An 84,160-nucleotide genomic window follows, 5' to 3' on the forward strand; every position below is an offset into this window, starting at 1 on the left:
CTTTATCTCGCTAGGGCTGCGCATATTACGCTTTCCTATTTTTTTGTCAACACTTAATTTTGTTAAACTTGAAAGTTTTCGAAACTAAGTTTTACTCGACTCACTGAGTAGTTCGTGCCTCGCTATGCGTTGGCGTTCCCCGTCTCAGTGGGGTCGCATTATAGGGAGATCCGAAAACAGATCAACCCTTTTTTTGCAGAAAACTTGAAATAAATGACTGTTCGAACAAAAATACAACTAAAAGCTCATTTTAACCACTAAAAACTCCGCGAAAGCCGGATTAACTAGCTCACTTTAAGTTTCCAACCGCATTTTTTTTGATACTTAATCTCTTGATTTAGCTCACTTGCCATCAATGGGTGGTTTTTTAACCAGTTATTTTCAAATTGAATCACTAACTCTTCATTCTCAGCTGTTATCTTAAAGTTTGGCAACACATCATCTTGTCGACGCATAGATAAAATAACGGCAATACGTAATAGTCGAACCATATACGCGGCAACAATACTATGTGCACCTAAATGATCTAAGCATCCCTTTTGAAGGTCCCAGCGATGACTATTAGCTATAGCAACGATCACTTTGTGCTCTGATTGTGAAAAACCGGGCATATCGGTATTTTCTAAAATATAAGCGGTATGTTTGTGGTACTGCTTATACTCTATTAATAAACCTATTTCATGAAGCTGCGCGACGGCATTCAAAAGCGGCAATCCGTTTTGTGCTTCAATCGGCCAATAATGACTGACTTCATTAGCTAACAGTGCAGCTAAACTTGATACTCTAGATGCTTGCTTTTGATCAACATGATAACGGTTCATAAAACCATCAATAGTACGTTGGCGAATGTCGGTATTATGTAGCTCCGGTAGCATGCTATATAAAACACCTTCACGAAGAGCACCACCCGCTAACCCCATTTGTTCTATTTCTAGTGACTCAAACAGTGCAATTAAAATAGCCAGCCCAGATACAAACACTAACCGTCGCTCTTCACTTAACCCTGGTAAATCGAGTTCAGCTATTGTTTTGTAAGCTATGGATTGTTGTTTGATGGTATAGAGCTTTTCAAGGGTGAGCATTTCATTTAAATTTTGTGCCACCATAATTTCTTGAATAGCTTGCACTGTACCTGACGCACCAGAGGCAAGTTGCCAACCAGCTGTTTTATATTCAGGTGCTATTTTATCAACAACATTTCGCGCTGCTTTTATAGCAGCATTAAAGTTTGCTTCATTTAATTGGCAATCTTTAAAGTAGCGTTCGAGAAAAGTCACGCAGCCAATATTAAGGCTCTTATAGTGACGCGCTTCAAAGCCTTGGCCAATAACAACCTCGGTACTCGCTCCACCAATATCAATAACCAGCTGCTTGCCTGTACATGAAGAGGTATGCGCAACCCCTTTATAAATCGTTCGTGCTTCTAGCTCGCCGCTAATAACATTAACTTTATGTCCTAATATTTCTTCTGCACGTAGTTTAAAGTCGTCGGCGTTGGTTGCTAAACGAAGTGTTGCAGTGGCAACAATGGTGATGTTTTGCGCTGGAATATCTTGCAACCGCTCTGCAAACAAGGCCAAACATTCCCAGCCTCGTTGCATAGCCTCTAAGCTCAATAAATTATCATCATCAAGCCCAGCCGCGAGTCTTACTTTACGTTTGACGCGTCCTATTGTTTGCAGGCCGCCCGCCATTGATTTGGCAATAAGCATATGAAAGCTATTTGAGCCTAAATCAATGACTGCATATACATTTTTTTGCGGTTTAAGTTGCCCCACCGTTCAAAAACCTCTAGTTACAAATACAATCAAACTAACGGTCGGTTAAGACCGTCCTTTTTGGTAACCATTATTTGGGCGACGTCCGTTGTTATTACTACGATTACGTGGACCAGTAGAAAAATTACGTTTTCTATGAATAGTCGGCTTCGTTAAATCATCTAACAATGCACTTTTATCGTAATGTGATAATGGAATGCTGTGCTCAATGTATTCTTCAATTTCATGAAGGTTATAAGCATATTGCTCACACGCAAAGCTAATTGCATGACCTGAAGCGCCTGCTCGAGCTGTACGACCAATGCGGTGAACGTAATCTTCGCAATCGTCAGGTAAGTCAAAATTAAATACATGACTTACTTCTGGAATATGCAAACCACGTGCAGCAACATCGGTAGCCACTAAAAAGTCTAGCTCGCCTTTACTAAATTGCGCGAGTATTGACTGGCGTTTCTTTTGGTTTACATCACCGGTGAGCATGCCCACTCGATGTCCGTCTGCTTTTAACCATGCATATACGGTTTCACAGCTATGCTTGGTATTAGCAAAAACAATGGCTTTCTCAGGCCATTCTTCTTCAATCAAGGTTAACAACAGCTTAATTTTATCTTCTTGTGAAGGATGAAATAGCTCTTCTTGAATACGTTTACCTGTTTTTACATCGGGCTCTATTTGCACATGCTCAGGGTTGGTCATGTGTTCAAATGCAAGCTCTTGCACACGATACGATAGCGTAGCAGAGAATAATAAGTTTAAACGCTCTGACGTATCTGGCATACGACGGAACATATAACGAATATCTTTAATAAAACCTAAATCGAACATACGATCGGCTTCATCTAGCACGACTACCTCAATTTCATTAAGGGTGTAACAGCCTTGCTTATATAAATCGATTAGGCGACCTGTGGTGCCAATTAAAATATCAACGCCTTTTTCTAGTTGTGCACGTTGTTTTTCGTAATCTTCGCCACCATATACTAAACCTAAGTTAAGATTACAGTGCGGCGCTAAAATTTTTGCATCTTTGTGTATCTGAATCGCAAGCTCCCGAGTTGGGGCCATGATCAGGGCTCTTGGATGTTTACTAGGTGCTTTGCTAGATTGTAATAACCGGTGGCACGTGGCAGTTAAAAATGCCAACGTTTTGCCAGTACCTGTTTGTGCTTGGCCCGCAATATCGCGCCCTTCACAAATAAAAGGTAGGCATTTAGCTTGAATGGGTGTGCAATATTCAAACCCACTTTCGGTTAACCCGGCAACCACTTCCGGTGCAATAGCAAAGTCTGAAAACTTTTTATCGGTCAAATGTGTCTTAGTCATAGCGTTTAAGCATAACGTTTAAACTTGCAATAAGAAACAAGAGTGTTTAAATACGCACTAAATATTTCGCCTAACTAAACCGGAGAGCGCAATGAGCGAGAAAATAATCCAAATTACCGACGATAGCTTTGAAGCTGACGTATTACAATCAGACAAACCTGTACTAGTAGATTTCTGGGCTGAATGGTGTGGACCTTGTAAAATGATCGCCCCTATTCTTCACGAAGTTGCTGATGAATACGACAGCCGTGTGACTGTTGCTAAATTAAATATTGACCAAAATGCTGGCACACCGCCAAAGTTTGGTATTCGTGGTATCCCTACTTTACTTCTTTTTAAAGATGGCCAAGTAGCTGCAACGAAAGTAGGTGCTCTTTCAAAAACTCAACTTATCGAGTTTTTAGAAAACAACATCTAACAGTAAGCTAGAACAATAAAAAGGGCTTTTTTGCCCTTTTTTAAATTTATTTTGTATAAAGACTGGACGCTTTGCCAGTGAACTGCTAGTTTATAAAGCCAACTAATCCTTAGTTATATTCAACAAACCTCACTCAACGATCAAAGCGATTTTGAGTATGACAACTGTAATAAAGAACCCACCAATATGCATTTACGCGAATTAAAAGACAAGTCGATTAAAGAGCTTGTAGACTTAGCTGAGTCCATGGGGCTCGAAAACGTAGCCCGCTTAAGAAAGCAAGATATCATTTTTGCCATTCTTAAATCCCATGCCAAAGGCGGAGAGAATATCTTCGGCGGCGGTGTATTAGAGATTTTACAAGATGGTTTCGGCTTCTTAAGATCATCAGAAGCTTCTTACTTAGCTGGCCCAGATGATATTTATGTATCTCCAAGCCAAATTCGCCGTTTTAGTATGCGTACTGGCGACTCTATTTCAGGTCTTATTCGTCCGCCAAAAGATGGTGAGCGTTACTTTGCTTTACTTAAAGTAAACGAAGTTAATTTTGATAAACCTGAAAACTCTCGAACTAAAATTCTTTTTGAAAACCTTACTCCACTACATGCAAACGAACGTTTTCGCATGGAACGTGGTAACGGCAGTAAAGAAGATATTACAGCCCGTGTACTTGATTTAGCATCTCCTATTGGCCGCGGCCAACGTGGCTTGTTGGTAGCTCCGCCAAAAGCGGGTAAAACAATGCTACTTCAAAACATTGCACAATCAATTACGCATAATCATCCTGATGTAACATTAATGGTTTTACTTATTGATGAACGTCCGGAAGAAGTAACAGAAATGCAACGCCTCGTTAAAGGCGAAGTTATTGCATCAACGTTCGATGAGCCAGCTTCTCGTCACGTACAAGTTGCCGAAATGGTTATCGAAAAAGCAAAACGTTTAGTTGAGCATAAAAAAGATGTTGTTATCTTACTGGATTCAATCACTCGTTTAGCACGTGCTTATAACACCGTTATTCCTTCATCAGGTAAAGTACTTACTGGTGGTGTTGACGCTAACGCATTACACAAACCTAAGCGCTTTTTTGGTGCTGCACGTAATGTTGAGGAAGGTGGTAGCTTAACAATTATAGCTACAGCGCTTATCGACACTGGCTCTAAAATGGATGAAGTTATCTACGAAGAGTTTAAAGGTACTGGTAACATGGAACTTCACCTTAACCGTAAAATTGCGGAAAGACGTGTATTCCCTGCTATCGACTTTAATCGTTCAGGCACTCGTCGTGAAGAATTACTAACAAAACCAGATGAGCTTCAAAAGCTTTGGATTTTACGTAAAATTGTTCATGACATGTCAGAAATTGATGCAATGGAATTCTTAATCGATAAACTATCGATGAGCAAAACCAATGATGAGTTTTTTGATTCGATGAAACGTCAGTAATCTGAACGCTGGTTAACTAAATGTTTTTAAATAAAAAAGACACCAGATGGTGTCTTTTTTATTTTTAGAGTAAATCAGCTTATCTGTATTGCTTAAGCAGTACCAGCAAGTCATTTACTAATGTTGTTAACTTTTGAGTGTTAATTTGTGACTGAAGTAATTCATCATCTAGTGCTTTTGCCACTAATGCTATCTCTTTAAACTCAAACATTTGTGCCGCACCTAAAACTCGGTGGCTATCTTTTTGCAACGATTTATAATCTCCAACTTTAAAATGCTGTTCAATTAGCTCACTTTCTGTAATCAGGCTTTGTTTAAAACTCGCTACTAAATCACTCATATCTACATGGATACTTTCTGTCGATAAATCCTCATTTGCTGAGCTTAAATATTTAGCTAAAACAGTGTAAAAAGATTCTTTGTCTATTGGTTTTGCTAAATAATCGCTAAAACCAAGTGATAAGTAGTGGTCAATCTCGTGGCTCATGGCATTGGCCGTTAACGCTAAAATAGGCTGCTCATAGCCACATTGTTTGAGTAGTTCAAACGCAGAAATACCATCCATAACGGGCATTTGAATATCTAAAAGCACCAAATCCGGATACAACTTTAAACTTTGCTCTACGGCTTGCTCACCATTTTCAACGGCAATCACTTCAAGTCCTAGGGAGTGTAAATAACGACTGATCAGTTTGCGGTTATCACTGTGATCCTCAGCAAGCACCACCTTACCGGATAACAACCTATGCCCCTCACCCGATTTAGCCTGCATATCATCGTGGCAAACTTGCTCTTCAACTTGTATACAAGGCAAATAGAACGAAAACTCACTGCCCTTTTTAAACTCACTCTGCACGCTAATATAGCCACCCATCATCGCTGCTAACTGCTGCGACAAACTCAAGCCCAAACCGGTACCGCCAAAACGTCGGCTAATGCTGTTATCTGCTTGACTAAAGCATTCAAAAATAAGCTTAAGCTGTGAGGATCTCATACCAATTCCAGTATCTTGAATACAAAAGAGCAGCCCTTGATCCGTTTTGCTAACAGCAATTGTTACGTGCCCCTTATGAGTAAACTTAATGGCATTGGCGCATAAATTAATAAGTATTTGTTTTACTCGAGTTAAATCTAGCCGCGTAAAATAGGTATCACCTAACTGACTCTCTAATATCAGTGACAAGCCTTTCGCTTTAGCTTGTGGAGAAAACATAGCATGAACATCGTTGATCAATCGCACCATATCAAAACAGCTAATGTTAAGTTCTAGCCTGTTTGCTTCGATTTTACTTAAATCAAGCACATCATTAATCAGGCTTCTTAAGTGCTCACTTTGTCGTTGTATTACCCTAAGCTCATCTTGTAATTGCTCAGCCTTGTACTGACCACTAATAAGATTATCTGTTTGCGCCAAAATAGCGGTTAATGGCGTTCTAATTTCATGGCTTATATTTGCTAAAAACTGGCTTTTAACCTCGTTAGCTTCACGCAGTTCTTGCGCCACACTTTGCAGCTCTTTGGTGCGCTGTTCAACTTGATCACTCAGCTTTAACTTCGCTTGTTTTTCTGTTCGGCGTTTATAAACAGCAATTACTGTAATTAAAATCAATATGGCAACAATCACCAATAAGAACATCAGCTGTGAACGTTTAGCTATTTGTAATTCTTGTAAGTATTGTTGCTGTTTTAATTGTTTAATTTCTTGATTTAGCTGATTTGATTCAAACTGAATTTGAAACTGACTGACCGCTTTTGAGGCTTCTTCGGTATTAACACTGCGCTGATAATCAACATACTGTTGATGCAAACTTAACGCTTTTTCATAATCCCCTAAGCTAGCATGGATCAGCGCTTCAACCCCCAAACCGTCTTTTATGCGCATGCCATTATTATACTCTTTGGCAAGCGTAATTGAACGCTCTGAGGTTTCTTTGGCATTTTCTGTATCGCCTTGCACAAATTGAACAGTCGATAACACGTGTAAAGCAGCCGCTAGTAACGACTTATTATCAGCCTCAAGTGCAAACTGCTGCCCTGCATTAGCATGATATAACGCGACATCAAATTTATTTAATTTAAGGTTAATTGTTGCTAAATTGGCGTGCTTAGTCGAAAGCTGAAAGGCGTTATTAACACTTTGATAGTAGCGCAAAGCTAATTGGTTGTAATGCAACGCTAACTGGTACTGCCTTGATTCAGTGTACGCCACACCCATGTTACCGTATACCTGTGCAACGCCATCGTCATCACCAAGCTCTTGAAAAACTTTTAAAACCTCACGATACATCTCAAGCGCGGACTCATAGCGAGAGAGACGAATATAAATACCGGCAATATTATGTAATATATCGGCTTTATCTTGTGCGCTCCCCTCTTTTTCATAAATGACTTTGGCTTGCTGATAATAATCGAGGGCTAGCTCCATGTTATACATATCAAAGTAAGCGAGCCCAATATTACTGAGTAAGTTAGCCTGTTTAATCGGGCTTTTAAGGGGAACGGCAATGTTTAACGCGCGATTATAATCAACGACCGCTTGTTGCACTAACCCTTGATAATAAAGCACCACGCCTTGCATTTTAATTGCACGAAAATAAAGTTTTGGCTGTTCTTTAAGGGTGCTATTCGCCTCTAGTAATTTAAAATACTTTAGTGCGTTAGCTAAATCACTCTGTGTAAACGCCAGCTCCGCTAAGTCACTGTAAATGGTCACGCGTTTTAAGTTTGGAAGATCAGGGTTAGCTAATATGTCTGTTGCAAGGCGGTGCTTTTTAGTCCATGTTTGCTCAAGATCGAACTGCTCAAACAAACTTGTCTGCTCATTGGATAAAGCGTCGTTTGATGCACCACTCAGTACAACCAAAAGAACAATAAAGCAGATGCGCTTTAACCGAGTCAGCATAAAAATATCCTTTAATCCTTGCTAGCCATAATAAAATGACAGCCAAACAATATGTAAACATCTAATTTAGACGAATATAAAACAGGCATTCACGCCCACTCCTTGGGGTTTAATGTTACTTAGGTGTATGATAATTTGTTAAAGATACACCAATTAATAGATTGTAAACAATGTTTAACCCACTGATAGATGAGATTTTTGAACTATTAATCAATAAAAAAGTGTGGATGGTTCATACTTTAGCATCGGAACTAAAAGAACGTGGGTTACTTGATACCTTAGCCGCTGATCCCGAGCGTGATTTATTTAAACGTAATTTTTTAATTATGAATGCACTTTATCAATTACAGCAGCAAGTCATGCCAAAACAGCAGCTACTGATTGAAAGTTTACACATTGAACTGGTGAGCGACCCTAGCCAAAACCAACTTCACCCAAACGATCCGCTGCGTGACTACTACTTAAACTGGCAAAACTTTGAAACATCAACAGCAGAAATTAACGCATTATTAGATAGCTTTTGGCAACGTTTCAGTAAGCCTAAACAACATAAAGCGCCTTTAAGTGCTCAGCTACATCAGCAATTAATCGCTCGCTGGCAATTAGTACAACCAATTACCTTAAAAACATTACAAAAGCGTTGGCGACAACTTGCAGTGCAGCATCATCCAGACAAACAAGGGGGTGATAATGAAGTGTTTAAACAATTAAAAATGGAGTATGAGCAACTCAAGGCGAGCTGCTCATCTTAGATCGAGAATTAACGCGTTAGGCGACGAGCACGAATTTTACGTCCTTTAATATTACCTTCGGTTAATTTGCGTAACGCTGGTTTAGATGAGTTACGCTCTACCGCAACAAATGCCACGTTATCAAGTACGTTGATTTTACCAACTTGGCGCCCAGCAACACCGTCTTTTCCGGTTAATGCGCCTAAAATATCACCCGCGCGCACTTTTTGCTTTTTACCCGCATCTATCATCAGTGTCACCATTTCAGGCTTGTATGGCGGCTTATCTAGTAGGTTATAAGATGGCATTTGCTCAGGAGTAAAGTCACGCTCGTAATGGTCGCCAATTTGAGCCACTTTAAATTGCTCTGCCTCACCATAAATAGAACACGCAATCCCTTTTTTACCTGCTCGTCCTGTACGGCCAACACGATGTACATGAGTTTGTGGATCGTGAGCTAAGTGATAGTTAATCACCATGTCCATGTCATCAATATCTAAGCCTCGTGCAGCTACATCGGTAGCCACTAAAATAGACGCACTCTTATTCGCAAAATGAATCAGTGTACGCTCACGGTCACGCTGCTCTAAATCACCATGCAGTGCCACCGCACTAAAACCTTCATCGGCTAAATCATCACATACTTGCTGCGTTTCAACCTTGGTATTACAAAACACCACACAGCTTTGCGGGGTAAATTTAAGAAGTAACAGCTTAAGCGTTGGATAACGCTGTTTATTATTATCCATTTTGTAGAAGTATTGTTTAATCGTGCTTTTTTCTTGCTGCTCTTCTACTTTAATCATTTCTGGGTTACTAAGTACACGCTTAGCAATAGCTTCGATTGATTTTGGAAAAGTAGCACTAAATAACAACGTTTGACGATTGGTTGGAATGCGATCAATTATGGCATCTAGGGTGTCTTGAAAACCCATATCAAGCATTTGGTCGGCTTCATCAAGTACCAGAGTTTCAACATCATCTAAACGCAATGTACCTTTGCGAATATGATCGTCAACTCGCCCCGGTGTACCCACAATAATATGTGCACCATGTTCGAGTGAACCAATTTGCGGCCCAATTGAAACCCCACCACACAAAGTTAAAATCTTAATGTTATGAATACCACGCGCTAGTTTACGCATCTCAACCGCCACTTGCTCTGCAAGCTCACGAGTTGGGCACAATACTAACGACTGAATACGAAAGCGTTTTACATTTAGCTTGGCTAAAACGCCTAAACTAAATGCCGCTGTTTTACCTGAGCCTGTTTTGGCTTGGGCAATAATATCTTTGCCATTTAAAACGGGTGGTAGGCTTTGCGCCTGTACAGGCGTCATTTGGGTGTAGCCAAGCGTTGATAAATTATCAACTAACCCTGAAGGTAAGGCCAACGATGAAAAAGCAGTTGCAGTCACAGTAAATTCCATAGCAAAAAATAACTTGAGAAAAGTCTCAATTAATATGCGGCTAATAATAGCAGAATTAACAATTAGCAACCATTAGCAACGTACGATTAAAAGTTGCAATAAAGATATTGCAAATGATAGTTGTTTTCATTAAGATCTGCTGCGTTTTACTACTCTAATAATTCTAAGCCGGAAGCCACTAATGAAACTTAACCCTCTTTTTATTGCACTTTTAGCCAGCACCTCTGCAAATGCATTTGCCAACACCGCAAATATAGAACGCATTGAAGTTAAAGGTAGCTACTTCAACGACTACAAAGTAGATAATGCCAGTGGGGCAATGAGAACCTCAACCTCATTACTCGATACCGCACAGTCAGTTACCGTAATCACTGACACAATCGTTAATGAGCAACTAGCAACCACTCTTGGTGAAGTATTGACCAATGATGCTAGTTTAACTGCAGGGTCTAAACAACGAAACAGAGAAGTATTTAACTTACGTGGTTTTCAATTAAGCTCATCAACCGGCTACCTGCGTGATGGCCACCAGCATTGGTCTCATTACCAACAACCCATTGAAATTTTAGAGCAAGTAGAAGTTATTAAAGGCCCTTCAAGTATTTTGTATGGGCAATCAGGCCCCGGTGGCCTAGTTAACATGGTAACTAAAAAGCCAACTGCACAAACGCTATTTAGTGCCAGTGCCGATGTTGACCAACATGGTTCAACTCGCTTTATGCTTGATGCTGGCGGCGCACTCACCGAGGCTGAAGATTTACGTGCCCGTGGTGTATTAGTAAAACAAGATGTTGAATACTGGCGAGAATACCAAAATGGTGATAACCGCGAACGCGATCGCTTTTTAGGTGCCTTAGTGGTTGATTACGATATTAGCGATAATGCCCTAGTACGTGTACATTATGATCGCACTGATGACGAAGCAGGCTTAGATACTGGCGCTTGGATAGATAATGATGCCAACATTATTGGCGATGACAAAACAATTCGTGATATGTCATGGGCCTTTACCGACATTACTGTTGAAAACATGGGTATTGATTTCAAAGTATTTTTAACCGATAACTGGCAAGTAAATTTAGGCTACAATGAGCAAACGTTTGAACGCCAGCGCTTTGAGTCAGCACCACGTAAGCCAAGTGACTTTATCGAAGGTGATAGTTACCAGTCACGTCCTTACGATCGCTTCGATGATTGGCAGTTTAAAACTGCTTTTATTGACTTCATTGGCGAATTTGAAACAGTGGGTTTACATCATCAATTACTTGTAGGTGCTAACTCACTGGATTATTACTACGGCCAATTACGCACATCTGCTGATACGATTAATTTTTCTGCCGGTCAAAATGAGCCTAATCGCCCTAATATAAGTTACAAATCAGATGACACAATTAGATCATCTGCTTACGACTACTACGGGATTTATATCCAAGATTTAATTTCATTCTCACCAGAATGGCAACTATCGCTAGGTGGTCGTTACGATAAACAAAGTAAAGAAAACAGCAATAGCGAATCGTTCGTACCTAAAGTTGGTGTACTTTACCATCCAAATGCCTCTGCAACTGTTTATGCAAGTTACTCAGAAGGATTTGAGCCGCAAAACGAAACATTAGTAAATGATAAAGATGTTAATAACGGTATGAAGCTCGATGCTATTACCTCTGAGCAACGAGAAGTTGGGGTTAAATGGCAACTGTTTGATGACCGATTAATGCTTAGCGGTGCCTTATTTGATATTAGCAAAACAGGTACCTTAGTGAGCGAAGATCTTGTTAACCCTATCGGTGATATAACCAGCATCACCACACAGGCAGGTGAGCAACGCCATAAAGGCTTTGAGCTTGCAGCTCAGGGCGCTGCAACTGACCGTTTATTTGTTATGGCATCAACCATGTATTTAGATGCTAACTATGAACGAGATGAAGAATTAGAAGGTAAGCGCCCTACCGATGCGCCAAAGTGGTCAGCCTCACTTTGGACCCGTTATGAACTCAATGACGCTGTTGCTTTTAATGCAGGTGCGTTCTACGAAGGAGAGCGTTTTGCTGATAACGCTAACACCGTAACAAAAGAGGGTTATACTCGTGTTGATATTGGCGCAACCTACAAGCTTAACTTAAATAACAATGATATTAACTTACGTTTAAATATTGAGAACTTATTCGATAAAAACTACCTAGTCGGTGGCGGTTTAAATAACGTTACCGTAGGTGAAGGCACAAGCGTGCGTTTAGCCGCACAATTTAGCTTCTAAGCTGATTCTCTATAAAGCCCATATCAAAAGTATGGGCTTTATAAACCAATCCTTTATGACATAATTACTTACAGTTTGCTGCTTTACTAATTTATCACTTGCTCTAAAGTTGTAAATTAACAAGGAGCCTTATTATGTTGCTTTTCAATACTAGCCAGTCATTTCCTTATTTTGCACAAACGCAGTGCTGCCCTAATTGCCATAGCCGCGCCTATCATCTGATAAACCAAAGTCGCTTTTTACGCTTTACGGTTATTCCTGTTTTACCTTTAGCGCTAAGCTATAAATACGAATGCTATCAATGTGGCTATAATGCGCCTGCAAAGCTAAAGCAGTTACCTATTTTTGAAATTGTCACTCTACCTAAATACTTTATAGGAGTGTTTTTAGCGTTATGGGTGGGGCTGTTCTTTTACCAACAACACGCTGCAGCGCAAGCGCAAAAGCAACACTACTTAACTAACCCTAAAGCGTACGACACGTATTTAGTACACGCCGATAAATTTACTCATGAGCCATGGACACTGACCAACTTAAAAATTGCGCAGGTTTTAAGTTTTGATGAGCAGTTTATAACTTTTCAGGTAAGTAACTACAGCTATAAACGTAACAACGGCATTACGACAGCAATGCGTACTAGCTTATTAGTGCAAAACGGTTATTTCTCAACTGACAAAATTACTTTGCCTCGTAGCGAAGTTATAAGACTCTATAACGACGGGGTGATTTACGACGTACTGCGCCCCTCAGCAAGCAGTTTATATGGTGGTTTTGTAATGTTTCCGCCAAAACCTAAACCGCTATATAAAGGTTTAAAGCTCGACAAAAATAACCAACAAGGGATTACCTACTTTAAAAATGGACAGTACAAAGAAGCCGCTGAAAGCTTTAAGCTTGCCGCAAATGCCGGCTCGCAATGGGGGCAGCTAAATCTTGCGCAAATGTATCGAGATGGGCAAGGCGTAACTAAAAATGTAAAAACAGCAAAGTATTGGTACGAGCAAGCTATAGCGCAAGGTAATAGCAAAGCGAAATATGAGCTAAAACAGCTTTGTGACAATAGCCAATGTAAATAACCTAAGCTGTAGTTAAATAATTAATAGTGTGCGCTTTGATGAAAATATAAAACAAAGCGCAGTCTAAAAATTCACACAGCAGTTATTTTTTAAATATTTTTGTATAAGCTAAATGCAGAATAACAATGCATAGCCCCGCTACTACCCCTAGTAATCCGTCAAATATAAGAGGGGCTAATATTTCGCCGGTGCCATTTAATAACGACTTACCTATGGTTATTACTTCTAATTGCCAATGATGTAGTAGCTCAATACCGTGGGATAAAATGCCGCCACCGACTAAAAACATGGCCACAGTGCCGGCAAAGGCTAAAAATTGCATAAGCCTTGGCGCTGCTGCTAATAAGCCTTTACCGATCAGCTCTTTAAACTTATTGGCCGACACCTTGGATTGGTTAAGTAAATACAAACCCGCGTCATCAAGTTTTACAATTCCAGCTACCAATCCATAAACACCAATTGTCATGATGATGGCAATAACACTTAGCACCAGTGCTTGATTCATTAACGTAGCCCCAGCCACAGTCCCTAAGGTAATTACAATAATTTCAGCAGAAAGAATAAAGTCAGTACGAATAGCACCTTTTACTTTTTGCCTTTCATATTCAACTAAATCTAACTTTTCATCATCATCTATCGTTTCCTCATGGTGAGGTAAAAAGCGAGCAAATACTTTTTCAGCGCCTTCAAAACATAAAAATAAGCCACCCATCATTAAAAGTGGTGTAATTAGCCAAGGCAACCACACACTAATTAATAACGCAGCAGGGACTAATATCGCTTTATTTAAAAAAGACCCTTTTGCCACTGCCCATACTACCGGTAGCTCTCTATCGGCAGTGACCCCTGTAACTTGCTGCGCATTGAGCGCCAAGTCATCTCCTAGTACGCCTGCCGTTTTTTTAGTCGCGACTTTACTCATGGTCGCAATATCATCAAGTAAGGTCGTTATATCATCAAGTAATGTTAAGAGGTTAGTGCCAGCCATGATATTCCCTAGCTAAAAATAAGAGCTTAAACATAGCGTAAAGCCTTATTTTCACCAACGGTTAATTTAGCTTTGCTAAGCTCTTAATTAACCAAGCGACCAAATAAGTAAAACACAACCTAATGAAACACTACGCCATTACTATTACTTTAATAGCCCTGGTTGCATGCAATGAGCAACCCATTACAACAAACTACATGTGCGATAACACCGCTGCACAGCTAGATATTATTAGCAACAAACAGGCGACGCTCCGCTTTAATAAGCATGATTATTTATTAACTCATGAGGTGAGTGCTTCTGGTAGCAAATATATTAATAACAAGGTACTGTTTTGGAGTAAGGGCGAGCAAGCTATGCTAATAATTAACGGTAAAAAATATCAATGCACAAGCAATTAACCATTAACCAACAACATATTAAAAAACTTGCTACACTAACAAAAGTCTTAATATTGTTGATAACGTTATGCATTCTATCGCTATAAAACATAAAATAATTTTAGCCTTTTCAGCTATTGGCCTGTTAATGCTCACCAGCTGCATATTTTTTTACTGGTCACTCCATCAAATCAGTACCACTAACTCGCGCATAGAAACGTTAGCGGTTCCGGTACAGCAAGCAAGTAAAGACCTGCGTTTATCGCTACTTTCAATTACTAAATTTAATGCCATTGCTTACAGCCAAACTAAACTTGATTTACTACTGCAAAATAAAAAGCAAGCACACGCAGAGCAAACACAGTTTTTTAATAAATTAGAGACGCTAAAAGCGCAAGTTGCCAAACAACAAAGTATGCAAACATTACTTGTTACTATTCATAATGACTTCACTAAACTAAATACAATAAGCAACGACATGCTTGCAGTAAAAGAGCAACGCTTTAAGGCACAAAGTACCGCCGCAGCACTGACAGTTACCTTTAATGAACAGCTACGCGATCTGAGTAACCAGTTACTTGATATAGAGCTCATAAACGTAGCAGGCAACCAGCAATCGCTTTTAAATGCAGTCTTTGGCACAGCGACTCGAATTGATGATTTATTATTTACTCTAAACAATAATGTCAAAGGCATTGGGCAAGTAACCACCTCAGAAGATATCAATGCCCACCAACAAGACACTTCTTTTTTACTCGATAATATTCAATCTAATCTTAGTTATTTAGAGCAACAAGCCTCTCCTATTACAAATAAGCTCAACGCCAATGAGTTAATAGCGGCGTTTAACGATTTAAGCAGCCTATTAAATAGTCCCGATGGGCTGTATGCATTGCAGAACACTGTACTCAATAGCAAAGACAAGGTTGATCAGCGGTTTGAAAGTTTTCAACATGCCTTTATCATTATAGAAAATCAGCTAATTGAGCTTAATAAACTTGCAGACACGCGCTTTGACTCCCTGCAAGAGAGCGCTAAGTCAGCAATCAATACCGGCTCTAGCTTAGTGATTATTATTGCTTTTTTTTTAATTGTTTTGCTGGTTATTATTTCAGTGTTTACTACTAACGCCATGCTAAAACCACTTAAAAAGGTAAATAAAGAACTCGCACGCATAGCCTCAGGTGACTTTTCACAGCGTAGCAATCCTCTAAGTAAAGACGAATTTGGTACCCTACTGCATAATACCAATAAGCTTTGTGATGATTTAACTCACCTAATAAAAGGGATCAGTAACGACGCCTACGAACTCGATAACTCAGCCATTCAAACCAGTGAAAAAGGGCAGCAAATGACCATCGTTGCTAAGCAACAGCTGGAACGCAGCGCACAAGCAACCTCATTAGCGCAACGTATGCTACAAAGCTCACAAGCCGTTTACAAACAAGCGCAGAGTACCTCAAATGAAATAACGAATGCCTCGCAGTTTGCAAATGATGTCAATGACATTGCAAACAACAATAGCCAAAGTATTGAATCTCTTTTAAGCCGCTTAGATAAAGCCGTCACCAGCACCGAGGAGCTTGCGCAATACACCCAACTGATTGGCGCTATTGTTGATACGATTAGCAGTATTGCAGAGCAAACCAATTTGCTAGCGCTTAATGCGGCCATTGAAGCAGCAAGAGCCGGTGAACATGGTCGAGGATTTGCCGTAGTGGCCGATGAAGTGCGTTCGCTTGCAGCACGAACACAAAGCTCCACTAGCGAAATAACCACCATGATCAACACACTACAACAACATACTCAGACTACCCAAGCTGAAATAAATGATGGTCAACAACAAGCCAAGCATTGTGTTGAAAACAGTACTGAACTAAATGCAGCCGTTGAGCGTATCAAAAGCACGTTAGTATCGGTCAATGCAATGAGCAAAGACATTGCCCATGCATCGCATGAACAACTTGCAAACAGCACTGATATCCAACAAATAATGGCTAAGGTAACCGATCATGCCACCTTAAATGCCGACAATGCGACGACCCTAGCAAGCGAAAGTGAAGATGTTAACCAACTTGCACACTCTTTAAAAGATGCGGTAGAGCGCTTTAAGTTTTAAGTGCAAGTAATGACTTGGCTTGCATGAACTGGGTATAATACTTTTAACTTTTTGCTAAGTAACGGCCCACAATGAAATACAAAGATCTACGCGATTTTATCGATTTACTTGAAAAACGAGGCGAATTAAAACGCATCAGCCAAGAAATCGACCCGTATCTTGAGATGACCGAAATTGCCGATCGCACACTGCGTGCTAAAGGCCCCGCTTTATTATTTGAAAACCCGAAAGGGTATGACATGCCTGTTCTAGCTAACTTATTTGGTACACCTAAGCGTGTAGCAATGGGTATGGGCCAAGAAGATGTCAGTGAATTACGAGAAGTTGGTAAGTTATTGGCATTTTTAAAAGAGCCAGAGCCACCAAAAGGCATTAAAGAAGCCCTTGGACAAATTCCGGTATTTAAGCAAGTCCTTAATATGCCAGCCAAAGAAGTAAAAAAAGCGCCCTGCCAACAAGTTATTTTACAAGGTGACGATGTTGATTTAACCAAGCTTCCTATTCAGCATTGCTGGCCTGGTGATGCTGCGCCTTTAATTACTTGGGGTTTAACCGTTACCAAAGGGCCTTATAAAAAGCGTCAAAATTTAGGGATTTATCGCCAGCAGTTACTTGGCAAAAATAAAATTATTATGCGTTGGTTATCTCATCGTGGTGGCGCGCTTGATTTTCAAGAGTGGTGCAAAGAACACCCTGGTGAGGCGTATCCGGTATCAGTGGCATTAGGGGCAGATCCTGCCACAATTTTAGGGGCGGTTACTCCGGTCCCCGATACATTAAGCGAATATGCTTTTGCCGGTTTATTGCGTGGCAGTAAAACGGAAGTGGTTAAGTCTATTTCGAATGATTTACAAGTACCGGCCAGTGCAGAAATCGTGCTTGAAGGGCATATTATGCCGGGCGAAATGGCACCTGAAGGCCCCTATGGCGACCATACGGGTTACTATAATGAAGTCGATGACTTTCCCGTTATGACGGTCACTCATATTACTCATCGTAAAGACCCTATTTATCACAGTACCTTTACGGGTCGTCCGCCTGATGAGCCAGCTATTTTAGGGGTGGCTTTAAACGAGGTATTCGTACCAATTTTACAAAAACAATTTCCAGAAATTGTCGATTTTTATTTACCGCCAGAAGGTTGTTCGTATCGTATGGCCGTGGTTACCATGAAAAAACAATACCCAGGGCATGCCAAGCGCGTAATGATGGGGGTTTGGTCATTCCTACGACAGTTTATGTACACTAAATTTGTTATTGTCTGCGATGATGACATTAACGCCCGAGATTGGAACGATGTTATATGGGCTATTACCACCCGTATGGATCCTGCACGCGACACCACGTTAATTGAAAACACGCCAATAGACTATTTAGACTTTGCATCGCCTGTCTCTGGCCTTGGTTCAAAAATGGGCATGGATGCAACCAACAAATGGCCTGGCGAAACAACCCGTGAGTGGGGCGAACCTATTGTTATGGATCAAGCCACTAAAGATCGCGTTGATGAACTTTGGGATAGCCTAGGTATTCTTTAACGACTTTGGTCTAGGCTATAAACTCACCCTGCGGATATGCTACTATTGCTCAAATAAAGTGCGTATCCGCTAATTTAAGGTAAAACATGCAAACATTACACGCTGACGTTGTTTCTATCAGTCCACTAACAGAATTTGTTCATAAAGTTATTTTAAAGCCGCAGCAACCCGTCACATTTGAAGCTGGCCAATATTTACAATTGGTTTTAGGTGAAAAAGATAAACGTGCGTTTTCAATTGCAAGCCGTCCTTCACAAACGGATGCTTTAGAATTACACATTGGTGCTTCAGTTGCTGACTCATATGCTATGCAATCGCTAGAGCACCTTCGTAGTGCTCACAATAATAATCAAACCGTGACTATTGAAGCGGGCTTAGGTGTTTCTCAACTACGTTTGCAGTGCGAGCGCCCCATTATTTTACTTGCTGGCGGCACAGGCTTCTCTTACGCAAAATCAATGGCCGATCACCTTGCTGAAATAAACTGTCAGCGCCCAGTGCTATTTTATTGGGGTGTTAAAGAAGAGTCTGCGCTGTATGCACACACCGAAATGAAAGCTTGGGCAGATAGCCATAAGCACTTCGAATTTATTCCTGTGGTAGAAAATCCTACTGACAGCTGGACTGGCCATACTGGTTATGTGCATAAAGCGGTAATGGACGATATCATCTCGCTTGAACCTTACGATATTTACATGGCAGGTCGTTTTGACATGATAGGCATAGTGCGCGATGACTTTATTAGCCACGGAGCCATTCGCGAAAACATGTACGCAGATGCATTTGCTTTTATAAAGTAAAAGATAGCAGATTATTTTTAAGGCACCTTAGGGTGTCTTAATTGTTTTTATTACCCGCCATTACCGCTGCGATGATTGTTATTACCTATTAAACTCATCAACATAAACAATTTCCTAAAATCCAATCTATAAACCATACTTTGTATAGAACATTCAGCGGGAGAAACCTAAATGCTAAATACAAAAGTAAAAGATTTTATGCAACACAAGTTGCCTCATATTACCCCTAATACAGAAATGACGACCGCCATTGCAGAACTACAAAAATTTAAATTGCTTGGTGCCCCAGTATTTGACGATAACAAGTTGCTAGTAGGTTTTATCTCTGAGCAAGAGCTACTTAAACCCCTAATGCAAAGCAGTTATTTTTGTGACGGTATGGTAAAAGTGTCGCAGTTGATGCAAACAGAAGTTGTGACGGTCAGCGGTGATACCAATATCATGGAATTAGCAGAACAAATGCAACCTGGTAAGCCAAAGAATTATCCTGTGGTTGATGGTGACGTTGTAGTTGGCATGATCAGCCGTGCCGATATTTTAAAAGCACTTTATGATAATTACGTTAGCTGTCAAACTCACATATAAACAAAAATGCCACTGTAAACAGTGGCATTTTTAATCGTATGGGTGATTAACGCTGTGCGACTTTGGTTTTGAGTGCCTGTTTTTCTGCATCACTTAAATACGCAATTTCAAGTGCATTGGCTTGCGCTTTTTCCATATCAGCTTGCGATAAACCAGCTTGTGGCGCTGCAGTTGCATATTCGTACTCAATTTCAATCCCTTCAACAGCCGGATCATCGGTATTAATGCTGGCCAAAATGCCATGATCTAAAAACTGTTTAAGCGGATGCTTAGTTAAGTCATTGACTGTGCTGGTTTGAATATTGCTGGTTAAGCACGATTCAATACCAATACGGTTATCACGTAAATAATCCATTAGCGTTGAGTCTTCAATCGCTTTAACGCCGTGCCCTATTCTGCTTGCGCCAAGCTCGTTTAATGCTTGCCAAATACTGGCAGCACCCAATGCCTCGCCAGCATGCACAGTAACCGCTAAATATGCATCGCGTACTTGTTTAAAGTGATCAACAAACAGCTCGCCAGGGTAACCAATTTCGTCACCCGCTAAATCAACCGCGACCAAATCATTTTTAAAAGCAAGTAAAGCATCCAGCTCGTGTTGACAGGTTTTAACACCATAAGTACGAGACAAAATACCAATTAAGTTTGCTTTAATATCAGCATCTTTTGTTGCACTTTTAATACCATCGACCACGGCTTCAACAACGCCCTGAGGATGTAAACCTTGGCTTTGTGCCATGTAGTAAGGGCTAAAACGTAGTTCTACGTAATCAAGACCTTGCGCTTGTGCATCTTCAATGTTTTCTATCGCAATTCGTCTACAAGCATCATAATCACCCAGTACCGTGACCCCCCAATCAAGCTTTTGTAAAAATGCCATTAGGTTTGGCTCAGGATCAATAACCTGAACATGAGGAATAAGTGCCTCAACATTATCTGCTGGTAAAGCTATATTAAACTGACGACCAAGTTCTAATATGGTTTGCGCGCGTACATTCCCATCTAAGTGACGGTGAATATCTAGCAAAGGTATTTTTCTATTAATCATAGTAGCTACTCGGTTGAATTAAAATTGCGCGAATGATACGCAGGTACATTAATATTTCAAGTGTAGAATATTTAAAATGGCGCTTGGAGGCCTTATGTCTGCCTTTTGTACAAAAATACGTGTTACTTATCTAAGCGAGATAAATAATACCAAAGCGTTTTAAATAGCTCATCAGCTTCAATAGGCTTGGTCATGTAGCTATCCATTCCAGAGGCAATCGCTTTTTGAGCGTCTTGTTCGTGAGCGTTGGCGGATAAACCAATAATAGGTAAATCAATAAAACCTAACTCATTACGAATCACTTTTGTTGCTTGTAAACCATCCATATTAGGCATTTGAATATCCATAAATACTAAATCGTAGTTTTTTTCGCTAAGCATCGCAATCGCTTCTAAGCCATCTTTTGCGATATCAGCAATACCGTGTTTAGTTTCTAAAATAGCACTTACAACATGTTGGTTTAATGGGTTGTCTTCCACTATAAGTAATTGATATTTTTCTAAAGAAATATTACTGACATCAATTTTTGATAAAGTATCAGCACTGTATTTGGCTTTTGGCAGCGATGAATGAACTGGTAAGCTAAAAGTAAACGTAGATCCATGCCCCTCACTGCTTTTTAAATCAATAGCCCCTCCCATCAATTCGACCAATTTTTTACAAATACTCAAACCTAAACCAGTACCACCGTACTGACGCGACGTTGAGCTATCGGCTTGAGAAAAGGGTTTAAAAAGCTGTTTTTGAGCAGCAGAGCTAATGCCAATCCCGGTATCGTTAACGCTAAAGTATGTCATTTTTGATGATTGCCAAATCTTTAACGTAATACAGCCCTTTTCGGTAAATTTTACTGCATTATTTAATAAATTAAGCAGAATTTGCTTTAAACGAATAGGATCGGTATTGAGAGTTAAATGCGCATCGCTGTCATACTCTAATTTTAAAGAAAGCGATTTACTCTCCACCTCAAATTGCATTAAACCGACGATGTCCTCGGCTAATTGTTTGAGGTTCACAGGCTCTTGCATTAACTCAAGTTTACCGGCTTCCATTTTAGAAAAATCGAGTACATCGTTTAACACTCTTAATAATACACTTAGAGCACCATCAGCTTGCTCTATATAGCCTTTTGCTTGCTGCCAATCCTGTTGTTGTAGCGCTAGATAGTGCATACCCTTTATGCCATTTATTGGCGTACGTATTTCATGGCTCATGTTGGCTAAAAACTGACTTTTTATAGCACTGGCTTCATCGGCCTTTTGTTTTTCTTGGCGTAGCGTGAGTGTTTGCTTTGCCACTTGTTCGCGAATTCGAATATTGGTAGCCGTCACAGAGATCAAAAATATAATCAACAACCACACAAATAACATACCCACTATTTGCGCCAGCCAGTATATTAACCACGATGATTTTAAAACGGGTTGATGCAGCTCAACGCGCCACATTCGCTGACCAATTAACAACTGATATTTTTTTAGTAACACCATAGAATGATGCTCTGCAATATAAAGTGCCTGCTGTTTTTCAGTATTATCAATATCAAAAAAACTAATCGCAATACGCTCATTAGAGTCAAACGACAGCGACTTAGAAAGTTTAGCTAAGCTAACCACGGCAACAACAAATCCTTTAAAATCGCCTTCTGTTACCACATTTCCAAAAACGGGATACATAAAGAGTACACTTAATTCATCGTTATTCGGTATCAGTGCTGTCGGTTCACTGATCACCAATTCATTAAGTACTTTAGATTTAGTGAGTGCTGTACGCACTTGCTCGTTTGAACCTAAATCAAACCCAACAATATCTTTCATACCCCTAAGTGGATTTATATATTTTACAGGGTAATACAACTCTCGATAGGGGGCTTTTTGCCATTGCCCATTCGCTGATTTTTGTTTGATAAACGGGTTTTCGCTATCAACTTGCTCAATCCATGATTGATACTCGGCACGAGAATCATCAGTAATAGCAGGAACCCATTTAAAAGCGAGTATTTCTTCACTGTAGCTTAATTGTTTAGCCGTAAACTGCGTAAACTCACTAAAACTAACGTCTTCACTATTTGCTAAAAAACCACTTAATAAAGATAGATGTGCAATGATCTCATCTAACTTTTGATTTATAGCGCTTTGAGTCGCAAGCACTTCCGTTTCTTGTTTTTGAGTGTCTTTTTGTTTTTTTACACTCGCTGCACCATAAAAACTAATACTAATAATCGCATAAATAAGTAATGCAGGAACAATAACTTGTAGCCGATGGCGCATCTCAGAATAGTGAAATACAGCTAATAGTAATGGGGTAAAAATTAATACGCCAATACTGTCACCTATCCACCAAGTAATAAAATTATCCAGCGCATTCGCAACAGGGATGATCTGGTTAAATACTAATAAACTCGTACCAGCAATAGCGCCTATGACACAGCCGACAGGACCTGCGATTGCTAAGCTTTGAATACTTAATTTTAACGATGAAAGGTCTAGAGGGGCTTTTATTACTTTTGTAATTATTTGCGCGCCAAGCCATGCTTGCAAAAAAGCAGCGCCGCTGAGGCCCACTGCATGTAACAAAATTTGCCAGTTAAAAATATCTGTAACATGGTCTAAATGAATTAAATTAATCAGTAAAGAACCAGCAATAATGCCTAAGTAAGCGCGATGGCGCCATAATAAAAAACTGGCTAGTGCAATGCCTGCAGGTGGCCAAGAAGCCACGGCATAACCGTCTACTGCGAGTAATAAATTACTAAGATAACCAGTAAAAAAATAAGCGCATGCAAGACTAAAAGAGAATGTAAACACATTTTTCATAGCCTTCGCTCCTGCACTTTTAATTATTGATTTATAAAATATAATCCACTATTGGTAGAGCACAAGCGCCTTATCTAATTGTGCGCTGTGTTTATAGCTTAGTATAGCTTGTTGTCGATACTGTGATTTGTTATCGCTATTAAGCGCTTTGTCGAATACTCGTGCAGCTAAATCATAATCACCTTGGGCATTCGCTAAACACGCCAATGCTAATAATAACGCGTTATTGTGCTCATCTTTTTTCAACCGTTCTTGAATGCTTGATTGCAACTTATATGCATTACTTGGCGCAGCTTCACGTAAAATGTCGGCAAGTTCAGTGTGGTGCTTAGCATGTTTGAGCATTTTAATTAACGCGTTTTCAATACTCGCCAACTGCCCTGTTTTTGCCATTTGAGTTAAGTACGCAGTGTGCGCATGTGCTTGCAATTTCTTACCTAATTGCTGGTACTTACTTGTTAGCTCATCACTTGCTTGAGCAGCAAAATAAGCTAAAAACACCTGCTGCCACTGCTTATCGCTCAATGCATCTTTACGTAATAAGCGCGGTAAAAAGTCTTCTAGTATTTTAAAGTGCTGCTGTTGCACCAACACTTCAGTGTACAATTTTAGCTCAAGTACCGTGGCTTTTTTAGACTCAGCCGCCATCCGTATTTGCGGTTCAATAACACTGCTGTCGCCACTGGCTAACCACAGTTTAGCCACTTTTAGTTGCTGCTCAGGGCTTATTTCAAACAAGTATTCCAGCGCTTTATCGGGTTGATTATTTGCCAGTGCAGCTTTTGCTAGTAACGCCAAACGTATGTCTAAAAATTTAGCTGGCACACTGTTACTTGATAACGCGCTTTCCACTTGCGCGTAATCGTCATTAATCAAGCTCCACAGCGCTTGCTCTATAGCTGCATGCTTGCGCTCTTGGCTGCGAGCAAAAAATCCATGTTTGGTATTTCTGTAAATAGATAGGCAGTAGCGTATGAATTTGTAAGTTAAATACAAAGCTGCTGCGCTCAGTGCCGCCATAATACAAAACGAAACAATCGTACCTTCTATGGTCGTGTTATTAAATGAAATCAGTACATAGCCTTTTTCATCTAACACGAAAGGAGTGATCGCTAATACCAATACAATAGCGACAATAAAAATGATCAACCCTATCATTGTGCCCACTCCTTAACTTGCTCAGTACTTTGCAATGTCACCTCAGGGTTAAAGTTAAGCGGCTCTTTTTCAAGGTTTACTAAAGTTTGTAGTACCACTTTTGTGGCATTATCATCTTGCTTAAAGTATTCATTAACCAAACGTTTTGTGTCGTTTAAGGCGCTAAAATAGATGCTGGCTTGCTTGCTCATTAGCGCATCTTGCGCCTGAGTAATATTGAGCTTTATGCGCTGATTAATTAGGTGGCGCTCTCTATCAGTTAATAGCGGCTCTATTAATACCCCTTCGTGATGGCGAATTGTAATAAAGCTATCAACTATTTTATTCCAGCTATTTCGGATGTTTTGTTGCCAATCACTCATATTTTCAGAGAGCGCGTTTTCGTCAATTACTGACGCTTCTTCTGGCAAATTAACCGCATTAAATACCAAGTTATCGATACGATCTCTTACACTATTTAACTGTAAGTAAATCGCCTCTGTTGCAACGGGTTTAATGCTATCGAGCGTTTGTATGTCTTGTATAATTGCTTGGCGTAACTCAAGCGTGCCTGGGTGGTCGCTTAAAAGTGAATCTAAACGTTTAAGCACTGCACTTGTGCCTTGATAATCTTGTTCAGCCCACAATTTAAATTCAGCCATACGTTGTAAGCTGGTCACTTCTTGTGGGTTTAATGTGTTACCACTTTGCTGCACTTTTTGCAGTGCTGCTTTTAATGCTTGCTGATTTTTTACAGAGTTTTCATTGAGCGCCATAGCAATTTGCTCTTCGCTCTTTTGTAACGCTTGCTGTAGACTGAGCTGCTCAGACTTAAGCGCTTGTAGCTCTTGCTGCAATATCTTATTTTGCTCTGTTAATGCATTAACCGCTAAATTTTGCATTTTACCGGCATTGAGCTTTTGATAAAACTCATAACCCACGCCACTGGCAACAAGTAACGAAATCACCAACGCTAAACTCCCCACCTTACTCACTTTATGGGTATTATTTTGCGTTTGATTATTGGCTTTTGCAGTGTCATTTTTAGCGGTGTTAGACGTGTTATTGGCTATTGGCTGCGCTGCTTTTTCTACTTTTGACGTCGCTGACTGTTCACTCATTTTGCTACCTTGCTGATTAATGCAGGCAAACATAGCGTGGTCGCTAGCCCCTGCCGCAGTATGTATATGTGTCGAATTTATTTTTTGCTGTTGTAAATAATCGCCAATACGCTCACTGGCAACATAAAATTCGCACTGTTGTAACCATGTTAGTTGCGCCGCGGTAAGGGTATTAAAAATGGCATCAACAGCGGCATTACTAGTAATGACTATACCGTGTACATTCTGGCTTTGCCAGTGGTCAATCCAGTCAGCGGGTTGTTGCGCTACCGGCTCGCGCTGATACACTACACAATTATTTAAAAAAGCACCGCGTTGTTTTAAGGTTTTTGCTATCTCAGGCCGCCCACCAATACCTTTAACTAACACAATATTACTGCCATCAACCTCAGCCAATGACTTAAGGGCCAGCAACCCCTCAGAGTCATGTTGTTTTGGCAAAGCCGCACGTACACCAAATACTTCATAAATGGTGTCGGCTGTTTGTTGGCCAACACCATAAAACTGCGCTTTGGTGTTAATTGCAGGCTTAAGGGCACTCAGTGCATGTACTGCATCTTGCGAAACAAAAATAATTTTGTCGGCATTAACCAACGGGCTTAGCTCAACGCTTGTTGGGGTTAAATACGTTATTTTTAAAACAGGACATAAAGACGCTTGATAACCCGCTTGCTCAAGTTGCTGTGCAAGGGCTGCGCCTTTTCCTTCGGGCCGAGTTATCAAGATGTGTTTCATTATGCGTCTCGATATACGTCAGCAAGGATTTTATCTGCGCCTTGTGCTAAGAGTTTTTTAGCCAGCTCAACTCCTAATTTTTCCGCATCATCAACATGCCCACTAATTTCATCGCGTAAAATTTCGCTGCCATCAATAGCCCCAACTAAACCACGTAAATGCACTTGCTCGCCATCAACCAGTGCATACGCACCAATTGGCACTTGGCAGCCCCCTTCTAAGTGGCGGTTCATTGCGCGCTCAGCATTAACACGAATACGAGTTTCACTGTGCTCCAGCGGTGCTAATAAGGCTTTAGTAACTTCATCATCTATACGGCATTCAATACCGACAGCACCTTGACCATTAGCAGGTAACGACACTTCTGGCTCAATAAAGTCACGAATACGTTCACCCATTTTTAAACGAATTAGCCCAGCCGCTGCGAGTATAATCGCATCGTATTGACCACTATCAAGCTTTGCTAAACGTGTATTTACATTGCCACGTAAGTCACGAATTTCTAAATCTGGACGCAACGCTCTAATTTGGCATTGGCGACGTAAACTTGAGGTGCCAACAATGGCGCCTTGCGGTAACGCATCAATATTGGCAAAATTATTTGAGACAAACGCGTCACGCGGGTCTTCACGCTCACAAATAACGTGTAACTCTAAATCATCTGGAAATTCGACTGGCACGTCCTTCATTGAATGCACTGCAATGTCTGCTCGCCCATCAAGCATGGCTTGTTCTAGTTCTTTTACAAATAAGCCTTTACCACCAATTTTAGCCAGTGGTGTATCTAAAATAATGTCACCTTGAGTCGACATAGGCACCAGCTCTACACGCACGTCATCGTGAAAATGCTCTAGCTGCGCTTTTACAAATTCAGCCTGCCACAGTGCCAATGCACTTTTACGAGTAGCAATGCGAACTAACTTTGTTTTTTCAGTCATAAAATATCCATTAATAATTACTGGGGTCTGTTGACCTTCCAGGATTAAAACCTGTTCTTTCTGAGGGCGATTTAATCAGCTAAAATTCTAAATTTTTTTTGCGCAATGAGTAAGCCTCGCTCATCAACCACATCAACGCGCCAATTCCCTAGCTGGGAATCCATAATATTTTTAGTTGAGTAAGTTCGGTAGCGCGGAGAAGTAACTTTGAGCGACACTTCCGCCATCACTTCCCCTTCAAATAACCAAATGTGCTTTACCTGCTGACCTTGTAAGTTTTTAAGCTCACTAAAAAATGACAATGATTCTTCAAATTGGCTTAAACGCACATCGGCGGCAAATACATTGGTTGGTTCACGATTACTCACACTGCGCGTCAATACGGCGCGGCTGATAGTAGCTGTATCTATTTTGGCACCAATGGCCACACTCGCAACTTGTGCTGATTCAGCAAATACTTTTTGCTCAGCCGGTTTTTCACTGGCCGTTTCGGTTTCAGGCGTTTGGTTATCTGTTGCAGCCATGGCTGCTTCTTCAGGCTCAGCAGTGAGCGTTGGCTCTACTTCTTGCTCAATATTACTTTGTTGAACTTTAGGCTCTGATGTTACTTGTTCGGTAATAGGAGCTGGTCTTTGCTCATTTGGGGAAAGGATTTTAGGTGCTGCAATTGCGACACGGCTCAGCGGCTCCTCACCAGCATCTGTTGCGTTTTCACTTTCTGCTGATGCTGCAGTATCATCGCTTAGCGACACAATTGCGGTTTGTTGCTCAGTAAAATCGAGCTGCTCATGAGGATGCGGCGCCCCTTGATCAGCATTCACAGCGCTAGACAGGCCGTAAATAACCGCTGCAGAGGTCATAATCACCAACATAGAAATACTCACAATCCGACGCCAATGCCACTCATAGCTCACGCTGGGTTCACTAACCTGTGGTTCACGTTTTACATTTGCTGTTATTACTATTTTTTGACTCATTTTGACCCTCAGCGGCTCCTAAACTAACTTAAGCGAGAAATTAACCATTGGCGCACAGCTTGTAACTCTTGTGTACAAACCTGATGCCCCATTGGGTATTCTTGCCAACTTACATCCATGTTATGCGTTGATAATACTTCAAACGCACTTCTACCCGCGCTATGCGGTACAACGTCATCTTGGCTCCCATGAGCCATAAATATATTTAGCTGTGTTTGCTTTGCTTCATCAGCCAATTTATGTGGCACACACATATAGGTTGATAGTGCCATAACGCCAGCAAGCTTTTGCTCTAAACGCGGGGCTAAATGTAGCGATATGACGCCACCTTGTGAAAATCCCGCTAAAATAATTTTGTTCGCCGGTATGCCGTTAGCAATTTCTTGCGTTATTAATTGCTCAACTTTTGCTGCAGATTCCCTAACCCCCTGTTCATCTGCACGTTTGTCTAAATCCATCGATTTAATGTCATACCATGAGCGCATCTGCATACCGCCGTTAATAGTAACAGCCTGCATAGGCGCATGCGGAAAGATAAAACGCACACCTAGTTCACTGGGTAAATCGAGCTGTGGCGCTACTGGGGCAAAACCATCACCTGAATCACCCAAACCATGTAACCAAATAACCGTGGCTTTATGCGTCCCCTGAGCTGGGTATTGAACAAACTCTAAACTCATAGCGATGATTGCCACTTAATTTCTTGACCCGCTTGACGTGTTGACGCTTCATTGATGAAACTCCAAAACTCTGCGCCTGAGCGGTTATCAATCCATTGACCATCACGCATTTCAAAATGGTGACCATTAAATTTTGTTGCCACCCACACTTGATGCAACGGTGCTTGCTTATTAATCACAATTTTACTGCGATCTGGAAAAATAATTTCTAAAATACCTTGAGCCGATTCATAATCTAAATCTGCTTCACAATCATCAACTTGTTCTTCAATTGTGAACATAAGAGCTTCTGCTAACTGGTGATATTCGTGATCAGTCATCGTTAATTTCCTTTGCAGGCAAGACGCCTAAATAATGGGTGCATGTTTGTACAGCTAGTGTAACAGGAATAAAATCATCCGCGAATAGCTGCATTTTTTAGATATTCTGTTACTCTGCGATTATAAAGCCAGCAACCGTATTAATCTAATGAAAGCGACATATACCTTACAATTAAAACAACTATTAATCAGCACCGTTTTGTTGTGTGCGTTAGCTGGCTGTGGTCAAAGCGGCCCGCTGTACTTACCAGAGCAGCCTACTGAACAAAATCAGCCAACAGACACCCCCAACAAGCAAACACCTATTGAGCAAAAACAGGAGCAGTAAATGGATTTTTTTAATTATAAAAACAACCAACTATTTGCTGAAGATGTCAGCGTAGCAACGATTGCACAGCACTATGGTACACCGTGTTATGTGTATTCAAGAGCGACGTTTGAACGCCATTATTTAGCGTTTGCTAATGCAGCTCAAGATCATAAAAGCCTAGTGTGCTACGCCGTTAAAGCAAATTCAAATATTGCAGTATTAAATATACTGGCGCGACTTGGTGCGGGTTTTGACATTGTTTCAAAAGGCGAGCTCGCGCGGGTCATTAAAGCGGGAGGCGCAACCAATAAAGTGGTGTTTTCTGGGGTTGCTAAAACCGCTGACGAAATTGCTTATGCGTTAGAATTAGGTATTAAATGTTTTAACGTTGAATCAATCTCAGAGCTTGAGCGCATTTCAGAAGTAGCCTGTGAGCTTAATCTAGACGCGCCAATTTCTATTCGTGTTAATCCTGATATTGACGCTAAAACACACCCGTATATTTCTACTGGCTTAAAAGAAAACAAATTTGGCATTGGTATCGAAACCGCGTTAAGTGTGTATCAACATGCTGCGTCGTTACCTGGCTTAAATATTGTTGGGGTTGACTGTCACATTGGCTCACAGCTGACACAAACCAAACCGTTTTTAGAGGCGCTTGATAAACTACTGGCATTAATTGATGAGTTAAAAAATACAGGTATTGAGTTAAGCCATTTAGATATTGGTGGAGGCCTTGGCGTAACCTACGACGACGAACAGCCTCCCCACCCGAGTGAGTATGCAGCACAAGTAACACAGCGCCTTACCAATTATCGCCACCTTGAACTGATTTTTGAACCAGGACGGGCTATTGCCGCCAACGCTGGGATTTTAGTGACTCAAGTTGAGTTTATTAAGCAAAATCAAGACAAGTATTTTGCGATTGTTGATGCGGGTATGAACGACATGTTGCGCCCATCACTTTATCAAGCTTGGCAAAAAATTATTCCTGTCTCGGTGCGTGATGACGAAACACCTACCCACAACTATGATGTAGTTGGGCCGGTGTGTGAAACCGGTGACTTTTTAGGTAAAGACCGCCCTCTAGCACTCAAGCAAGGTGACTTGTTAGTGCAGCGTAGCGCTGGAGCGTACGGCTTTACAATGAGTTCAAATTATAACTCACGCCCACGGGTTGCCGAAATAATGGTAGATGGTGAGCAACATCATCTTATTCGCGAACGCGAAACCATCGAAAGCCTATACCAAGGTGAGAAAATTTTACCATAAACGTTTTTGTTACCTAGCTGCTCTGTGGCATGATTAGCACAGAGCAAAACCGAATTAGAGCGCTATGTTAGTTAATTTTTCCAAAATGCACGGCTTAGGTAACGACTTTGTTGTGATTGATAATATTACACAAAACGTTTTTTTATCCCGTGATCAAATCAAAAAGCTGGCCGATCGCCATTTCGGCATTGGGTTTGACCAATTACTGATGGTTGAAGCCCCTTACTCACCCGATCTCGATTTTCACTATCGGATTTTTAATGCCGACGGCCACGAAGTAGAACAATGTGGTAATGGCGCCCGTTGCTTTGCCCGCTTTGTGCGCATGAAAGGCTTAACCAATAAGCATAAAATTAGCGTTTCAACTAAATCTGGTAACCTCACCCTGTATATTGAAAAAGACGGCCAAGTAACGGTTAACATGGGACACCCTAATTTTGAGCCGAGTAAAATCCCGCTCAAAGCAACCAAACGTGAGCTGACTTACATTATTCGTGCAGAAGAACATACCGTTTTTAGTGGTGCTGTTTCTATGGGTAACCCGCATTGCGTCATGGAAGTAGACGACATTGAAACGGCACAAGTGAGTACCCTTGGCCCGTTGCTTGAAAATCATGAACGTTTTCCACAGCGCGCAAATATTGGCTTTATGCAGGTTATTTCTCAAGAACACATTAAACTCAGAGTGTGGGAACGTGGTGTAAGCGAAACACTTGCTTGTGGTACCGGTGCATGTGCCGCTATGGTGATTGGCTTTATTCAAAACAAGCTCACCAGCACAGTGCAAGTTGATTTACCAGGCGGTAGCTTACAAGTTCGCTGGAGTGGCGAAGGCCACCCAGTGCGTATGACAGGCCCCGCTGAACATGTATTTGATGGGCAAGTTGCACTATGAGTGAATTAACTAAACAGCAAGTAATAGATTACTTACAACAGCACCCTGATTTTTTAATAAATCAACCTGCGCTATTAGCGCAACTTGAGTTACAACAGCAAGTTCAGGGTGCGACTTCGTTAGTACATATTCAGCAACGTCAACTACGTGAACACAATACTCAGTTAAAACATCAAATCGAGACGATGACCAAGCATGCCACGCAAAATGAACTCGTGTACCGCTTGTTCAGTCAATGCCATCGTCAGCTTTGGAGTAATTACGACTTTAATACTTTGGCAAGTAACTTACGCAACATTATTTGCATGAGCCCGACTATCAATGAATGCAAACTCGTAAGATACGACAGCGCGTTTGAGGGCTTAGTAGAGCATAGATTGTCAGATAGTAATCATTATTTAGGGCGGGTAAATCAGCAAGAGCGCGACTTACTCTTTAACGAGGATACCCAATCGACCGCCCTGTATTTAATTGGCGAACCCACTAACCCCTACGCAATTTTGGCTTTTGGCAGCCACGATGAGAACCACTTTGAGCCCTCACAAGATAACTTATTTGTGTTAGATTTTGTACGCTCATTACAAATACGGTTATTGGAACTGGCATGAGCGACGACACGCCAAATATTAGCGACTTAAGCGATAACTGGCGTACACCCATCACGTTATTTAGTGATTACTTAAAATTTGAACGCCAGTATTCAGCGCACACCGTCAATCAATATGTTAGCCAATTAGGTTTTGCCGCCTTGTATTTTAATAAGCTATGCGACAATTGGTTTGCGGTACAAAGTGAGCACATTCGCCGTTACAGCATGGCGCTGCGCGCTAAGCAACTGAGCGGTAGAACAATCAGCTTAAAGCTAAGCTGCATTCGAAGTTTATATAAGTTTTTAAAAGCAAAAAATATTACTGAGCAACCGCATTACCATAACCCCGCGCAAGGAATAAAAGGCCCTAAATTTGCCAAGCCTTTACCTAAAAATCTTGATGTTGACCAAATGGCACGTTTACTCGAAATACCCGATGACGATCCACTTGCCATTCGAGATAAAGCCATGATGGAACTCATGTATTCATCAGGTCTGCGCATTAGCGAGTTAGTTGGTGCTAACATACAGGATGTAAACGCCCGTAATGGTGAAATACTGGTACGTGGTAAAGGTGCAAAAGAACGCCTAATACCGGTTGGCTCTAAGGCCCTTGAGGCATTAAAGAAATGGCTCGCGGTTCGGCCGCTATTTATGGGCGCAGACGAACACGCGGTATTTTTAAGTAGTAAAAAAAACCGTATCTCTGTGCGCCAAGTCCGTTTGCGAATGCAAGAATGGGGCATTAAACAAGGTATAAGCTCACAAGTGCATCCGCATAAATTACGCCATTCATTTGCGTCGCATATTTTAGAATCGTCTGGCGATTTACGAGCAGTACAGGAGCTATTAGGCCACAGTAGTTTATCTGCAACCCAAGTTTATACTCATTTAGATTTTCAACACTTGGCTAAGGTGTACGACAACACCCATCCACGTGCTAAAAAACGGACCGATTAGGGTAATAACCATGATCCGATTTAATCGCGCAATTTCTCCTTTTTCTGTACTAAGCTTTGACTTAGACGACACCTTATACGACAACCGCCCAATCATAACCGCAGCCGTTCAGGCACAAATTGATTATTTAAATGCGCTGCCAGGCTATAAAAAACAGGGGCCACAGTTTTGGCAACAATGCCGTGAGCGAGTTGTTCAACACCAACCTGAACTCATTGATAACGTCACTCAGTGGCGTAAACATACCCTACGCTTAGTTTTGTCTGAGCTTGGTTTTAAAGACGATGAAGTAGAGCATCATGCACACAGTGCTTATCAAGCATTTGCTGATGCGCGCAGTAATATTGAAGTGAGCGAAGACGTACTAACATTGCTCGATAAACTAAGCCAGCACTACAAATTAATTGCCATTACTAACGGTAATGTAGAGGTTGAGCGATTTAATTTAAAAGATAAGTTTGAACTGGTGCTGCAAGCTGGCTTGCACGGTAAGGCTAAACCACATACGACCTTATTTGATCAAGCTGCAACACATTTGCGTATTAACAACAGTGAAATTTTACACATAGGTGACAGCCTTGATAGCGATGTGCAAGGTGCTAATAACGCTGGCTGCCAGTCTGTGTGGTTAAATAATCAAGCACAAGCCTATGCCTACAAAGGACTTGCTGATATTGAAATAACCAACATTCATGCGTTAACCCACTTAATTGGTAAATAAACTATGCTTGTTTTATTGGCTCAATTGAATATAAATCAATCACAAGATAGGTTAGGGGTAATTACTTAACAATATCTTATAATAACAAGGACAGCGTATGACACTCACAAACTACTTAACAACGCTCGCGAATGAGCCTAAGAGCATTGGTTTTGCTGATACTATGGCCGTTATTGATGCGCATTATACTTTTACAGCGTGCAGTTTTAGTAACCATGGGTTATTGAGCTCTGCGAGTGAAAATAACGGTTCATGCAAAATTTTTGCGTTTGCTAAGCTCAATGGTATTAGTAAGCAAAATACATTAGATTGTTTTGGGGCATTTTATCGCGAAGACGTACTAAACAACCCAGATGCAGACGATCACATGAATATTCGCACCTTTATGTTAGCGCCTGAAGCCACCCCATTTTTAGGTATTACCTTTGATGGTACGCCATTAACAGCAAAAAAATAACGCTCCAATCAGCGTTATTTAGCCACTATTAGCAGTTTTTCCATAAAGTAACGAGTGCCATTAAGTGGGTAATTATCAAGTTGATATTTAACTTGGTAACCCCGTTTTTCATAAAAAGGCTTGGCTTGAAAATCTAAGGTGTCAAGCTGAGCCTGAGCAGCGCCTTGTTCAATTGCTGCATTTTCAAGTGATGTTAATAACGAATCAGCCAAGCCATTGCCTCGTGCAGATTCATCGCACCATAACCAGCTTATTAGCAACCAGTTACCAAACACATGACCGCTTATGCCTGCAACTAACTCACCTTGTTTATCGAGATATTTAAAGCCAAGAGGTTGACGCTGTGCGTCGAAGTGCTGAGCATTAAACTCAAGCATGTGCGCGCGCAGTGCTTGATTTAATTGCTCAGAATTATCGGGATGTAATAGGTACATTGGATGATTCCAAATAAACCTATATTAGCAAATACCTGACATTAAAACAGGTTGTTTTGCCCAAAGGGCACTTCGAGCATATTACTGGAAATTTTTTCTGGTTGACCACACATTTCATCATAAGCACTGGTGTGCCTTAGCATCATTTGTGCATAGGCGATATCTTCAAAGCGTTTTTGAATATGTAATGGGCTTGGTGCCTTCACAAATTCACCATTACTTTCTTGTACGTAGTATTCAACATTATTTATGACAACAGACACTTGGTACAAGGCCATTTCCAGTGAATGAACAACCACTTTTTGTAATGGCTGATGCTTTTTTAGTTCTGAAAATTGAATACCCATAGTAACCTACCTACTGTTAAATTAACTGTCCAAGTAATCAATACGCAGCTTTGCTATAATCGCGATCAATATTTTTTAATTACACGGCATTATGGATACAAAAATTCGACTCGCTAAATACATTGCCCATGCCGGTGTTTGCTCACGAAAACAAGCGTCGCGCTTGATTGATGAAGGCGTTGTCATGGTTAATAATCGCCCCGCTAATCATATTGATCATGTGGACGAAAACGACCGTGTTATCGTTAATGGTCACGCCATTAAAGGCCCAGCCGATTTAGTGTACTTTGCCTATCACAAACCGGTAGGGATTGACTGTAAACTCAATCAGCACGACCCAAGCAGCCTTATTCATCATTTACCGCAACTAACACGGGTATACCCTATTGGTCGCCTTGATAAAGACTCACGCGGATTGCTTATTTTGACCAATGATGGAGATTTTTGTAACCAGCTGATCCACCCTGACTTTCATCAGCCTAAACGCTATTTAGTCACCGTCAATAAACCTTTAGATGCGGATTTTTGCGAAAAAATGGCTGCAGGCGTCCCTGTCGATAAGCAAATGACTTTGCCGTGTGAGGTGACTAAAATCACTGACAATCAGTTTAGTATTATTTTAAAACAAGGGCTCAACAGGCAAATTCGTAAAATGGCGCATTACTGTGGTTACAAAGTGATTGATTTATACCGCGTACAAATAAGTGAATTACTGTTAGACCATTTAAATTTACCTGAAAACCAGTTTATAAAAATTAATAAAAGCGACATTTTAGGCTAACAAGCTCACGCTCCCCTCCCTCACTTTAATGCGATAAAAATATAAAATAAACGTGCAAAAATAGATTACAAATGTAGTCTTAAATTAAAGATTACACTTGTAGGCAATAAAATGATCGAATTATCAAAAGCAGAATTTGAAGTGCTGGACGCACTCTGGATTAACTACCCCGCCACAGCCAGCCAAATTATTGAGCGTTTAAGTGACGATAAACAATGGCACGAAAAAACCATTAAACCTTATTGGGTCGTTTAGTAAAAAAAGGCGCGCTTAGCTTTGAAAAAGACGGCCGCCAATATATTTACACCCCCTGTATAAAGCGTGCTGATTACACTTTAAAGGAGAGTAAGAACTTCATAGAGCGCTTTTTTAGTGGTCGTATTGCCCCTTTGGTAAGTGGCTTCGCTAAATCGGAGTAACTCTCTCAGCAAGATATAAACGAGCTTAAAAAAGTCATTGATGACTGGGAAAATAATCAAAAGTAAGGAGTTTGCATGGTAATTTAAAATAGGATTTAATTGGCTCATTGAACAACAGCTATTATTAAGTCTGTTGTTTGCAGGGTTTGTTTTACTTGAGCGCTTTGGCTTAAAAACCCTTGGTTCACACTTTGTGTATAAATTAGCTTGGTTAATACCTGTATCAGTTCTGTTGGCTAATTTACCTAGTGCAATTAAGCCACTACAAAATAGCAGCATTAGTTACTATTTAATTACACCTAATCAGGTACTTACAAACGACTTGAGTGTTAGTTTGGCGCTACTGTATGTCATTATTACTACGATCTTATTAATTGCCGCTGTTGTTACCCATACCCGATTTGTCAAAGGCCTACAGCTCACTGAATTAGCGCACTTTAAGCAAGTAACAATAGGAGTACAAGCTTATACCAGCGCTCAGGTGGCTACGCCCATGGTCATTGGTGTTTTTAATAGCAAACTGGTATTGCCGCACAATTATAATACTCTGTTTGATAAAGCTACATTGGCGCTTATTTTAGAGCACGAAAATGTGCATATAAAACGCAAAGATAACCTAACAAATGCGCTGCTATTACTGGCTACAATTTTAATGTGGTTTAACCCTTTAGCTTGGATGGCTTACGCAAGCTTTAGACGCTTACAAGAGCTGACTTGTGATGAACGGGTACTAAGTAATAAAACCACAAAGCAACTGATTTTATACAGCAAAGCCTTAATAAACTGCGCTGCCAATGCGCCAGCGGGTCTGATGGCTTATTCTCGTTATAAACTGACGGCGATCATGCCAATAGCGGCTCCCATGCCTACCAGCCAAGTGATAGAGCGAATAATATCGAGGTTTAAATAATAAAAAGTACAAAATAAAATACGCGCTACAATATGCGTCATCGCTAAAGTTTCGGTTACGGCATTAACATTGTTTGTGCCTAATACAGCAGCCAAAGCAACGGCAAAAACCGCTAACGATTCAAAACAGTTTTGATGAGCAGCCAGCGCCCTTGCTCCGAGCCCTGTAAGTTGTGTTTGTTGTTGCCGCGGATGTTTATTATCGTAACCACCGAGCTTATTCATTTCTATAATAGCTGGGATCCTTGCAACATAAGGCATGATCACTGCAATTAAGGCGCAAACCAATAAAATCGCCATTATCATTCTCGAGTTATTATTTATGACCCAAAATAACACAGCAAATAGAAAAAAGCCGCCAAATATAAATAACCTGAGCTCTGGCGGCTAGCAGTAACATCCCTCACACTATAGCCGATTTAAGCAGTGCGTCACTGTGGCAAATTGTCGCAGGTGATGAATATTCATTATGCCTTTTTGATGGTCGCTTTCATGTCACAGTACTGCTAAATTACTCCTCCGCTTTTTTGTATGTTATTTAAGATGATTTGGATTTTACTCACTATTTTTGCCGCATTTATGCAGTCATGGCGTAATGCGCTGCAAAGTAAATTAAGCGCTCATGTCAGCGTTGCTGGCGTTACTCTAGCCCGCTTTATTGTCGCAAGCCCTATTGCAGGGCTGTATTTATATGCGCTTTATTATTACCAAGATGCGCCTCTCCCTTCGTTTAACCCTTTATTTATTAGCTATATTATTGGAGCCAGCATAGTGCAAATTATTGCCACGGGGCTCATGGTGAAGTTGTTTAAAATGAACAATTTTGCAGTAGGCGCCGGCCTTGCTAAAAGCGAAGCGCTAATGGCGGCGATATTAGGGTTACTATTTTTTGGTTCGGCGCTTTCATTTTTAGGTTGGATTGGTGTATTTATTGGCGCACTTGCTGTATTGCTATTAAGCGGCATTGCGAATGTGAAACATTTTAGCTTAAAAACCGCCTTAACAGGGCTTGCCTGCGGTACTTCGTTTGCGTTGTCATCGTCATGGATCCGCGAAGCGAGTTTAAGCTCGGGTATAGCTTTTCCTTATGCACCAGCGTGGGTTTTGTTACTGATTATTAGCTTGCAAACACTGATGTTATGTATATACATTGCTTTAAAAGAGCGCCATACCTTTAAAATGATGTATCAATATAAGAAAATGACAAGTGCAGTGAGTGTATTTAGCTGCTTAGGATCGGTCGGCTGGTTTAGTGCCATGAGCTTACAGCATGTCGCCTATGTAAAAACGCTCGGTCAAATAGAAGTGTTTTTTACCATGTTAATCTCGATTTTATGGCTAAAGCAGCCGCTAAAGCGCCAAGATAGTGCGGGGCTAGTGCTGATCGCAGTGGCTGCCATCTTAGTTATGCTGCCAAGTAGTTAAAAAAAGCGCAGGTATAAACCTGCGCTTGTTTTTTAATCTAACAATTAATGACTAATTTTTAAGGTGATAACACCACAAATAATCATTAATACACCAGCAATACGGCCAAACGTGGCTGCATCACCGTAAAATAATATGCCAACTAAAAACGTACCAGCGGCCCCAATCCCCGTCCATACCGCATACGATGTCCCCATAGAGATTTGCTTTTGCGCTAACCAAAGCATAAAGCCACTTGCGACCATAAACGCGATTGCAATTGCAATGCCTTGCCAACGAGTATCTGGGTTTTGTGAAATTTTTAGGCCTATTGGCCAACCAATTTCAAGTAACCCTGCAATTATTAAGTACATCCACGCCATTAAACATCTCTCTTTTTCAATATCACTTCATATAAATCACTGCGGCGGTCTTTTAAGTTACGCACGGTACCTTCACTATGAAGTATTTTTAACTTGTCCATATCTAAGTCGCTAAATAATAGCATTTCGGTATTGGTGGTGGCCTCATTTAATGTGGCATCGTGTGGAAATGAAAAGTCAGACGGTGTAAGAACAGCAGATTGCGAGTACTGTACATCTAAACTTTCTACTTCGGGTAAATTACCCACCGAACCTGCAATAACCACATAACACTCGTTTTCAATAGCGCGCGCTTGCGCACAATGGCGTACACGCAAGTAACTATTTTTAGTGTCAGTCCAAAATGGCACAAATAAAATATCAAGCCCTTGGGTTGCTAAAATACGCGACAACTCTGGAAACTCAACATCGTAACAAATTTGAATCCCTACACGGCCTGCATCGGTATCGAATACAGCAATTTTATCACCGCCTTGAATCACCCAGTCATTTTGCTCATGCGGGGTAATATGAATTTTACGTTGCTCGTCTATTTTACCGCTGCGATGGCACAGGTAACTCACGTTATAGATTTTATCACCCTCGGCAAGCGGCATAGAGCCGGTGATAATATTCGCATTGTACTCAATTGCCATACGCGACATCGCGTTTTTAAAAGTCTCAGTGTATTCAGCTAAATAACGAATTGCTTCGGTTTGATTACTTTGCTCAGTTAACCCCATCAGTGGCGCGTTAAAGAACTCCGGAAATAAAATAAAGTCGCTTTTATAATCAGACACCGTATCAACAAAATATTCAACTTGCTTAAGCATTTCTTCAACCGATTCAACACAGCGCATTTGCCATTGCACAGCTCCTACGCGCACGATTGATTTAGTTGACTCAATAACGGTGTCGGTTGGCTCATACATAATGTTATTCCACTCAAGTAATGTGGCATAACCGACCGACTCCTGATCTTCAGGTAAGTATTTTTTTAATAATCGTTTAACCTGAAAGTCATTGGCTAATTGAAAACTGAGTATGGGGTCATACAGCTCTTTTTGATCGACCTTGGCAATGTATTCCATTGGCGTCATATCGTCGCTGTGATTGTAATAACGCGGAATGCGGCCACCCGCTAAAATAGCGCGTAAGTTATATTGGCGACATAATTCTTTACGGGCATCATAAAGACGACGTCCTAAACGCATGCCACGGTATTGCTCACTAATAGCAACATCCAAACCGTATAAAGCATCCCCTGTGGTGTCGCTAAATACTCGGTCGTGGCCGTCGGCAATATCTTCATAGGTATGCGGGTTTGAAAAACGTGCATAATCCACTTGGACACTCAGCGCTAAACCCACCAGCACGCCATCATCAACAATACCAATTTGCCCTTCAGGGAACTGATCTATAAGTCTAAAAATTGTATGGCTTGGCCATGCGCCGCCTAAATCAGGGTACGCTTCGTCCATCAAGGTTTTAATTTGTGGGTATTGTTCTCTGCTTAAGTTACAAATTTCAAGATGGGTTTTTTCTGCCGACATATACAACTCCTTTAGGCACGTAAAAATCAAAAAAGCTGAACAAATGCTCAGCTTAATTAGGTTTATGCGTTTTTATTCGCGCTAGGCGCTACTTTAAACTGCGATAAAAAAGGGTGGTTACACGCTCTTTTGGTAACCAGTTTGCGTATTCAAGGCCAAGTTCTGATAATGGATCGGCTTTGAGGACTTGCTCTAAACTGGCATCGTTTTGCATAGCATTAAGCATAACATCTTTCGCTTTTTGTACCAGCTTACGATACGTCATTAGCCCTGAACGGTCGCTTATCGGGCCATGCCCTGGAATAACGGTTGTTTTTTCATCAATTTGTTTAATCACATCATCAACCGCCGCTAAAACACCATTAACACTACCGCCACTATCTACATCAACAAAAGGTAAGCTTCCAAAGTTAAAATATATATCGCCCATGTGCACTATGTTGTCGTTACTAAAAAAGATAACCGAGTCGCCATCTGTGTGTGCATTTGAGTAGTGCACAACATGCGCATGCTCATTGTTAAAGTGCAGTTTTAAATCATGGCCAAAACTAATACGCGGTAAGTAATCAGAACCCTCACCATGTTTTTCTTTTAAGCGCTTGTGCACATTGTCGTGAGCAATCACATGTGCGCCCGCTTTGGCAAAGTTCTCGTTACCCCCAGTATGGTCACCATGATGGTGTGTGTTAATTACAAACTCGGCACTGCCTGGCTTTAATTCGCTAATGGTTTTTTTAATATCGTCGGAAAGCTTGGCAAACTGATCGTCAATAATATAAATACCATCATCCCCCACGCTTGCGGCAATGTTACCGCCTTGGCCAAATAACACGTAAACATGTTCACTTAATTGTGTAGCCGTAACAGGGTTTTCATCCGCAAATGCATGATTGCTTAACAGTAAACTGGTGATTAATGCCGGTAGTAATTTTTTCATTTTTGTTTTCATATAATTGCTTTATCTGGGTTATAAAACGTTATTACTACTTATTTAGCTCACTTTGCATCCAAGGCTAGTCGTTCATTGGTGTAATTTCAATTTGATGCATTAATGCTTGCGGTAATAATGGCGTGTGCTTACCTTTTACATATTCATCAAAGCCAGCTCGATAAAACTCAGAAAGTGGGTGCCCTGATTGCCCACCCGGAATCGTTAAAATAGCATTCTTTAAGTGCCCAGGCTGAACAATAAAACGCTGTGATGCGCCAAAACTACGTTTTTGCACCGCTGGCATATAACTGTCACCAAACCCGGGGGCTGTTGGCATGTTAAGTAACTTACTCAGTATGGGCATTTGTTTAGCAAACGGGTGTTCTATCACTAATTGGTTCACTTTACCCCATTGCCAGTTTTGTATGTTATTACCAAACCTTGATGTTAATTGCGTGAGTGTTTGCTCAAAGGCACCCTGTAATTGCTGCTCCCAATTAGTAAACTGCGGATTAACCCAACTTGTTGGCTGAGCCTTTATTAACTGCCAAACAGCAGGCTCTAAATCACGTTTCACATATTTTAATGTGCCATCTCGCTGGTTGAGTGTTGTCTCAATACTGCTAAATAAAATATTAATCAGTTCATCACGATACGTCTTTACTAAGGTATACCCTATTGATTGCGGGCAAGCGCATTGCTGCCAGTTTTCGAGGGCATTTATATGATCTTTATAGCGCGCGGGCTGTTTTTTTAACTGCTCAAGCAATAAGGCATGCCAAGGCATTAAAAATCGTGCTTGGTTGTCTAACTGCAACTGATAAAAATCACTTTCATTAAAGCGTTGTTTTTCAAATAACCTATCGCGAATTTGCGTTGCACGTGCCCCAAGCGCATAACCGCCATTACCAAAACGGACGTTATCATCAGCAGATACCACTCGAGAATTACCTGTCCATAACCGCCCGTTTTCAGGATTTTTAATAAAAGGTCGATCGATTTCGTTTTGCTGCCAAAGCGCGGAGTAATCTTCTTCTTTTACGGCTAATTCACTAGGTGTTGTTCGCGCAGGTATGCCGCCCATATTTTTCCATGCTGCATTTCCTTGGTCATCGACCACCAGCAGGTTTTGCACAGGAATGCCTACGCCACTTGCAATATCAAGCGCATCATCAACAGTCTGTGCTTGCTCAAGCTGTAATAGCTGAATATTAACGGCGTATGGTTGATGTGCAGCCCAGCTCAGCGCGTAAGGCTTTTCATTAATGTATTTTACCGGACCGTATTCACTGAGCGTAAGAGAGTAACTTTCTACTTTGCCACTGGGTAATGCAATAGGCTCATCTACTTGCCACATTTTGCTATCGCTATTAAGCGCAATCCAATCGGCGGTATCTAAATACCCGTTGGTAAACCCCCATGCAACGTTGTTATTTGTGCCTACTACAATCGCCGGCGCTCCTGGAAGCGAGACACCCGTTACCTGCATGGGTTTATTATTTAATGAATAGTTTAATTGGGCTCGATACCAAATAACCGGCACAGCCATTGATAAATGCATATCATCAGAGAGCATCGCAGCCTGAGTGTTGGTTAAATTTGAGGTGACCGCCCAATTATTACTACCCACTTCTAAGTTAGCGGTAATGGGTTTAATCGCGGTGATTGGTTGCGATAAAAGTTCGGGGATTGGGTTATTCAAAAGAGCGAGCTGACTGCCATCCAATGCGGCTTGATATTGGCTAGGCTGAGTTAAAAAACTTACCATTTCAGCCCCGTACTGCTGCTCTATTTGAATTAAAGCTTGGTCGCGCTCAAATGTAGATGACTGTAAATCAAGGTACATGCTAAAAATAACTAATAAACTGTCTTCACTTTGCCAAGGCTTTTGCTCAGCCCCCGTGAGTAAATATTCAAAACTTGGGTACCCTACTTGTGCAAGGCCTTCATTTACACCTTGAGCATAACTGCGTAGCAGCTGTTTGTCGGCCTTCGGGAGGGTTTTTAAAATAGCTTGGCTGCGTTTACGTAATTGGTGAAAACGCATTTTTTTATCAAGCCCAAGCGCGGCTTCACCAAATAGTTCGCTTAGCTCACCGGCCGCATTACGACGTAATAAATCCATTTGAAAAAAGCGGTCTTGCCCATGAGCATACCCTAAGCCATAAGCAGCGTCATGACGAGTAGTTGCAGTAATAACGGCTTGGCCAAGGGTATCTCGAGCAACTTTAACAGGCTGTGTCACCGCATCGCTTCGGCCTTTACCATCAAGGGCTGGCAAACTTAAGGTCAAAACGCCGTAAACAATTGCAGTACTGGCGAGCGCTAAAATCACAACAACCAATAGCAACCGTTTGATTACTTTAAACATAAACATACCCTCTAACTATTTCAATAAACTATTATTAGCATATATTCATATTCGTTCTATTAAAAACGCTACGAAAAGCGGGTAAAGGGTGAAATAAACATCAAAATCCACGATAATACACAGTTCATGTATTGTGCAGACCTAGTTGAGATAAAAATGACTGAAAAAACATTTATTAAAGGTAAAGACCGCGATTTAGAATCGTCTATCTCTACCATGCAAAACAAGCTAAAAGCGCTAAATATTAATATTGAAGAAGCGCTGTGGCTTAACCCTGTAGCAAACTGTTATTCAGTTCATATAAAAGATAGCGACTGCGGTGTGATGTTTACTAATGGTAAAGGTGCCACTGATAAAGCCTCTATCGCCTCTGCGCTAGGTGAATATTTTGAGCGTTTAAGCTGTAACTATTTTTTTGCTGATTTTTACTTAGGCGAAGAGTTCGCCAATGATGACTTTACTCATTATCCAAACGAGAAATGGTTTAAAGTTGAAAACGATGAAATACCACAGGGTATTATGGATGAAAGCTTATGGGATTATTTTGACCCAGAGCGTGAATTAACCGCATCACACCTTTATGACTTTAACTCTGGTAATTTCGAACGTGGTATTTGTTCTGTACCGTACACTCGTCAGCGCGACAACCAAGACATTTACATTCCGGTGAATGTGATTGGTAATATTTTTGTTTCTAATGGTATGAGTGCCGGTAATACTAAATTTGAAGCCCGTGTTCAGGGATTATCTGAAGTATTTGAGCGCGCAATTAAAAACCGCATTATTGCCGAAGGTATCAGCTTGCCAATCGTGCCTGAAGAGGTGGTAAAGCAATACCCTAAAATTCATGAAGCTTGTGAAGAGCTGCGTAGCCATGGCTTCCATTTACGCATTGCGGATGCATCACTAGGCGGTAAATACCCAGTAATGAGTGTCACGCTTATAAACCCTGTTGATGGGTCAGTATTTGCTTCTTTTGGTGCTCATCCTTCATTTGAAGTGGCACTTGAACGTACGGTAACTGAGCTACTGCAAGGTCGTCGCCTAGATCAACTAGACGTATTCCAACCTGCTACATTTGATAACGACGAAGTCGCTACTCCTGAGAACATTGAACTGCACTTTATTGATTCAAGCGGTTTAATTTCACATGACTTTTTCCGCTCTGAAGCAGATTTTGAATTTGTACATTGGGACTTTAGTGGTTCAACTGAGCAAGAATACAACTTCTGTACTGATTTAATTCATAGCATGGGTCACGATATCTATATTATGGATTACACCCATTTAAACGTGTATGCATGTCGTATTTTAGTTCCTGGTATGTCAGACATTTATCCAGTAGATGAGTTAATTTGGCGCAACAATAATGAAGGCGCTAAATTCCGCGAAGACTTCTTATCGCTTGATCAGTACGATAGCGAACAATGGATGGAAATTTACGACAACCTCGAAGAAGCAGGCCATAGCGATATTATTCGCGCAGCTGAATTCATTGGCTTAGCAACCGACGCCGATACACCTTGGCACACACTACGCATTGGTGAGCTTAAAGCACATTTATGCTTAGCGGCGGGTAATGAAGAAGCTATTGACTGGGTTGATTGGATTTTGCATACCGGCCAAGTAAACGACGAAGCAATGCGTCACTTTCGTTGCTTAAAAGCAATCCTTGAAATTAAATATGATGACGAGCGCGAATATGCAAGTTATCAAGATGCATTAGGTTTAATGTTTGGTAGCGACAATGTCACGCTTGCTATTGAAATTGCTGAAGGTCGTAAATTATTTAACGGCTTAACGTTCCCAGGCTTATCGCTTGAGGGTTTTAAAAAGCATGCAGCACTTCTTGATGGTTACCGCAAATTACACGTTGCAAAGCAACAGCATTGGGCGCGCGAAGTTAGCGACTCATAACCACACCTAAACTACTAATTATAAAAATAAAATGGCGCATTTTTAACTGCGCCATTTTTATTTCTTCGATAAATTGACTATAGTTAGCCTGTCTTGATTAACAACCTAGTTACATTCTATGTCCCCGCAGCGCAAAAACAAACGCACCCGAATTAATAACGCTAAGCTGACTTTTTTATTATCGCTGGTGTTGATAATCACTATCAGCTTGGTGCTTGATCACGTCAATTATCACCGTGAGAAAGATGCTTATCGATTACGCACTCTGTCGCAGGTAAGTACCTATAGAGCACAACTTGAAGCTGTATTAGTGTCTAATATTCAACTCATTCGTGGCTTAGCTATTGCTGTTGCCGCTGAGCCAAACTTAGATCAAACTCGCTTTGAAAAAATTGCAGCCCCACTTTTTGAAACCTCAAATGAGCTACGTAATATTGGCGCGGCGCCAGACATGGTAATAAAAATGACCCATCCGCTTAAAGGTAACGAAAAAGCGATAGGTCTTAATTTTTTGGAAAATAAAGCACAGCGCGAAGATGCCATTAAAGCAAGAGACACGAATACGATCGTGATGGCAGGTCCACTTCAGCTTGTCCAAGGCAGCGAAGCCTTGATTGCGCGCGTACCAGCATACTTGCCAGAAAATAACGCCTTTTGGGGATTGCTCTCAGTGGTACTCGATATAGAAAAAGTTTATGAAAACTCGGGGATTATTGAACTACAGCAAAATTATAATATAGCAATACAAGGACGTAATGGATTAGGTAAGGAAGGTGAGTTTTTTTTTCGGTGACCCCTCTATTACTGTTCAAGACCCTCTAGAATTTACTTTAAACTTTCAAGGAGGTGTTTGGCAGCTTTATGTTATACCCAAGCAAGGCTGGCAACCAGTGAGTTCTTCGATCTGGCCTTTACGGTTCATTATTTTAACCGTGTTAGGCTTGCTCATTTCTGCCTTTTTGTTTTATCTAAAAATACTCAACCGTGAACAAGAAAGCGAAAGAATGCTTGAGGTGATGAGTAATTTAGCACAAGTCGGTGCATGGTCGTTTAACTTAGAAAAAAAACACGTGTTTTGGTCAGATATGACTAAAAAAATATTTGAATACCCATTAGATGAGCAACCAAAATGGTCAGAAAATTTAAACTATTTTAAAGAAGGTGAAAGTAGAGAAAAAATCGCTAAACTGGTTGAAAGAGCAATTAAGCATGGTGAAAGTTACGAAACTGAGCTTGAAGTGATCAATGCAAATGGTCAGTCTGTATGGGCACTTGTTCACGGTGAAGCTGAACATAAAAATGGCCGTTGTGTAAGAATATTTGGTTCATTACAAAATATTGATGCCCGTAAAAAAGTAGAATTAGAAAATCGTAAAATTGCTCGTTTTAACGAAACCTTGGCCTCCTTAACGGTGAGTGATGAAATATTAAATGGCAAACTAAGCCAATCTAAAGAATTAATCACGCAGTCTATTTGCCAAGCCCTTGAGGTAAACTGCGCCAGTATAAAATTGTTTAACCAACAAAGAACCCAGCTAATTCAATTTGCGAGTTTTAATCGTTCAGGTAGCGAAAATAATATTCCGTGGCTGCAAGAAACTATTCCTGACTTTTTTACCGCAATAGAACGAAAAGCGATATTTTGTGTTGATAATGCTCAACAACATCCCTACTTAGCCCCCATCAAAGAAAGCTACCTTCAACCGTTTTCAGTCAAGGCGATGCTGTGTGTTCTTATTCCTGCAAGCAGTGGCTCTATTGGAATAGTATGTGCTGAGCAAGATATAGTTAGAACATGGAGCCATAATGAAGAAAGCTTTTTAATTGCTGTAGGGGCTTTAATTGGCAGCCTTTACGCTAGCCAACAACGTATAGAAACAGAGGCACAACTAGTCAGGGCAAAAGAAGCCGCAGAACAAGCTGTGATTGCAAAAAGTGAGTTTTTAGCCAGTATGAGCCATGAAATTCGCACACCCATGAATGGGGTGTTGGGAATGCTTAATATTGTTAAAGCAACCCAATTAGATCAACAACAAAAGCGTCATATTAAACTTGCGCAATCATCTGCAGAGTCATTATTAGAAATTATTAATGATATTTTAGACTTTTCTAAAATAGAGGCTGGCAAGTTAGACATTGAAAATATTCAATTTAATTTACCTCACTTACTGGGTGAAGTGGTTGAGTCATTTGCATTAAGAGCCGAGCAAAATAACACCACGTTAATTTTGGATGCAACACATATCACTAGCAGCGAATTTATTAGCGATCCGAATAGATTACGTCAAATTTTAAGTAACTTAATTGGTAATGCCGTTAAATTCACCCAAAACGGTGAAATATTGATAACCGCTAAAATTGCCCACACACTTGACGCCACAGTTTTAGAATGTGCAATCGCTGACTCAGGTATAGGAATCAGCGCAGAAAAACAGCCCCATTTATTTGATTCATTTACTCAAGCAGACACATCAACCACACGCCAATATGGTGGCACAGGCCTGGGTCTTGCTATTGTCAAGCAGCTGTGTGAGCTCATGGGTGGCGAAGTGAATGTGAGTAGTACACTAAATAAAGGCAGTACATTTTCCTTTTTTATAAAGATAACCCCTCAATTAGTTCAACAGCACGAAGCATATCAAGCAATTAAAAATAAGCGTATTTGGGTTATTGATGATTGCTTACTTAATACCACTATTGCCAAAAAACAATTAACTCGCTGGGGGGCTAAGGTCAGCACGATCTGCGATTACCTGTCTATAAGTGCCTACATTAATAGCCATGAAGATACCCCACCAAACATTGTGCTTGTTGACAGTGCTTTATTTGAACCATTATACGAAGCTCAAGCATTCGCACTTAAGCAGTTTTTAACAAAAAGTAATAGCCATTTAATTATTATGGCTCCCATGAGTTATACAAATAAAAGTGCCACATTTTTAACCGAAGAAACCCTCGTATTTAAACCACTCACCCCTTTTGATTTACAAAATGCGCTGACTGCAAAAAGCACTATCGAGCAAACACACGTTGGTACACAACTAAAGTCGCTTGCTGCCACTGAGGTTATGACAGATACACTGGCGGCGCATGTTTTATTAGTAGAAGATAATAAAATTAACCAAGTTGTTACCGCTGCTTTTTTAAAACAGTTGAACGTGACATTTGAGATTGCTGAAAATGGTGCTGAGGCAGTTGAAAAGTTGAATCAAAACCCAGCTAACACTTATCAATTAATATTAATGGATTGCCAAATGCCTACGATGGATGGCTATCAAGCAACTATTGCCATCAGAGAAGGCAAAGCAGGCAAGGTAAATAAAAACATAACAATAATAGCGCTTACCGCAAACGCAATGCAGGGTGATAAAGACAAATGTTTGGCCACTGGTATGGATGACTATTTAACTAAACCCCTCAATGCCACAACTCTTCATTCTAAGCTCCAGCAATGGCTTACAAGCAAATAACAGTGTAAGCTAAAAATAGGATTTATTAGGTGAGATAAGGTATGCAATTGCAATTATCAATGGAGCAACAACGCGTTATTGGTTGTTTATTAGAAAAACAAAGCACAACACCTGAGCACTACCCTTTATCGTTAAATGCATTAACAAATGCTTGTAATCAAAAATCGAATCGCGCGCCAGTTGTTAATTATACAGAAGAGCAAGTTCAAATAACCGTTGATGAGTTAATCAGTATGCGATTAGTCACTGTAAATGAAGGGCTGTCTGGGCGAGTTAATAAATACGATCATCGTTTTTGTAATACTGAGTTTAGTCACCTGCAATTTGATCAACAGCAAAGGGCGATTATTTGTTTATTATTATTGCGAGGCGCACAAACACCTGGCGAATTAAAAACACGTTGTAGCCGCCTTGCCGACTTTGCTCGTATTGATGATGTTGAAAAGTCACTTGAACAACTAATTCAAAGCAATCATGTTAAAAAGATGCCGCGCGAATCAGGTAAACGGGATTGTCGATATATTCATTTATTTGCAGATCAATCATCTGTGAACGAGGCTTCACTTGAGGCACAAACACACACTGATGATATAAAAAACACTGAGCTAAATGACTTACTTGCAGAAATTGATGAGCTAAAAGCCCAGCTTAAACAAATAAAAGCTCACTTAGGGCTTTAATTCATAAATATGAAATCACATAATAGTTGTTCTATGTAGAGCGTAAAAATTATTTAACTAAAGGAGCGGGCCATGCGCGCCGAGATTATGGCTGAAATGAAAGTTCAGCCTTCGATTGATGTAAACGCTGAAATTAAACGCCGAGTGGATTTTATTAAAGCACGTTTAAAAGCGGCATATTCAACCTCACTTGTACTAGGGATCAGTGGTGGTGTAGATTCAACGACCTGTGGCCGTTTGTGTCAACTTGCTATTGATGAGCTAAACCAAGAACACCCTGACACTCATTATCAATTTATTGCTGTACGCCTACCTTATGGCGTTCAAGCTGATGAAAGTGAAGCGCAAATGGCGGTTGATTTCATTAAGCCGAGCACCCGTATGACAGTAAACATTAAACCCGCAACCGATGCTCTGCATGAGCAGACAATGGCAACTCTCGCGGGTACCGAACAAACACTCCCTTCGCAAGATAAAATCGATTTTATTAAAGGTAATGTCAAAGCACGTCAACGCATGATTGCGCAATATGAAATAGCCGGCTTTTGCCAAGGCTTAGTGGTCGGTACCGATCATAGTGCTGAAAATATTACTGGTTTTTACACGAAATTTGGTGATGGTGCATGCGATTTGGCTCCTTTATTTGGCCTATCAAAACGCCAAGTTCGCGCATTAGCAACCACATTGGGTGCGCCTGCGCTTTTAGTTGAGAAAGCACCAACAGCGGATTTAGAAAGTGATAGACCAGGACTAACAGACGAAGAAGCACTTGGCTTAAGTTATGAAGAAATTGATGACTTTTTAGAAGGTAAAGCAGTTTCAAGTCATGTAGAAGAAACGCTAATTGCAATTTACCAGCGCACGCAACATAAGCGCCAGCCTATTCCAACAATATACGATGCTTTTTAAATCAATATTATAAGCGTGATTTAACTGATCGAGCCGCTTGTATTTTACGTAAACATGACGTGAAAATAAGTGGCTTAAATTTTTAAAAGTTAACCTTAACGCTTGCCAACAGAGAGTTTTATATTTTATGACACCCCCTATTTTGATTACTGGTGCAGCACAACGTATAGGGCTTGCGCTGGCAAAGCACTTTATAGCCCAAGGGCAAGCGGTCATTATTACTTATCGGACCCGTCATGAGGCTGTTGATTCGTTGGAACAACAAGGGGTTACCTGTCTTTATGCTGACTTTAGTACTGATGAGGGCATTAATACTTTTATTACGTTGCTTAAATCACACACTGACTCACTAAGGGCGGTTATTCATAATGCATCAAGCTGGGACTGTGAAGCTAACAACCCCCACTTTGAGCAGCTGTTTGACAATATGATGCGCATTCATGCAAAAACACCGTACTTGGTAAACTTACACTGCGCAGATTTACTATTAAATTATCAGGCGTCGCATGCTAAACCCGCTGACATTATTCATTTGACTGATTATGTAGTGGAAACAGGCAGTCCAAAGCATCTTGCTTATGCGGCCAGTAAAGCCGCACTGGATAACTTAACTAAATCATTTAGTGCTAAATATGCACCTAACATAAAAGTAAATTCAGTCGCACCATCATTAATTATTTTTAACCAACATGATGATGAGCAGTATCGCGCTAAAACTTTAAAAAAATCATTAATGGGTATCGAACCTGGATGCCAAGAAATTATCAATTGTATAGACCTACTACTGAACAGCCATTACATCACAGGGCGTGCTTTACCTGTTGATGGTGGTCGCCATCTTAAGTAAGTCCTAATAAAACTGAGAAACTTATGCATAACGAATTAAAAGAAAGCTATCAAAAAATTATAACTGCTGTAGGTGAAGATGCTGAACGTGAAGGGTTACTCGATACCCCAAAGCGCGCTGCAAAAGCGATGGAGTACCTTACTCAAGGGTATCGTCAAACGCTTAACGAAATCACTAATAATGCGGTATTCACCTCTGACGCTGACGACATGGTATTGATACAAGACATCGAGCTTTACTCTATGTGTGAACATCATTTACTCCCTTTTATTGGCCGCTGTCATATTGCTTATATTCCTGATGGCAAAGTATTAGGCTTATCTAAGTTTGCGCGTATTGTTGATATGTTTTCGCGTCGTTTTCAAATTCAAGAACAGCTTACCCATCAAATTGCAAAAGCGGTTGAGGAAGTAACCGGTGCAAAAGGCGTGGGTGTAATTGTTGAAGCAAAACACATGTGTATGATGATGCGTGGTGTAGAAAAGCAAAACTCAAGCATGCGTACCTCGGTAATGCTAGGAAACTTTAGAGCCGATCCGAAAACACGTAATGAGTTTTTACAGCTGATCAAAGGATAATGTATGGCAAACGCAATTATTAATGTAACTAACTTACGACTACGCACATTTATTGGTTTTAATCCTGATGAGCGTGAAAAAAAACAAGATGTAGTCATTAACCTTGAAATTCACTACCCTGCTGATCAAGCTTGTGAAACAGATGAAGTAGACCAAGCACTTAACTACAAAGTGATTACTAAAGAGGTAATTAGCTTAGTGGAGCAAGGACACTTTTTATTGTTAGAAAAACTAGTTGCTGAAATCCTTGCTGTTTGCCACTCACACCCAAGCGTTAATTATGCTAAGGCTCGAGTAGATAAACCTCATGCGTTGCGCTTTGCCGATTCGGTTTCTTTAACCCTCGACTGGCACAAATAATCCAACGGCAAGGGCTATTACCGCTAAATAACGTAACCCCTTGCCGAGCGTTACCAGCACTAAAAACGTAGTAAAGCGAACTTTAAACACGCCGCCAATAACGGTTAGTGGGTCGCCAACGATTGGCAGCCAGGCAAACAACAGGCTATAAACACCATATTTATTAAACTGCTTTTGTGCTTTTTTAAGCCCTTTTTCAGATACTGGAAACCATTTTTTATCTTTAAAACGCAATGCCTGCGTCCCTAACCAATAGTTAACACAACTGCCCAGTACATTACCCAAGGTTGCTGCAAACCAAATCAGCCATAAGTTAGTATTACCTTGCATTATCATCCCACCCATCAACACTTCAGACGAGCTAGGTAATAACGTGGCAGATATAAATGCTGTAAAAAATAATGTTATATAGAGCATTTTTCCCTTATGGCTAAAAACTAAACCCAGCAATTAAGCTGGGTTTGAACGACTTTTTAACTTAAAACCAATTCACCGAATAATAAAAACAGTTATTTTATCAAATTTAAGCTAAGGGGATAATTAAACTCTTTGCCATCGTTGGCTTTCACGCTTGCGATAACCACCATCACAAATGAAAAAATAGCCACCATAGGTAACAGTAGTAAACCAACCGCTGCAAAAATTAGTAAAAAACAAACAAAATAAGCTATAGCCATAGTGATTTGAAAATTAAGGGCTTTTTTTCCATGTATATCAACAATTGGCATTTCATCTTTTTTAATTAACCAGATAATAAGAGGGCCGAGTACCGACCCAAATGGCACAATAAACCCCGCTAATGCACTTAAATGACATAGCATTGCCCATGTGCGGTCATCTTTATTGACGACTTTAATCTCTTGATTTTGTTCCATTACACTCTCCCTTCTCGTTTTTATTTTGCGCTAAAATAATATTCACACTCATTAGCCACCTTAATGTAAATGCTTATTTATCCAATGCAAAGCATTTGTGTATATTTAAAAATAAAAAAGCGCAGCAAATAGCTGCGCTTATTGATATTGCCAGACCAGTTACTTATCCACACCCGCTAAATCAAGCATAAAAGCATAATTTAATGCAGTATCTTCTAAGCGTTTGAAGCGACCTGATGCACCTCCGTGCCCTGCTTCCATATCAATTTTAAACAGTAGCTTGTTATCATCTGTTTTGTAATCTCGCAGCTTAGCCACCCACTTTGCAGGCTCAAAATATTGTACCTGTGAATCATGTAAGCCAGTAGTAACTAACATATTTGGGTAATCTTGCTTACTGACCTGATCATAAGGTGAATACGATAACATATACTCATAGTATTCTTTCTCGTTAGGGTTACCCCACTCACCGTATTCGTTGGTTGTAAGTGGAATACTTGCATCAAGCATCGTAGTCACTACATCAACAAATGGAACCGCAGCCACCATACCTTTATACAACTCAGGAGCTTGGTTTGCCACTGCCCCCATTAACAAGCCACCCGCACTGCCACCTTGAGCAAATATTTTATCTTTTGCACCATACTTTTGCTCAACCAATGCCTTGGTAACATCTACAAAGTCGTTAAAGGTGTTCTTTTTAGTCAGTAGTTTACCGTCCTCATACCAAGGGCGACCTAGCATTTGTGAACCGCGAATATGCGCAATGGCAAATACAAAACCCCGATCGAGCAAACTTAAGCGAGCGCTAGAAAAGGTAGGATCCATGGTCGCGCCATACGAGCCATAACCATATTGTAGCAGCGGATTAGTCCCCTCTTTTTTAAACATGTCTTTGCGATAGACTAGGCTTACCGGTACTTTAATACCATCTCGTGCAGTGACAAAAATTCGCTCTGATGCGTAATTATCTGCACTAAAATCACCGAGTACTTTTTGTTGTTTAAGTAATGTTTTATTGCCAGTAGCTAAATTAACATCATACGATGAAGCGGGTGTTGTCATACTGGTATAATACACACGTAATGTATCGCTATTTAAATCATTGTTACCGTAGGTGCTAATTGTATAAGCACTGTCGTTAAAGCTAAGCGGTATCTCTTGACCCGTGGTTAAGTTACGAGCAATAATAGTCGACTGACCCATTTCACGCTGCTGATACACTAAGTAATCGTTAAATAAGTCGATGCCTTCTAATTTTATATTATCGCGAGCGGGGATCACCGTTTGCCAATTAGCTTTATCGCCAGCTTTATCAATATCTACTTTCATTAACTGAAAGTTAACTGCGTTTAAATTAGTGACAATGTAGTAAGTATTACCCAGCTTAGAAATTCCATACTCCAGATCCGCTTCACGTTCAATCAAGCGTTTTGGCATAGCTTTAACATCATCAGCACTTAAAACTGATACACCTGACGCAGTTGTACTGCTGTGCCAAATATAAATTTCTGAATCGTCTTTGCTTTTGCTAATACCCATGTAATAACTGGTATCTGTTTCTTCATAAACGAGTTCATCTTCAGCCTGTGGGGTACCGAGCGTATGACGATAAACTTGGTAACCTAGTAAAGTTTGTAAATCTTTTTTTATGTAATAAAGCGTTTTGTTGTCGTTTGCCCAAACAACACTGCCATTCGTACCTTTAAGCGTATCTTCGAGTAATTTACCAGTGCTTAAGTCTTTTATTTTTATATTATAAATACGACGACTTACGGTATCTTCACCATATGCCATTAAATTGCCGTTTGGACTTACATCTAAACCACTTACGGCATAATAATCATGTTCCTTAGCTAGCTTGTTTACATCTAAAATAACCTGCTGGTCAGTGCCTGCAAAATCACTACTACGTACATAAGTTGCGTATTCGTTATCACCGCGAGTTTGTGATGAATAATAATAGTCACCGTTTTTAACTGGCACTGAATCATCGTCTTTTTGAATTCGCCCTTTTAGCTCTTCAAATAACGAAGTTTGTAACGTTTTTGTATGCGCAAGCATTTCATCTGTGTAAGCATTTTCAGCCTCAAGGTAACTAATTACCTCAGGAGCTTTACGCTCATCATCACGCATCCAATAATAATTATCGATACGCGTGTCGCCATGGACTGTCATTTTATACGGTACTTTCTTCGCAATCGGCGGCATGACTGCGATTTTAGCAGCTACATTTTCAACCTTTGCTGATTGCTCAACATCAGGGGCTTTATTACATCCCCCTAAAATAGCTAAGGATATAAAAGTAAGAACAAATGGGGTGTGTTTCATTGATTGGAATCTCTGTAGTTATTATTTTTATTAAATATACCTAATATTTAATAGCACGGAGATTTAGTTTGTGAAGCTATGTAAAAAGGGAGCAGAAGCTCCCTTTAGTTAATATTTAATTTATTTAATTACTTTTGCTTACGACGACGCATAAATGCAAATGGCGCAACTAGTAATGTTAGCCAAGCTAATGAGCCTGAAGAGCTTTTCTTAGTAGGCTCTGGAGTAACAACCGGAGGCGCTACTTTAGTAACAGATATTGTTACCATTGCAGGCTCTGACACATTACCACGAACATCAATCGCAACAACTTCCATTTCTGCAGATGTATCACCCGCTAATAAAGTATTATCTGCAACCACAATTTGACCTTCTGCATCAACAGCAAGACCAAGGTTTGTATTAGATTGAACATAGTACTCTGAAATAGCTAAGTCTAAGTCTGATTCTTCAATAGTAAGCGCACCTACTACAGTTCCATCAGCTGCATCTTCAGAAACACTAAACTCACCACCAACCAGCATTGGAGCTTCAACGTCTGGTAACTCTAGGTCTTCAGCTGCCATTACTTTAATAATGTTAGTACCTGAGCCTTGCGATAATGCAAACGGGCCGCTTGCAGAAACCACCGCTTTCTCTCCTGGCATAATTGAAGAAACCGCTTCGCCCGTTTCAAGTGAAGTAATCTGTACCTGAGGTTGTACGCCGAATACTGTTGAACCTGTTACGCTGTCTGTTTCACTGTAAACACCAGTTTGGTAACTAGGATAACCTACCGATACTTTGAAGTTCATTGGCTCGCCAAGAAGCGACGCATCGATATTCATTAACTCAGAACAACCTGAGAAAGTAACTGTGTCTTCACCTGCAGCATGGAAAAGCGGCGTACCCCATTGCCATGCATCATTACCAGCGCCATCAGTCATACCAATTAATGTGCGGCTACGACCTGGGAACGCTGTATCGCGGCCACGGTCGTTTAAGTTTGTCATAAACTGATCAGATACACCGTCATTGTTGGTATCTATTTCAATTCTATAACCCGCTTGGAAAGTATGAGTTAACGGATCGCGTAGTTGTATTGATGACGTAATATAAATTCCTGAATCACAGAAATCTGCATTGAATGCAGAGAATGTAGTAGACAGGATATTAAACTCAGCATCTTCAACTGATTTTTCTGTCCCCATTGCAACAATACTTTCAGCTTGTGGGGAAATTTCAGTTTGACCTGTATTTTCAATAACCAATGCCATTTCATTGTTAACAATTTCAGGTGAGTAGCTCAACTGAGTCGCAGCTTTTGGCATTGCATGATAAACAACATGTAAATCGTGATCGCCATCGGTAGATGCATCATCAAATACTAATGCACCATCAAACTCTACTGATGTTAATGCAGCACTTCTTGCTGCAATATCCTCTGCACTGAATGGATTTTCTAATTCCCATGCAGGTAATTTACTTGGATCAACCGTCATTGTAATGTCAAAGTTAATCGCTTGACCTGCCGGTACTGTTATAGATTCAGGGAAATCCCAGCTAACTGCGTCCGTATCAATATCATTTTGGTAACGCGCTTCAGTACGAAGGTTGTACGTTTTTGCATCTGCAGAGAAGTTCTTAACGGTTACCGTTTTAGTAATAGAGCCTGTTTCCGCTAAGCTTACTAAGCCATAAGAGAGTGCAGCTTGTTTAGTATCAAACTCTCCGTTATGTACCCAAGCTGCAACTGGCAAGTTAGCCGCCTTAGTCACATCAACTAAACCTGCACCTATCATACTTATTGGCGCAAGCTCTGAATCAGGATTAATCGCTAGAGGCTCATTAGTTACGTTTAAGTTTGCTGCATTCATGATTGTTGCTTTAATCTCAAACGCATTACGCTCAGGATGCGCTTCACGGATCATTGCCACAGCACCTGCTGTAATTGGGCCCGAGAAAGAAGTACCTGAAACCGGGTTTGTGCCTGTTTGCGTGCCTGCTGCTGCTACGTCAATGCTCGTACCTGGCGCTGTAATTTCTGGTTTTAATAATCCATCCATAGAAGGACCGCGAGATGAGAATGTTGCAACTGCACCTGCCGTTGTTTTAATTTCAACGCTAATATCAAATGTTGCAGGACCGCCAGCAGCTAGTTGAGCTTTTAAAGCTGCACCTGCGGCAAAGTTAATACCTACGTTTTTAATAGTTACATCCGCATCAAAGCCACCCATAGGTGCTGGGGTACCATCATCGGTGTTATTCGCAATCATTACAAACTCAGCACCTTTAGCCTGAGCATGTAAAACTTTTTCAGTAAATGCACATGCACCACGGTCGATTAATACTGCTTTGCCTGTAAAGTCAACATCTGCAGCAAATTCAGCACAACCATCTGCGTTTGTTTCAGGATAAACTAATTCAATATCTGCACCTGAAATTGTATATGCTTCTTGTGGGCCAAAACTTGATGGCTGAATATTACCTTCAACGCCAGCAACAGTACCTGATGCAACACCGATTTCAGTTGTTGGGTGAGTCATTGCACCTACAGATAGTGCATTAGGTGTAGTGCTTGGGCCACCAACACGGAATGGATTATCACCGTCATTGCCAGCAGAAATAACCATGTTTACACCTAACTCAACGGCTCGCTGAATTAAGAATTGCGTACCGCCACCAGTATAAGTATCACCAAACTCACCACCTAATGACATATTCATTACATCAACACGATCTGAAATATCACCATCTCCATTTGGATCCATTGCAGCTTCTAAAGCGGCTGCTTGTGCATCGCCAGGACAACCGCCGCCACATACTGAATAAGCGTAAAGCTCAACGTCAGGCGCAATACCATTTACAGAGTTTGCAGATGATGTACCGTGGTTGGTTGGATCACCTGTAGAAGGTGAATTAGCGGCATCATTTTCAATTGGATCAGCATCATCACGTATAAAGTCGTAACCACCTTGTACAATGCCTTGTGGCCATGCAACTGATGTTGGATCAGCTTGAGCTGCTAAATAAGCTTCAACTGTGCCTGCGCCACCGAAAGCAGCATGAGTGTAATCGATACCCGTATCAAGTACTGCAACACGTTGACCTTTACCACTTGCTATGCCGTCAGTAATAAGTGGTTTAGCGTTGATATATTCAGAGCTTGCTGCAACATGTAGCTCGCGATCGAACATTGGTAAAACTTTAGCAACGCGATCATCTTTTGCAATTTGAGCTAACGCTTCAGGCGTTGCTTGAACAATTAACGTTGGAGCTAAAATTTTGGTTTTGCCAATTACCTTAGCATTAAAATCTAGGCTACTAAGCTCAACAGTCATCATATCTTGAAGCTGCTCAATCTGCGCCGTAATTTCTCGATTAGAAGATACCTGGTAAGTCCCAGCGGCAACTGCATCAACTGAGGTTTTTGCTTTTAAAACAATCATGTGAGCTGAAGGCACTTTTTTATCAGCAGCTATTTCTTTTAATTGCTCTACTTGTTTGTTAGTTATTGTAGCATTTGGCAAAGTCGCAGCATTGGCAAATGTTGCCACAAATGCACCCGATACAGCTGTCGCGATTGCTGTTCTTTTAATTATATTATTAGACATCGTTTCCCCTAGGATAGTTTATGTATTATTGTATTTACTAGTTTCAATTCCATTGATTGATAACTACGAATATAAAACGTTAACCTTTACAGGAGCAACAGCATTGCTACATTTAAGTTACAAAAAAGCACACACTAACAACATAAAACATTGATTTTAATGTAATAAAAAGCAAAAACCAATTGTGAACAATTGTAAATGAAAAGATTTAAATAGAGGGATAAATGAACAACGATGTAATTAATATTTTAACTATGGCTAAAGTCATTCAAACAGCCGTTGCACCCGTCTTTTTAATAACAGGTATTGCGGCAACACTTGGGGTGCTATCCAACCGTTTGGCACGTATTACAGACAGAGCCAGGCAGTTAGAGCGAAAATTAAAAGTTAGTACCGATGAAGAGTTTAACTTGTCTCTAACTACAGAACTAAGGGCGCTTCTTAAGCGCTCCCGCTGCATACATATTGCCTTTAGTTTAAGTGTCTTAAGCGCATTATTAGTCTGTGCCGTGGTTATGTTGTTATTTTTATCGCACATACAATCGATTAATTTAGGTGTCACTATCGGTAGTTGTTTTGTTGGTGCCATGGCATTGCTAATATGTGCATTTATGTCATTACTTGGCGAGGTATTCTTAGCGACACGTAGCATGCGACGAGGAATGATATTTGCTGATATTGATATAAATGACTAAACCAGCTCTTTATCTTGAACTAAAGCCTGAGCTAAGATACAAAGATAATTAAAGAACCCTTAAAGGAGTAGAGTAAAGTGAAATTGAAGCAAGTATTTATCGGGGCGTTACTATCTACATGCGCATTTAGCGTATCTGCAAATTCTGCATTCAAAGAGCCGAGTGATGCGATTGAGTATCGCCAAGCTGCATTTTCTATGATTTCAGTTCAAATAGGCGATATGGGTGCTATGCTTAAGGGTAAAATTCCTTTTGATGCAGAGCAATTCAAACAGCGTGCAAATAACGCGGCGGCATTATCTAAAATGCCTTGGGAGGCATTTTACGCAGGCACTGAAAAAGGCGATACATCAGCACTTCCTGCGGTATGGTCTGAAAACGATACTTTTATGAAAAAAGCGACAGCGTTTCAGCAATATGCTGATGAACTTGCTGTAGCAGCTCAAACAGGTGACAAAGCGGTCATTGGTAAAGCATTTGGTGCATGGGCTAAAGGCTGTAAAGATTGCCATAAGCAATTCAAAGACTAATAAACACTGTGTATTAAACAATAAAAATGGCGCTGTATTAGCGCCATTTTTTTTAACTAAGCAGATAACTTAAAGGCTCACTTCCCCAAGTACTCATAATTAAAACCAGTAATAGTAAAAATAAAACCCATGCAATCCATGGTGACTTTGTCTCAGGCTCTGAGCTTTGTGTTGCCAGTGCTTTATTACCGGTGATCATAGCTTTTACTAAAGGCTTGCCTTTTATTTTATAAGCAATAATAGCCACAACATGCAAAATAATCGCATAAAATAAAATATCAAAATTAATATGATGCAGCCAGTTAGCGAAATCAATCGTATCACTCGATACATACTGCGCTAACGGGCCATCAGTTAAAATACCATCACTGCTCATTAAACCACTAACCAGCTGCGTAATAATCAGTATAAAAAATAATAACACCATATAACTGCCTGGTGCAGAATGGCCCACATCATTTGTTTTTTTGCCACTAAAAGAAGCAAGCACCGATTTAGGAGAATGCAGTAATGCCGATATTCTTGCCGTTTTACTGCCTATGAGACCCCATATAATCCGCGTTGAAATAAGCGCTAAAGTAAAAAAGCCAACCACAAAATGTAGCTCTATCATGCCCTCTTCAGCACTAAAATAAAGCGCAGCAATACTCAATACTAATAACCAATGAAAGCTTCTTAAAAAGCCATCCCACACTTTTACCTTGAACATTGCACCTTCCCTAAAAAACAGTATCATCTAAAACGCTAACTATTTTAGCATCTTAATCTTAAGGTATCCCGATGAGTCTTTCTACTATTACACAGAGTAAAACACATGCAGTCCATTAAAAAACCGATACTAAAAGGCTTTTTAGATATGCTGCCATTATGTTTAGCCGTTATTCCTTGGGGTATTTTATGTGGCTCGTTGGCAATACAAAATGGCTTTACCCCTTTTGAAACTCAAGCTATGTCGCTATTGGTATTTGCAGGCTCGGCTCAACTGGTTGCTATTGAGTTAATGGCTGGTAATACCCCTCTGTTAACCATTTTATTTACCACATTTATTATTAGCTCTCGTCATTTTTTATATGGCTTGGCGGTTCGTCACAAAGTGATTGAGCAACCCATGCGTTGGCGCCTTCCAGTCAGCTTTGTATTAACCGATGAACTATTTGCTTTTTCGCATCATCCTCGCGCCTACCAGACTAAAACGCGCCTAATTTACGCGCTCAGCGCAGGCTTTAGCTTTTACATTGCTTGGAATATTTGGACACTGTTCGGTATTTTAGCCGGTACTATACTCCCTGATCTCACCAATTTAGGACTCGACTTTGCGATTGCTGCAACCTTTATAGCTTTGGTTATCCCAGGAGTTAAAAATTTAGCCACTCTTGTCACTGTCATTGTTGCAGGGATCTGTGCCACTTTATTAAAAAGCACAGGCTTTGAGCTGTGGTTGGTATGCTCAGCACTACTCGCGATGAGTGCAGGTTACGCTGTAACTAGAATAGTAAAAAATAAGGACACTAAATCATGATGACGACTATTTTACTTATGGCATGTATTACCTTTTTTACCCGTTATTTATTCTTACATCGCGCGCTACCATTTAAAGTAGGGCCTAAAATGCAGCAGTTTTTGAGCTTCAGTGCACCTGCGGTTCTAACAGCGATTTGGGTGCCTATTGTATTTATAAATGATGGTGGCATTAATCTAAATTGGCAAAATCCTTATTTAAGCGCAGCGATTGTAGCCATTATAGTTGCTTACAAAACACATAATATTTACCTAACCACACTTGCTGGTATGGGGTTATTTTTGATTTTAAATTAACAGTAACGCCATAGCAGTGTTCACTATTTCGACTTTGTTAATCACCAAGCAAAGGTTAGACTATGCCAAATAAACAAATAATAGCTTAATAATATGCATCCATTTCATCAACTAAGTGCAACTAGCCTGCAAGGCCAACCTATCGATTTTCAAGAGTTTGTAGGTAAAGTTGTGTTAATAGTAAATACTGCAAGTGAGTGTGGATTCACTTATCAATATAAGTCGTTGCAAGCATTACACGAAAAGTATGCCTGCCAAGGTTTAGTCATTATAGGTTTCCCGTGTAACCAATTTGGCCAGCAAGAACCCGGAGACGCGAATCAAATAGCGCAAGGTTGCTTAATCAATTACGGAGTTAGTTTTTTAATCGCAGAAAAAGTGAACGTTAATGGTCAGCATACACATCCGGTTTTTCGCTATTTAAAATCTGTATTACCGGGGTTGTTAACACGAAAAATTAAGTGGAATTTCACAAAATTTTTGATTAATTCAGATGGCTCACCGATTAAGCGCTACGCGCCCTTTACTAAACCTGAAAAACTAGAAAAAGTAATTGAAAAAGCATTGCTCGCAGCTAAAGTTTGAGGCTTAAAAATTATAAAGAGGCATAAAGCCTCTTTATTACCAACCCACAGAGCTTTAAATACTACCTAAGTAGCAGTTAAAAGCTAATATGTCGGCACTGATTTGTACTAGCGACAACCTAATCAATATAATCGTTTAAGTCATCTTCACCTAGGTTTTTACGCAAGCGTTTTTGCTCAAGGTAATCCTCTAACTTTCTTTTCACCTTTTGCTTTTTCTTGTCGTGTTGATTACGCCCGACCATTTCGTATTCGTCTTCAACAAAATCATCATCTAGCGCATCGTAACTAAATGTCTTACCCACAACCCACTCCATAAAGTGTTTGAGACCAATTACGGATTCTTGTATCGCGATAATTGGTGAAATTAAAATGTTCAACGCAAATTCATTGTACAAATTTCCGTCAAAATAAAGCCACATCGCTATCCTAAATAGTCTCTGTGTCAGTATTGTGAATAAATAGCGCTAAATTTGAATTGTGGAAAGTGAGAGTTTTTTATCGTATCGATAAATTTTATTTATTAGCATTTAATTGTTGGTTATTTTGACCAAATTTTAGCTTTTTCAATGACTTTACTTTCAACTTCAAAGCAGCTTAAAAGTCACAAACCACTGTTTTTAAACACTAAAAACTATTGGCACCAAACTTGTTATAAGTTAATTATCATCAGCAAAAAACAGAGAATAAACATGAAAGAATTATTATTAGTTAGCGCAATTATGTGCGCCCCCGTCGCCATGGCTCATAACGATAACAGCTCTTCAATTTCATTTAGTAACGACGAATGTAACGTTGTATTTAAGAACGATGTGCGCATCAAACCTAATGAGTTAGAAATTTTTAAAGCCAATAATCAGCGCATGCTATTTACCGCTGAAGGTGAGCTGTCTATCAATGGCGAGCAAGTAGCATTAAATAGTGCACAGCGCCAAGCACTGACCAACTACACAGATAATTTACGCGTGCAATTACCTGAAGTGGCCAATATTGCCCTTGAAGGGGTTAAAATTGCAGGTGTTGCATTAGAAGAAGTCGCCAATGCATTTAATATTGATGGCCTCGATAACATTGCAACCTTGATGGACGATATTCAACAAGAAGTAGAGGGTACCTTTTACCAACAAGGTAAATTTGTCATGGGCCAGCAAAGCTTCACTCAGTTTGGTGAAAACTTTGAACAGCAGTTTGAACAACAAATAGAAACTGCCGTTGAGTCGGCCGTAATGCAATCAATGGGCAGTATTTTAGTAGCATTAGGCTCTGAGCTAATGGGTTCAGGTGGCGATATGCAAGCCTTTGAAGAGCGCATGGAAAATATGGGCGCACAAATAGAAGAAAAAGTAGAGCTCCATGCAAAAAAACTTGAACAGCGTGCAAATACACTGTGTGGTGACTTTATTGAAATCGCACAACAAGAAACTCAACTTGCTGCGCAAGTGCCTGCATTAAAAGGCTATGAGTTATTTACTATAAAACAGCACTAACTGCTCAGCATTTTAATTAATCTCCCTTTGCGGCATTTGCTTTTAAGTTATGCCGCATTTTGCGTTTTTTACCCCACCAGTCCCATTTAACTCAAGTAATAGACTGTTGAGTGGATCTGCTCTTGCTGTGCAGAGACATTTTGTGGCTTCATAGTAGACTACAAACCAAAGTATAATCTTCACTTCGCTCTAGATCACATAGAATGCCGTTCGAGCTGATGATTGTAAGCCCAAATTGCAACATATTAAAACCACCCCTTTTTAAGTTTTAAATTCTGAGGCGGTGCGATCCCCAGTTAGACGCGTTTTAAAACGCAACTAACTCCAAAGTGCCTAGTAACCTAGGCACTTTTTTTATAATTTAAAAGCCTAGCAACACTCTTTTTTATCGTTTATAAAAAATGCTCTTCTCTGATAAATAATTAACCACCTATAAATAGCATGTTAAATCTTTGAACGAAGTAAAACCCACCCCAAAAATACAAAATAATTTAATCTGAATAACTATTCAAAATAATCTATTTATAAACATATTAAAATAAAAAAAACTGAAAAAAACCCCATAAAAAAGTGATGTAGCACAAAAATATAATGAATAAATATACAAAATCAAAACAAACGCCATTAAATAGCAAATCAAAAAAAACACTTTCAGATTAAAAAAACTAATACTTCACCAGCAATTTTTATCGCTTTATTTTTAACCAACCTACGGGCAAAATGCACACGTTTTCAACAGACACAACCTTGGAGCGAATACAATGAACCCAATTAATACATTAAACCAAACAGCCACAACTCACGTTGCAGTTAAACCAACTAATCGCAAAGCGAGAATGTTAGCTAAACTTAACCGTTACGGAAAAAAATTAGCACTTGGCGGTGCAATTCAATACAAATAGTCACCCAACCATGATTTTTGTATTGTTGCAGCAAACACCCAACCACTAAATGAAGTTTCTTCTTTAGCTCCATCTGTTTGCTGCCAGCTCCCTCTTCATAGCTAAAAATCATCTTTAATTTTCATAATTTACAAAAAAAACCTCATTTACGCTCACTTTTTAAGCAAACGATCTTTTTGCTATTTACACAGGCAACTCACCTAAGTATTATCCTGCATCACGACGTGGAGAGATGGCAGAGTGGTCGAATGCACCGGTCTTGAAAACCGGCAGGGGTTTATAGCCCCTCTAGGGTTCAAATCCCTATCTCTCCACCACTTATTTGTATTAATTGGTTTTTTCCGATTGATAACACGCTAAATAATGCGTCGGAGAGGTGTCCGAGTGGCCGAAGGAGCTCCCCTGCTAAGGGAGTATAGAGTTTGTAGCTCTATCGAGGGTTCGAATCCCTCCCTCTCCACCATTACTGAATATAAGCCACTTAATTGTGGTTTTTTTGTGCCCAAAAATAAGCTTTGCTGCTAATTGGGAGGGTGAGAGCCCTCGACTGGGTTCGATAAAGTGTCTGGAACAGTTTAGGCCGTTGCAAGCGTCGCGTAGCGATTGATTACATGGATGTAAGCAAGTCTATCCCTCCCTCTCCACCATTACTGAATATAAGCCACTTAATTGTGGTTTTTTTGTGCCTAAATTTTAATAGCCTCTATTAATTTGCACTTTTTATAACGCAGTCGCAAGCGTATGCTAATAAATTAAACAAATTGTATGGTGTCACAACTTAGTGCATTATAAATGGTACTTTAAACCAGCTTAGGTTTAACCATGACGAAGCTAATATTACTACTGTATTGTTTGGGTGCCTGTGCTGTTAGCATGGCAAATGAAGTGACGGTTTATAAATGCACCATTAAAGGTGTGCCTACTTTTAGTCAAACTCCTTGCGCTGAAGACGCTCAAGTGATCACGCTTAGAAATGTCAACATCATGCAAACAAATACGCCACAATCTGAGAACACACCAGTTGCCGATACTTCTGTTGACGATTATCTAGCGGTGCAACAAATAGAGCGTGATATTGTGCAGCTTGAGCTTAAGATTAAACAATACCAACAAGAATACGCACAAAAAAAACAGCAAATCGATTACATGACCCAAGATAAAGCAAATCGCTTAGGGGCCAGCTCAATTGCGAATGCCATTACCACTGAAACGGCGGCACTTAAGCAGCGATTTGACCCACAAATCAAGCAAGCACAACAACAAATAGAAGCACTCACTCAAAAAAAACAGCAGCTTAGTCAGCAACCTTAAGTATGTGCTTCACAACATCAATAAATGTTTGTATCTCTGACTTTGTATTATATATGTGAGGTGAAACACGGATGCCGAGTTTACGCACATCAACACTTATTTTTGCAGCCTCTAAAGCCGTTAATATACTTTGCTGATGCTCAGAAAACTGCAAAATAGCGGTGCCACTACATTGCTCTTTAGCGCTAGGTGACATTAAAAAAGCGCCCAATTGCTGCTGAATTAACTCAAGTAACATCAAGTTGTGCGATCTCACTTGTTCAACGCCAAATTCAACAATATATTCAATACTATGAGCGGCAATAATATAAGGAAGTACCGAGGGCGTACCGCCCCAAAACCTTAGTGTTTTAGCGTTATATTGAAAATGCGCAATATCAAACTCGAATGGGTTTTGATGTGAAAACCAGCCAACATCTTTTGGTTCACATTGTGTTATTTGCTTTGGATTTACCCATAAATAAGCAGCTCCTGGCCCTCCGCATAGCCACTTCACACTTGAACCAATCATAAAGTCAGCATTTAACGCCGTTAGGTCTATAGGAATAACCCCTGCCGATTGCGCCACATCAATTATTGAGAGTGTATTCGTGACTTTACTCAGCGCCACAATATCGTTTATGGGAGCTTGTACACCCGTATTAGAATAAACATGGCTGACAAACACACCATCAATCTCTGGAGTTAAATATCGCTGCCATACCTGTCTATCACTCAAGTCTTCATGCTCAGGGATGTAGCGTATTTTTGCACATTCAGGCAATGCTTTTTGCATTACAAACCCCATACTGGGAAAGTCAGCCTGCGCCATTAATACCGTACACTGTGGTTTATTAAATACGGGGTGTGACATAACCAATTTAGTTAAACCACTGGATAAATTAACCTGAGGACAAAATTGCTCACTAGGCGCATTAAACAACTGCCCTAATGCCTCAGTAAATCTTTCAATGGCGGGTAACCACTGTTGCCATGGTTCTTTTACACTTTCTTGCCAAGGAGTAAAAAAATGTTCAGTGGCATTTTCTAAGCTCGTTTTTAATGGGCGGCCAACAGAGTGGCTTAGTAAATAACAACCCTGTGGCATACAAAAATCATTTTTAGCCATATTAATTAATCCACTGTTTTAGCGTGTTTAAATCATCAAAGCGCGTATTTATGTCGTCACGCTTTGCCGCGGCACGCCTATCTCTTAACTTAGCTAATGAATCAAGCAGTACCGGTAGAGGAGGTCCACTGGCAGTGACTTTACTCATATGCTGTTGTTGCATGTGCTGTGATGGCTGAGCAATAAACTTTTCCACCAACTGATTATGATGACCGATAGCGGTGTCGCCATGTAATTTACACACTTGAATAAATAGTTTGCCGTGCTTTTGAAACCACTTTGTATTTTTATATTGTTCGGCCTCTAAAAAATCATCCATTAGGCTTTGCATACGCATGGCTTCACGAAGTATTTGTTGATCCTCTGGCATCATGTATAAAAATTTATCCACCAGCATTTGCGAGTAACTCGGCTCATTGGCACTGCAAAGCCCTAGCAGCATATCAATAACATTAATACCGGCAAAGTCTCCCGCATTTGCACCACGGTAAACCTCTTTACCTACCCTGTAAGGCTTGTAATATGGGCGTACACAATTAAAAAAACGTTCGGTGTCTAGCTGAGTGTATAAGGCGTTATTCGACGCTATTACATCCATTAATGCCGTTTTAACCACCTCAAGTAGTTCAGCCGTGACAGGGTGTGAAATGCCTAATGGCAGTATTTTTAATAAAGCATCACTCGCACGTTTATACGCTAAAATACCTTGGGTGTTGTAATCTAAAAAAAGGGCTTCATCATCAAGATTTGTAAACCGTTTATAGGTGCCATTAATGGCTTTATTATGCGTAGTTAGATGCGCAGTAGCAAAACGAGGGGTTACTCCAATAGAAGCACCAATATGCATAGCAAGCGCCGATGCTTCAACTAATGGTGAGGTTGTTTCTCTGCTCGGCTCTGTGATCTCATGCCTGCGACAAGCGGCCATGAACAAGCCCACATTACCAAGTAAATCAAATGCGCTATCAAATCCTTCGTCGGTATTACCTTCGGCTAATAAGTCGCTGATCAACGCATTACCTTGATCTTTTAGTGCCAGCTTTAAGCTATCACCAACCCCCTCAACATTAGCCTTATCTGCTTGCTGCCAATACAACTCCTCTAATTGAGAGTTTAGGGCAACAAACTCAGACCTAATCCAATTATCAAATTTAGCTGTGTAAGAACTCATGACTACATCCTGTTATTATTATGTCTTAATGCTAACAAAAACCCCTGAGGGTAAAACGTCAAAAAAAATAGTAAAAATACCTTTTGTTAGCAATAATCACTACCAACATTAAAATAATTAATAAGATCTCATAGTCATGTTAGATAAAAAAGATCAGCAGTTACTGGTTGCCTTACAATCGCATGCCCGCATGTCGGTTTCTGAATTAGCCAATACCATTAACCTATCAGACACCCCAACTCTTAGGCGTATCAAAAAGCTTGAGCAGGAACATGTAATTACGGGCTATCACGCTGCAATTAACCCTAAGTCGCTCAACCTTAATGTGCTGGTTTATGCTTTCGTGCGACTAAGTCAAAACTCGGTGAGTGCGGCACAGCAATTTGAGCTGCATGTAGAAAAACTTCCCCATGTACTTGAGTGCTCTGTGATCTCAGGTAGCCACGATTATTTACTGAAAATTATTTCTCAGGATTTAGAAAGCTATGAGCAGTTTGTAAAGCACCAGCTGGGGAGCTTAAGCTGCATCGCCAATATAGAGTCAACGGTAGTACTCAAACAATCATTTAGTAAAAAGCAGCTACCACTTTAAAAATAATACTATTTACTGTCGATTCGCTATACTAAAATATCATTATAAAAATAATATTTAACAAGGATGCATGTGAAGATTTTTGGTTCAACATCCAATTCTTTTGTTTTTTACATATCGTTTGCGGTTGCTTACTTTATAACTGGTAATTTATTAACTAATTTTGCCTTTCAATCACAAGTCATCCCTATCTGGCTCCCTGCAGGTATTGCCCTAGTTGGCTGTTTTATCTGGTGGTGGCGCTTTATCCCTGCATTATTTATTGCCTCTGTCTCCTTTAATTTAAGTACCAGTGATAACGTTATCTCTGATCAAGTTTTAATTGGCAATACATTAGAGCAGGTGTTACTAATCGGCTTTGGCGCTGTGCTGCAAGGGATGATTGGCGCAGCTATTTTAAAATACTGGCTAGGTCATCCGCTGTTCTTAAAGAAACGCCAATCAATAATATATTTTATTTTTATCGTTGGTATTGTTGTTAGCCTAATATCGGCCAATATTGGCGTCTATGCTTTAAGTCAGTTTAACCCTGCTCACAGCATTGATAATCATTGGAGAAATGTTACTTTTTGGTGGCTTGGTGATTCTCTAGGCGTGCTGATCGCAACCCCCTTTTTATTAGCGTTATTACAACCTAAATTTAAACGCCATGATGTTACCCCATTACCTACTATCGCAGTATGCTCGGTATTATTCATCTCAGTAGCCTTAACCACTAAGCTATATAACCAAGAGACTTATTCAAATTCAATACAGATTGCCAAGCGCGAAACATCTATTATTGAAAACAGTTTGCTGAGCAATTTAAACCTCAGCCAAATAACCGTACAAAGCCTTGCAAGCCAAATACAATCAACGCCAACTTTAAGCAGGCAAGAGTTTAATAGCTACAGTGCCCAACTATTGGCTGAGCATTCATTTATTAAAGCATTTTCATGGAATCGTAAAATTGATCCCGCTCAGGTCAGTGACTTTAACAAACAGCTTAATGAAATTTATAACGCATACAACTTTGATCCAAGCATTAAAGGGGCACCATTATCAAACAATGACCCATTGGTGGTTATTACCTATATTGCCCCTTTTACAGAAAACCAATCAGCGATAGGTTTTAATCTTAATTCTCGAAAAGATCGCCGTGAAACTTTGCTCGACCCACGTATCAAAATTCGCCCGATAGGGACTAAAATAATTCAATTAGTTCAAACACAGCAACCTGAACCCGCGTATTTATTATTTGCTCCCGTGTATCAACAAAATAATGAGGTTGCCTCAATTAAAGGTTACGCAACAGGTGTATTTTTAGTAAAAAACATACTTGCTCAGTCGCTTACGCAAGCACAAAATAAAATGTTTAATATCGCTATTTATGAAGCCAATGCTATCAATCCGTTTTATTCAAATGCCGAAAATATTCCAACCAAAAGCAATAAGCTTACAACTATCAAAATTGATTTTGCAGGGCAAACATGGTTCGTTGATTTAACCATTAAAGATGAATTTCTACCGCATCAAACTAATAACATGACACTCTTTTTGCTTATTTTACAGGTCATTGTAAGCTCACTCATTTTACTGATATTACTGCTGTTTAATAACCAGCACCTTGCACTCTCACGCTTGGTAGCAGAGCGTACACGCTCGCTGGTTAAGGCTAAAAAACAATCTGATTTAGCAAATCAAGCTAAAAGCCGATTTTTAGCAAATATGAGTCATGAAATTCGCACTCCGCTTAATGCCGTGATTGGCTTTTCCACTCTAGCTAAAAATGAAGATAGTCCTGAAATTCTTTCTGATTATTTAAATAGAATTAATTTAGCGTCTAAATCATTGTTAAGTTTAATAAATGATGTACTCGATATCTCTAAAATTGAATCACAAAAGCTCACCTTAGAAGTCGCTCCTTTTGATTTGAATGCGCTTCTTGCTCGGATCAGTAGTATGTTCGAGCAAAGCGCAGAACAAAAAGGCATTCTCTGGAAAGTTGATAACCAATTACCAACCGACATTTGGTTTGAAGGTGATGTTATGCGAATTGAGCAAATTTTATTAAATCTATGTAGTAACGCCATTAAGTTTACCTATGAAGGTGAAGTAAGTATTAGCGCATACAGCAAGGAGATCACCAATAGACGTCGTCAAATTACCTTGACTATTAAGGACTCGGGCATCGGTATTGCGCTATCAGAGCAAAGTAAGTTATTTGATGCGTTCACCCAAGCTGATAGCTCAACATCACGTAAATTTGGTGGGACAGGGCTTGGTTTAGCAATCGCAAAAGAACTTAGCTTATTAATGTCTGGAGATATCAGCGTACAAAGCGAACCAGGTAAGGGCTCTACTTTTACTCTGTCTGTCGAGTTAAATACATGTGCAGCGCAACAAGTAACGGCAAAGCACATACACCAGCATATTGATTTAAGTAAACTAAAAATACTGGTTGCAGAAGATAACAGCGTCAATCAATTAGTCATAAAAGCAATGCTTAGCTCTTTAGGGATTACACCAACACTAGTGGAAAATGGCGAATTAGCAGTAGAACAAGTTAAAATAAATGACTTCGATTTAGTATTAATGGATTGCCAGATGCCGATTATGGACGGTTACCAAGCCACCGCCTTGATACGTCAAATTAAAAGTACTGAGCAATTACCAATTATTGCCTTAACTGCTGATGTAATGCCTGAAGATAAAGCCAATGCCTTAGCAATGGGTTTTAACGAACATCTTGCAAAACCTCTCGAACTCGATAAGCTCATACAGTGCCTATCTCAATATATTGCGCCAGATAAACCATAAAGATTTATCGAAAATAGAAAACCAAATATGGCTGTCGCACTATTACCAAAATTAATCAGCAACCCACTTAAAAAATAGTAGGCAAAGCATTATGAGCCACTTTTCACATCAATGGTTTAATAGCATCAACCAAATTGACGCAACACAATGGCATTATTTTTTTGGTAATGACCCTTTTACTCAACACGCTTTTTTATATGCCCTTGAGCAAAGCCAATGTGTAAGCGCAAAAACAGGTTGGCAGCCTCACCACTTAGCCGTTTATGAAGACGATAAACTAGTTGCCCTTGCCCCTGGCTACTTAAAAGCGCACTCCTACGGTGAATATGTATTTGACTGGGCATGGGCTGAAGCTTATGAAAAAAATGGCTTAGATTATTACCCTAAATGGCTGTGCTGTATTCCCTTTAGTCCGATTGAGGGTCAAAGAATACGTATTATGCACAGCAATCCAAAGTTAGTGTATGAGTATATAACAGAGCAACTTAATACCCACTGCGCAAAACAAGCCTGGTCAGGCTGGCATGTAAACTTTTGCGATAAAGCACAAGCCTCACAGCTAAATGATGCAGGTGCCATGCTGAGAACCGGGGTACAGTTTCAGTGGTTTAATAATAGCTTTAAAGATTTTGACGATTTTTTAAAAACCTTTAATGCCCGTAAGCGCAAAGCAGTAAAAAAAGAACGCGCTAAAATATCACAGCAAAATATCACCATTGAATGGTTGCAAGGTGAGCAAATCACCACAACAGTGATGCAGCTTTTTTGCGAATTTTATCAACGTACTTATTTAAAACGCTCAGGCCATTTAGGCTACTTAAACAGTGAGTTTTTTAGCTTACTACATGCTTTAATGGCTGACAAATTGCTCATTATGTTGGCAAAAAAAGATCAACACGTCATTGCCGCCACATTAAGTTTAATTGGTGACAATACTCTTTATGGACGCTATTGGGGAGCAAGTGAAGAGGTTGATTCACTTCACTTTGAGCTGTGTTATTACCAAGGAATTGAATATGCGATTAAGCATAATATTCACTGTTTTAATGCCGGTGCTCAGGGTGAGCATAAAATAGCACGCGGTTTTCAACCCATGAGCACTTATTCTGCTCATCATATTCTTCACCCCGATTTTAATCATGCTATTGCAGATTACTTAAAACGCGAACGCCAGCATATCGATAGTTATAAACAACAATGCAGCACTTTATTGCCGTTTAAAAATGAGTAACTGATTATTTGCAGGCATCGCAGTATCGCAAAGTAACTTAAGCCCAGATTGCACTGCAAGTTGCTCAACCGCTTCGAAATCACGAATACCACTAAGCGGATCGCGACTTTGCAATAAACTATTAAATTCATCATTACTGGGGCTGGTAAACTCCCCTTTATATTTGAAAGGGCCATATACACACACCACCCCTTGCTGGTTTAAGTGCTGATTTACTCCAGCAAAAAAACGCGTAATTAACTCCCAGCTCACTATGTGAAAAGTGTTAGCAGTATATATCGCATCCACTTTATTTACTGGCCAAGGATCGTTTAGGTCAAGTAATAAAGGCGGATGCAAGTTTGCCAGTTGCACCTCATCATGCCATAACTTTATTCCTTGATGATTAACCTCTCGATCACTGGTATACCATTGTAAATGTGGCAATTTTTTGGCAAAGAAAACGCTATGCTGACCCGTCCCCGAGCCTATCTCAAGTACCGACCCTGCATTTTGCAATGCAGGCTGCAAAACCTTAAGTATATGATTTTTATTATTTTCGCAGGCTTGTGAAAAAGGTTTGGTCATACTGATGCACCTAAATTGCAAATGAATGCACAATAGTAAAACAAATTTCAACTATTCTGTCGTGAGTAAATTGACCAAAATAATAAAATAACTTTAATTTCAATACGTTAAATTATATTTACCGAGCTGGTACGCTATATGCTTTTATTAAATTACTCACTTAATGAGTACTAAACGACAAAAGGATAACATTATGTATATTTCACCCTATACCGCCGTAGACGCTGTAATGGCAATTACCGATAAAAGCCTAGATAAAACGAGTCATGAAACAGATTGTAGAGCAACGGTTATCGACTTACTTTCTCATGTAAAACACACTCAAAAGGCACAAAACAAACATGAAACAGACCAAATATTTATTCTTGGCTACAATTAAAGTTCTGTTTAGCCTTATAACTGGCTGTTTATATAAATACATTATTTAAGTCGACTTAAAATCCGTTTAAGTCGACTTTTTAGTTTTAATCCCACTTGTTAACTTGCCTTGACGCCCCCTACTTTTTAGCTATACCGTTGTAAATAGCAATAACAGCACCATATCTTTTTTTATAGCGTAGTTTAATGTCATATATTCTCTTTTTTAGGAGTACTAATGAGTAACTTTAGAACAGAATCAGATAGCATGGGCACACTCGACGTACCCGTTAACGCACTTTATAAAGCACAAACCCAACGCGCCATTAATAACTTTACGATTAGCAACCTCACCATGCCACAGCAATTTATTATTGCTTTAGCGTATATAAAACAAGCCGCAGCATTAACCAATTTAAAGCTTGGCCATTTAGATAAAACAAAAGCAAATGCAATCGAGCATGCCTGCCAAGAAATTATTGATGGTCAGCATTATGAGCATTTCCCCGTTGATATTTTTCAAACGGGATCAGGTACCAGCTCAAATATGAATGCCAACGAAGTTATTGCAAGTTTGGCTTCAAAACATGCTAATCAACCTATTCACCCTAACGACGATGTGAATATGGGACAAAGCTCGAATGATGTTATTCCCACTGCAATCGCCTTAAGCAGTGCTATCAGTGTTGATAAAAAATTACTGCCAGCACTAGCAAACTTAGCCGACGCCTTAGAGCAGAAAAAAGCAGACATCGGTCATATAGTTAAAACTGGGCGCACTCATTTAATGGATGCAATGCCAGTGACCTTTGAGCAAACACTCAGCGCATGGCAATCGCAGGTAAAGCACGCAGCCCGCGGTATTGAGCATGCACTAATACGTGTTTGTGAACTGGCTCAGGGGGGAACAGCGGTCGGCACAGGTATTAATGCCGACCCACAATTTGCCGCTCTATTTGCCAAACAGCTAAGTGAAAAAGTAGGGATTAACTTTATCTCCAGTGATAACTTTTTTTATAATATTGGATCGCAAGATGCCATTGTGGCTTTATCAGGGCAGCTGAAAGTCTATGCCGTTGCGCAAATGAAAATAGCCAACGATCTACGTTGGATGAATTCAGGGCCGCTTGCGGGACTTGGTGAAATAGAGCTTGAAGCATTGCAGCCTGGTTCATCCATTATGCCTGGCAAAGTGAACCCGGTGATCCCAGAAGCCGCTGCAATGGCTAGTGCGCAAGTCATCGGTAACGACGCCACAATTACCGTAGCAGGCCAAGCTGGCAACTTTGAGCTTAACGTAATGCTACCCGTGATTGCTTATAATATCCTGCAAAGTACAGAGATACTTGCTAACAGTGCGCAAGCACTAGCGGATAAAGCCATAACTAGCTTTAAAGTTAATCAAGCACAGATTGATAAAGCGCTGACTAAAAATCCTATTTTAGTTACTGCACTCAACCCAGTTATTGGCTATGAAAAAGCAGCAAAAATTGCCAAACAAGCTTACCAGCAAGCAAAGCCAATTATTGATATCGCCGAGCAAGAGACAGACCTATCTCGCTCAGAATTAGAGGCATTACTCAATCCAGCTAAATTAACCCAAGGTGGGTTAATGTAAAAACGCCATTAATGGCGCTTTAATATATTGATAGTAGAGTTTTTATTGCCGTAATAAATGCACCGTGTATGATAGTGATGAATAATTCATCACTATCAGGAACGATTATGCGTACTCCATTACTCGCTCTACTACTATCGCTTTGCTTAACAGCTTGCTTAGAAAGCACCTCAAATGAAACTGAGCAAACTAAAACCAATACGGTAGAAAACACGTCTACGCCGATACCACAACAAAAACTACCACAAGCGAATAGAGAAAATAAAATAGCACAGCAACTACCGGTTGATGCTGCAAAGGAAGTGTCGCTTGATGATATTAAAACAGCAAAAAATAAATTAAATAACCTCATAGCAGATAAACAATGTTCAACTAGTTCACAGTGTAAAGTCAGTGCTGTTGGTAGCCGTGCCTGTGGTGGACCAAGTGATTACATTGTGTACTCTACACAAAGCGCACCCCAAGAGCAGGTTTCAGCCCTAAGCGATACTATCACTCAATTAGAAAGTACCTATAATGTGCAAAAAGGCATGATGAGTATTTGCCAACATTTAACTGCGCCAAGCACTCAGTGTGTTGAAAATAAATGTGTTAAACTTGAAGGCTCTGCGGTAAGTGTATTTTAAGGATTAGATTATGAGTTGTTTGTCATCCGTAATTAAGCTATCAGCTACCTGTGTTGTTATGACTATGCTGCTTAGCAGTTGCAGTAGTGCACTAACATCAAGCAAAGCTCAAAACGCGAGTGAATCTGTTTTAAATACTTAACTTAATGAGCTTACAAGTAATAAAAGCTGTACAGCCAGCTATCAATGTTAGGTGTTTGCTCGCGTGTCTGTGGGGGGCCGAGTAAGTATGTTGTGTACTCAACATTAAATCACTCTCAAGAACAAGCAGAGCAATTAGCGCAAAAAATCACTGAGCAAGAACAACTAGATAATGCAATGCTTGAGTTCAAAGACTGTTCACCAGTGTTAGAAGTCCACTCTTTATGTATTGATAATCAATGTAAAACAGTTAACTACCAGTAGCAGTTCGTTTCGGTGTTAATCTAATAGTGGTATTAACACCGAAATAACCACCACCATGAAAATACACACACCTGCCTTAAAAATGTATTCCAGTGGCATTTTTTTCTGTACCCAGTAAGCATATATAAAACGCACGAAGTAGCTTGCCGCCGTGCCAAATAAAGCAAACATGAGTAAGTAGGCAATCAATAAGATATTCACAGCGGTACTTTTTTAGAAAATAATAGCCCCAGTGTAAGTATTTTACATAAAGAAGGCAAAAGGGTTACTTAGTCTTTTTTGTATGCTCAATTAGTAACTCTGCTACCTGTTGCTTTACCGCTCTTTTATCATCTACTGCCACTTCAAACCGGCTAGCCAATTGCGCTATTTCGTCATCATTTAAATTAAACGATAGTCGTTGCCGTGTTTTTTTAGACTTTACATCAAGACCTAAAATTTTACGGATCATATCTGAGGGAGTGAGCTCTTGATCGATAGCTTGTTTTTTTATCGACTTTTGTACCTCACTACTCAAATCAAATGCCATTTGCGTGGCGCGCACAGCTTGCTCTTGGCGCAACCACTTGTCTTTAGCATCACTCACTGAGCATCTCCAGGAAACAAATCAACAATATCGCTAATTGGGCGAGTTAACGTCAGTGAGACTTCTGTTTCACCTCCCTCCCAAATCTCTATATTAACGCTATGCCCTTCATCAGGAGAGGCTAAGCAAATCATTTCGCATGGTTCACCACCTTCTTGCTCATAGCGAGGCAGCGTTTGGCCACGAAAGTCTTTATTATGAAAATAACAAACATAAGGCGATTCACTTTGCTGATAGCTTTTCGCTAAAAATTGCATAAAACGCTCAGGGGTATTTTGTACCATGATATGTGTTAATGACTCTTCATCAAAAATACGCGCAAATTCATCAAGACCAAAGATCTCTTCAACTTCATCACGCTGAATTTTTATAGAGAAGTTTGCCCACTGTTCACCATCATTTTGCTCTATTTGTAAAAACACCACTTGGCCAGTGTTAGTTTCAAGTGCAAATTCAGTATCACTGCTGTGTTGGTACTGATACGTTTGCACATCAATAACGCGCAACGTTTGACCTTTAAGCCATGAAGGATAAGCAAACGAATCAATGACAGTAAACATGTCGCCTTTTTTAAGGTCACTCGCATGATTAAGCTGACGTTCTGGCTTTTTTTTAGATTTGAAAAAATTAAACATATAAGGTGCCTCTGTAAGCAAAAAAGGTAACGGAGCGAAACTCGGTTACCTTTTTGATATGGTTCTAAATGTTAACTATTTTGCTTCGCTTTAATGCGCGCTAAAATATCAGCACTTTTTGGATTCGTATCACCAATACCTGCTTCAGCCATTTTAGCTTTTAAATCATCGCCATTAACATCTGCTTCTAGAGACTTTGCAGCACCTAATTGATCAGTACGGTCTTGTTGGCGTTGCTTAATACGCTCAAGCGACTGACGCGCCGATGTCATTGATGAATTATTAGTATTAAGCGTGCTGTTTACAGCCATTGTCGCTTGTTGAACGCTTTCTGTGGTTTTAACCATAGTAAGCTGACGCTGGTTTTCTTTAATTGATTTTTCAGCATCTTTAACTTGCTGCTTCAATGTCACTATGTGATTAGTAAAGCCCGCTAATACTTGCTCGTGTTCAGCTTTCTCAGCTTCAAAGTCACCAATTTTTTCTGCAATTTCTAATGCTAATGCTTCATTCCCTTTTTCAAGGGCTTGACCTGCATACGCTTCGTGCTCAGCAATTGATGCATCTACTGCGCTAATTTTACGCTTAGTTTGCATCTCTTTAGCCATTACTTCTGTCAGGCTTTTTTTAGCACGATTCAGTGCATTTTGTGCATCGGCAATTTCTTGTTCAAAAATACGAATACCATTGGCATCAACAATTGCTTCGCCTGCTTCACGTGCGCCGCCACGTACTGCTGTAAATAATTTTTTTAAAATACTCATAATCTTAACTCCACTAACTAGCTACTAATCGTTTAAATATAAGGTCACGGCTTCTAGTGCATCTATAGCGTTATCAGCTAATGTCACTAGTTCGTGGGTAACATCATCTAGAGATGAATTTACCGACAGTGCACCAAAAATCGCGTATTTATTATCGATCTTAGCAAATGCACTCAGTGGAATTGGCACGTTTAAACGCAGTAATGTTTCGTTTAACTCGTTGCGTAATTCACTTTTTACTTCATCTTCGTCAAACAAGTAGCTAATACATAGTAATTGCTCTTGTGTTTGAGTAACAAAAATTGGAAGCTCGTCATTTCCATCAACAATGACTTGTAAAACATCTTGCTCACCTGGATTGGCAATCAAGAAAGACTCAAAGTTAGCACCCTCGGTTTCAAAAGACGCTAATTTTATTGAAAGTTCATTTAATTCCATGTCTCTGCCTTTTCGTCATATGACATATTATGTCTGAGTTAAGATTCGCATGGTCGACATATTATGTCAACCATGTTTTATTAATTTTTATACAATTCACTTTCTATTTGCCAAGCTGCTCGGTAGTAATCATATAAGCGACCAGAACCTAACCTATTGACTTCAATATCGTTCACTTGTTCAAAATAGTTATTAGGAAATGCAAAACTCGCTAATAAATATTTTTTACTAATCCACCGAGATGGCACTGGCATATCAGTTATATTGCTAATACGGGCACTAGGTGATTGCCCCATTTTAGTCGCAATGGTCCATCCCCATTGACCAAACGAAGGAATGTTTTGCTGATATTGCTCTACATAATCAAAACCTGCGGCTTTCACCGTTTTAGCAATACTTAAAAATGCCTTTTTCGCATGATAAGGCGATGTTGACTGTACCGCCATAGCACCATCAGGCGCTAATAATTGGCGTACATGATTATAAAAGTAATCGCTGTACATCTTATTAAGATCAGGGTGATTAGGGTCTGGCAAATCAATTAAAATAGTATCGAACTGCTTTGACTGATCCAGTAACTTTTCGACTTCTAAAAATGCATCGCCCACAATAATATTTGCTCGCGGGTCATGCATCGATTCATTATTGAGTGCTACCAACCGCTGTTTAATCTCTTCTGGCGGTGTGAATTTATCGTCTTCATGGCCAAATAAATTCAGTAGCTGGCCATCTAAATCAATTAGTGTGACTTCTTTGACTGGCCACTTTAATACATCACGCATGGCTAATCCGTCACCGCCACCAATAATCAAAACACGGTCATGACGATTAGATGCGAGCATTGCAGGATAAACAAGCATTGAGTGATATATTTGCTCATCTACACTAGAGAACTGCAAACGACCATTTAAATATAGATCAGTAATTGGCTGAGGCTGATTTTTACTTAATCGCTCTGTTAGCACCACATGTTGATACTTAGTCGCCTGAGAGTAAATAACTTTATCTTTGTATAGTACGTTACTTAGGTTATCCATCCAGCTACTACCAAACTGCAAAATAAAAGCGAATAACACCAGCAGTAATATATGGCAAACCAATAGCAACTTAGCAAAGCGTACATAGCTATGGTAACGCCATAAAAAGGCAAGTCCGGCAATAATATTAAATAGCGCTGTCCAAGCGGCGGCTTGCATTATTGGCATCGCGAGCATAATACTCACCCAAATTGCCGCGCCAATACCAGCGCCAATATAGTCAGCCCCATATATAGTGCCGGCGTTATTTTCTAAAAAACGTCCATAAATATGCTGGCGAATACGCGCAATAAGCGGTATTTCCATACCAATAAATAGCCCTAATATTAAGCCAAATACATAAGGTAAAAAGCGAGACCACTCTTGCAGCTTTTGAAACACGTAACCATTAAGAATGACGTCAGGTGGAATATTAAAAATACTTGATAATAAATGAGGGAGGGAATAACTCACGGCAATAATGCTGGCAATGGCTAATATACAGCCCATACCTATGAGCGCAATAATACTCTCTAGCCAAGCAAATGCGGTGAAGGCATCTTTAAACCAACGCGCTAAAAATGCACCCATCCCCATAGCTACAATCATAGTGCCTATCATGGCGTAAATTGCACTCTCAACGGAGCCGAGTACTCGGCCAGCGTAATGAGAAAGTAAGTATTCATAAATAAGGCCGCATCCTGCGAGTACGGCCATAACAGTGATCAGTAAAATATCATGCCCAAGTAATTTAAATTTACTTGGGGAAGCTTGAGTTGATGACACGTGATTATGCACCCAGTAGTGTGGCCATAGTGATCCCGACAGCAAATGACACAGCTGCAGAAATAGCGGCAACACCCACATTCTTTTGACGATTCACTTCATCTGAAATATTACAGCCAGCAAGAATGATTTTAATCGTCAGTAAGTGCAGTAAAATGAAAGCAACCAAACAAACAACGGCGCTTAGCGCCCAGTAAAGTAAACTCGCATTAATATTGTCAGCAGCATAAGGAGCAATGCCTGTTGCAGCAGTAATGGCTAATGCACTCCCAATTAAAAAGCCTGCATAACGAACACCTACTGCTAAATTACCATCAATAATAGCCTGTTGTAGGCAGTCGCCACTTTTGTTGGTACGCTTAAATAGCTGCACGCGATATTGGCTTACTAAAAGTAACACCACACTACCAATGACAAACGCAGCAATAACAATAGGAATGCCATGCCAACCTTCAGTAGCAACCCACAATAGTGCAGAGCGGATAACCACTGCAACACTTACTACATGGCCAAAATCAATAATTGACGCAGTAACGTTACCTTTGACTATTTCGTTATGTAAGCTCACTTTACGCAGCGCCACTTTATCTTGAAAAAAGTGACCCAGCTTTATAAGCAGAATTGCTAATGCACCATAGCCAAGCATTAACAAAGCTTCTTTTTGTAACGTAGCAGCAAAAGCACCACTACTCACGCCCGTTAATACAATCGCAAGTGCGACTAAACCAGCGGCAAAGCTTATTCCAAATGCAAAGTTATCGCGCTCAGTAATTTCGTCATTGGCGTGTAAATTAGATACCCAACCTTTAATATACTTTAAACTCACAAATAGTAAGATGATAATTGCAAAGTCCACAGACAGTGCTTGCAAAGACCACATAGTTATTCCATTAAATTCATACATATTATTCTAACTCCAACGTTATTCTTTACTTACCACGACTTACGCCGCGCGAGGTTCTGCTACTGCTGTTACGAACCGATCCTGAATTATTGCTATAACTACTCGCTCTTGAGTAACTGCTGCGACTTTTAGGCGGCGTATAACTGCTGCGACTCAAACCTGATGCACCTGTTTTTTTACTCGCATAAGGACTAGTGAACTGCTTGCCTTGGCGTTGGTAAGATTGTCGTGTACGTGTTTCTAATGCACTTTGGGCTTTTATTTGTTTAGGGCTTGAGTAACGAGTACGACCATAGTCATTGTAGTAACTATACTTACGGCGTTTACTCCAACTTCCGTATTCAACTCGGTCAAAAACATCACCCAAAATACGGTACATGCCGTACCATTGCCAAAAGCTAATACCACTACTATTCGTTTGCCAATTACCATAGTTAGGATTACCTACCATTTGGTTACCGACCCCTTCGCCTTCAGCTTTTTGGCTTATAGCACCAACTCGTGCCAAAGAACCATTCGACATATCCGCAAGCATATTAATAGGATCGGTTAAGGCATCAGAAAATAACGTTGGCTTGGCGGCTTCACGCAATAAATCAATATTGTATAAAGTGTCTTCGTAAGGAGGAATTAAGTAATTACCCTTAATATCATCAAGGCGTTGGGTTAAGCCACTATAAAGGGCTCCCTGGCGTGTGGCATCAAGGCTAACTACATCAACAACCTTACTGAGTTCAGGTTGCTGTTGTTTAAGGATACGACTGTATTCTTTAAGAATAATCGCATTACGTATACTACCATTATCAAGTGCTTTACCAAGCTGACTAAGCTCGACATCGGCCTTTTTAATGGACTCTTGAATTGTTTGTTGTAGCTGTTCTTCTTTAGATTGACAACCAATCAGTGCTGTAAACAAACAAAACAGGCTGAGAAGTTTCCAAGCTTTTATATTCGACATTCATGTCACCTGATTTACTAAATTATCCTAGATAGTTTTACACAGGACAGTTATTAAACCAACAATGAAATTGCAACAAGATGATAATTTAGGGACTAGTTTAAAGTGCAAGGTGAATAACTGAGATCAGTAAAGAGTAGCAGGGCTGATAATAATACTTCAAAACTTATAGCGCATGGCTTAAACACTGACTTGTATTTGGAGTGGGTATACTACTTCGTAGCGACAGCGCAGTAGCATGTCGTGGGGTCGGTTCTGGTCAATTCTCTTCCTTTAACCTAATACCTTTCACCTCGAACCTGCATTTTCACTTTCCTGCAGACGTAAAAAAGCCCGACTATTGCTAGTCGGGCTTTCTCAATTTGGAGCTTGGTGATGTCGTAGTGCCCACAGCGGTAGAGAGCCACATAGCAAATGTATAGAGTCGGCATTAGGCGCTTATTATTTTCCTTTTACCTGA

Annotated in this window: 76 protein-coding genes, 2 tRNA genes and 4 pseudogenes; 45 read left to right on the forward strand and 37 right to left on the reverse strand. The window is 40.2% G+C overall.

What is annotated here, in order from left to right:
* Nucleotides 1–284: 284 nt before the first annotated feature.
* Complete coding sequence (gene gppA, locus MTN97_RS13455; protein WP_248474609.1) at nt 285–1,778, reverse strand: guanosine-5'-triphosphate,3'-diphosphate diphosphatase; 1,494 nt, start codon at nt 1,776–1,778, stop codon at nt 285–287.
* A gap of 45 nt (nt 1,779–1,823) precedes the next feature.
* Entirely contained in the window at nt 1,824–3,101 is a 1,278-nt protein-coding gene (gene rhlB, locus MTN97_RS13460) for an ATP-dependent RNA helicase RhlB (protein WP_010392673.1), read from the reverse strand.
* A gap of 91 nt (nt 3,102–3,192) precedes the next feature.
* On the opposite strand from rhlB, the gene trxA reads away from it, so the two are divergent.
* Together trxA and rho are read left to right on the forward strand one after the other, a co-directional pair.
* Entirely contained in the window at nt 3,193–3,519 is a 327-nt protein-coding gene (trxA, locus tag MTN97_RS13465; protein ID WP_002960942.1) for a thioredoxin TrxA, read from the forward strand.
* A 186-nt stretch (nt 3,520–3,705) separates the two neighbouring features.
* Nucleotides 3,706–4,965 carry a transcription termination factor Rho gene (gene rho / locus MTN97_RS13470; protein WP_248474610.1) on the forward strand — a complete coding sequence of 420 codons (1,260 nt, stop codon included), beginning with the start codon at nt 3,706–3,708 and terminating at the stop codon, nt 4,963–4,965.
* A gap of 79 nt (nt 4,966–5,044) precedes the next feature.
* Here rho and MTN97_RS13475 read toward each other — a convergent pair whose 3' ends face one another.
* Nucleotides 5,045–7,867 (reverse strand): tetratricopeptide repeat protein, encoded by a 2,823-nt coding sequence (locus MTN97_RS13475; protein WP_248474611.1) that lies wholly within the window; start codon nt 7,865–7,867, stop codon nt 5,045–5,047.
* 170 nt (nt 7,868–8,037) lie between these two features.
* Between MTN97_RS13475 and MTN97_RS13480 the strand changes: the two genes are divergently transcribed.
* Nucleotides 8,038–8,619, forward strand: a complete 582-nt coding sequence (locus tag MTN97_RS13480; protein ID WP_248474612.1) for a DNA-J related domain-containing protein — start codon at nt 8,038–8,040, stop codon at nt 8,617–8,619.
* Nucleotides 8,620–8,627: 8 nt separating this feature from the next.
* On the opposite strand, the gene dbpA is transcribed toward MTN97_RS13480, so the two are convergent.
* On the reverse strand, nt 8,628–10,016 hold the full coding sequence (gene dbpA, locus MTN97_RS13485) for an ATP-dependent RNA helicase DbpA (protein ID WP_248474613.1): 1,389 nt from the start codon (nt 10,014–10,016) through the stop codon (nt 8,628–8,630).
* Between the two features lie 193 nt (nt 10,017–10,209).
* On the opposite strand from dbpA, the gene MTN97_RS13490 reads away from it, so the two are divergent.
* The gene (locus MTN97_RS13490; RefSeq protein WP_248474614.1) at nt 10,210–12,285 is read left to right on the forward strand and encodes a TonB-dependent siderophore receptor; all 2,076 of its coding nucleotides are present in this window, start codon (nt 10,210–10,212) and stop codon (nt 12,283–12,285) included.
* A gap of 134 nt (nt 12,286–12,419) precedes the next feature.
* Complete coding sequence (locus tag MTN97_RS13495; RefSeq protein WP_248474615.1) at nt 12,420–13,361, forward strand: tetratricopeptide repeat protein; 942 nt, start codon at nt 12,420–12,422, stop codon at nt 13,359–13,361.
* An 82-nt stretch (nt 13,362–13,443) separates the two neighbouring features.
* Here the strand turns inward: MTN97_RS13495 and MTN97_RS13500 are convergent, their stop codons facing one another.
* Complete coding sequence (locus MTN97_RS13500; protein ID WP_036980862.1) at nt 13,444–14,349, reverse strand: DUF808 domain-containing protein; 906 nt, start codon at nt 14,347–14,349, stop codon at nt 13,444–13,446.
* Between the two features lie 197 nt (nt 14,350–14,546).
* Between MTN97_RS13500 and MTN97_RS13505 the strand changes: the two genes are divergently transcribed.
* From MTN97_RS13505 to MTN97_RS13525, 5 genes are all read left to right on the forward strand, one after another.
* Nucleotides 14,547–14,750, forward strand: coding sequence for an MliC family protein (locus MTN97_RS13505; RefSeq protein ID WP_409418114.1), 204 nt, complete (start codon nt 14,547–14,549; stop codon nt 14,748–14,750).
* Nucleotides 14,751–14,817: 67 nt separating this feature from the next.
* A complete protein-coding gene (locus tag MTN97_RS13510) occupies nt 14,818–16,848 on the forward strand; it encodes a methyl-accepting chemotaxis protein (RefSeq protein WP_248474617.1) in 2,031 nt (676 codons plus the stop codon).
* Between the two features lie 71 nt (nt 16,849–16,919).
* Nucleotides 16,920–18,386, forward strand: coding sequence for a 4-hydroxy-3-polyprenylbenzoate decarboxylase (gene ubiD, locus MTN97_RS13515; RefSeq protein ID WP_248474618.1), 1,467 nt, complete (start codon nt 16,920–16,922; stop codon nt 18,384–18,386).
* Between the two features lie 86 nt (nt 18,387–18,472).
* Nucleotides 18,473–19,186: an NAD(P)H-flavin reductase gene (gene fre, locus MTN97_RS13520; RefSeq protein ID WP_069438769.1), complete on the forward strand. Its 714-nt coding sequence runs from the start codon at nt 18,473–18,475 to the stop codon at nt 19,184–19,186.
* Nucleotides 19,187–19,357: 171 nt separating this feature from the next.
* Complete coding sequence (locus MTN97_RS13525) at nt 19,358–19,771, forward strand: CBS domain-containing protein (protein ID WP_013463737.1); 414 nt, start codon at nt 19,358–19,360, stop codon at nt 19,769–19,771.
* Nucleotides 19,772–19,817: 46 nt separating this feature from the next.
* Here MTN97_RS13525 and add read toward each other — a convergent pair whose 3' ends face one another.
* The 8 genes from add to cyaY all read right to left on the reverse strand — a co-directional run bounded on the left by add (nt 19,818) and on the right by cyaY (nt 29,540).
* Complete coding sequence (gene add / locus MTN97_RS13530) at nt 19,818–20,819, reverse strand: adenosine deaminase (protein ID WP_248474619.1); 1,002 nt, start codon at nt 20,817–20,819, stop codon at nt 19,818–19,820.
* A 122-nt stretch (nt 20,820–20,941) separates the two neighbouring features.
* Nucleotides 20,942–23,632 (reverse strand): ATP-binding protein, encoded by a 2,691-nt coding sequence (locus MTN97_RS13535; RefSeq protein WP_248474620.1) that lies wholly within the window; start codon nt 23,630–23,632, stop codon nt 20,942–20,944.
* Between the two features lie 48 nt (nt 23,633–23,680).
* Complete coding sequence (locus MTN97_RS13540; protein ID WP_036980855.1) at nt 23,681–24,790, reverse strand: heme biosynthesis HemY N-terminal domain-containing protein; 1,110 nt, start codon at nt 24,788–24,790, stop codon at nt 23,681–23,683.
* Entirely contained in the window at nt 24,787–26,625 is a 1,839-nt protein-coding gene (locus MTN97_RS13545; protein ID WP_248474621.1) for a uroporphyrinogen-III synthase, read from the reverse strand. Before MTN97_RS13545 ends, MTN97_RS13540 begins: the two co-directional genes overlap by 4 nt.
* A complete protein-coding gene (gene hemC / locus MTN97_RS13550) occupies nt 26,625–27,563 on the reverse strand; it encodes a hydroxymethylbilane synthase (RefSeq protein ID WP_248474622.1) in 939 nt (312 codons plus the stop codon). Before hemC ends, MTN97_RS13545 begins: the two co-directional genes overlap by 1 nt.
* A 71-nt stretch (nt 27,564–27,634) precedes the next feature.
* The gene (locus tag MTN97_RS13555; protein ID WP_248474623.1) at nt 27,635–28,540 is read right to left on the reverse strand and encodes a DUF2914 domain-containing protein; all 906 of its coding nucleotides are present in this window, start codon (nt 28,538–28,540) and stop codon (nt 27,635–27,637) included.
* Between the two features lie 23 nt (nt 28,541–28,563).
* Nucleotides 28,564–29,220 carry an alpha/beta hydrolase gene (locus tag MTN97_RS13560; protein ID WP_036980847.1) on the reverse strand — a complete coding sequence of 219 codons (657 nt, stop codon included), beginning with the start codon at nt 29,218–29,220 and terminating at the stop codon, nt 28,564–28,566.
* Nucleotides 29,217–29,540: an iron donor protein CyaY gene (cyaY, locus tag MTN97_RS13565; protein ID WP_013463729.1), complete on the reverse strand. Its 324-nt coding sequence runs from the start codon at nt 29,538–29,540 to the stop codon at nt 29,217–29,219. The genes MTN97_RS13560 and cyaY overlap by 4 nt, the downstream gene beginning before the upstream one ends.
* A gap of 148 nt (nt 29,541–29,688) precedes the next feature.
* Between cyaY and lptM the strand changes: the two genes are divergently transcribed.
* The 7 genes from lptM (at nt 29,689) to MTN97_RS13600 (ending at nt 34,744) form a co-directional block, all read left to right on the forward strand.
* A complete protein-coding gene (lptM, locus tag MTN97_RS13570) occupies nt 29,689–29,868 on the forward strand; it encodes an LPS translocon maturation chaperone LptM (protein WP_013463728.1) in 180 nt (59 codons plus the stop codon).
* The gene (gene lysA, locus MTN97_RS13575; RefSeq protein WP_248474624.1) at nt 29,869–31,122 is read left to right on the forward strand and encodes a diaminopimelate decarboxylase; all 1,254 of its coding nucleotides are present in this window, start codon (nt 29,869–29,871) and stop codon (nt 31,120–31,122) included. It abuts the gene before it with no gap.
* Nucleotides 31,123–31,186: 64 nt separating this feature from the next.
* On the forward strand, nt 31,187–32,017 hold the full coding sequence (gene dapF, locus MTN97_RS13580; RefSeq protein ID WP_013463726.1) for a diaminopimelate epimerase: 831 nt from the start codon (nt 31,187–31,189) through the stop codon (nt 32,015–32,017).
* On the forward strand, nt 32,014–32,625 hold the full coding sequence (locus MTN97_RS13585) for a DUF484 family protein (protein ID WP_248474625.1): 612 nt from the start codon (nt 32,014–32,016) through the stop codon (nt 32,623–32,625). The genes dapF and MTN97_RS13585 overlap by 4 nt, the downstream gene beginning before the upstream one ends.
* On the forward strand, nt 32,622–33,566 hold the full coding sequence (locus MTN97_RS13590) for a tyrosine recombinase XerC (RefSeq protein ID WP_248474626.1): 945 nt from the start codon (nt 32,622–32,624) through the stop codon (nt 33,564–33,566). The genes MTN97_RS13585 and MTN97_RS13590 overlap by 4 nt, the downstream gene beginning before the upstream one ends.
* A gap of 10 nt (nt 33,567–33,576) precedes the next feature.
* Complete coding sequence (locus MTN97_RS13595; RefSeq protein ID WP_013463723.1) at nt 33,577–34,287, forward strand: HAD-IA family hydrolase; 711 nt, start codon at nt 33,577–33,579, stop codon at nt 34,285–34,287.
* 97 nt (nt 34,288–34,384) lie between these two features.
* A complete protein-coding gene (locus MTN97_RS13600) occupies nt 34,385–34,744 on the forward strand; it encodes a HopJ type III effector protein (RefSeq protein WP_076922600.1) in 360 nt (119 codons plus the stop codon).
* Nucleotides 34,745–34,758: 14 nt separating this feature from the next.
* Here the strand turns inward: MTN97_RS13600 and MTN97_RS13605 are convergent, their stop codons facing one another.
* Complete coding sequence (locus MTN97_RS13605) at nt 34,759–35,178, reverse strand: GNAT family N-acetyltransferase (RefSeq protein WP_069438760.1); 420 nt, start codon at nt 35,176–35,178, stop codon at nt 34,759–34,761.
* Between the two features lie 41 nt (nt 35,179–35,219).
* A complete protein-coding gene (locus tag MTN97_RS13610) occupies nt 35,220–35,525 on the reverse strand; it encodes a DUF6482 family protein (RefSeq protein WP_036980836.1) in 306 nt (101 codons plus the stop codon).
* Between the two features lie 91 nt (nt 35,526–35,616).
* Here MTN97_RS13610 and MTN97_RS13615 point away from each other — a divergent pair, with 91 nt between their 5' ends.
* The 3 genes and pseudogenes from MTN97_RS13615 to MTN97_RS13625 form a co-directional block, all read left to right on the forward strand.
* A complete protein-coding gene (locus MTN97_RS13615; protein WP_036980835.1) occupies nt 35,617–36,306 on the forward strand; it encodes a pseudouridine synthase in 690 nt (229 codons plus the stop codon).
* A gap of 111 nt (nt 36,307–36,417) precedes the next feature.
* Nucleotides 36,418–36,791 (forward strand): annotated as a pseudogene (locus tag MTN97_RS13620) (BlaI/MecI/CopY family transcriptional regulator).
* Nucleotides 36,792–36,813: 22 nt separating this feature from the next.
* Nucleotides 36,814–37,554, forward strand: a pseudogene (locus MTN97_RS13625) (M56 family metallopeptidase); the annotation flags it as partial.
* Here MTN97_RS13625 and MTN97_RS13630 read toward each other — a convergent pair.
* Nucleotides 37,551–37,934, reverse strand: a complete 384-nt coding sequence (locus MTN97_RS13630) for an MAPEG family protein (RefSeq protein WP_248474627.1) — start codon at nt 37,932–37,934, stop codon at nt 37,551–37,553. The pseudogene MTN97_RS13625 and the gene MTN97_RS13630 overlap by 4 nt on opposite strands.
* A gap of 243 nt (nt 37,935–38,177) precedes the next feature.
* Between MTN97_RS13630 and MTN97_RS13635 the strand changes: the two genes are divergently transcribed.
* The gene (locus tag MTN97_RS13635; protein ID WP_013463714.1) at nt 38,178–39,059 is read left to right on the forward strand and encodes a DMT family transporter; all 882 of its coding nucleotides are present in this window, start codon (nt 38,178–38,180) and stop codon (nt 39,057–39,059) included.
* Nucleotides 39,060–39,103: 44 nt separating this feature from the next.
* Here MTN97_RS13635 and MTN97_RS13640 read toward each other — a convergent pair whose 3' ends face one another.
* The 4 genes from MTN97_RS13640 to MTN97_RS13655 all read right to left on the reverse strand — a co-directional run bounded on the left by MTN97_RS13640 (nt 39,104) and on the right by MTN97_RS13655 (nt 44,255).
* A complete protein-coding gene (locus tag MTN97_RS13640) occupies nt 39,104–39,421 on the reverse strand; it encodes a multidrug efflux SMR transporter (protein WP_016900225.1) in 318 nt (105 codons plus the stop codon).
* On the reverse strand, nt 39,421–40,953 hold the full coding sequence (locus tag MTN97_RS13645) for a bifunctional GNAT family N-acetyltransferase/carbon-nitrogen hydrolase family protein (protein ID WP_248474628.1): 1,533 nt from the start codon (nt 40,951–40,953) through the stop codon (nt 39,421–39,423). Before MTN97_RS13645 ends, MTN97_RS13640 begins: the two co-directional genes overlap by 1 nt.
* A gap of 88 nt (nt 40,954–41,041) precedes the next feature.
* A complete protein-coding gene (locus MTN97_RS13650) occupies nt 41,042–41,890 on the reverse strand; it encodes an MBL fold metallo-hydrolase (RefSeq protein WP_036980826.1) in 849 nt (282 codons plus the stop codon).
* A gap of 76 nt (nt 41,891–41,966) precedes the next feature.
* Entirely contained in the window at nt 41,967–44,255 is a 2,289-nt protein-coding gene (locus MTN97_RS13655) for a penicillin acylase family protein (protein WP_248474629.1), read from the reverse strand.
* A gap of 156 nt (nt 44,256–44,411) precedes the next feature.
* On the opposite strand from MTN97_RS13655, the gene ycaO reads away from it, so the two are divergent.
* From ycaO to folX, 7 genes and pseudogenes are all read left to right on the forward strand, one after another.
* On the forward strand, nt 44,412–46,172 hold the full coding sequence (ycaO, locus tag MTN97_RS13660) for a 30S ribosomal protein S12 methylthiotransferase accessory factor YcaO (RefSeq protein ID WP_013463710.1): 1,761 nt from the start codon (nt 44,412–44,414) through the stop codon (nt 46,170–46,172).
* A 118-nt stretch (nt 46,173–46,290) separates the two neighbouring features.
* Nucleotides 46,291–49,642 (forward strand): annotated as a pseudogene (locus MTN97_RS13665) (ATP-binding protein).
* A gap of 47 nt (nt 49,643–49,689) precedes the next feature.
* The gene (locus MTN97_RS13670; RefSeq protein WP_248474647.1) at nt 49,690–50,322 is read left to right on the forward strand and encodes a YceH family protein; all 633 of its coding nucleotides are present in this window, start codon (nt 49,690–49,692) and stop codon (nt 50,320–50,322) included.
* A gap of 72 nt (nt 50,323–50,394) precedes the next feature.
* The gene (gene nadE, locus MTN97_RS13675) at nt 50,395–51,231 is read left to right on the forward strand and encodes an ammonia-dependent NAD(+) synthetase (protein WP_248474630.1); all 837 of its coding nucleotides are present in this window, start codon (nt 50,395–50,397) and stop codon (nt 51,229–51,231) included.
* 127 nt (nt 51,232–51,358) lie between these two features.
* The gene (gene folM / locus MTN97_RS13680; RefSeq protein ID WP_248474631.1) at nt 51,359–52,078 is read left to right on the forward strand and encodes a dihydromonapterin reductase; all 720 of its coding nucleotides are present in this window, start codon (nt 51,359–51,361) and stop codon (nt 52,076–52,078) included.
* A 23-nt stretch (nt 52,079–52,101) separates the two neighbouring features.
* A complete protein-coding gene (gene folE / locus MTN97_RS13685; protein WP_008108996.1) occupies nt 52,102–52,656 on the forward strand; it encodes a GTP cyclohydrolase I FolE in 555 nt (184 codons plus the stop codon).
* A 3-nt stretch (nt 52,657–52,659) separates the two neighbouring features.
* Complete coding sequence (folX, locus tag MTN97_RS13690; RefSeq protein ID WP_013463705.1) at nt 52,660–53,016, forward strand: dihydroneopterin triphosphate 2'-epimerase; 357 nt, start codon at nt 52,660–52,662, stop codon at nt 53,014–53,016.
* Here folX and MTN97_RS13695 read toward each other — a convergent pair.
* From MTN97_RS13695 to MTN97_RS13710, 4 genes are all read right to left on the reverse strand, one after another.
* Nucleotides 52,993–53,433 carry a YqaA family protein gene (locus tag MTN97_RS13695; RefSeq protein WP_028834877.1) on the reverse strand — a complete coding sequence of 147 codons (441 nt, stop codon included), beginning with the start codon at nt 53,431–53,433 and terminating at the stop codon, nt 52,993–52,995. The two genes, folX and MTN97_RS13695, sit on opposite strands and share 24 nt — an antisense overlap.
* A gap of 92 nt (nt 53,434–53,525) precedes the next feature.
* The gene (locus tag MTN97_RS13700) at nt 53,526–53,891 is read right to left on the reverse strand and encodes a DUF4870 domain-containing protein (RefSeq protein ID WP_010392586.1); all 366 of its coding nucleotides are present in this window, start codon (nt 53,889–53,891) and stop codon (nt 53,526–53,528) included.
* Nucleotides 53,892–54,050: 159 nt separating this feature from the next.
* Nucleotides 54,051–56,222 (reverse strand): S9 family peptidase, encoded by a 2,172-nt coding sequence (locus MTN97_RS13705; protein ID WP_248474632.1) that lies wholly within the window; start codon nt 56,220–56,222, stop codon nt 54,051–54,053.
* 128 nt (nt 56,223–56,350) lie between these two features.
* Nucleotides 56,351–59,815: a S8 family serine peptidase gene (locus tag MTN97_RS13710; protein WP_248474633.1), complete on the reverse strand. Its 3,465-nt coding sequence runs from the start codon at nt 59,813–59,815 to the stop codon at nt 56,351–56,353.
* Nucleotides 59,816–60,039: 224 nt separating this feature from the next.
* On the opposite strand from MTN97_RS13710, the gene MTN97_RS13715 reads away from it, so the two are divergent.
* A complete protein-coding gene (locus MTN97_RS13715) occupies nt 60,040–60,510 on the forward strand; it encodes a DUF2721 domain-containing protein (protein ID WP_008108981.1) in 471 nt (156 codons plus the stop codon).
* Nucleotides 60,511–60,587: 77 nt separating this feature from the next.
* Nucleotides 60,588–61,040, forward strand: a complete 453-nt coding sequence (locus MTN97_RS13720) for a c-type cytochrome (protein WP_248474634.1) — start codon at nt 60,588–60,590, stop codon at nt 61,038–61,040.
* Nucleotides 61,041–61,092: 52 nt separating this feature from the next.
* On the opposite strand, the gene MTN97_RS13725 is transcribed toward MTN97_RS13720, so the two are convergent.
* Nucleotides 61,093–61,749 carry a cytochrome b/b6 domain-containing protein gene (locus MTN97_RS13725; protein WP_076922591.1) on the reverse strand — a complete coding sequence of 219 codons (657 nt, stop codon included), beginning with the start codon at nt 61,747–61,749 and terminating at the stop codon, nt 61,093–61,095.
* A gap of 105 nt (nt 61,750–61,854) precedes the next feature.
* On the opposite strand from MTN97_RS13725, the gene MTN97_RS13730 reads away from it, so the two are divergent.
* The 3 genes from MTN97_RS13730 (at nt 61,855) to MTN97_RS13740 (ending at nt 63,440) form a co-directional block, all read left to right on the forward strand.
* The gene (locus tag MTN97_RS13730; protein WP_248474635.1) at nt 61,855–62,559 is read left to right on the forward strand and encodes an AzlC family ABC transporter permease; all 705 of its coding nucleotides are present in this window, start codon (nt 61,855–61,857) and stop codon (nt 62,557–62,559) included.
* Nucleotides 62,556–62,855, forward strand: coding sequence for an AzlD domain-containing protein (locus MTN97_RS13735; protein ID WP_016900234.1), 300 nt, complete (start codon nt 62,556–62,558; stop codon nt 62,853–62,855). The genes MTN97_RS13730 and MTN97_RS13735 overlap by 4 nt, the downstream gene beginning before the upstream one ends.
* Before the next feature lie 93 nt (nt 62,856–62,948).
* Nucleotides 62,949–63,440, forward strand: coding sequence for a glutathione peroxidase (locus MTN97_RS13740; protein WP_076922589.1), 492 nt, complete (start codon nt 62,949–62,951; stop codon nt 63,438–63,440).
* Between the two features lie 118 nt (nt 63,441–63,558).
* Here the strand turns inward: MTN97_RS13740 and MTN97_RS13745 are convergent, their stop codons facing one another.
* Nucleotides 63,559–63,744 (reverse strand): PA3496 family putative envelope integrity protein, encoded by a 186-nt coding sequence (locus MTN97_RS13745; protein ID WP_008108975.1) that lies wholly within the window; start codon nt 63,742–63,744, stop codon nt 63,559–63,561.
* Between the two features lie 387 nt (nt 63,745–64,131).
* Between MTN97_RS13745 and MTN97_RS13750 the strand changes: the two genes are divergently transcribed.
* The 5 genes from MTN97_RS13750 (at nt 64,132) to MTN97_RS13770 (ending at nt 67,139) form a co-directional block, all read left to right on the forward strand.
* Nucleotides 64,132–64,926, forward strand: a complete 795-nt coding sequence (locus MTN97_RS13750) for a YggN family protein (protein WP_248474636.1) — start codon at nt 64,132–64,134, stop codon at nt 64,924–64,926.
* A gap of 761 nt (nt 64,927–65,687) precedes the next feature.
* Nucleotides 65,688–65,828: a hypothetical protein gene (locus tag MTN97_RS13755; protein WP_008113257.1), complete on the forward strand. Its 141-nt coding sequence runs from the start codon at nt 65,688–65,690 to the stop codon at nt 65,826–65,828.
* Between the two features lie 226 nt (nt 65,829–66,054).
* Nucleotides 66,055–66,145: transfer RNA gene (locus tag MTN97_RS13760), tRNA-Ser, on the forward strand.
* Nucleotides 66,146–66,198: 53 nt separating this feature from the next.
* A tRNA-Ser gene (locus tag MTN97_RS13765) sits at nt 66,199–66,291 on the forward strand.
* 359 nt (nt 66,292–66,650) lie between these two features.
* Nucleotides 66,651–67,139 carry an RNA-binding protein gene (locus MTN97_RS13770; protein WP_076922588.1) on the forward strand — a complete coding sequence of 163 codons (489 nt, stop codon included), beginning with the start codon at nt 66,651–66,653 and terminating at the stop codon, nt 67,137–67,139.
* Here MTN97_RS13770 and MTN97_RS13775 read toward each other — a convergent pair.
* Together MTN97_RS13775 and MTN97_RS13780 are read right to left on the reverse strand one after the other, a co-directional pair.
* On the reverse strand, nt 67,123–68,247 hold the full coding sequence (locus tag MTN97_RS13775; protein ID WP_248474637.1) for an aminotransferase class V-fold PLP-dependent enzyme: 1,125 nt from the start codon (nt 68,245–68,247) through the stop codon (nt 67,123–67,125). The genes MTN97_RS13770 and MTN97_RS13775 overlap by 17 nt on opposite strands.
* Before the next feature lies 1 nt (nt 68,248).
* Entirely contained in the window at nt 68,249–69,418 is a 1,170-nt protein-coding gene (locus MTN97_RS13780; RefSeq protein WP_248474638.1) for a PrnB family protein, read from the reverse strand.
* A 136-nt stretch (nt 69,419–69,554) separates the two neighbouring features.
* Between MTN97_RS13780 and MTN97_RS13785 the strand changes: the two genes are divergently transcribed.
* The 3 genes from MTN97_RS13785 (at nt 69,555) to MTN97_RS13795 (ending at nt 74,040) form a co-directional block, all read left to right on the forward strand.
* The gene (locus MTN97_RS13785) at nt 69,555–70,010 is read left to right on the forward strand and encodes an Lrp/AsnC family transcriptional regulator (RefSeq protein WP_036980784.1); all 456 of its coding nucleotides are present in this window, start codon (nt 69,555–69,557) and stop codon (nt 70,008–70,010) included.
* Between the two features lie 72 nt (nt 70,011–70,082).
* Nucleotides 70,083–72,809 (forward strand): ATP-binding protein, encoded by a 2,727-nt coding sequence (locus MTN97_RS13790; protein ID WP_248474639.1) that lies wholly within the window; start codon nt 70,083–70,085, stop codon nt 72,807–72,809.
* A gap of 91 nt (nt 72,810–72,900) precedes the next feature.
* A complete protein-coding gene (locus tag MTN97_RS13795) occupies nt 72,901–74,040 on the forward strand; it encodes a GNAT family N-acetyltransferase (RefSeq protein WP_248474640.1) in 1,140 nt (379 codons plus the stop codon).
* Here the strand turns inward: MTN97_RS13795 and MTN97_RS13800 are convergent.
* Complete coding sequence (locus MTN97_RS13800; protein ID WP_248474641.1) at nt 74,017–74,607, reverse strand: DUF938 domain-containing protein; 591 nt, start codon at nt 74,605–74,607, stop codon at nt 74,017–74,019. The genes MTN97_RS13795 and MTN97_RS13800 overlap by 24 nt on opposite strands.
* Nucleotides 74,608–74,800: 193 nt before the next feature.
* Between MTN97_RS13800 and MTN97_RS13805 the strand changes: the two genes are divergently transcribed.
* The 4 genes and pseudogenes from MTN97_RS13805 (at nt 74,801) to MTN97_RS18035 (ending at nt 77,613) form a co-directional block, all read left to right on the forward strand.
* A complete protein-coding gene (locus MTN97_RS13805) occupies nt 74,801–74,986 on the forward strand; it encodes a hypothetical protein (RefSeq protein ID WP_013463685.1) in 186 nt (61 codons plus the stop codon).
* 216 nt (nt 74,987–75,202) lie between these two features.
* Nucleotides 75,203–76,582 (forward strand): class II fumarate hydratase, encoded by a 1,380-nt coding sequence (locus MTN97_RS13810; protein ID WP_248474642.1) that lies wholly within the window; start codon nt 75,203–75,205, stop codon nt 76,580–76,582.
* A gap of 107 nt (nt 76,583–76,689) precedes the next feature.
* Nucleotides 76,690–77,208, forward strand: a complete 519-nt coding sequence (locus MTN97_RS13815) for a hypothetical protein (protein WP_248474643.1) — start codon at nt 76,690–76,692, stop codon at nt 77,206–77,208.
* 10 nt (nt 77,209–77,218) lie between these two features.
* Nucleotides 77,219–77,613: pseudogene (locus MTN97_RS18035) on the forward strand (hypothetical protein).
* Nucleotides 77,614–77,628: 15 nt separating this feature from the next.
* Here the strand turns inward: MTN97_RS18035 and MTN97_RS13825 are convergent.
* The 8 genes from MTN97_RS13825 to MTN97_RS13860 form a co-directional block, all read right to left on the reverse strand.
* Complete coding sequence (locus MTN97_RS13825) at nt 77,629–77,814, reverse strand: hypothetical protein (RefSeq protein ID WP_008113278.1); 186 nt, start codon at nt 77,812–77,814, stop codon at nt 77,629–77,631.
* A gap of 64 nt (nt 77,815–77,878) precedes the next feature.
* Entirely contained in the window at nt 77,879–78,199 is a 321-nt protein-coding gene (locus tag MTN97_RS13830; RefSeq protein WP_008113280.1) for a hypothetical protein, read from the reverse strand.
* Complete coding sequence (locus MTN97_RS13835) at nt 78,196–78,834, reverse strand: hypothetical protein (RefSeq protein WP_248474645.1); 639 nt, start codon at nt 78,832–78,834, stop codon at nt 78,196–78,198. Before MTN97_RS13835 ends, MTN97_RS13830 begins: the two co-directional genes overlap by 4 nt.
* Nucleotides 78,835–78,905: 71 nt before the next feature.
* A complete protein-coding gene (locus tag MTN97_RS13840; protein WP_036980772.1) occupies nt 78,906–79,598 on the reverse strand; it encodes a PspA/IM30 family protein in 693 nt (230 codons plus the stop codon).
* A 24-nt stretch (nt 79,599–79,622) separates the two neighbouring features.
* Nucleotides 79,623–80,036, reverse strand: a complete 414-nt coding sequence (locus MTN97_RS13845) for a YjfI family protein (protein ID WP_004335098.1) — start codon at nt 80,034–80,036, stop codon at nt 79,623–79,625.
* Between the two features lie 80 nt (nt 80,037–80,116).
* Nucleotides 80,117–81,838 carry a polyamine aminopropyltransferase gene (locus tag MTN97_RS13850; protein WP_248474646.1) on the reverse strand — a complete coding sequence of 574 codons (1,722 nt, stop codon included), beginning with the start codon at nt 81,836–81,838 and terminating at the stop codon, nt 80,117–80,119.
* Between the two features lie 4 nt (nt 81,839–81,842).
* Nucleotides 81,843–82,742, reverse strand: coding sequence for a DUF350 domain-containing protein (locus tag MTN97_RS13855; protein WP_013463678.1), 900 nt, complete (start codon nt 82,740–82,742; stop codon nt 81,843–81,845).
* Nucleotides 82,743–82,767: 25 nt separating this feature from the next.
* Nucleotides 82,768–83,700, reverse strand: coding sequence for a hypothetical protein (locus tag MTN97_RS13860; protein ID WP_069438740.1), 933 nt, complete (start codon nt 83,698–83,700; stop codon nt 82,768–82,770).
* Between the last annotated feature and the right edge of the window lie 460 nt (nt 83,701–84,160).

This window comes from Pseudoalteromonas sp. 2CM36K (assembly GCF_023161865.1).
In the GTDB taxonomy this organism is placed as follows: Bacteria; Pseudomonadota; Gammaproteobacteria; order Enterobacterales; family Alteromonadaceae; genus Pseudoalteromonas; species Pseudoalteromonas tetraodonis.

Excerpts from the sequence above, each read along its gene's own strand:
- MTN97_RS13755 (WP_008113257.1), top strand. The coding sequence starts at position 65,688 with ATGAACCCAATTAATACATTAAACCAAACAGCCACAACTCACGTTGCA.
- cyaY (WP_013463729.1), bottom strand. The coding sequence starts at position 29,540 with ATGACTGATCACGAATATCACCAGTTAGCAGAAGCTCTTATGTTCACA.
- MTN97_RS13480 (WP_248474612.1), top strand. The coding sequence starts at position 8,038 with ATGTTTAACCCACTGATAGATGAGATTTTTGAACTATTAATCAATAAA.
- ubiD (WP_248474618.1), top strand. The coding sequence starts at position 16,920 with ATGAAATACAAAGATCTACGCGATTTTATCGATTTACTTGAAAAACGA.
- MTN97_RS13540 (WP_036980855.1), bottom strand. The coding sequence starts at position 24,790 with ATGATAGGGTTGATCATTTTTATTGTCGCTATTGTATTGGTATTAGCG.
- trxA (WP_002960942.1), top strand. The coding sequence starts at position 3,193 with ATGAGCGAGAAAATAATCCAAATTACCGACGATAGCTTTGAAGCTGAC.
- MTN97_RS13835 (WP_248474645.1), bottom strand. The coding sequence starts at position 78,834 with ATGTTTAATTTTTTCAAATCTAAAAAAAAGCCAGAACGTCAGCTTAAT.
- MTN97_RS13750 (WP_248474636.1), top strand. The coding sequence starts at position 64,132 with ATGAAAGAATTATTATTAGTTAGCGCAATTATGTGCGCCCCCGTCGCC.
- MTN97_RS13560 (WP_036980847.1), bottom strand. The coding sequence starts at position 29,220 with ATGAGTTTAGAGTTTGTTCAATACCCAGCTCAGGGGACGCATAAAGCC.
- MTN97_RS13785 (WP_036980784.1), top strand. The coding sequence starts at position 69,555 with ATGTTAGATAAAAAAGATCAGCAGTTACTGGTTGCCTTACAATCGCAT.
- MTN97_RS13780 (WP_248474638.1), bottom strand. The coding sequence starts at position 69,418 with ATGAGTTCTTACACAGCTAAATTTGATAATTGGATTAGGTCTGAGTTT.
- MTN97_RS13705 (WP_248474632.1), bottom strand. The coding sequence starts at position 56,222 with ATGAAACACACCCCATTTGTTCTTACTTTTATATCCTTAGCTATTTTA.
- lysA (WP_248474624.1), top strand. The coding sequence starts at position 29,869 with ATGGATTTTTTTAATTATAAAAACAACCAACTATTTGCTGAAGATGTC.
- MTN97_RS13605 (WP_069438760.1), bottom strand. The coding sequence starts at position 35,178 with ATGTACCTATTACATCCCGATAATTCTGAGCAATTAAATCAAGCACTG.
- rhlB (WP_010392673.1), bottom strand. The coding sequence starts at position 3,101 with ATGACTAAGACACATTTGACCGATAAAAAGTTTTCAGACTTTGCTATT.
- MTN97_RS13610 (WP_036980836.1), bottom strand. The coding sequence starts at position 35,525 with ATGGGTATTCAATTTTCAGAACTAAAAAAGCATCAGCCATTACAAAAA.
- MTN97_RS13700 (WP_010392586.1), bottom strand. The coding sequence starts at position 53,891 with ATGGAACAAAATCAAGAGATTAAAGTCGTCAATAAAGATGACCGCACA.
- add (WP_248474619.1), bottom strand. The coding sequence starts at position 20,819 with ATGATTAATAGAAAAATACCTTTGCTAGATATTCACCGTCACTTAGAT.
- MTN97_RS13630 (WP_248474627.1), bottom strand. The coding sequence starts at position 37,934 with ATGGCGATTTTATTGGTTTGCGCCTTAATTGCAGTGATCATGCCTTAT.
- rho (WP_248474610.1), top strand. The coding sequence starts at position 3,706 with ATGCATTTACGCGAATTAAAAGACAAGTCGATTAAAGAGCTTGTAGAC.
- MTN97_RS13495 (WP_248474615.1), top strand. The coding sequence starts at position 12,420 with ATGTTGCTTTTCAATACTAGCCAGTCATTTCCTTATTTTGCACAAACG.
- MTN97_RS13585 (WP_248474625.1), top strand. The coding sequence starts at position 32,014 with ATGAGTGAATTAACTAAACAGCAAGTAATAGATTACTTACAACAGCAC.
- MTN97_RS13695 (WP_028834877.1), bottom strand. The coding sequence starts at position 53,433 with ATGCTCTATATAACATTATTTTTTACAGCATTTATATCTGCCACGTTA.
- folE (WP_008108996.1), top strand. The coding sequence starts at position 52,102 with ATGCATAACGAATTAAAAGAAAGCTATCAAAAAATTATAACTGCTGTA.
- ycaO (WP_013463710.1), top strand. The coding sequence starts at position 44,412 with ATGACTGAAAAAACATTTATTAAAGGTAAAGACCGCGATTTAGAATCG.
- MTN97_RS13770 (WP_076922588.1), top strand. The coding sequence starts at position 66,651 with ATGACGAAGCTAATATTACTACTGTATTGTTTGGGTGCCTGTGCTGTT.
- MTN97_RS13860 (WP_069438740.1), bottom strand. The coding sequence starts at position 83,700 with ATGTCGAATATAAAAGCTTGGAAACTTCTCAGCCTGTTTTGTTTGTTT.
- MTN97_RS13615 (WP_036980835.1), top strand. The coding sequence starts at position 35,617 with ATGGATACAAAAATTCGACTCGCTAAATACATTGCCCATGCCGGTGTT.
- MTN97_RS13590 (WP_248474626.1), top strand. The coding sequence starts at position 32,622 with ATGAGCGACGACACGCCAAATATTAGCGACTTAAGCGATAACTGGCGT.
- hemC (WP_248474622.1), bottom strand. The coding sequence starts at position 27,563 with ATGACTGAAAAAACAAAGTTAGTTCGCATTGCTACTCGTAAAAGTGCA.
- MTN97_RS13810 (WP_248474642.1), top strand. The coding sequence starts at position 75,203 with ATGAGTAACTTTAGAACAGAATCAGATAGCATGGGCACACTCGACGTA.
- MTN97_RS13800 (WP_248474641.1), bottom strand. The coding sequence starts at position 74,607 with ATGACCAAACCTTTTTCACAAGCCTGCGAAAATAATAAAAATCATATA.
- MTN97_RS13795 (WP_248474640.1), top strand. The coding sequence starts at position 72,901 with ATGAGCCACTTTTCACATCAATGGTTTAATAGCATCAACCAAATTGAC.
- MTN97_RS13710 (WP_248474633.1), bottom strand. The coding sequence starts at position 59,815 with ATGTCTAATAATATAATTAAAAGAACAGCAATCGCGACAGCTGTATCG.
- MTN97_RS13635 (WP_013463714.1), top strand. The coding sequence starts at position 38,178 with ATGATTTGGATTTTACTCACTATTTTTGCCGCATTTATGCAGTCATGG.
- MTN97_RS13525 (WP_013463737.1), top strand. The coding sequence starts at position 19,358 with ATGCTAAATACAAAAGTAAAAGATTTTATGCAACACAAGTTGCCTCAT.
- fre (WP_069438769.1), top strand. The coding sequence starts at position 18,473 with ATGCAAACATTACACGCTGACGTTGTTTCTATCAGTCCACTAACAGAA.
- nadE (WP_248474630.1), top strand. The coding sequence starts at position 50,395 with ATGCGCGCCGAGATTATGGCTGAAATGAAAGTTCAGCCTTCGATTGAT.
- MTN97_RS13650 (WP_036980826.1), bottom strand. The coding sequence starts at position 41,890 with ATGAAAAAATTACTACCGGCATTAATCACCAGTTTACTGTTAAGCAAT.
- MTN97_RS13840 (WP_036980772.1), bottom strand. The coding sequence starts at position 79,598 with ATGAGTATTTTAAAAAAATTATTTACAGCAGTACGTGGCGGCGCACGT.
- MTN97_RS13740 (WP_076922589.1), top strand. The coding sequence starts at position 62,949 with ATGCATCCATTTCATCAACTAAGTGCAACTAGCCTGCAAGGCCAACCT.
- MTN97_RS13595 (WP_013463723.1), top strand. The coding sequence starts at position 33,577 with ATGATCCGATTTAATCGCGCAATTTCTCCTTTTTCTGTACTAAGCTTT.
- lptM (WP_013463728.1), top strand. The coding sequence starts at position 29,689 with ATGAAAGCGACATATACCTTACAATTAAAACAACTATTAATCAGCACC.
- MTN97_RS13715 (WP_008108981.1), top strand. The coding sequence starts at position 60,040 with ATGAACAACGATGTAATTAATATTTTAACTATGGCTAAAGTCATTCAA.
- MTN97_RS13730 (WP_248474635.1), top strand. The coding sequence starts at position 61,855 with ATGCAGTCCATTAAAAAACCGATACTAAAAGGCTTTTTAGATATGCTG.
- MTN97_RS13510 (WP_248474617.1), top strand. The coding sequence starts at position 14,818 with ATGCATTCTATCGCTATAAAACATAAAATAATTTTAGCCTTTTCAGCT.
- MTN97_RS13475 (WP_248474611.1), bottom strand. The coding sequence starts at position 7,867 with ATGCTGACTCGGTTAAAGCGCATCTGCTTTATTGTTCTTTTGGTTGTA.
- MTN97_RS13845 (WP_004335098.1), bottom strand. The coding sequence starts at position 80,036 with ATGGAATTAAATGAACTTTCAATAAAATTAGCGTCTTTTGAAACCGAG.
- folX (WP_013463705.1), top strand. The coding sequence starts at position 52,660 with ATGGCAAACGCAATTATTAATGTAACTAACTTACGACTACGCACATTT.
- MTN97_RS13505 (WP_409418114.1), top strand. The coding sequence starts at position 14,547 with ATGTGCGATAACACCGCTGCACAGCTAGATATTATTAGCAACAAACAG.
- MTN97_RS13775 (WP_248474637.1), bottom strand. The coding sequence starts at position 68,247 with ATGGCTAAAAATGATTTTTGTATGCCACAGGGTTGTTATTTACTAAGC.
- MTN97_RS13555 (WP_248474623.1), bottom strand. The coding sequence starts at position 28,540 with ATGAGTCAAAAAATAGTAATAACAGCAAATGTAAAACGTGAACCACAG.
- MTN97_RS13815 (WP_248474643.1), top strand. The coding sequence starts at position 76,690 with ATGCGTACTCCATTACTCGCTCTACTACTATCGCTTTGCTTAACAGCT.
- MTN97_RS13500 (WP_036980862.1), bottom strand. The coding sequence starts at position 14,349 with ATGGCTGGCACTAACCTCTTAACATTACTTGATGATATAACGACCTTA.
- folM (WP_248474631.1), top strand. The coding sequence starts at position 51,359 with ATGACACCCCCTATTTTGATTACTGGTGCAGCACAACGTATAGGGCTT.
- MTN97_RS13490 (WP_248474614.1), top strand. The coding sequence starts at position 10,210 with ATGAAACTTAACCCTCTTTTTATTGCACTTTTAGCCAGCACCTCTGCA.
- MTN97_RS13805 (WP_013463685.1), top strand. The coding sequence starts at position 74,801 with ATGTATATTTCACCCTATACCGCCGTAGACGCTGTAATGGCAATTACC.
- MTN97_RS13855 (WP_013463678.1), bottom strand. The coding sequence starts at position 82,742 with ATGTATGAATTTAATGGAATAACTATGTGGTCTTTGCAAGCACTGTCT.
- MTN97_RS13600 (WP_076922600.1), top strand. The coding sequence starts at position 34,385 with ATGACACTCACAAACTACTTAACAACGCTCGCGAATGAGCCTAAGAGC.
- dapF (WP_013463726.1), top strand. The coding sequence starts at position 31,187 with ATGTTAGTTAATTTTTCCAAAATGCACGGCTTAGGTAACGACTTTGTT.
- MTN97_RS13735 (WP_016900234.1), top strand. The coding sequence starts at position 62,556 with ATGATGACGACTATTTTACTTATGGCATGTATTACCTTTTTTACCCGT.
- MTN97_RS13725 (WP_076922591.1), bottom strand. The coding sequence starts at position 61,749 with ATGTTCAAGGTAAAAGTGTGGGATGGCTTTTTAAGAAGCTTTCATTGG.
- MTN97_RS13655 (WP_248474629.1), bottom strand. The coding sequence starts at position 44,255 with ATGTTTAAAGTAATCAAACGGTTGCTATTGGTTGTTGTGATTTTAGCG.
- MTN97_RS13545 (WP_248474621.1), bottom strand. The coding sequence starts at position 26,625 with ATGAAACACATCTTGATAACTCGGCCCGAAGGAAAAGGCGCAGCCCTT.
- MTN97_RS13645 (WP_248474628.1), bottom strand. The coding sequence starts at position 40,953 with ATGTCGGCAGAAAAAACCCATCTTGAAATTTGTAACTTAAGCAGAGAA.
- MTN97_RS13640 (WP_016900225.1), bottom strand. The coding sequence starts at position 39,421 with ATGGCGTGGATGTACTTAATAATTGCAGGGTTACTTGAAATTGGTTGG.
- MTN97_RS13535 (WP_248474620.1), bottom strand. The coding sequence starts at position 23,632 with ATGAAAAATGTGTTTACATTCTCTTTTAGTCTTGCATGCGCTTATTTT.